Source organism: Mesorhizobium caraganae (assembly GCF_016836705.1).
GTDB lineage: Bacteria > Pseudomonadota > Alphaproteobacteria > Rhizobiales > Rhizobiaceae > Mesorhizobium > Mesorhizobium caraganae.
Genome location: NZ_JAFCGY010000013.1, coordinates 54658 through 151893 on the forward strand (window position 1 = coordinate 54658; position 97236 = coordinate 151893).

At 62.7% G+C, this 97236-nt stretch carries 104 protein-coding genes, 2 tRNA genes and 1 pseudogene (1 of these 107 only partly in view); 54 read left to right on the forward strand and 53 right to left on the reverse strand.

The window, feature by feature from the left end; genetic code table 11:
• Window positions 1-345, reverse strand: partial view of a VOC family protein gene (locus JQK88_RS21020; RefSeq protein ID WP_203279348.1) — the beginning only. The gene continues 468 nt to the left of window position 1, outside the view; 345 of the gene's 813 nt are visible here — the first part of the coding sequence; the start codon lies at window positions 343-345; its stop codon lies beyond the left edge, outside the window.
• A gap of 191 nt (window positions 346-536) precedes the next feature.
• Here JQK88_RS21020 and JQK88_RS21025 point away from each other — a divergent pair, with 191 nt between their 5' ends.
• Window positions 537-1091, forward strand: a complete 555-nt coding sequence (locus tag JQK88_RS21025) for an RBBP9/YdeN family alpha/beta hydrolase (RefSeq protein WP_192253580.1) — start codon at window positions 537-539, stop codon at window positions 1089-1091.
• A 26-nt stretch (window positions 1092-1117) separates the two neighbouring features.
• Here the strand turns inward: JQK88_RS21025 and JQK88_RS21030 are convergent, their stop codons facing one another.
• Together JQK88_RS21030 and JQK88_RS21035 are read right to left on the reverse strand one after the other, a co-directional pair.
• Window positions 1118-1891 (reverse strand): HpcH/HpaI aldolase family protein, encoded by a 774-nt coding sequence (locus JQK88_RS21030; RefSeq protein ID WP_112561442.1) that lies wholly within the window; start codon window positions 1889-1891, stop codon window positions 1118-1120.
• Between the two features lie 129 nt (window positions 1892-2020).
• Complete coding sequence (locus JQK88_RS21035; RefSeq protein WP_056562205.1) at window positions 2021-2341, reverse strand: DUF1476 domain-containing protein; 321 nt, start codon at window positions 2339-2341, stop codon at window positions 2021-2023.
• 47 nt (window positions 2342-2388) lie between these two features.
• On the opposite strand from JQK88_RS21035, the gene JQK88_RS36980 reads away from it, so the two are divergent.
• From JQK88_RS36980 to JQK88_RS21060, 6 genes are all read left to right on the forward strand, one after another.
• Window positions 2389-2511 (forward strand): hypothetical protein, encoded by a 123-nt coding sequence (locus JQK88_RS36980; RefSeq protein WP_281434885.1) that lies wholly within the window; start codon window positions 2389-2391, stop codon window positions 2509-2511.
• A gap of 106 nt (window positions 2512-2617) precedes the next feature.
• Window positions 2618-3412, forward strand: coding sequence for a phosphoribosylaminoimidazolesuccinocarboxamide synthase (gene purC, locus JQK88_RS21040; protein ID WP_056594372.1), 795 nt, complete (start codon window positions 2618-2620; stop codon window positions 3410-3412).
• 29 nt (window positions 3413-3441) lie between these two features.
• Window positions 3442-3684 (forward strand): phosphoribosylformylglycinamidine synthase subunit PurS, encoded by a 243-nt coding sequence (gene purS, locus JQK88_RS21045; protein ID WP_203279349.1) that lies wholly within the window; start codon window positions 3442-3444, stop codon window positions 3682-3684.
• Window position 3685: 1 nt separating this feature from the next.
• The gene (purQ, locus tag JQK88_RS21050) at window positions 3686-4354 is read left to right on the forward strand and encodes a phosphoribosylformylglycinamidine synthase subunit PurQ (RefSeq protein WP_112561440.1); all 669 of its coding nucleotides are present in this window, start codon (window positions 3686-3688) and stop codon (window positions 4352-4354) included.
• A gap of 36 nt (window positions 4355-4390) precedes the next feature.
• Complete coding sequence (locus JQK88_RS21055; RefSeq protein WP_203279350.1) at window positions 4391-4801, forward strand: hypothetical protein; 411 nt, start codon at window positions 4391-4393, stop codon at window positions 4799-4801.
• A gap of 4 nt (window positions 4802-4805) precedes the next feature.
• A complete protein-coding gene (locus tag JQK88_RS21060) occupies window positions 4806-5450 on the forward strand; it encodes a Pr6Pr family membrane protein (RefSeq protein ID WP_203279351.1) in 645 nt (214 codons plus the stop codon).
• Window positions 5451-5462: 12 nt separating this feature from the next.
• Here JQK88_RS21060 and JQK88_RS21065 read toward each other — a convergent pair whose 3' ends face one another.
• Window positions 5463-5708, reverse strand: coding sequence for a DUF1127 domain-containing protein (locus tag JQK88_RS21065; protein ID WP_203279352.1), 246 nt, complete (start codon window positions 5706-5708; stop codon window positions 5463-5465).
• A gap of 93 nt (window positions 5709-5801) precedes the next feature.
• Here JQK88_RS21065 and JQK88_RS21070 point away from each other — a divergent pair, with 93 nt between their 5' ends.
• Window positions 5802-7214 carry an aminotransferase-like domain-containing protein gene (locus tag JQK88_RS21070; RefSeq protein ID WP_203279353.1) on the forward strand — a complete coding sequence of 471 codons (1413 nt, stop codon included), beginning with the start codon at window positions 5802-5804 and terminating at the stop codon, window positions 7212-7214.
• A gap of 40 nt (window positions 7215-7254) precedes the next feature.
• On the opposite strand, the gene JQK88_RS21075 is transcribed toward JQK88_RS21070, so the two are convergent.
• Window positions 7255-7419, reverse strand: coding sequence for a hypothetical protein (locus JQK88_RS21075; RefSeq protein WP_192253565.1), 165 nt, complete (start codon window positions 7417-7419; stop codon window positions 7255-7257).
• Window positions 7420-7607: 188 nt separating this feature from the next.
• Between JQK88_RS21075 and purL the strand changes: the two genes are divergently transcribed.
• From purL to JQK88_RS21090, 3 genes are all read left to right on the forward strand, one after another.
• A complete protein-coding gene (purL, locus tag JQK88_RS21080) occupies window positions 7608-9839 on the forward strand; it encodes a phosphoribosylformylglycinamidine synthase subunit PurL (RefSeq protein ID WP_203279354.1) in 2232 nt (743 codons plus the stop codon).
• Entirely contained in the window at window positions 9836-10360 is a 525-nt protein-coding gene (locus JQK88_RS21085; protein WP_192253561.1) for a hypothetical protein, read from the forward strand. Before purL ends, JQK88_RS21085 begins: the two co-directional genes overlap by 4 nt.
• Window positions 10361-10471: 111 nt before the next feature.
• Window positions 10472-10705 (forward strand): BolA/IbaG family iron-sulfur metabolism protein, encoded by a 234-nt coding sequence (locus JQK88_RS21090; RefSeq protein WP_192253559.1) that lies wholly within the window; start codon window positions 10472-10474, stop codon window positions 10703-10705.
• A gap of 19 nt (window positions 10706-10724) precedes the next feature.
• Here the strand turns inward: JQK88_RS21090 and JQK88_RS21095 are convergent, their stop codons facing one another.
• The 3 genes from JQK88_RS21095 to JQK88_RS21105 form a co-directional block, all read right to left on the reverse strand.
• On the reverse strand, window positions 10725-11924 hold the full coding sequence (locus tag JQK88_RS21095; protein ID WP_192253557.1) for a ZIP family metal transporter: 1200 nt from the start codon (window positions 11922-11924) through the stop codon (window positions 10725-10727).
• Window positions 11921-13048: a multicopper oxidase domain-containing protein gene (locus JQK88_RS21100; protein ID WP_203279355.1), complete on the reverse strand. Its 1128-nt coding sequence runs from the start codon at window positions 13046-13048 to the stop codon at window positions 11921-11923. Before JQK88_RS21100 ends, JQK88_RS21095 begins: the two co-directional genes overlap by 4 nt.
• 118 nt (window positions 13049-13166) lie before the next feature.
• Window positions 13167-13976, reverse strand: a complete 810-nt coding sequence (locus tag JQK88_RS21105; protein ID WP_246501611.1) for a phosphodiester glycosidase family protein — start codon at window positions 13974-13976, stop codon at window positions 13167-13169.
• A 163-nt stretch (window positions 13977-14139) separates the two neighbouring features.
• Here JQK88_RS21105 and grxD point away from each other — a divergent pair, with 163 nt between their 5' ends.
• Window positions 14140-14475, forward strand: a complete 336-nt coding sequence (gene grxD / locus JQK88_RS21110; protein WP_192253553.1) for a Grx4 family monothiol glutaredoxin — start codon at window positions 14140-14142, stop codon at window positions 14473-14475.
• Window positions 14476-14608: 133 nt separating this feature from the next.
• Window positions 14609-15877 carry a multidrug effflux MFS transporter gene (locus JQK88_RS21115; protein WP_112561801.1) on the forward strand — a complete coding sequence of 423 codons (1269 nt, stop codon included), beginning with the start codon at window positions 14609-14611 and terminating at the stop codon, window positions 15875-15877.
• Between the two features lie 56 nt (window positions 15878-15933).
• Here the strand turns inward: JQK88_RS21115 and JQK88_RS21120 are convergent, their stop codons facing one another.
• The 3 genes from JQK88_RS21120 to rpsD all read right to left on the reverse strand — a co-directional run bounded on the left by JQK88_RS21120 (window position 15934) and on the right by rpsD (window position 18413).
• Window positions 15934-16761, reverse strand: coding sequence for an inositol monophosphatase family protein (locus tag JQK88_RS21120; protein WP_203279356.1), 828 nt, complete (start codon window positions 16759-16761; stop codon window positions 15934-15936).
• Complete coding sequence (ttcA, locus tag JQK88_RS21125) at window positions 16751-17644, reverse strand: tRNA 2-thiocytidine(32) synthetase TtcA (protein ID WP_203279357.1); 894 nt, start codon at window positions 17642-17644, stop codon at window positions 16751-16753. The genes JQK88_RS21120 and ttcA overlap by 11 nt, the downstream gene beginning before the upstream one ends.
• Window positions 17645-17795: 151 nt before the next feature.
• Window positions 17796-18413: a 30S ribosomal protein S4 gene (rpsD, locus tag JQK88_RS21130; RefSeq protein WP_027028657.1), complete on the reverse strand. Its 618-nt coding sequence runs from the start codon at window positions 18411-18413 to the stop codon at window positions 17796-17798.
• 105 nt (window positions 18414-18518) lie between these two features.
• On the opposite strand from rpsD, the gene JQK88_RS21135 reads away from it, so the two are divergent.
• Both JQK88_RS21135 and JQK88_RS21140 read left to right on the forward strand, forming a co-directional pair.
• A complete protein-coding gene (locus JQK88_RS21135) occupies window positions 18519-18812 on the forward strand; it encodes a hypothetical protein (protein WP_203279358.1) in 294 nt (97 codons plus the stop codon).
• 85 nt (window positions 18813-18897) lie between these two features.
• A complete protein-coding gene (locus tag JQK88_RS21140; RefSeq protein ID WP_203279359.1) occupies window positions 18898-19107 on the forward strand; it encodes a hypothetical protein in 210 nt (69 codons plus the stop codon).
• Between the two features lie 75 nt (window positions 19108-19182).
• On the opposite strand, the gene JQK88_RS21145 is transcribed toward JQK88_RS21140, so the two are convergent.
• The gene (locus tag JQK88_RS21145; RefSeq protein ID WP_112561427.1) at window positions 19183-19371 is read right to left on the reverse strand and encodes a DUF3008 family protein; all 189 of its coding nucleotides are present in this window, start codon (window positions 19369-19371) and stop codon (window positions 19183-19185) included.
• A 161-nt stretch (window positions 19372-19532) separates the two neighbouring features.
• Here JQK88_RS21145 and JQK88_RS21150 point away from each other — a divergent pair, with 161 nt between their 5' ends.
• Window positions 19533-20915 (forward strand): RNB domain-containing ribonuclease, encoded by a 1383-nt coding sequence (locus tag JQK88_RS21150; RefSeq protein ID WP_192253545.1) that lies wholly within the window; start codon window positions 19533-19535, stop codon window positions 20913-20915.
• Here the strand turns inward: JQK88_RS21150 and murI are convergent.
• The 3 genes from murI to JQK88_RS21165 form a co-directional block, all read right to left on the reverse strand.
• Complete coding sequence (murI, locus tag JQK88_RS21155) at window positions 20912-21712, reverse strand: glutamate racemase (RefSeq protein WP_203279360.1); 801 nt, start codon at window positions 21710-21712, stop codon at window positions 20912-20914. The two genes, JQK88_RS21150 and murI, sit on opposite strands and share 4 nt — an antisense overlap.
• Before the next feature lie 148 nt (window positions 21713-21860).
• Window positions 21861-22463: a DUF805 domain-containing protein gene (locus JQK88_RS21160; protein WP_192253541.1), complete on the reverse strand. Its 603-nt coding sequence runs from the start codon at window positions 22461-22463 to the stop codon at window positions 21861-21863.
• A gap of 79 nt (window positions 22464-22542) precedes the next feature.
• Window positions 22543-23391: an RNA methyltransferase gene (locus JQK88_RS21165; RefSeq protein WP_203279361.1), complete on the reverse strand. Its 849-nt coding sequence runs from the start codon at window positions 23389-23391 to the stop codon at window positions 22543-22545.
• A gap of 221 nt (window positions 23392-23612) precedes the next feature.
• On the opposite strand from JQK88_RS21165, the gene JQK88_RS21170 reads away from it, so the two are divergent.
• From JQK88_RS21170 to JQK88_RS21180, 3 genes are all read left to right on the forward strand, one after another.
• Window positions 23613-24824, forward strand: coding sequence for an NADP-dependent isocitrate dehydrogenase (locus JQK88_RS21170; protein WP_192253536.1), 1212 nt, complete (start codon window positions 23613-23615; stop codon window positions 24822-24824).
• A 74-nt stretch (window positions 24825-24898) separates the two neighbouring features.
• Window positions 24899-25513 (forward strand): glutathione S-transferase family protein, encoded by a 615-nt coding sequence (locus JQK88_RS21175; RefSeq protein WP_203279362.1) that lies wholly within the window; start codon window positions 24899-24901, stop codon window positions 25511-25513.
• A 20-nt stretch (window positions 25514-25533) separates the two neighbouring features.
• Window positions 25534-26115: a demethoxyubiquinone hydroxylase family protein gene (locus JQK88_RS21180; RefSeq protein WP_203279363.1), complete on the forward strand. Its 582-nt coding sequence runs from the start codon at window positions 25534-25536 to the stop codon at window positions 26113-26115.
• A 4-nt stretch (window positions 26116-26119) separates the two neighbouring features.
• Here JQK88_RS21180 and JQK88_RS21185 read toward each other — a convergent pair whose 3' ends face one another.
• The 4 genes from JQK88_RS21185 to recA form a co-directional block, all read right to left on the reverse strand.
• Entirely contained in the window at window positions 26120-26599 is a 480-nt protein-coding gene (locus JQK88_RS21185) for a DUF2269 family protein (RefSeq protein ID WP_192253531.1), read from the reverse strand.
• Window positions 26596-27927 carry an SDR family oxidoreductase gene (locus JQK88_RS21190; RefSeq protein WP_203279364.1) on the reverse strand — a complete coding sequence of 444 codons (1332 nt, stop codon included), beginning with the start codon at window positions 27925-27927 and terminating at the stop codon, window positions 26596-26598. The genes JQK88_RS21185 and JQK88_RS21190 overlap by 4 nt, the downstream gene beginning before the upstream one ends.
• Before the next feature lie 10 nt (window positions 27928-27937).
• On the reverse strand, window positions 27938-30604 hold the full coding sequence (gene alaS, locus JQK88_RS21195; RefSeq protein ID WP_203279365.1) for an alanine--tRNA ligase: 2667 nt from the start codon (window positions 30602-30604) through the stop codon (window positions 27938-27940).
• A 270-nt stretch (window positions 30605-30874) separates the two neighbouring features.
• Complete coding sequence (gene recA / locus JQK88_RS21200; RefSeq protein ID WP_112561417.1) at window positions 30875-31975, reverse strand: recombinase RecA; 1101 nt, start codon at window positions 31973-31975, stop codon at window positions 30875-30877.
• 406 nt (window positions 31976-32381) lie between these two features.
• On the opposite strand from recA, the gene JQK88_RS21205 reads away from it, so the two are divergent.
• Both JQK88_RS21205 and JQK88_RS21210 read left to right on the forward strand, forming a co-directional pair.
• Complete coding sequence (locus JQK88_RS21205) at window positions 32382-33326, forward strand: carbohydrate kinase family protein (RefSeq protein WP_203279366.1); 945 nt, start codon at window positions 32382-32384, stop codon at window positions 33324-33326.
• A 70-nt stretch (window positions 33327-33396) separates the two neighbouring features.
• Window positions 33397-34314 (forward strand): pseudouridine-5'-phosphate glycosidase, encoded by a 918-nt coding sequence (locus JQK88_RS21210; protein WP_203279367.1) that lies wholly within the window; start codon window positions 33397-33399, stop codon window positions 34312-34314.
• 24 nt (window positions 34315-34338) lie between these two features.
• Here JQK88_RS21210 and JQK88_RS21215 read toward each other — a convergent pair whose 3' ends face one another.
• Window positions 34339-34662, reverse strand: a complete 324-nt coding sequence (locus JQK88_RS21215; protein ID WP_203279368.1) for a TfoX/Sxy family protein — start codon at window positions 34660-34662, stop codon at window positions 34339-34341.
• 89 nt (window positions 34663-34751) lie between these two features.
• On the opposite strand from JQK88_RS21215, the gene JQK88_RS21220 reads away from it, so the two are divergent.
• Window positions 34752-35249 (forward strand): GFA family protein, encoded by a 498-nt coding sequence (locus JQK88_RS21220; RefSeq protein WP_203279369.1) that lies wholly within the window; start codon window positions 34752-34754, stop codon window positions 35247-35249.
• A 205-nt stretch (window positions 35250-35454) separates the two neighbouring features.
• On the opposite strand, the gene sufA is transcribed toward JQK88_RS21220, so the two are convergent.
• The 7 genes from sufA to JQK88_RS21255 all read right to left on the reverse strand — a co-directional run bounded on the left by sufA (window position 35455) and on the right by JQK88_RS21255 (window position 42633).
• Window positions 35455-35835 carry a Fe-S cluster assembly scaffold SufA gene (sufA, locus tag JQK88_RS21225; RefSeq protein WP_013532156.1) on the reverse strand — a complete coding sequence of 127 codons (381 nt, stop codon included), beginning with the start codon at window positions 35833-35835 and terminating at the stop codon, window positions 35455-35457.
• Between the two features lie 105 nt (window positions 35836-35940).
• Entirely contained in the window at window positions 35941-36333 is a 393-nt protein-coding gene (locus JQK88_RS21230; RefSeq protein WP_192253517.1) for an SUF system Fe-S cluster assembly protein, read from the reverse strand.
• A 5-nt stretch (window positions 36334-36338) separates the two neighbouring features.
• Window positions 36339-37580, reverse strand: coding sequence for a cysteine desulfurase (locus JQK88_RS21235; protein ID WP_203279370.1), 1242 nt, complete (start codon window positions 37578-37580; stop codon window positions 36339-36341).
• 114 nt (window positions 37581-37694) lie between these two features.
• On the reverse strand, window positions 37695-38963 hold the full coding sequence (gene sufD / locus JQK88_RS21240) for a Fe-S cluster assembly protein SufD (protein ID WP_203279371.1): 1269 nt from the start codon (window positions 38961-38963) through the stop codon (window positions 37695-37697).
• A gap of 19 nt (window positions 38964-38982) precedes the next feature.
• Window positions 38983-39738: a Fe-S cluster assembly ATPase SufC gene (gene sufC / locus JQK88_RS21245; protein ID WP_203279372.1), complete on the reverse strand. Its 756-nt coding sequence runs from the start codon at window positions 39736-39738 to the stop codon at window positions 38983-38985.
• A 27-nt stretch (window positions 39739-39765) separates the two neighbouring features.
• The gene (sufB, locus tag JQK88_RS21250; protein ID WP_192253508.1) at window positions 39766-41283 is read right to left on the reverse strand and encodes a Fe-S cluster assembly protein SufB; all 1518 of its coding nucleotides are present in this window, start codon (window positions 41281-41283) and stop codon (window positions 39766-39768) included.
• A gap of 186 nt (window positions 41284-41469) precedes the next feature.
• Window positions 41470-42633, reverse strand: coding sequence for a cysteine desulfurase family protein (locus JQK88_RS21255; RefSeq protein ID WP_203279373.1), 1164 nt, complete (start codon window positions 42631-42633; stop codon window positions 41470-41472).
• Between the two features lie 240 nt (window positions 42634-42873).
• On the opposite strand from JQK88_RS21255, the gene JQK88_RS21260 reads away from it, so the two are divergent.
• Window positions 42874-43548 carry an alpha/beta hydrolase gene (locus JQK88_RS21260; protein WP_192253503.1) on the forward strand — a complete coding sequence of 225 codons (675 nt, stop codon included), beginning with the start codon at window positions 42874-42876 and terminating at the stop codon, window positions 43546-43548.
• Window positions 43549-43733: 185 nt separating this feature from the next.
• Complete coding sequence (locus JQK88_RS21265; RefSeq protein ID WP_203279374.1) at window positions 43734-44384, forward strand: FMN-binding negative transcriptional regulator; 651 nt, start codon at window positions 43734-43736, stop codon at window positions 44382-44384.
• 42 nt (window positions 44385-44426) lie between these two features.
• Here the strand turns inward: JQK88_RS21265 and JQK88_RS21270 are convergent, their stop codons facing one another.
• The 4 genes from JQK88_RS21270 to JQK88_RS21285 all read right to left on the reverse strand — a co-directional run bounded on the left by JQK88_RS21270 (window position 44427) and on the right by JQK88_RS21285 (window position 48055).
• Entirely contained in the window at window positions 44427-45149 is a 723-nt protein-coding gene (locus JQK88_RS21270; RefSeq protein ID WP_246749970.1) for a phosphatase PAP2 family protein, read from the reverse strand.
• Window positions 45150-45292: 143 nt separating this feature from the next.
• A complete protein-coding gene (locus JQK88_RS21275; RefSeq protein ID WP_203279375.1) occupies window positions 45293-46936 on the reverse strand; it encodes an ArnT family glycosyltransferase in 1644 nt (547 codons plus the stop codon).
• A 56-nt stretch (window positions 46937-46992) separates the two neighbouring features.
• A complete protein-coding gene (locus JQK88_RS21280) occupies window positions 46993-47328 on the reverse strand; it encodes a lipid-A-disaccharide synthase N-terminal domain-containing protein (RefSeq protein WP_203279376.1) in 336 nt (111 codons plus the stop codon).
• Entirely contained in the window at window positions 47321-48055 is a 735-nt protein-coding gene (locus tag JQK88_RS21285; protein WP_203279377.1) for a glycosyltransferase family 2 protein, read from the reverse strand. Before JQK88_RS21285 ends, JQK88_RS21280 begins: the two co-directional genes overlap by 8 nt.
• A 267-nt stretch (window positions 48056-48322) precedes the next feature.
• On the opposite strand from JQK88_RS21285, the gene tyrS reads away from it, so the two are divergent.
• On the forward strand, window positions 48323-49576 hold the full coding sequence (gene tyrS, locus JQK88_RS21290; protein WP_192253492.1) for a tyrosine--tRNA ligase: 1254 nt from the start codon (window positions 48323-48325) through the stop codon (window positions 49574-49576).
• Between the two features lie 116 nt (window positions 49577-49692).
• A complete protein-coding gene (locus tag JQK88_RS21295; protein WP_192253489.1) occupies window positions 49693-50232 on the forward strand; it encodes a GNAT family N-acetyltransferase in 540 nt (179 codons plus the stop codon).
• 134 nt (window positions 50233-50366) lie between these two features.
• Here the strand turns inward: JQK88_RS21295 and JQK88_RS21300 are convergent, their stop codons facing one another.
• Complete coding sequence (locus tag JQK88_RS21300) at window positions 50367-53750, reverse strand: YhdP family protein (protein WP_203279378.1); 3384 nt, start codon at window positions 53748-53750, stop codon at window positions 50367-50369.
• 95 nt (window positions 53751-53845) lie between these two features.
• Between JQK88_RS21300 and JQK88_RS21305 the strand changes: the two genes are divergently transcribed.
• From JQK88_RS21305 to JQK88_RS21340, 8 genes are all read left to right on the forward strand, one after another.
• Window positions 53846-54313: a peroxiredoxin gene (locus tag JQK88_RS21305; protein WP_203279379.1), complete on the forward strand. Its 468-nt coding sequence runs from the start codon at window positions 53846-53848 to the stop codon at window positions 54311-54313.
• A gap of 144 nt (window positions 54314-54457) precedes the next feature.
• Window positions 54458-55741, forward strand: a complete 1284-nt coding sequence (locus tag JQK88_RS21310; protein ID WP_192253481.1) for a peptidoglycan DD-metalloendopeptidase family protein — start codon at window positions 54458-54460, stop codon at window positions 55739-55741.
• A gap of 260 nt (window positions 55742-56001) precedes the next feature.
• Window positions 56002-57438: an FAD-binding oxidoreductase gene (locus JQK88_RS21315; protein WP_203279380.1), complete on the forward strand. Its 1437-nt coding sequence runs from the start codon at window positions 56002-56004 to the stop codon at window positions 57436-57438.
• Window positions 57435-58178 carry a FadR/GntR family transcriptional regulator gene (locus JQK88_RS21320; RefSeq protein ID WP_203279381.1) on the forward strand — a complete coding sequence of 248 codons (744 nt, stop codon included), beginning with the start codon at window positions 57435-57437 and terminating at the stop codon, window positions 58176-58178. The genes JQK88_RS21315 and JQK88_RS21320 overlap by 4 nt, the downstream gene beginning before the upstream one ends.
• Window positions 58179-58180: 2 nt before the next feature.
• On the forward strand, window positions 58181-58618 hold the full coding sequence (locus JQK88_RS21325; protein WP_112561397.1) for a VOC family protein: 438 nt from the start codon (window positions 58181-58183) through the stop codon (window positions 58616-58618).
• Window positions 58619-58705: 87 nt separating this feature from the next.
• Complete coding sequence (locus tag JQK88_RS21330; protein ID WP_203279398.1) at window positions 58706-59734, forward strand: ABC transporter substrate-binding protein; 1029 nt, start codon at window positions 58706-58708, stop codon at window positions 59732-59734.
• A 68-nt stretch (window positions 59735-59802) separates the two neighbouring features.
• Window positions 59803-60603, forward strand: coding sequence for an ABC transporter ATP-binding protein (locus tag JQK88_RS21335; protein WP_203279382.1), 801 nt, complete (start codon window positions 59803-59805; stop codon window positions 60601-60603).
• On the forward strand, window positions 60600-61355 hold the full coding sequence (locus tag JQK88_RS21340; protein WP_192253470.1) for an ABC transporter permease: 756 nt from the start codon (window positions 60600-60602) through the stop codon (window positions 61353-61355). Before JQK88_RS21335 ends, JQK88_RS21340 begins: the two co-directional genes overlap by 4 nt.
• Before the next feature lie 43 nt (window positions 61356-61398).
• Here the strand turns inward: JQK88_RS21340 and JQK88_RS21345 are convergent, their stop codons facing one another.
• Complete coding sequence (locus tag JQK88_RS21345) at window positions 61399-62580, reverse strand: M24 family metallopeptidase (protein ID WP_203279383.1); 1182 nt, start codon at window positions 62578-62580, stop codon at window positions 61399-61401.
• A gap of 209 nt (window positions 62581-62789) precedes the next feature.
• Between JQK88_RS21345 and JQK88_RS21350 the strand changes: the two genes are divergently transcribed.
• The 6 genes from JQK88_RS21350 (at window position 62790) to JQK88_RS21375 (ending at window position 68128) form a co-directional block, all read left to right on the forward strand.
• Window positions 62790-63956, forward strand: a complete 1167-nt coding sequence (locus tag JQK88_RS21350) for an ROK family transcriptional regulator (protein WP_192253467.1) — start codon at window positions 62790-62792, stop codon at window positions 63954-63956.
• On the forward strand, window positions 63953-64717 hold the full coding sequence (locus tag JQK88_RS21355; RefSeq protein ID WP_112561392.1) for an ATP-binding cassette domain-containing protein: 765 nt from the start codon (window positions 63953-63955) through the stop codon (window positions 64715-64717). The genes JQK88_RS21350 and JQK88_RS21355 overlap by 4 nt, the downstream gene beginning before the upstream one ends.
• A 41-nt stretch (window positions 64718-64758) precedes the next feature.
• Window positions 64759-65799 carry a sugar ABC transporter substrate-binding protein gene (locus JQK88_RS21360; RefSeq protein WP_192253464.1) on the forward strand — a complete coding sequence of 347 codons (1041 nt, stop codon included), beginning with the start codon at window positions 64759-64761 and terminating at the stop codon, window positions 65797-65799.
• Window positions 65800-65945: 146 nt separating this feature from the next.
• Window positions 65946-66941, forward strand: a complete 996-nt coding sequence (locus tag JQK88_RS21365; protein WP_192253461.1) for an ABC transporter permease — start codon at window positions 65946-65948, stop codon at window positions 66939-66941.
• A gap of 13 nt (window positions 66942-66954) precedes the next feature.
• Window positions 66955-67725, forward strand: a complete 771-nt coding sequence (locus tag JQK88_RS21370; RefSeq protein ID WP_203279384.1) for an SDR family NAD(P)-dependent oxidoreductase — start codon at window positions 66955-66957, stop codon at window positions 67723-67725.
• 172 nt (window positions 67726-67897) lie between these two features.
• Entirely contained in the window at window positions 67898-68128 is a 231-nt protein-coding gene (locus JQK88_RS21375) for a hypothetical protein (protein ID WP_192253455.1), read from the forward strand.
• A 62-nt stretch (window positions 68129-68190) separates the two neighbouring features.
• Here the strand turns inward: JQK88_RS21375 and JQK88_RS37205 are convergent, their stop codons facing one another.
• Window positions 68191-68751 (reverse strand): M15 family metallopeptidase, encoded by a 561-nt coding sequence (locus JQK88_RS37205; protein ID WP_203279385.1) that lies wholly within the window; start codon window positions 68749-68751, stop codon window positions 68191-68193.
• A gap of 380 nt (window positions 68752-69131) precedes the next feature.
• Here JQK88_RS37205 and JQK88_RS21385 point away from each other — a divergent pair, with 380 nt between their 5' ends.
• Entirely contained in the window at window positions 69132-69749 is a 618-nt protein-coding gene (locus tag JQK88_RS21385; RefSeq protein WP_312037311.1) for a hypothetical protein, read from the forward strand.
• 123 nt (window positions 69750-69872) lie between these two features.
• Here JQK88_RS21385 and JQK88_RS21390 read toward each other — a convergent pair.
• A tRNA-Val gene (locus tag JQK88_RS21390) sits at window positions 69873-69948 on the reverse strand.
• Between the two features lie 218 nt (window positions 69949-70166).
• Here JQK88_RS21390 and JQK88_RS21395 point away from each other — a divergent pair.
• Window positions 70167-70243 (forward strand) — tRNA-Asp (locus tag JQK88_RS21395).
• Between the two features lie 65 nt (window positions 70244-70308).
• On the forward strand, window positions 70309-70854 hold the full coding sequence (locus tag JQK88_RS37210) for a hypothetical protein (protein WP_312037312.1): 546 nt from the start codon (window positions 70309-70311) through the stop codon (window positions 70852-70854).
• A gap of 454 nt (window positions 70855-71308) precedes the next feature.
• On the opposite strand, the gene rbsK is transcribed toward JQK88_RS37210, so the two are convergent.
• Genes rbsK through JQK88_RS21415 form a run of 3 tightly spaced genes read right to left on the reverse strand, consistent with a single transcriptional unit; the run spans window position 71309 to window position 73791 of the window.
• Window positions 71309-72238, reverse strand: coding sequence for a ribokinase (gene rbsK / locus JQK88_RS21405; RefSeq protein ID WP_203279386.1), 930 nt, complete (start codon window positions 72236-72238; stop codon window positions 71309-71311).
• Between the two features lie 4 nt (window positions 72239-72242).
• Window positions 72243-72695 carry an RbsD/FucU family protein gene (locus tag JQK88_RS21410; RefSeq protein ID WP_192253443.1) on the reverse strand — a complete coding sequence of 151 codons (453 nt, stop codon included), beginning with the start codon at window positions 72693-72695 and terminating at the stop codon, window positions 72243-72245.
• Between the two features lie 43 nt (window positions 72696-72738).
• On the reverse strand, window positions 72739-73791 hold the full coding sequence (locus tag JQK88_RS21415) for an ABC transporter ATP-binding protein (protein ID WP_192253440.1): 1053 nt from the start codon (window positions 73789-73791) through the stop codon (window positions 72739-72741).
• 272 nt (window positions 73792-74063) lie between these two features.
• Here JQK88_RS21415 and JQK88_RS21420 point away from each other — a divergent pair, with 272 nt between their 5' ends.
• The 3 genes from JQK88_RS21420 (at window position 74064) to JQK88_RS21430 (ending at window position 77874) form a co-directional block, all read left to right on the forward strand.
• The gene (locus tag JQK88_RS21420; RefSeq protein WP_192253437.1) at window positions 74064-75740 is read left to right on the forward strand and encodes an ABC transporter substrate-binding protein; all 1677 of its coding nucleotides are present in this window, start codon (window positions 74064-74066) and stop codon (window positions 75738-75740) included.
• Window positions 75741-75831: 91 nt separating this feature from the next.
• The gene (locus tag JQK88_RS21425) at window positions 75832-76947 is read left to right on the forward strand and encodes a carbohydrate ABC transporter permease (protein ID WP_203279387.1); all 1116 of its coding nucleotides are present in this window, start codon (window positions 75832-75834) and stop codon (window positions 76945-76947) included.
• A 9-nt stretch (window positions 76948-76956) separates the two neighbouring features.
• On the forward strand, window positions 76957-77874 hold the full coding sequence (locus tag JQK88_RS21430) for a carbohydrate ABC transporter permease (RefSeq protein WP_203279388.1): 918 nt from the start codon (window positions 76957-76959) through the stop codon (window positions 77872-77874).
• 92 nt (window positions 77875-77966) lie between these two features.
• On the opposite strand, the gene JQK88_RS21435 is transcribed toward JQK88_RS21430, so the two are convergent.
• The 3 genes from JQK88_RS21435 to JQK88_RS21445 all read right to left on the reverse strand — a co-directional run bounded on the left by JQK88_RS21435 (window position 77967) and on the right by JQK88_RS21445 (window position 79742).
• On the reverse strand, window positions 77967-78308 hold the full coding sequence (locus tag JQK88_RS21435) for a hypothetical protein (RefSeq protein ID WP_192253428.1): 342 nt from the start codon (window positions 78306-78308) through the stop codon (window positions 77967-77969).
• Between the two features lie 118 nt (window positions 78309-78426).
• A complete protein-coding gene (locus JQK88_RS21440) occupies window positions 78427-79170 on the reverse strand; it encodes a creatininase family protein (protein WP_192253425.1) in 744 nt (247 codons plus the stop codon).
• 5 nt (window positions 79171-79175) lie between these two features.
• On the reverse strand, window positions 79176-79742 hold the full coding sequence (locus JQK88_RS21445) for an SIS domain-containing protein (RefSeq protein WP_192253422.1): 567 nt from the start codon (window positions 79740-79742) through the stop codon (window positions 79176-79178).
• Window positions 79743-79918: 176 nt separating this feature from the next.
• On the opposite strand from JQK88_RS21445, the gene JQK88_RS21450 reads away from it, so the two are divergent.
• The gene (locus JQK88_RS21450) at window positions 79919-80941 is read left to right on the forward strand and encodes an aldo/keto reductase (protein ID WP_203279399.1); all 1023 of its coding nucleotides are present in this window, start codon (window positions 79919-79921) and stop codon (window positions 80939-80941) included.
• A gap of 108 nt (window positions 80942-81049) precedes the next feature.
• Here the strand turns inward: JQK88_RS21450 and JQK88_RS21455 are convergent, their stop codons facing one another.
• The 4 genes from JQK88_RS21455 to clpP form a co-directional block, all read right to left on the reverse strand.
• The gene (locus JQK88_RS21455) at window positions 81050-81322 is read right to left on the reverse strand and encodes an HU family DNA-binding protein (protein WP_112392385.1); all 273 of its coding nucleotides are present in this window, start codon (window positions 81320-81322) and stop codon (window positions 81050-81052) included.
• 301 nt (window positions 81323-81623) lie between these two features.
• The gene (gene lon, locus JQK88_RS21460) at window positions 81624-84035 is read right to left on the reverse strand and encodes an endopeptidase La (protein ID WP_203279389.1); all 2412 of its coding nucleotides are present in this window, start codon (window positions 84033-84035) and stop codon (window positions 81624-81626) included.
• A gap of 273 nt (window positions 84036-84308) precedes the next feature.
• The gene (clpX, locus tag JQK88_RS21465) at window positions 84309-85583 is read right to left on the reverse strand and encodes an ATP-dependent Clp protease ATP-binding subunit ClpX (RefSeq protein WP_023682305.1); all 1275 of its coding nucleotides are present in this window, start codon (window positions 85581-85583) and stop codon (window positions 84309-84311) included.
• 294 nt (window positions 85584-85877) lie between these two features.
• Window positions 85878-86507 (reverse strand): ATP-dependent Clp endopeptidase proteolytic subunit ClpP, encoded by a 630-nt coding sequence (gene clpP / locus JQK88_RS21470; protein ID WP_192253416.1) that lies wholly within the window; start codon window positions 86505-86507, stop codon window positions 85878-85880.
• Between the two features lie 316 nt (window positions 86508-86823).
• Here clpP and JQK88_RS21475 point away from each other — a divergent pair, with 316 nt between their 5' ends.
• The 3 genes from JQK88_RS21475 (at window position 86824) to JQK88_RS21485 (ending at window position 89489) form a co-directional block, all read left to right on the forward strand.
• Window positions 86824-87414, forward strand: a complete 591-nt coding sequence (locus tag JQK88_RS21475; protein WP_203279390.1) for a hypothetical protein — start codon at window positions 86824-86826, stop codon at window positions 87412-87414.
• 96 nt (window positions 87415-87510) lie between these two features.
• Complete coding sequence (locus JQK88_RS21480; protein ID WP_203279391.1) at window positions 87511-88773, forward strand: cytochrome P450; 1263 nt, start codon at window positions 87511-87513, stop codon at window positions 88771-88773.
• Window positions 88770-89489 carry a transporter substrate-binding domain-containing protein gene (locus JQK88_RS21485; RefSeq protein WP_203279392.1) on the forward strand — a complete coding sequence of 240 codons (720 nt, stop codon included), beginning with the start codon at window positions 88770-88772 and terminating at the stop codon, window positions 89487-89489. The genes JQK88_RS21480 and JQK88_RS21485 overlap by 4 nt, the downstream gene beginning before the upstream one ends.
• 3 nt (window positions 89490-89492) lie before the next feature.
• On the opposite strand, the gene JQK88_RS21490 is transcribed toward JQK88_RS21485, so the two are convergent.
• The 6 genes and pseudogenes from JQK88_RS21490 to JQK88_RS21515 form a co-directional block, all read right to left on the reverse strand.
• A complete protein-coding gene (locus JQK88_RS21490; RefSeq protein ID WP_192253405.1) occupies window positions 89493-89840 on the reverse strand; it encodes a cupin domain-containing protein in 348 nt (115 codons plus the stop codon).
• A 91-nt stretch (window positions 89841-89931) separates the two neighbouring features.
• Window positions 89932-91212, reverse strand: a complete 1281-nt coding sequence (locus tag JQK88_RS21495; RefSeq protein ID WP_192253402.1) for an O-acetylhomoserine aminocarboxypropyltransferase — start codon at window positions 91210-91212, stop codon at window positions 89932-89934.
• 181 nt (window positions 91213-91393) lie between these two features.
• Entirely contained in the window at window positions 91394-91915 is a 522-nt protein-coding gene (locus JQK88_RS21500) for a CoA-binding protein (protein ID WP_192253399.1), read from the reverse strand.
• Window positions 91912-92692 (reverse strand): annotated as a pseudogene (locus JQK88_RS21505) (AAA family ATPase). The gene JQK88_RS21500 and the pseudogene JQK88_RS21505 overlap by 4 nt, the downstream one beginning before the upstream one ends.
• A 9-nt stretch (window positions 92693-92701) precedes the next feature.
• Window positions 92702-93124, reverse strand: a complete 423-nt coding sequence (locus JQK88_RS21510) for a VOC family protein (RefSeq protein WP_192253396.1) — start codon at window positions 93122-93124, stop codon at window positions 92702-92704.
• 3 nt (window positions 93125-93127) lie between these two features.
• Entirely contained in the window at window positions 93128-93943 is an 816-nt protein-coding gene (locus JQK88_RS21515; RefSeq protein ID WP_203279393.1) for an enoyl-CoA hydratase, read from the reverse strand.
• Window positions 93944-94119: 176 nt separating this feature from the next.
• Here JQK88_RS21515 and JQK88_RS21520 point away from each other — a divergent pair, with 176 nt between their 5' ends.
• Window positions 94120-94566 (forward strand): PaaI family thioesterase, encoded by a 447-nt coding sequence (locus tag JQK88_RS21520; RefSeq protein WP_192253390.1) that lies wholly within the window; start codon window positions 94120-94122, stop codon window positions 94564-94566.
• Window positions 94567-94583: 17 nt separating this feature from the next.
• On the opposite strand, the gene JQK88_RS21525 is transcribed toward JQK88_RS21520, so the two are convergent.
• The gene (locus tag JQK88_RS21525) at window positions 94584-95165 is read right to left on the reverse strand and encodes a TetR/AcrR family transcriptional regulator (protein ID WP_192253387.1); all 582 of its coding nucleotides are present in this window, start codon (window positions 95163-95165) and stop codon (window positions 94584-94586) included.
• A gap of 92 nt (window positions 95166-95257) precedes the next feature.
• Between JQK88_RS21525 and JQK88_RS21530 the strand changes: the two genes are divergently transcribed.
• The gene (locus JQK88_RS21530) at window positions 95258-95659 is read left to right on the forward strand and encodes an SRPBCC family protein (RefSeq protein ID WP_192253384.1); all 402 of its coding nucleotides are present in this window, start codon (window positions 95258-95260) and stop codon (window positions 95657-95659) included.
• Window positions 95660-95727: 68 nt separating this feature from the next.
• Here the strand turns inward: JQK88_RS21530 and JQK88_RS21535 are convergent, their stop codons facing one another.
• Entirely contained in the window at window positions 95728-95955 is a 228-nt protein-coding gene (locus tag JQK88_RS21535) for a hypothetical protein (protein WP_203279394.1), read from the reverse strand.
• On the opposite strand from JQK88_RS21535, the gene rplM reads away from it, so the two are divergent.
• Together rplM and rpsI are read left to right on the forward strand one after the other, a co-directional pair.
• Window positions 95954-96418 carry a 50S ribosomal protein L13 gene (gene rplM, locus JQK88_RS21540; RefSeq protein WP_192253381.1) on the forward strand — a complete coding sequence of 155 codons (465 nt, stop codon included), beginning with the start codon at window positions 95954-95956 and terminating at the stop codon, window positions 96416-96418. The two genes, JQK88_RS21535 and rplM, sit on opposite strands and share 2 nt — an antisense overlap.
• Before the next feature lies 1 nt (window position 96419).
• Window positions 96420-96902 (forward strand): 30S ribosomal protein S9, encoded by a 483-nt coding sequence (gene rpsI / locus JQK88_RS21545; RefSeq protein ID WP_027042360.1) that lies wholly within the window; start codon window positions 96420-96422, stop codon window positions 96900-96902.
• Window positions 96903-97236 lie beyond the last annotated feature (334 nt).

A 97236-nucleotide genomic window follows, 5' to 3' on the forward strand; every position in this document is an offset into this window, starting at 1 on the left:
GTACAGCGCCTCGCTGACCAGATGGTCGGAGGCGCCCTCGATGCGGATCTTGTTGGCGGCGGCATGGTTGATCCAGCGGCCGAGATCGGCGCGGCTGGGCAGCAGGAAAGCGGTGTGGAACAGGCCGGCGCTGCGCGGATCGTCCGGCTTGGCCGCCGCGTCAGGCTCGATGACCAGCAACGGGCGATCGGCGGCGCCCAGCGTGATGGCGCCGTCGGCACGGCTCAACTCCTGCAAGCCGACAACGGCACGGTAATAGGCTGCGAGGCTTTCGGCGTCGCGCGCCTTCAGGCCAACGCGTGACACACTGACGGGGGTAGTCGCGGCAAAAGGCAGTTCGCTCATAAAACTCTCCATTCGGCGCGCTGTCCAAGGCGCCTCAGCAATTCTGTCGATGGTCCCGATCCGACATCTCAGATCGTCTATCCCGATCGTTCACACAAGACGGAAAGAATCGAACAGGTTGTTCACAATTGTGACGCACCTCATGCATCGACATGGTTGCACGAGACGGAGCCGCTCGCTATCTCAGCGGCATGAAAGTCAAAGACGCAGATATCTTGATCGTGCCGGGCTACACCAATTCAGGCCCGGAACACTGGCAGACACGCTGGCAGTCCAAACTGTCGACGGCGCGCCGGGTCGAGCAGGCCGAATGGTCGAAGCCGGTGCGCGAGGACTGGACAGCGAGCGTGGCGAACGCCGTCAACGAAGCCGAGCGGCCGGTGGTGATCGTTGCCCATTCGCTGGGCGTGGCAGCCGCGGTGCAGGCCATTCCGCAATTCAGGAAGCCGGTCGCCGGCGCGTTTTTTGTCGCGCCTCCCGATGTCGCCAATCCGGAGATAAGGCCGAGGCACCTGATGACCTTCGGCCCCTATTCGCGCGAGCCGCTGCCCTTCCGGTCCATCGTGATTGCCAGCCGCAACGATCCGTTCTGCGCCTTCGAGGTTGCCGAGGACATTGCCGGCGCCTGGGGTTCGCTGTTCATCGATGCCGGCGAAACCGGTCACCTCAATGAGGACGCCGGCTTCGGCCCGTGGCCCGAGGGATCGATGACCTTCGCCAAGTTCCTGACCGACCTCAAGGCCTGACCGGCTCAGAGGCAAGGCACTAAGCCTTAGCCCTTGATCGAATCGTTCATGCTCTTGATCAGGGTTTTTGCGCCGAGTGAAATCAGCGCGTGGTCCGAGCCCATCGCCAGCAGCCGGTAGCCCATTGCCACGACGCGGCCGGCTATCGCCGGCTCGACGACGTAGATGGCGGCATGCTTGCCAGCCTTGCGTGTCCGCTCGGCGATGGAGGCGACGGTTTCCATCATGCTTTCCAGCGTCGAGTTGATGGTGGCGCCGTTCGACCAGGCGATCGAGAAATCCGATGGACCGAGGAAGATGCCGTCAATGCCGGGCGTATCGAGAATGCCGTCCAGCGCATCGAGCGCGGCGCGCGTTTCGACCATGGCGAAGGCCATGGTGCGCTGATTGGTGTCGCGCAGCCACTCGGCATGGTCGCCCTTGCCGTGGCGCGGAAAGGCATAGGTCGGACCCCAGGAGCGTTCGCCGAGCGGCGGGTATTTCATGGCGGCGGCGAACAGTTTTGCATCGGCCACCGAGTTCACCATTGGCGCAATTACCGCCTCGGCGCCGAAATCGAGCGCACGGCTGGCCATGTCGAAGCGCCCGACCGGAATGCGCACCAGCGCCGGCTTGTTGGCTGCGAGCACCGGCACCAGGCCGCGCAAGACCGAGTCTTCGTGGTGTCCGCCATGCTGCATGTCGAGCGTGACGGCGTCAAAACCCTGCTTGGCGATGATTTCGACCGTCAAAGCGTCCGGAACCCCGGACCAGGCGGTGAACAGCGTTTCATCCGCCGCCAGGCGTGATTTCAGGGACATCGGCGCTTTTCCTTGTTGGCACGGGCCCATCAGCAGGCCTGCGCGCAGTTTCAGCCGGAAAAGGCTGAAAAGGCAAAGAAAAACCGCCCGGCTGGGCCGGGCGGTCGATTGGTCCAGAAGTGGCTGGAATCAGGTGTTCTTGATCTGCTCGATCGCCTGCGCCATCAATTCGTCCATGGTGCGGCGGATCTGATGGTCGGACTGGTCGACGCCGGCGGCGTCGAAATCCTTGCGGATCTTGCGGAACACGTCGTGATCGCCGGCTTCCTCGATGTCGGAAACAACCACTTCCTTGGCATAGGCGTCAGCGTCAGCGCCGGACTTGCCCAGCTTTTCGGCGGCCCACAGGCCAAGCGCCTTGTTGCGGCGTGCGGAGGCCTTGAAGCGAAGTTCTTCGTCGAAGGCGAATTTGCGCTCAAAACCCTCTTCGCGGTCTTTCATGCTGCTCATGGCTTCCCTCCGGTGAAATCGATTCGCGTTGGCGGTGGATATGTGTGTTGCCGCAGCACAAACCAAAAGGGCGCGGGTCGGTCAATATGCTACATCACTTGCTGCGCTGCGGCATTTCATTCCTGAAACCGGCCAACGAGAAGGATTTGCCGATTGAGCAAACGCTGTGATTGGGATAGACCCGGCATTGAACCCCACCCGTCGCCGTCCTAATTTAGGCAGACGGACAGGAACTGGTCGCTTGCCGCCTGCCCGCAAATCCAGAGAAAAAATCAGATGAAAAATCGCCGCCGCATTTATGAAGGCAAGGCCAAGATCCTCTATGAGGGACCAGAACCGGGCACGCTGATCCAGTTCTTCAAGGATGATGCGACCGCGTTCAATAAGAAGAAACACGAGGTCATCGACGGCAAGGGCGTGCTCAACAACCGCATTTCCGAGTACATCTTCAATCATCTGAACCGCATGGGCATTCCGACCCACTTCATCCGCCGGCTCAACATGCGCGAGCAGTTGATCAAGGAAGTCGAGATCATTCCGCTCGAAGTGGTGGTGCGCAATGTCGCCGCCGGTTCGCTGTCCAAGCGCCTCGGCATCGAGGAAGGCACCGTTCTGCCGCGCTCGATCATCGAATTCTATTACAAGGCCGATGCACTCGACGACCCGATGGTGTCGGAAGAGCATATTACCGCTTTCGGCTGGGCGAGCCCGCAGGAGATCGACGACGTCATGGCGCTCGCCATCCGCGTCAACGACTTCCTCTCCGGCCTGTTCATGGGCGTCGGCATCCAGCTCGTCGACTTCAAGATCGAATGCGGCCGCCTGTTCGAGGGTGACATGATGCGCATCGTCGTTGCCGACGAGATCTCGCCGGATTCGTGCCGGCTGTGGGACGTGGCAACGCAGGACAAGCTCGACAAGGACCGTTTCCGCCGCGACATGGGCGGCCTCGTCGAAGCCTATCAGGAAGTCGCCCGCCGCCTCGGCATCATGAACGAGAACGAGCCGCCGCGCCCGACCGGCCCGGTGCTTGTCGCCTCGACCGAAGGCATCAAAGGCAAGCCGCACTAAACCCATACTCGAACAGGAACCTGTCCAGCATGATCAAGGCCCGCATCACCGTCACCCTCAAGAACGGCGTGCTCGACCCCCAGGGAAAAGCCATAGAGCACGCCCTGTCCGGCCTGGGTTTCGGCGGCGTCGGCCAGGTGCGGCAAGGCAAGGTGTTCGATCTCGAGCTTGCCGAGACCGACAAAGCCAAGGCCAAGGCAGATCTCAAGGCGATGTGCGACAAGCTGCTGGCGAACACGGTGATCGAGAATTACGCGGTGGAGATCGCCTGATATGAAATCCGCCGTCGTTCTCTTGCCAGGACTCAATCGCGACCGTGACATGATCGCGGCGCTGACCAAGATCTCCGGCCAGGCGCCGGCCACCGTCTGGCAGACAGACACTGAAATCCCCGATGTCGACCTGATCGCCATCCCCGGCGGCTTCTCCTTTGGCGACTACCTGCGCTGCGGCGCCATTGCCGCGCGCATGCCTGTCATGCGGGCGGTGGCGGAAAAGGCGGCCAAGGGCGTCATGGTCATCGGCGTCTGCAATGGGTTCCAGATCCTGGTCGAGGCCGGCCTGTTGCCCGGTGCGCTGATGCGCAATGCGTCGCTGAAATTCGTCTGCCGGCAGGTGAAGCTCGAAATCGCCAACGCCAACACCATGTTCACCCGCCGCTATCAGCCGGGTCAGATCATCCGCACCCCGGTGGCGCATCATGACGGCAATTATTTTGCCGATGCCGACACGCTTGCCCGCCTCGAAGGCGAAGGACAGGTGGTGTTTCGTTATGCCGAAGGCACCAATCCCAACGGCTCGATCAACGACATTGCCGGTATCATCAGCGAAAAGGGCAATGTGCTCGGCCTGATGCCGCATCCGGAAAACCTGATCGAGGCCGCGCATGGCGGAAGCGATGGCCGCGCGCTGTTCGAAGGCGCGCTCGGCATCGCCGCCTGATATCCTTTTTCGAAATTCCTTTCAAAGCGATTGACCATGAGACTGACGATTGCCCGGATGGCTCTCCTGACCGCCGCCGGCTTGGCGTTGGCGTCCTGCCAGTCCAGCCCGAAGAGCGCGCCGGCGCCTGCGGGCAAGAGCGCTTCGCTGCTGGCCATGGAGCAGGTGGCGATATCAGCCCACAAATGCTGGATTGCCAGCAAGGATCCCGCCTTCAAGTCGTACCAGATGGCCAATGAGCTGAATTCGTTCAGCGGCACGCCGCGCTTCCTTCTGGTTCCTGCCAAGCATTATGGCGGCAAGCCCTTGCTGGTCGTCCAGGCGCAAGGCAATTCCAGCCGCATCGACGTGTTCGGTCCGCTGATGGACGATCCGCTCGGCGCTCGCATCGGCTCCGACATTGCGCGCTGGCAGACAGGCAATCCCTCGTGTAACGCGGCCGCCTGACGCCATGGGCCGCTTCCTGCAGATGGCGGGATTGGTCATTGGCGTGGTCGGGCTTGTCCTGCAAGCCTGCATCACCATCCCGGCGTCGATGGAAGCTGGCCGTAGTTTTCTCGGCTCGATCATCTTTCTGTTCAGCTTCTTCACCATCCTGGCCAACATCGGCGCAGTGCTGGTCCACACCTCGCTGCTGTCACCCAGCGGCTATGCCTGGCTGCCCGCCTTTGCCGGACCGCGGATGCGCGCAGGGGTCGCGGTTTCCATTGCGTTGGTCTTCATTGTCTATGCCACGGTTCTGGCACAGCTCTGGCAGCCGCAGGGCCTGTTCCTGCTCTGCGACGTGCTGCTGCATTATGTGACGCCGGTGCTGTTCGTGCTGTGGTGGCTGTTGGCGGGTGCCGACGGCAGGACACGCTGGAGCGACATCTCTTGGTGGATGACCTATCCGATCGCCTATCTCGCCTATGCGCTGGCGCGGGCGCCGATCGCGGGCGAAGTGCCCTACCCATTCCTCGACGTCGCGAAGAATGGCGTGACCAGCGTCGCGCTTGCGGCGCTGGCCGTCACCGGCGTTTTTCTGGTGCTGTGTATCCTCGCCGTGCTTGCCGACAAGGGCATATCACGCATGAGAACATCCGGCGCGCGCCGCTGACCGAACTAAGGTTCAGTCCCAGAACGGCCGGATTCCTTCGCGGTGGGCGTCGCCTCGCGAAACACCGATATCCCTAAGCTGCTCGTCGGTCATTTCCAGCAGGGTCAGGCGGCCGCGGCGGCGCTCGATCAGCGCGTCGATCCATCGCGCCAGCGACCTGACGACATAGACCACGCGGCTGACAAAGCCTCGCCGGCCCGACGGGCGCGGCCCCACCAGTTCAATGCCCGCGCAGCGGATTGTCTCTGTTGTATCCATTGTCTTTCTGCCAAGGTTGCAAATTGTACCCATTTCGATACGGCGCTGATATGTATTGACTCCTAATCCGGTGCAATATACAAAATTGTCACCATGACAAATTGGCTTCCTGATCTCACCACCGGTTCCGGCCCGCTCTATCAGCGCCTTGCCGACAGCATCGAGTCCGACATCGACAAGGGCATCATCGATGCAGGGGCAAAACTGCCGCCCCAGCGCGATCTCGCCTATGACATCGGCACCACGGTCGGCACGATCGGCCGGGCCTATCAGTTGCTGCGCGAACGAGGGCTGGTGAGCGGCGAGGTCGGACGCGGAACCTATGTGCTGGCCCAGCAATCGGAAGCGGCGAGCCCCGAATTCGCCGAGCCCGCTGTGCAAGGCACGCGCTATGTCGATGCGCCGGCCGGCAAATTGCGCTTCGACAGCACGGCCGCGCCCGACATCGGCCAGGGCGCTATTGTCGCCGACATGCTTTTGCGCACGGTGCAGGACTATCCGCACGAGATTTCAAGCTACACCAGGGATTTTCCGGAGCGCTGGTTCGAGGCCGGCGCGCGCTGGCTGTCGCGCAATTCGTTCCGCCCGGCGGTCGAGACCATCGTTCCGACGCTCGGCACCCATGCCGCTGTCATGGCGGCGATCGCGGCGCTGACCACGCCCGGCGACTATGTCGCCTTCGAGCACCTCACCTATTCGCAGATCGCCCGCAGCGCCGGGCTGATCGGGCGGCGCATTGCACTGGTGGCATCGGACGAGGAAGGCCTCGATCCCGAGGATTTCGAACGCGTCTGTGCGCAAAAACACCCGAAAATGATCTTCCTGATGCCGACGGTGCAGAACCCGACGCTGGCGATCCTGTCGGTTTCGCGCCGTGAGGCGATCGCCCGCGTCGCGCGCGAGTACAATGTCATCCTCATCGAGGACGATCTCTATGGCGGCTTGACCGACGATTCGACACCGCTGCTCGCCGAATATGCGCCCGAGCGCACCATCGTTGCCGGTGGCCTGTCGAAATCGGTCGCGGCAGGCGTCCGCGGCGGCTGGCTCTCCTGCCCGCCCGCCTATCGCCATCGCATCCGCGTCGCCCACAAGATGATGACCGGCGGCATGCCGTTCCTGCTGGCGGAGGTGAATGCGCGGCTGGTGCTGTCCGGGCAGGCCGGCGACATCCGCCGGCGCAGCATCGCCGAAATCGCCGCCCGCATCGCCATCGTGCGCGAGACTTTGGCCGGCTTCGCCTTCAAGTCACACGACAGCGTGCCCTTCGTCTGGCTCACCTTGCCCGATCCCTGGCTGTCCGGCACCTTCCGCAGTGCATGCCTCGAAAATGGCGTGCTCCTCGACGACGAGGACGAGTTCAAGGCGGGGCGCTCCGAGCAGGTTTTCCACGGTGTTCGTTTCGGTGTCTCGCAGCCAAGGCGGCGCGAGGACATTGCCGGCGGCGTCGCGGTGATCCGCCGGCTGCTGGAGGAAGGCCGCGCCGGCTACGACAGGTCTTCCTGACCCGTTGAGGCTTAACTGGTGCTCGCGGCCCTGGCCTCGGTCAGCCCTCTGCCTTGAAGTTTTTGGCTTCCCTCGCGCCCTTTTCCTTGCCGTGCTTCTCGGCCAGGTCCTTGGCTTGTTGCGGCGAAACGTCGGTGATCTCGGCAAGATGCATAGCTTCCTTGTCCGAGAGGCGATTGTCTTTCTTGCCTTGCTTGGTGGCCATATCCAGATCTCCTGATTGATTGGAGACCTAACGGCCGGAATGCCATAGCGTTCCCCGACGGGCTCCGCTGCCCCCTCGCCTTGTGGCTTTCCGGCGTTTTTCGTCGGCGGATGGGGTGTATCACGCCAAAGCTTGCGTTAAGAGGGGACTCAGAAATCCCCCTCTCCCATGGATACCAATCGCTGCCCATGACCATTTCCAATTCCGTGCCAATCACTCCGGAACTCATTGCCGCGCACGGGCTGAAGCCCGACGAATACCAGCGCATCCTCGATCTGGTCGGGCGCGAGCCGAGCTTTACCGAACTCGGCATCTTCTCGGCGATGTGGAACGAACACTGCTCCTATAAATCCTCGAAGAAATGGCTGCGCACGCTGCCCACCACCGGGCCGCAGGTCATCCAGGGTCCCGGCGAGAATGCCGGCGTAGTCGATATCGGCGACGGCGACTGCGTCGTCTTCAAGATGGAGAGCCATAACCACCCCTCCTACATCGAGCCCTATCAAGGTGCGGCGACCGGCGTCGGCGGCATTCTGCGCGACGTCTTCACCATGGGCGCGCGGCCGATCGCGGCGATGAACGCACTGCGCTTCGGCGCGCCCGACCATCCCAAGACGCGACATCTGGTCTCCGGCGTGGTTTCCGGCGTCGGCGGCTACGGCAATGCCTTCGGCGTCCCGACGGTTGGCGGCGAGGTCAATTTCGACGCTCGCTACAACGGCAACATCCTGGTCAACGCCTTTGCCGCCGGCCTTGCCAAGACCGATGCGATCTTCCTGTCGGAAGCCAAGGGGGTCGGCCTGCCGGTCGTCTATCTCGGCGCCAAGACCGGACGCGATGGCGTCGGCGGCGCCACCATGGCCTCGGCCGAATTCGACGACAAGATCGACGAGAAGCGCCCGACCGTGCAGGTCGGCGATCCCTTCACCGAAAAGTGCCTGCTCGAGGCCTGCCTGGAGCTGATGGCATCGGGTGCCGTCATCGCCATCCAGGACATGGGTGCGGCCGGCCTCACCTGCTCGGCGGTCGAAATGGGCGCCAAGGGCGACCTCGGCATCGAACTTCAGCTCGACCAGGTGCCGGTGCGCGAAGAGCGCATGAGCGCCTATGAGATGATGCTCTCGGAAAGCCAGGAGCGCATGCTGATGGTGCTGCGCCCCGAGAAGGAAAAGGAAGCCGAAGCGATCTTCCACAAATGGGGCCTCGACTTCGCCATCGTCGGCAAGACCACCGACGATCTGCGCTTCCGCGTCATCCACCAGGGCGACGAGGTCGCCAATCTGCCGATCAAGGACCTTGGCGACAAGGCGCCGGAATATGACCGCCCCTGGGTCGAGCCGAAGAAGCCGGCGGCATTGGCGGCCGGCGATGCGCCGAAGGCCGATGTCGCCGACGCGCTGCTGAAGCTGCTCGGCGGGCCGGATTTGTCGTCGCGGCGCTGGGTGTGGGAGCAGTATGATACGTTGATCCAGGGCAATTCGCTGCAACTGCCGGGCGGCGACGCCGGCGTGGTGCGCGTCGAAGGCCATCCGACCAAGGCGCTTGCCTTCTCCTCCGACGTCACACCGCGCTATTGCGAGGCCGACCCCTATGAGGGCGGTAAGCAGGCGGTGGCCGAATGCTGGCGCAACCTGACCGCCACCGGCGCGCTGCCGCTGGCGGCGACCGACAACCTCAATTTCGGCAATCCGGAGCGGCCGGAGATCATGGGTCAGCTGGTCGGCGCGGTGAAAGGCATTGGCGATGCCTGCCGCGCGCTCGGCTTCCCGATCGTGTCGGGCAATGTCTCGCTCTACAACGAGACCAACGGCCAGGGCATCCTGCCGACGCCGACCATAGGCGGCGTCGGGCTGATCGCCGACTGGTCGAAGATGACGCGCATCGGCTTTGCCGCCGAGGGCCAGATGATCGTGCTGGTCGGCGCGCCGGCGACATGGGGCAGCCATCTCGGCCAGTCCGCCTATTTCAGAGACATTCATGGCCGTACCGACGGCCCACCGCCGCCGGTCGACCTCGCGCATGAGAAGCGTGTCGGCGACCATGTGCGCGCCCTGATCGCGTCGGGCGTGGTGACTGCCGCGCATGACCTTTCGGATGGCGGCCTCGCCGTGGCGCTGGCCGAAATGGCGATGGCGTCCGGCATCGGCGCCACCATTCCGGGCCTTGCCGGCACCGACCCGATCCCGGTCTGGTTCGGCGAGGACCAGGGCCGCTATCTCCTGACGCTGTCGCTGGATCCGCAGAGCAAGGAATGGGACGCCATCCGCGAGGAGCAGAGCAAGCTCGGCATTTTTGCGCCATGGATCGGCTCGACCGGTGGCAGCGCGCTGAAGCTCGGCGATGCCAGGGCGATCCCGGTCAGCGAATTGACCGCCGCCCATGAAGGCTGGTTCCCGCGCTTCATGGACAAGGCCAGTTGAGCAGACTGGCTGCCCGGACGCTGATCGCTGTCGTCTTCTGGCCGTCGCTGTTCTTCTTCTGGTTCCTCGGCCCGTTCGTCTTTTTCCTGCTGTCGACGACCTCAAGCGAGGTCTGTCCGCTGCTGGAAAGACGCGAGCAATTCCTTGAGGCGGCCAATGGCGCGCTTCCGATGCTGGTCCTGCAGAACCTCCTTTATGCGGTTCCGATCATCTGCCTGGTGCTTTGGATCCGGCTTTTGCCGGACCCGGCGCGAGCAAGACATGTTGTCACCTGCATCAAGCTTTTTATTGTTGCAGTGGTCATAGGGGCGCTGTGGGAATATGGCTCGTCGCTGGCCTGCGACGGCTACGGCCAGCCATTCTTCTCGCCATTGTGGCAGATGACCAGCTATCTCCCCCTCGTCAGCCTGGTGATCAACATTCCGCTCTATGTCCTGACCTTCAGCCTTGGCCGGGGGTTCTCGACGCGCGACGACATCACCGAGGATGGTGTGGTCCACCCGCGGCAGGATGGCCCGTAGGTTCTGCGTTGATGGACAGGACGGCTTCAATCCGAGCCGGAAAGGCTTTAGGCTTACGCCCGAGTCACATCGTACAAGCTGCCTAGCCGCCGCCCAGAACAGGATTTTGCCATGGCAATGGATGCCCACGACATCGAAAAACTGATCAAGGCCGGCATTCCGGACGCCAAGGTGACGATCCGCGACCTCGCCGGCGACGGCGATCACTATGCGGCCGAGGTGGTGGCCGAAAGCTTCCGGGGAAAGAGTCGCGTCCAGCAGCATCAGATGGTCTATGACGCGCTGAAGGGCAATATGGGCGGCGTGCTGCACGCGCTGGCCCTGCAGACCAGCGTGCCGGACTGAACTTCCCGGCCGGCGCGGCTCAGATCTTCACCAGCATCGCCGTGAGGTACATGAAGCCAACACCGGTCGCCAATCCGGCCATCGCACCCGGCGCGAACACTGCGCGTGTGCCGTCGGCCCGCTGACGCATCTGCATCGACACGAGTTCGACGATCACTTGCAGGATTGCTCCCGCGCCGACCGCCAGCGCCAGCGCCGACCATTGCGGGGCATAAGCAAGGCTGCCGATCCATAGGCCGACGACCGCTGGCCCGCCCGCGAGCAGCGTCAGCGCGGCGAAGGTCCGCAATGGCGGGCGCTGCTTCAGGATCGGGGCGGCAATGCCTATGCCCTCGGTGATGTTGTGCAATGTGAAGCCGAGCACGAGGAAGGTGCCCAGCCCCGCCGCACCCGAAGCGAAGGCGGCGCCAATGGCCAGCCCTTCGCCCAGATTGTGCAGGCCGATGCCGAGCGCGATGAAGGTGGCGAGAGCCAGACCGGTTGGTGTCCCGCTCCGCCGGCCCGCCGCCATCAGCAGCAGAAAACTGGCGGCGGCGGCAAGCACGATCATTGTCGATCCCTGGAACAGGGCGGCTGCCTCGCCGGCCAGTTCGAACGCGTCCTCCAGCGCATCGACGAACAGGAAGGCGAGCAGCCCGACGGTCAGCGACAGCAGAAAGTCCATGCCGGCCTGCCCCACGCCACGAAGCGCTGGGTAGAACATGAGGCCGATCGCCACGGGCAGGATGCCGACGAAGGCGCCAAGCACCGCCTGCGCGACGAAGCTCAGCGAATCGCGCGTCGGCGTCGGCACGGCGACGGCGATCTCGTGCCCGAACGTCGTGCCGGTGCTGGTCACGACGTTGATCGCATGGGCCTCCCCCAGCACCCAGGGATACGGCAGACTGATCCACGCCGTGGCGCCGCGCGCGATCGGACCCGGCGGATCCTGCGTGAACTGCCAGTAGGCATCGTCGACCTGGACCTGCGCGACGGTCATCGGTTCCGACCCGCCGGCCCGGACGAGAACCCGGATGCCGTCGGCCCCCAGGATCGTCCGCTCGAAGGTGAGGTTCTCGACCGGCGGCGCACCGTTGCGGAAGTTCGACAGCAGGTCCGAGGAGACCAGCCAGACGATCGCCAGCCCAAGCACGGCCAGCGGCAACGCGATCCAGGCCAGATAGGCCCAGCTTGAGCGGTTGGCGCGTGTTTCGGCGGAAGGCTGGCTCAGATCGGTCACGACACGGCCTCCACGACGTCGAACATGCCGGACCAACCGAGTTCGGTGAATTCCGACTGGTGGGGATGGAACATGTAGAGGCCCGGTTCGTGCTCCCGGAAATGGAATTCGAGGATGCCGCGCTCAGCCTGGCACTGGGTGATCAGGTCGACGGTCTTGAGCGTGGGGGTGAGCGTCGTGCCCTGATTGTAGTAGTCGAAGAAATTGGCATGCAGGTGGAAGGAATTGATCGGATCGAACTCGACGACGTTGACGAGATAGATGCGGACGGGCGTGTCCTTCAGCACCCGGATCGGCTTTTTCGCATAGGCGTGGGCGACGGTGTTGACGGCGTAGACCTCGTTCTCGTTGTCGAAGTTGGTGTCGAAGGCATTCATGACCATGACGAATTCCTGCCAGCCGGCATTCTCGGGCGTGCCGAGCAGGCGCGAGCGGGCGACCGCCTCGTGCTCCGGATGCCGGGCCGGATCGGGATCGATCACGAAGGCGCCGTACATGCCCTTCTGGATGTGCCGCTTCAGCGGCAGCGCGTGGCAGTGGTAGAGATGACAGCCGAACGGCCTGGCATCGAACTCGTAGACGAACTCCTCGCCTGGCCCGATCGGGCCGGCGCCGGGGACGCCATCCATGCGCGCGGCATGAATGCCGTGAAAATGCATCGAATGCGGGTGCGAGCCCTGGTTGCGGAAGACGATCTTCAGGCGCTCGCCTTCGGTCGCGCGTAAGGTCGGTCCCGGCACGCGGCCATTGTAGGTCCATGCTGGAAACATGATGCCGGGCGCGATCTCGATCTCCTTGTCCTCGGCCGTGACCTCGAAAGTGCGAAGCGTCCGCCCGTCCGGCAGCGTCGACACCGTCCCGGTGTCCCAATCGGTGAGCAGTTTGGATGGATCGAAGCCGTTGCGCGCGTCGTCGACCTCGCCGACCGTGATCATCGCGCCATGGGCCGACAGATGCGCTGGCGGCGCTTCAGCGGCTGCCTGAGGCATCTCGTGGCCGGCGTGGCTTGTCTGCCCGCGAGCGGCACTTGCCGCGACCGCAGTGCCGCCGGCAGCCATAAGGCCACCGGCCAGAAGCAGCCTTCGATCGAGCTTTCGCTCCAGCAAGGATTTCGTCTCGCTCATGCCTGCATCCCTCCATATGCCAGCCAGAATAGCGTATGCTTCAAGATTTAGCTATAGCTATATTCCGGAGAGCGGCCGATCGATGACGAACAGGTAGGCGAAGGTCTTCTTTGGGAAGCTACTCGGTTGCAGGCTTCTTCGCCGAGACCGAGATGATCGGCCCCGCCGGATATTTCCCGCCGACGATCATCCTTTTGCCGTCCGATAGCGCCGAGACCGCACCGTCGAGGAACAGTGCATTGCGGCATTGAAGCGCATCGCGGAACAGCCGCGCGAAGCTGCCGAAGCTCACTTCCGAGCGCGAGATCACCAGCATGACGGTGTTTTCATCGCTCACGCCGACACCATTCCTGATGTAACGCGAGGTGCCATTGGCCTCGAAGCGCGGATGAAGTGCGCCATCGATCACCAGCATCGGGCCGGACTGCGTGGCGAAAGCGACGTCAGGCCTAGCGGCGGCATAGGCGCTGCTCTCCATGATGGCGGCCTTGCCGTCCTTGCCCAACAAAAAGACGCCGTTCGGTTTCAGGAAGAAATTGCCTTCGCCGTCGGCAAGGTTGAGCGGCGATTTTTCGCTGCCGTTCTCGACCAGCAGGCCGACCGGCGACAAATCCTGGTGATACATGCCGCCATTCATGGCGAGCAGCACCGGCCTGCCCTCGCCGGCAACCGCCTTGTCAAAGGCCTCCAGCGAGCCGAAGGGCTTGCCGTCGGCATCAGCATGGAAAACTCCAATGCTGTCGGCTCGAAGATCGATCTCGCAGACGACATAGGTCACCGCCTCGAAAGCGACATTCCGACAGGGTGCGGGCAATTCGCCGCCGACAACCAGCGGTGGCGGCGGCTCCGGGCGTCTCGGCCACCAGATAATGGCTGTCGCCGCCACCAGGATGGCGATCAGAAGGGCGGCGCCATGTCGTTTTTTCATCATCTTCCGGAGGCTGCAATCGGGCGGGATGCTTGGCCCAAGACAGGCGATCCTTTGCGCCATTTCCGCGGCAGCGGCGCAAACATCTTGTTTCGGCCCATCTATGGGTTTATTTGATGGCTATGCTTCGAGCCTGACTCCCACAGGCGTGAAAGGATATTCCATGAGCGGCATCAACGACTACATCGACAGCGAAGTGAAGGGTAACGACGTCGTCCTTTTCATGAAGGGCACGCCCGGTTTTCCGCAGTGCGGGTTTTCCGGCCAGGTGGTCCAGATCCTCGATTACATCGGCGCCGACTATAAGGGCGTCGACGTGCTGACCTCGGCCGAACTTCGCCAGGGCATCAAGGAATACTCGAACTGGCCGACGATCCCGCAGCTCTACGTCAAGGGCGAATTCGTCGGTGGTTGCGACATCATCCGCGAAATGTTCCAGGCGGGCGAACTGCAGACGTTCCTCGTCGAAAAGGGCATCAGCGTCAAAGCTCCCGCCTGATTCTGGGGCGCCTGATTCTGGTTTGAGACCGGGGCAGGCCCGCCTCGGCAACATGTTACCTCCCCTTGGTGGGTGAGGGCGAACCTATGCGCCGGCATGCCGGCGCATATTCGTTTTGAAGATCGGACCCGCCGTGGACCAGCAGTCAGACGCGCCGCAACAGGCAAGCAAATTGCCTATTCCGCGCTGGGAATTCATCGCGCTGTGCGCGGCGCTGATGGCGCTGAACTCGCTGGCCATCGACATCATGCTGCCGGCGCTGCAACAAATCGGCGCCACGCTCGGCGTCGAAAATGAAAACCACCGCCAATATGTCATCACCGCCTACATGCTCGGCTTCGGCGGCGGGCAGCTTTTGTTCGGGCCGATTTCGGACCGGTTCGGACGCCGCGCGCCGCTGGTCGTCGGGCTGGCGATCTATGTCGTGGCGGCGGCGGCCGCTGCCATCGCCCCGTCATTCGCCATCCTGCTGCTGTGCCGGCTGGTGCAAGGCATCGGAGCGGCGGCCACGCGCGTCATCGCGGTGTCGATCGTGCGCGACACGTTCGACGGCCGGCGCATGGCCGAGGTTATGTCGCTGATCTTCATGGTGTTCATGGCCATCCCGGTGATTGCTCCGGGCATCGGCCAGTTCATCATGCTGTTTGCAAGCTGGCACTGGATCTTCATCACCATGGCGGTCGGAGCGCTGATCGTATCGGCGTGGTCGCTGCTGCGGCTGCCGGAAACACTGCGTCCGGAATATAGACGGCCGTTGACAGTATCATCCGTCGTCGGTGGGTTCCGCATCGTGCTCACCAACCGCCTCACGCTCTGCTACGCCTTTGCCAGCACCTTCATCTTCGCCGCGATGTTCGGCTTCATCATCTCCGCGCAGCAGATCTATATCGACATCTTCCATGTCGGCGAGCTGTTCCCGGTGATCTTTGCCGGCGTTGCGGGCGTGCTCGCCTTCTCGAACTACCTCAACTCGCGGCTGGTCGGCCGGGTTGGCATGCGCCGCCTGTCGCAGGGCGCACTGCTTCTCTTTCTCTGCATCAGCCTTGCGTGGCTGGTGGTTTCGCTCGAGATGAATATGCCACTCTGGCTGTTCATCACCTTCTTTGCCTCAGCGATGCTGCCTTTCGGCGGGCTTGGCGCCAATTTCAACGCGCTGGCCATGGAACCGCTTGGCCAGCTCGCCGGCACGGCCGCATCCATTCTGGGCTTCATGCAGACCTTTCTCGGCGCCATCATCGGCGCGCTGATCGGTCAAGCTTTCAATGGGACGGTGACGCCGCTGGCCGCCGGCTTTTGCAGCGTCTCGGTCGCGGCGTTGCTGATGATCCTGATTGCCGAGCGCGGCAAGATGTTCCAGCCGCACAACCCGCCCATTTCAGGGCACGTCACCGACCTGCATTGATTTTGATCTGGAGGCCGGAAGCCTGGCGGCTTAAACGCCAGAGCAGGGTATTGATCCTACTCAGCCCAGAGTTCGCGGCGCAACTCCTGCCAACTTTCCTTGTCCGGCGCGGCGAGGATGCCGCCATCGACATGCGACGGCAAATAGGCGCTGCCGTCGATGCGCGCGCTGTGGCCGCCGGCCTCGGCATGGATCAGCACGCCGGCCAGATGGTCCCACGGCATCAGCTTGTTGTAGACGACGAAATGGGCGTGGCCGCTGGCCAGCAGCCGGTATTCATGCGCCGCGCAGCGATAGCCGAACTGCGACAGCGTCTTGGTCTGGTTGCGCGCCAGAAGCGAGCGTTGCGGCTCGGCCAGATATTGCCAGGAAACCGAACCGGTCATCTGCGAGACGGGCACGGCATCCGCGACGTGCACCTTCTCCAACGCGCCATGCGCATGGCGGATATGGCTGCCGGCGCCCTTGGCGCCGATCAGCCAGTCCTTGCCTACGGGATCATGGATGATGCCGGCCACGGTCTCGCCCTTGACCACGACGCTCAGCATGACGCCGAACAGCGGCACGCCGGAGGCGAAGTTGAAGGTGCCGTCGACCGGGTCGACGACGAAGGCGAGATCGGCATCGCCAAGCCCCTGAAGCAGCGCCGGATTGTCGGAACAAGCCTCCTCGCCAACGATCATCGCCTGGGGGTAGCGCTCGCGCAGCCTTGCCGTGATCAGCCGTTCGGCATTGACGTCGGCCTCGGTCACCAGATCGGCGGCCGAGGTTTTCTGGCGGACGTCACCCTCGCCCAGCCGGCGAAAGCGCGGCATGATCTCGGCCCTGGCTGCATCGGCGAGAAGCTCGGCAAGCCAGTCGATCGCATGGTCGTCAAATGTCATCGGAAAGGTCTTGTCCTGTGCTGGGGCTGCCGTTGAGGGCAGCAAAGTCGAACAGTTTGCGGTCGAGCAGATGCGACGGCCTGGTGTTGGACAGCGCGCGCAGCATCGTGTCCTTGCGGCCCGGCATGCGCTTTTCCAGATCGTCCAGCATCGCCTTCATGGCGTTGCGCTGCAGGCCTTCCTGGCTGCCGCAGAGATCGCAGGGAATGATCGGGAATTTCATCGCGGCGGCGAATTTTTCCAGATCTATCTCGGCGCAGTAGCTCAGCGGCCTCAGCACCATGACGTCGCCGTCGTCGTTGAGCAGCTTTGGCGGCATGGCCGCAAGGCGGCCGCCATGGAACAGGTTCATAAAGAAGGTTTCGAGGATGTCTTCGCGGTGGTGGCCGAGCACCAGCGCCGAACAACCCTCCTCGCGCGCGATGCGGTAGAGATGGCCGCGCCGCAGCCGCGAGCACAGCGAACAATAGGTGCTGCCCTGGGGCAGCTTGTCGGTGACCACCGAATAGGTGTCCTGATACTCGATGCGACGGGGAATGCCGTACCTGTCGAGATAGTCGGGCAAAATATGTTTCGGGAAATTCGGCTGGCCCTGGTCGAGATTGCAGGCGAGCAGCTCGACCGGCAAAAGCCCGCGCCATTTGAGATCGAGCAGCACGGCGAGCAGTCCGTAGGAATCCTTGCCGCCGGAGAGCGCCACCAGCCAGCGGTCGCCTGGCCTGACCATGGCGAAATCCTCGATCGCCTGGCGGGTCAGCCGCAACAGCCGCTTGCGCAGCTTGTTGAACTCGACGGAAGACGGCACGTTGGCGAACAGCGGATGGAAGCCGCCTTCGGCATCGGCAACCGGTTCAAGCAAATCGGCGTTTGGCAACATGTTCATGGCGCGTCGGCCCAAATCCCTGTTGCGCCCGGATTAGCGCATTGGCTCGAAAATCGAAATCGGTTTTTGGTCGATGCTTCGCAAAGCGCGATGGACAAAGAAAAAGGCCGCCTCGAAAGGCGGCCTTCGATATCTGCGCCAAAGAGGCCGATCAGCGCGAATAGAATTCGACGACCAGGTTCGGTTCCATCTGCACGGCGAACGGAACGTCCGCCAGGCCGGGGATGCGCGAGAAGGTCGCGACCATCTTGTTGTGATCGGCTTCGATGTAGTCCGGGACGTCGCGTTCGGCGAGACCGACCGATTCCAGAACGATCACCAGCTGCTTCGACTTTTCGCGCACTTCGATGACGTCGCCCGGCTTGCAGCGGTACGAGCCGATGTTGACGCGCTTGCCGTTGACGTTGACGTGGCCGTGGTTGACGAACTGGCGGGCGGCGAAAATGGTCGGCACGAACTTGGAGCGGTAGACGACCGCGTCCAGCCGCGACTCGAGCAGGCCGATCAGGTTCTCCGAGGTGTCGCCCTTGCGGCGGTCAGCCTCTTCATAGACCTTGCGGAACTGCTTTTCCGAAACGTCGCCATAGTGACCCTTCAGCTTCTGCTTCGCGCGCAGCTGCAGGCCGAAGTCGGAAAGCTTGCCCTTGCGGCGCTGGCCGTGCTGGCCGGGGCCGTATTCACGCTTGTTGACCGGGGACTTCGGGCGGCCCCAGATGTTTTCGCCGAGACGGCGGTCGATCTTGTACTTCGCGGATTCGCGCTTGCTCATCGCATTCCCTTTCAAAACAAACCACCCGGAACCTCATGGTCCGGGTGAAGGAAACGCGCCCTCCTCTGGCCTCCGTTTTCGAGACCTGACAGGGTCTTCCACGCAATGCGATGGAAAACCCACGGGACACGTCAGTTTAACAAGGCCAAGGAAACGATAAACCTGATTTCCCTGGGTTCTTGCCATGCAAAAGAAACCACCGGGCATTGCGGCCCGGTGTTGGTGGGCTCGTTAAACGGAGATTTAACCGGTGTCAAGCTCGCGGCTGGCGCCGGCTGCGGCAACCCTATAGCTTTTCTGGTGTTAAGTGCGGTGCCGGATGTGGTGGTGTCGTTGCCAACGGCATTTGAGCGACGTGCGTCCATTCGGACGCACAAAGTACGCTCAAACGCTTTTTGAGTTTCGCATCGTACTTTCCGAAAATCGATCGATTTTCGGGTCGATGCGGAAGGAAGGGACTGGAGGTAGAGGAGCCACAAGTCGTATGAAAAAATTCTTCCTTTCGTTGGTAAGTGCAGCCGTCCTGGCGGGATCGATGTCGATTGCCGTCCCAGAGCCGGCGATGGCCAGGCATTGGCACGGTCACAGGCACCATCAGGTCTGCCGCATCGTCGTGAAAAAGAAGGTCTTCTGGCGGCACGGCCACAAGAAGGTCATCCGCTACAAGGTGAAGCGCTGCTGGTGGCGCTGGTAGTTTCGGCTTGGGCCTGAAGTGAAGAGCCCGCGGTCTCGGCCGCGGGCTTGTTTTTGACGGCACAGTATTCGGGCCTCAGTCCGCCGATTTCTTCTCGGGCAGCCCCTTGCGCTTGGTCTCGGCGAATTCCTCAAGCTGCTTTTCGCTCATCGATTCATACATTTCGCGTGCGGCGCCTATGAGTTCGCCTTTCTTGGTTTCGCCGCGTTTGGCCGAAAGCGCGGCACCGGCGGCCTTTTGCTGGGCTTGTGATTTTGCAGGCATATCGGTTCCTCCTTTGCTGCCAGAAGGAGAAACGTTGCGCTTCGGCGAGAGTTCCAGTTCTGGCGGCCAACTCCCGGTCCGCGCTCATGTCTCCCCATGGCCGGCCCGCCTGCCGACAAATCGGCATTCCCGTGTCTGGAATGCCAGTGTAGGACAGCGCCATGAAATCATTGACCGATCCCTCGCAAGCCCTCTCCACCGGCCTCGCGAAAATCCGAACCGAATTCCATGTGCCGGACGGGTTTCCTCCTGATGTGATAGCCCTGGCGCAGAGGGCGGCCAGACGGGTGCCCAGCCAGCATGCCGACCGAACGGCGATGCCTTTCGTGACACTCGATCCGGCGACTTCCACCGATCTCGATCAGGCTTTTTCGATCGAGGCGAGCGGCAGCGACCTCCTGCTGCACTATGCCATTGCCGACGTAGCCTGGTTCGTCGAGGACGGAGACGTGGTGGATCTCGAAGCCTGGGCGCGGGGCGAGACCCTGTACTTGCCGGACGGCAAGGCCGGGCTCTATCCCCAGGTGCTTGCCGAGGGTGCCGCGAGCTTGCTGCCCAGCGGACCGCGTCCGGCAGTTGTCTTCACGATTCGGATCGCCGCGGACGGCGCGGTAAGACTGGATGGCGCGGAGCGGGCCATCATCCAGAGCCGCGCCAAGCTCGCTTACGACAGCGTGCGAACCTCCGACGTTCCGGCCGGCTTCGCCGAAATTGCGCGGCGCATGGCGGCAAACGAAGAGCGTCGTGGCGCTTCCCGCGTCGACCCGCCCGAGCAGGAAGTCGAGCAGCTTGCCGACGGCACATTCCAGCTTTCGTTCAGACCGCTGCAGCAATCCGAACAAGACAACGCCGCGCTTTCGCTCGCTGCCAACATGGCGATTGCCGACGCCATGCTGGCACACCGGACCGGGCTGTTCCGGGTGATGGCGCCGCCGGATGCTTCCAAGGTGCAAAGACTGCGCAGCGCGGCACAGGCTCTCGGCCTGTCCTGGCCGGCTTCGACCAGTCTGCGCGACTATCAGCGAACCCTTGATCCGGGCGACAGGCAACAGGCAGCGCTGATGCTGGAAATCCGCCGTGCCGGTTCCGGTGCGTCCTACCAACCCTATGAGGAAGGCGTTGTGCCGTGGCACGAGGCTATGGCTGCGACCTATGCCCATGCCACCGCGCCGCTGAGGCGGCTTGCAGACCGCTACGTCGTGCGCTGCGCGCTGGCAATCGCCAACGGCCAGCCGGTGCCGCAGGCCGTTACCGATGCGTTCGCCAGACTGCCCACGGTTATGGGGCGGGCGGATGCCCGCGCCTCGCAGATCAACCACGCGGCCATCGACCTTGCCGAGGCGGTGATGCTGAAGGGACGCCAGGGTGAAATGTTCAAGGCCGTCGTCACCGACGTCGCCGACCAGCGTATGCGCGTACAGCTCTCGAACATGCCTGTCGTTGCGAATGTGAAGGCCTCCGGGTTCAGGCAGGGCGACAGCCTGACGCTAAGGCTTGTTTCGGCCGATCCGGATCAACGCAGCATTGTCTTCCAACCTGCCTAGCGTGCGCTCAATCCAAAACCCTGCATCAGCCGGCTGATGGCGAAATCCGGCTTTCCCGAGGTAAAGACGGCGATGTCGGGCTCGCCTTGCGGCAACGCCCCGTCGACTGCCGGAAGCAGCGACAGAGCGCGGCGGGCAATCGCCTCGGCCGGATCGATCCAGTCGACCGGCCAGGGTGCTGTCTTGCGCATCCGGTTGGCCAGGAACGGGTAGTGCGTGCAGGCGAGCACGACGATATCGGTGCGCAAATCGTCATGCTGGACGAAGCACGGTGCGATCTCGGCGCGCACGGCCTCTTCGTCGACAAAGCCCTCGCGCATGTAGGCCTCGGCCAGTCCGGCCAGATTGTTGCTGCCGACCAGGCGGACATGGCATTTCTGCGCCCATTTGCCGATCAGGTCGCGCGTGTACTGGCGCTTCACCGTGCCCGGCGTCGCCAGCACCGAGACCAGCCCGGAGCGGGTGCGCTCGGCTGCCGGCTTGATCGCCGGCACCGTGCCGACAAAGGGATGGCCGGGGAATGTTTCGCGCAGCGCGTCGATCACCAGCGTCGAGGCGGTGTTGCAGGCGATGACCGAAATCACCGGCTGAAAACGGTCGAGCAGCTTGGCGAAGAGATCGAGTATGTGAGCCTGCAGCGCCGGCTCTTCCCAGGCGCCATAAGGAAAGGCCTTGTCATCGGCGATGTAGACGAAGCGCCGGTCGGGCATCAGCACGCGGGCTTCGCGCAGCACCGTCAATCCGCCAACGCCGGAATCGAACATCAGGATCGGGCGGTGGCTTGATCGATCGCTCATTGATGTCGGACCATGGAAAGGGGCTGGAGATCAGAAGGGCTGGCCAGTGATGTGGCCGATGCCGTTCTATCTGCAACGATCATGGTCTTGAAGTGGCGAATTCACCCAAGTTTTGCGCAAAGCCGGCGAAGATCGCTTTCCGATTGCTCTACAGCCCACGCTTGCCGAAGCCCGCGGGCTTTGGCCGACCCACCGGTTGGACGGATGGCACCGAGCGTGTGGCCGGTGCGGCGGCGCGCGCAGTGGATGGCGCAGCGCTGTTGGCCATCCGGCCGCTGGCCGACGGAACAGCGCCCTCGAAATCGAAAACCGATGTCAGCTCATCGATATTGCTGCCCGCCACCGGCTTCGCCACCAGGATCGTGCACCAAAGGCCAAAGATCGACAGCGCAAGCAGGTTCAAACCACTGGGCGTGCTTTCCGGATTGTTGAAATCGATGACCAGCAGCGTGCCGGCCTGCAGGAAGGCGTAGATGGCGCAGAACACGATGTAGGACCACAGGATCCAGCCCTTCCCGTTGGCGTCGCGGCTGCGCCGCCAGGCGATGTTGCCGCGCATAACCACAGCCAGCAGCGAAACGATGAGGACCGCGCCGGCCATTCCTTGCCGCGACGGACCAGGCGCGGAGTTGATGAAGCCCTCAAAGCCCATCGTGCCGACAATGCACACCAGAGCAGCCATGGCCTCGAGGAAAGCTACCCCAAGGGAATAGAAGAAGAAGCGCATGCGGCCGATATTGGAGGTGAACATGAGCGACCCACCGTTTTCACAACAATAGATCAGCACCAGATAATATTCAGTTACGCCGGACGTTCGAAGCTTACAGACCTTAACCTTCTTGGTCTGTCTTCCGGTTTCGCGCGGCGGCCGGAAGCCGTCTCGGATCGTCTCCGGGCGAGCCGTCGCCGCGCGGCATGGCCGGCGAAAACCGGTCCAGCGACGAAATGATGCCGCGCAGCACCTTCAGTTCCGACTCGGCAAACCCGGCGCGCGTCAGGACAGCGCGCAGGTTGTCGACCATCTTCGGCTTCTTCGGCGCCGGGCGGAAATAGCCGCGCGCTTCGAGCGCGCCTTCGAGATAGGCAAACAGGCCGTGCAACTCTTCCTTGCTCGCCGGCTTCATTTCCGGGCTGGAGAAATTGGTCGTCGTCTCATCCTCCAGGCCCGACTTCATCCACTCATAGGACATCAACAGCACGGCCTGGGCGATGTTCAGCGACGAAAAGCCGGGATCGACCGGAAAAGTGACGATCTCGTCGGCGAGCCCGACCTCATCATTGTAGAGACCGAACCGCTCGCGGCCGAACAGGATGCCGGTGCGCTGGCCAGCTATCTGACGAGCCCTCAGCGCCCTGCCCGCCTCGACCGGTCCGCGCACCGGCTTGAAGCCGTCGCGCTCACGCGCGGTGGTGGCGAAGACGAAATTGAGATCCGCCACCGCGGACGCCAGATCGCCAAACACGGTGACGGCATCGATGACATGGTCGGCGCGGCTGGCGGCAGCGCGCGCCTTCTCGCTTGGCCAGCCATCGCGCGGATTGACGAGCCTGAGTTCCGACAGACCGAAATTGGCCATGGCGCGCGCGACCATGCCGATATTCTCGCCGAGTTGCGGCTCGACGAGGATGATCGCCGGGCCGGCGGCGGAGACGTTTTCAGGAGGTTGCGCGGCGGACATGATCTCAATGAACTGCTGTTTGCGGCATTTTCAGCGTTCCCTGCCACATCCACCCGCCAAAATGAAGCGTTTGCGAAAACACCAGGTCGCCGCGCGGACGGCCCATTCAGCGCCGATCGGCGTTTGCGCCGCCAAAAAGGCTTTGATATACGGGCCGCATCCCCGGCCGAAAGCCATGCGGGCAAGGCCGTTTTGTTCCCCAAAAGCGAGGCATTCTTTCCATGGCGAAGATCAAGGTGGCGAACCCGGTCGTCGAACTCGACGGCGACGAGATGACCCGCATCATCTGGCAGTTCATCAAGGACAAGCTGATCCACCCTTATCTCGACCTCAAGCTCGAATATTACGACCTCGGCATCGAGCACCGCGACGCCACCAACGACCATGTGACCATCGATTCGGCCAACGCCATCAAGAAATGGGGCGTCGGCGTCAAATGCGCGACGATCACCCCCGACGAGCAGCGCGTCGAGGAATTCAAGCTGAAGAAGATGTGGAAGTCGCCGAACGGCACCATCCGCAACATCCTCGGCGGCACCATCTTCCGCGAGCCGATTATCATGAAGAACGTGCCGCGGCTGGTGCCGGGCTGGACCAAGCCGATCATCGTCGGCCGTCACGCCTTCGGCGACCAGTACCGCGCCACCGATTTCCGTTTCCCCGGCAAGGGCAAGCTGACCATCAAGTTCGTCGGCGAGGACGGCAAGGTGATCGAGCATGATGTGTTCGACGCGCCCGGCGCCGGTGTCGCCATGGCCATGTACAATCTCGACGATTCGATCCGCGAATTCGCCCGCGCTTCGCTGAATTACGGCCTGCTGCGCAACTATCCGGTCTATCTCTCGACCAAGAACACCATCCTGAAAGCCTATGACGGGCGCTTCAAGGACATCTTCCAGGAAGTCTACGAAGCCGAATTCGAAGCCGAGTTCAAGGCGAAGAAGCTTTGGTACGAGCATCGCCTGATCGACGACATGGTGGCGTCGAGCCTGAAATGGTCGGGCGGTTATGTCTGGGCCTGCAAGAACTATGATGGCGACGTCCAGTCCGACACGGTGGCGCAAGGCTTTGGTTCGCTCGGCCTGATGACTTCGGTGCTGATGACGCCGGACGGCAAGACGGTGGAGGCGGAAGCCGCGCACGGCACCGTGACGCGCCACTACCGCCAGCACCAGAAGGGCGAGGAAACCTCGACCAATTCGATCGCCTCGATCTTCGCCTGGACGCGCGGGCTCGCCCACCGGGCCAAGCTCGACGACAATGCCGAACTGAAGCGTTTTGCCGAGACGCTGGAAAAGGTCTGCATCCAGACGGTCGAGAGCGGCTTCATGACCAAGGACCTGTCGCTTTTGATCGGCCCCGACCAGCCCTGGCTGTCGACCACCGGCTTCCTCGACAAGATCGACGAGAATCTGCAAAAGGCGATGGCGTAACCCGACAACGAAGGCTCCGAGAGGAGCCTTCGCTTTTTGGACGAGCAATGCGAGCAGGAGCGAAGGGCTGAGCGATGACCAAGCCGACCCTCTACGGCGCTGATTACAGCGTCTATTTCCGCATCGTCCGCCTCGTGTTGGCGGAAAAAGGCGTCGGCTACGAACTCGTGCCTCTCGATATCTTCGCGGCCGAGGGCATTCCGGCCTGGTATCTTGAGCACCACCCGTTCGGCCGCATCCCTGCCTTCGAGCACAACGGCTTTCGACTGTTCGAGACCAGCGCAATCGCCCGCTATGTCGATGAGGCGTTCGACGGCCCGGCGCTGCAGCCGAACGACCCGCACGGCCGCGCACGGATGAACCAGATCATCGGCATGCTCGACGCCTATGCCTACAGGTCGATGGTCTGGGATGTCGCTGTCGAGCGGCTGGAGAAGGAAGCGCCCGACGAGGCGCTGATCGCCAACGGACTGCGCCAGGCCGAAACGGTGCTCAGGGTGCTTACCTCCCTCAAAGCGCCCGGGCCGTGGCTGCTCGGCGATCAGCTGACGCTGGCCGACCTGCATGCGGCATCCATCATCGCCTATTTCCTCAAGGTCCCCGACGGGCAAAAGCTGCTTGCCGCGTTCGCCGACATCCAGGCCTGGTGGGACGGAATTGCAAAACGTCCGAGCCTGGCGGCGGGCTGACATGAGATTAGGGGGCGCCCATGGCTGACCTTTCTCGCCAGGACGCGCTCACCATTGCCAGAATAGTCCGGGTCAACCACGCCGGTGAGTTCGGTGCGATCAGGATCTATTCGGCCCAGATTCTGGTCGCCAAACGCTTCTGGCCGGGTTGCGTGCCATCCTTGTCGGAGATGCTCGGGCACGAGCGCACGCATTGCGCAGCGTTCCGCTCCACCATGCCGGAGCGGCAGTCGCGACCGTGCCGGGTGATGCAATTCTGGAGCTGGGGCGGCTGGCTGCTGGGTTTTGTGACCGCCCTGCTCGGCCCGCAAGGCATCTGGGCTTGCACGGCAGCTGTCGAAGCGACGGTACATCGCCATCTGGACGACCAGCTTTTCTTTCTGGCCAACCGCGACACCGGATTGCACGGCATCATCCTGGCGATCCGCGAGGAAGAGCTTGCCCATCTCCATCATGCCGAACAGCAGCTGAAATCGCCCGGCCCGGCGCTGAACTTTTTGCGGTCGCTGATTTCAGTCGCCACCGACGTGCTGATCTGGCTGTCCACCTGGGGCGACTCCAGCAGAATGACGCGCGCGCTGAAGGCGGCGAAGCAGAGCTAAGGTTTTAAAGGCCGATTGCCGGCCTTGTGACCATCAGCCAGAGAATGCCGAGCACGGCGGCGAAGGCCGGAAAGCCGCACGCAAACCAGATGCGAAACAGACGCTTTTGCTCAGGCGGCAGCGGCGCGTTTTCGATGACCGCCTGTCGCGCCAGGTTGCGGATGCGGATCTGGATCCAGACCACCGGTAGCCAGAACAGGCCGGTCACGACATAAAGCAGCAGGGACAGCACGATCCAGCCTTCGGAAAGCGGCCAGCCCACGGCCTGCGCCAGCAGCACGCCGGTGATCGGCTGCACGATAACGGCGGTCGCGGTGAAAATCGTGTCGGCGATGACGACGGTGTCCGCGACATGGGCGACGAGTTCGGCGCGGCCGGTGCGCTGCGCCATCAGCATGAAGAAGGCGATGCCGACGCCGGTGCCGAACAACACCGTGGCACCGATGATATGCAGCCAGCGCAGGAGGTCGACCCAGAGGTTCATCGCTCGTCCAAAATCGCCAAGGCCACCAGGGCAAGGCACAGTGCGGGAACAGCCTTCACGATTGCTCCCAAAGGATCGAGCCACAGATCGGGCGCAAGCGCGGTTGCCGCGCCAAGATAGACCAGCGTGATGGCAATCATCCCCATCAGTGCAAGGCGCGCCAAGGACCGCACGAGAACAGCGGCCCCGACAGCAATGTCGGCGACACTTCCGGCAAGCACCATTCGAAGGGCGAGCGCCGGCGTCAGGCCATGCGAGACTAGAATGTCGGCGGCCACATCCTGCCTGGCAAAGCCGACAATTCCGGACACCAGCCAGAACAGCGACAGCACCCCGAATACGACCGGTTTCAGCAACCAGAGCCGGGCAAACCACCGCTCCTGAACATGGGCGGGCATGGCGGCCAGCGTTGCCTCCAGCGGCTGCAGCTTATGATCCGATATCTCGTTCCAGGACCGGGCATTGCCGGTCACGCCGCGCGCCAACGCGGCCAGGGCTGCGCTGCGCAGAGGCGAGCGCCAGCCAAGCAGCCCAAGGCCATCGGCAACAACAGCCGCGATCCCACCGAGAAACGCCGGCATCGGCACCAGGCGGGCCGGCGGCAGTCCAAGCCATGCCCGGAAGGCAAACAGCACATCGGCGAGCGGGCGCGGCTCGGCTTCGACGAGATCGACGGAAAGACGCGGCGGCAGGGATCCGGCAACCGCACGCGACACGGCCTCAGTGACATCCGTGACCGCCACGGTCTGGATGGGCCGGCGCGCCATCACGGCAGGGATGAAACTGGGAAAGGCGGCAAGCGCGCGCAAAAGTGCCGTCCCGCCATAGGCGGCAGGCGCGATCACCAGGCCCGGGCGCAGGATCGTCCATTCGAGCGATGAATTTGTGACGGCCTTGTCGCCCTCGCCTTTGGTGCTGAAGAAAACATCTGATGAGGTGGGATCGGCACCGATGGCGGAGATCTGCACGAAACGGCTGATACCGGCCTGTTCGCAGGCGGCGACCAGCGCCACGACCGCGCCGCGATGGATGGCGTCGAGGCGGTCGCGTGGGCCGTCCTGCAAGGCGCCTGCGGCATTCACCACCGCATCCATGCCCGCGAGCATCGGCAGCCAGTCTTCAGCGGTCAGCAGGTGCGCCATGTCGGCCGCGATCCAGCGCACCGCCGGCCAACGCCGCGCGGCATCCCCGATATCGCGGCCGAGGCCGGTGACCTGATGTCCGTCGCCCAGCAGACGGCCGACGACGGCTTCGCCGATCAGTCCATAGCCGCCGAGGACGAGCACCTTCTTGCCAGGACTATCAGGCTTGCCGGGGCTATCGGGCATAAGGCGGCTTTCAGGCTGCCTCCAGCGCTGCCTTGACCGCGGCAATGGCATCATTGGCCTTCGAGGCATCCGGGCCGCCGGCCTGCGCCATGTCGGGCCGGCCGCCACCACCCTGCCCGCCCAAGGCGGCGGACGCAACGCGCACCAGATCGACGGCGCTGAAGCGGCCGACAAGGTCGTCGGTGACGGCGACGACGACGCTTGCCTTGTTGTCCTCACCGGCGCCGACGAAGACGACAACGCCGGAGCCGAGCGAGGTTTTTCCCGCATCGGCCAGCGGCTTCAAATCCTTAGGCGACACGCCGGAAACCGCCTTGCCGAGGAAGCCGACACCGGCGACGGTCTCGTTCTCCGAGGGCGCGCCGGCCGCGGCGCCGCCGCCGAGCGCCAGTTTCTTGCGCGCTTCGCTCAGCTCCTTCTCGAGCTTCTTGCGCTCTTCAAGCAGCGTCTCGACACGCGCCGGCACGTCGGCCGGCGAGATCTTCAATGTCGAGGCGACGGCCTTCAACCGCCTGTCCTGCTCGTCGAGATGTTTGCGCGCGGCTTCGCCGGTCAGCGCCTCGATGCGGCGCACGCCGGCGGCGACCGCGCTGTCGGAGACGACGCGGATCAGACCGATATCGCCGGTTGCCCGGACATGGGTGCCGCCGCAGAGCTCGACCGAATAGGGCCGGTTGGCCTTGGCGCCGTGCAGGCCGGTGCCCATCGAGACGACACGCACCTCGTCACCGTATTTTTCGCCGAACAGCGCCATGGCGCCTTCGGCAATGGCATCGTCGACCGACATCAGGCGGGTCGTCACCGGGCTGTTCTGGACGACGATTTCGTTGGCCATGCGTTCGACCTCTTCGAGGTCTTCCGCCGAGATCGGTTTGTTGTGCGAGATGTCGAAACGCAGCCGCTCCGGCGCGACCAGCGAGCCTTTCTGCGCGACATGGGTGCCCAGCACCTCGCGCAAAGCCTCGTGGATCAGATGCGTCGCGGAATGGTTGGCGCGCAGCCTGGTGCGGCGCGCATGATCAACCTTCAGCTCGACGGCGGCACCCGTTTTTACGGTGCCGCTTGCCACCTTGCCCAGATGCACGAACAGACCGTCAGCCTTCTTCTGCGTGTCGGAAACCTCGATCGAGAAACCTTCGCCGGAGATGACGCCGGTGTCGCCCATCTGGCCACCGGATTCGCCATAGAACGGCGTCTGGTTGACGACCACCGCCACCGCATCGCCCTTGCCGGCGCTGTCGACGGTCTTGCCGTCCTTGACCAGCGCCTGGATAAGGCCTTCCGCAGCTTCAGTCTCGTAGCCGAGGAATTCGGTGGCCCCGGTCTGTTCGCGCACCGAAAACCACACGGTTTCGGTGGCGGCCTCGCCGGAGCCGGTCCAATGCTTGCGCGCCTCGGCTTTCTGCTGCTCCATCGCATGGGTGAAGCCGGCAAGATCGACCGAGATGCTGCGCTGGCGCAGCGCATCCTGCGTCAAATCGAGCGGGAAGCCGTAGGTGTCGTAGAGCTTGAAGGCGGTCTCGCCGTCCAGCATGTCGCCGGCATGAAGCGTTTCAGTCGCTTCCGAGAGCAGGCCGAGGCCGCGCACCAGCGTCTTGCGGAACCTGGTTTCCTCGAGCTTCAGCGTCTCGGTGATCAGCTGTTCGCCGCGCAGCAGTTCGGGATAGGCCTGGCCCATCTCGCGCACCAGCGCCGGCACCAGCTTCCACATCAATGGCTCTTTGGCGCCGAGCAGCTGCGCATGGCGCATGGCCCGGCGCATGATGCGGCGCAGCACATAGCCACGGCCCTCGTTCGACGGCAGCACGCCATCGGCGACCAGGAAGGAGGAGGAGCGCAGATGGTCGGCAATGACGCGGAAGGACGCGACCGTCTCCTTGTCAGGCCCCTGCCCGAGCGCCGACGACGCCGCATCGATCAGGTGGCGGAACAAATCGGTTTCAAAGACGCTTTCCACCCCTTGCAGGATCGACGCCATGCGTTCCAGGCCCATGCCGGTGTCGATCGATGGGCGCGGCAGGTCGATACGCTCTTCCTTGGTGACCTGCTCATACTGCATGAACACCAGGTTCCAGAATTCGAGGAAGCGGTCGCCATCCTCTTCCGGGCTGCCGGGAGGGCCGCCCCAGATGTGTTCGCCGCGGTCGATGAATATCTCCGAGCACGGACCGCACGGTCCGGTGTCGCCCATCGCCCAGAAATTGTCCGAGGTCGGGATTCGAATGATGCGGTCGTCGGAAAAACCGGCGATCTTCTTCCAGAAACCAGCCGCCTCGTCATCGGTGTGATAGACGGTGACCAGCAGCTTGTCCTTGTTCAGCCCGAACTCCTTGGTGATCAGGTTCCAGGCAAGCTCGATGGCACGCTCCTTGAAATAGTCGCCGAAGGAGAAGTTGCCGAGCATTTCGAAGAAAGTCAGGTGGCGCGCGGTGTAGCCGACATTGTCGAGGTCGTTGTGCTTGCCGCCGGCGCGCACGCTCTTCTGCGCGGTGGTGGCGCGCGAATAGGGCCGCTTCTCCAGGCCGGTGAAGACGTTCTTGAACTGCACCATGCCGGCATTGGTGAACATCAATGTCGGGTCGTTGCGCGGCACCAGCGGGCTCGAGGCCACGACCTCGTGGCCCTCCTTGCGGAAATAGTCGAGGAATGTCGACCGGATCTCGTTCACGCCACTCATCACTGCTGCCTTTTCGCGAAAACCGCCGGCACGGCCGGCGGAAACTGGTCTCTGCTTTTAGAAGATCGACTTGGCCTTTTAGCGGGCACGCCCCACCCTGTCCAGAAACACGGAATTGGGCCAATCGAGCAGCGCGTCGACCATCCAAAAACGAAAACCGCCGGCGCGAAGGCCGGCGGTTTGGAACGCGATACTAAAGAACTCAGTACTTAAGCATCAGATAATAGACTGGATTTATGGCCGAACTCTGACCATTGCCCTACATGTGCCCTACATGGCGCCGGATTCTTCCTCGAAGCCGTCGTCTTCGCCGCGCTCAGGGCCGCCATTTTCGAGGAACTTTTCGGCGATCAGCCCGGCATTCTGCCTGAGCGCCAGTTCGATTTCGCGCGCCGTGTCGGGATTGTCGCGCAGGAACAGCTTGGCGTTCTCGCGGCCTTGGCCGAGGCGCTGCGAATTGTAGGAGAACCAGGCGCCTGACTTCTCGACCACGCCGGCCTTGACGCCGAGGTCGACCAGTTCGCCGGTCTTGGAGACGCCTTCGCCATACATGATGTCGAACTCGACCACCTTGAAGGGCGGCGCCAGCTTGTTCTTGACCACCTTGACGCGGGTCTGGTTGCCGACGACCTCGTCGCGGTCCTTGACCGAGCCGATGCGGCGGATGTCGAGGCGCACCGAAGCGTAGAATTTCAGCGCATTGCCGCCAGTGGTGGTTTCGGGCGAGCCGAACATGACGCCGATCTTCATGCGGATCTGGTTGATGAAGATGACCATGGTGTTGGAGCGCGAGATCGACGCGGTCAGCTTGCGCAGCGCCTGGCTCATCAAGCGAGCCTGGAGACCGGGCAGCGAATCGCCCATTTCGCCCTCGATTTCAGCGCGCGGCGTCAGCGCCGCCACCGAATCGACCACCAGCACGTCGATGGCGCCGGAGCGCACCAGCGTGTCGCAGATTTCCAGCGCCTGCTCGCCGGTGTCGGGCTGCGAGATCAGGAGGTTCTCCAGGTCGACGCCGAGCTTGCGGGCATAGACCGGGTCGAGCGCGTGCTCGGCATCGACGAAGGCGCAGATGCCGCCCTTCTTCTGGGCTTCGGCAACCGTGTGCAGCGCGAGCGTCGTCTTGCCCGAGCTTTCCGGCCCATAGATCTCGACGATGCGGCCGCGCGGCAGGCCGCCGACGCCGAGCGCGATGTCGAGGCCGAGCGATCCGGTCGGCACGGTTTCGATCTCGACGACCTGCTCATTGGCGCCAAGCCGCATGATCGAGCCCTTGCCGAAGGCGCGCTCGATTTGCGACAGCGCCGCGTCCAGAGCCTTTGATTTGTCCACCGCTTTGTCCTCTACAAGCCGCAAAGAATTCTGAGCCATGATACATCACCCCTTGGTCGTCAATGAAGGCCGGACAATCCGTAATCCCTGCCCAGTTTGTACCTTTTTTGTTCTCGTTTGGCAAGAGGGGTCAAATATCTGAAAATCAATCTTTATCCGGATTTGTTCTTTTTTTGTCTCATCGTTTGGTTATTCGGACCCATCCCGCATTGGGCCAAGCGGTCCGGCTGCTTGGCGCCGTCCGAATCGCTCGCCTGCCTGCGAAGCTCCGTCGCACAGCCTAGAGCAGTTCGCTGTTTCATGGAAACAGCGAACTGCTCTATCTCCTTTTGACGCAATTCCGAAGGGAAAGCGCTGCGCGCTTTTCCCGGGAAAACCGTTTCACACTTTTCCCGGAATTGCTGGACGCTTGTGCGGCAGGAATAACAAAGGTCATATCGCCGGCATGGTGAAATCTGCAAAAATCCTGGCCGTCGGCGGCGCCCATATCGACCGGCGCGGCCAGGTGTCCGGCGCTTACGTACCGGCGGCGTCCAATCCCGGCACGATGCGCGAAGATGTCGGCGGCGGCGTCTTCAACGCGCTGCGCAGCCTCGTGCGGCGCGGCGTCTCGGCCTCGCTGATGTCGATGCGCGGCGGCGATGCGGCGGGCGAGACGGTTTCGCGCGCCATCGCTGAAGCCGGCATTGCCGATCTGTCGGCGGTGTTCCTCGACCGCACGACGCCGAGCTACACCGCACTGATCGACCGCGACGGCGAGCTGATCACAGGCTTTGCTGACATGGCGCTCTACGACCTCGCCTTCCCCAAGCAGATCCGCCGCTCCAAGGTGCGCGAGGTGGTCGCCGCGGCCGATGCGGTGCTGTGCGACGCCAATCTGCCGTCGTCAGCACTCGAGCGGCTGGTGGGCCTTGCCGCCGGCAAGCCGGTTTATGCCATTGCCATTTCGCCGGCCAAGGTGGTGCGGCTGATACCGGTGCTGAAGGAGCTCGCGCAGGTCTTCATGAACCGGCGCGAGGCCATGGTGCTGGCCGGCGTCGGCGCCAATGCGACCGAGCGCGCGACCGTCGACGGTTTGCGCTGCAACGGCCTCAGGAGTGGCGTGGTGACGGCAGGCGATGGCCCTGTGCTGGGTTTCGACGAAGCCGGCGCCTTCTCCATCCTGCCGCCGGCGCCGAGGAAGGTCGCCGACGTCACCGGCGCCGGCGACGCCCTGGCCGGTGCTACCATCGCTGCCCTGCTGCGCGGCCTCGCATTGCGGCAAGCCCTGCGTGAAGGCGTTGCCGCGGCGACGCTCGCCATCGAAAGTGCGGATGCCGTGCCGGCCTTCACCGCCGCGACCTTTGCCGAGGCACTGGCTCTTGTGCCGGAGGCGCAGGAAATGGCATGAGGGCGGCCAATTGCCATTGCCGGAGCGCGCCGTCCAAGGGGACGCGCAGCACTTCGGACCGGAGACCGTCATGACCCCGCAAAGCGCCCGCCCCTTCATCGACATCCACCCGCCGGTGGCCGAGGCGCTCGCCGCCAGGCGCCCCGTGGTGGCGCTGGAAAGCACCATCATCACCCATGGCATGCCCTACCCCGACAATGGCGCCATGGCGGCCAATGTCGAAAAGATCATTTCGGACAATGGCGCGGTGCCGGCGACGATCGCCGTGGTCGCCGGCCGCATCAAGATCGGGCTGTCGGACGGCGAGCGCGAGTCGCTGGCCATGACCGGCGACGCCATGAAGCTGTCGCGCGCCGATCTCGGCTTTGCGGTTGCTGAGGGACGCACCGGCGGCACCACCGTCGCCGCCACCATGATCGCGGCCAATATGGTCGGCATCAAAGTGTTCGCCACCGGTGGCATTGGCGGCGTGCACAAGGGTGCGGAAAAAAGCTTCGACATCTCGGCCGACCTCGACGAACTGGCGCGCACGCCGGTCATCGTCGTCTCGGCCGGCGCCAAGGCGATCCTCGACATCGAAAAGACGCTGGAGGTGCTGGAGACGCGCGGCGTTCCGGTCATCGGCCATGGCTGCGAAACCATGCCCGCCTTCTGGTCGCGCCAGTCGCACTTCCGCGCGCCGCTGACCCTGCACAGGCCGGAAGAGATCGCGCATTTCTACAAGACCCGGGCTGCGCTGGGGCTCGGCGGCGGCATGCTGATCGCCAACCCGGTGCCGCAGGATGACGAAATCCCGGCCGACGAGATGGCCGGCTATATCGAGGCCGCGCAGAAAGCGGCGGAAGTGCAGAACGTGACGGGAAAGGCGGTGACGCCGTTCCTGCTCGGAAAAATCCTGGAACTGACCGGCGGCCGGAGCTTGAAGACCAACATTGCGCTGGTGGAGAACAATGCGCGGCTGGCGGCAAGGATCGCGAAGGCGCTGTAGTGCCGCCACTCGACGGTACATGGTTCACTGGCCCGCTCGCCGCCCCGCCTCATAGGCCCGGCGCGCCCAGACAATCATCTCGTCGGGATCGTCAAAGGCGCTGTCGGGGATGCTCCAATACGGCATGGCAACCAGTTTGCCGTGGCGCGAGCCGGTGTAGGTCCATTGCTTGCAGCCGGCGGCTTCGAAGTCGGGCGCGCTTTGCTCGTCGGCCTTGAGCAGCAATTCGCCGCGCAGCACGATGGCAACGATGACGCCATCGAAATAGATGCCCTTGCCGCCGAACAGTTTTCGGATCGAGACTGGGCCGAGGCCTTCGAACAGTTCGGCGATGCGTTCATTGTCCATGCCGCGATCATGTCATCGCGATCTTGCCTTGTCATTGCCGCAACCAAAACCATGCTGACAAGTTGAGAGCCATCCGTCGGAGTTTTGCCATGCCGCTTCTGCTCAAAGGGTCCTGCCGCTGCGATGCCGTCAATTTCGAGGTGGAAAGCCACACGCCGGTGCCGTTCATGCTGTGCTACTGCTCGATCTGCCGCAAGCAGCAGGGCGGCGGCGGTTTCGCCATCAATCTCGGCGCCGATTACAAGACGCTGAAGATCAGGGGCAAGCGCAGCCTCGGCGTCTTTCGTGCCGAGATCGAGGACGACGAGCATCCAACGTGCGAAATTTCGTCGGGCGAGCGCAATTTCTGCAAGAAATGCGGATCGGCGCTGTGGCTCTACGATCCGACCTGGCCGGATCTGGTGCACCCTTTCGCCTCGGCGATCGACAGCGATCTGCCGAAGCCGCCGGAAAAGGTGCATCTGATGCTGAAATACAAGGCGAGCTGGGTCGAGCCGGAGATCGGCAAAAAGGATAAGGTCTTCGACGTCTATCCCGAGGAATCGATCGCCGACTGGCACAAGCGGACAGGGATGTGGGTCAAATAGCCTTCTTCGCCCCGTTTACGGGGAGGTAAGGAGTGGTCCGCGCAGCGGACGAAAAGCCAATTGCTTGGCTTTTCGAATGACGAACGCCGGCAGCGGGGCGGCGCTAGCTTTGGAAGGCGTGATGCGACCTCGGATAAGCTGGTGCTGCCCCTCATCCGTCACTTCGTGACACCTTCTCCCCGTGAACGGGGCGAAGGAAGAGATGTCAGGCCGATGCGCGCGCTTCTGCCAGCGCCTTCAGATCGGCCGGCTTCAGCTCGACGGATTCGCCGCAGCCGCAGGCCGAACTCTGGTTCGGGTTGTGGAAGGTGAAGCCGGTGCGCAGCGTCGTCTGCTCGAAATCCATCTCGGTGCCGAACAGGAAAAGGGCTGCCTCGGGCGCGACATAGACATGGGCGCCGTCGCGCTCGATGTGGTCGTCCTTGGTGTTGGGCTCGGTCACCAGGTCGACTGTGTATTCCATGCCGGCGCAGCCGCCCTTCTTGATGCCCAAGCGGATGCCATGCGCATTGTCACGCGTGGCGACGATCTCGCGCACCCGGTCGGCGGCCTTTTCGGTCATCGTGATGACGGCGAAGCGTCCCATTCTTTTTCCTCTTCCATTCCATGCAGGTTCAAGGCCCGCCGAATGATTCCTCACCTAAAATGGTGAAGTTTTACCACTGGCGCAAGTACGCCAGCCTCTGCCAGCCTAGTACCAACCGACCGCCACCTGCGCCTCTTCCGACATGCGGTCGGGGGACCAGGGCGGGTCGAAGGTCATGTTGACCTCGACGCCGGAGACGCCTTCGACGGCGCCGACGGCGTTTTCCACCCAGCCCGGCATTTCGCCGGCCACCGGGCAGCCGGGCGCGGTCAGCGTCATGTCGATCTTGACCGAGCGGTCGTCCTCGATGTCGATCCTGTAGATCAGGCCGAGCTCGTAGATGTCGGCCGGGATTTCCGGGTCGTAGACCGTCTTCAGCGCCGAGACGATATCGTCGGTCAGCCGCGCCAGTTCATCGGCCGGAATGGTCGAAGCTGAAACCAGCGGATTGATGGCCGCTTCCGGCGCGGTCTCTGTGGTGTGGCTCGCATCATCCATGGTCATCATCCAAAGAACTTGCGCGCTTTTTCAAGCGCTTCGGCCAAAGCGTCGACTTCGGCCCTTGTATTATACATGCCGAACGATGCCCTGCATGTGGAGGTTACGCCAAAGCGTTTCAACAGCGGCTGGGCGCAATGGGTGCCGGCGCGGACCGCCACGCCTTGCCTGTCTATCACCATCGACACGTCATGGGCGTGAATGCCCTGCAATTCGAACGAGATGATGGCGCCCTTGCCGGGGGCATCGCCGAAGATGCGCAGTGAATTGATGGCGCGCAGCCGTTCATGCGCATAGGTCTTGAGATCGGCCTCGTGGGCGGCAATGCGCTCGCGGCCGATTTTTTCCATGTACTCCAGTGCTGCACCGAGGCCAATCGCCTGCACGATCGGCGGCGTGCCGGCCTCGAAGCGATGCGGCGGCTCGTTATAGGTGACGATGTCTTCCGTCACCTCCTCGATCATCTCGCCGCCGCCCATGAAGGGGCGCATGCCCTGCAGAATGTCCTTTTTGCCGTAGAGCACGCCGATGCCGGAGGGCCCGTAGACCTTGTGGCCGGTGAAGACGAAGAAGTCGCAGTCGAGATCCTGGACGTCGATCGGCATATGCACGGCGCTCTGGCTGCCGTCGACCAGCACCGGAATGCCGCGGGCATGCGCGATGCGCACGATCTCCTTGATCGGCGTCACCGTGCCCAGCGCATTCGACATCTGAGTGATGGCGACGAGCTTCGTCTTGCTGGTCAGGCGCTTTTCGAATTCCTCGATGTGGAAGACGCCGAGATCGTCGACCGGAACCCAGACCAGCTTGGCGCCCTGGCGTTCGCGGATGAAATGCCACGGCACGATGTTGGAGTGGTGCTCCATGATCGACAGCACGATCTCGTCGCCCTCGCCGATGTTGGGCATGCCATAGCCGTAAGCGACGGTGTTGATGGCGGCTGTCGTGTTCGAGGTGAAGACGATGTTGTCGATGCTCGGCGCGTTGAGGAAGCGACGCACCGTCTCGCGCGCCTTTTCATAGGCGTCGGTCGCGGCGTTGGACAGGAAATGCAGGCCGCGATGGACGTTGGCGTATTCCTGGGAATAGGCGTGCTGGATCGTATCCAGCACCACCTGAGGCTTCTGTGCCGAGGCGCCATTGTCGAGATAGACGAGCGGTTTGCCGTAGACTTCGCGCGACAGGATCGGGAAGTCGCGGCGGATCGCCTCGACGTCGTAAGGGGTGGTTTCGAGTTTCTGGTCCATCGTCCGTCTTTCGATACCCGGCACCAGCGTTGGCCGGCCCTTCGCTATGGCTCCGGGCGTTCTTCGCTCAAAAAGCCAAATCGTTGGCTTTTTGCCGGCTACGCCGACCGCTCCTCACCCATGCGCCACGAACCAGTCGTCCAGCCTTGTTTCCAGGGCTTCGACGATCGCCTCGTCGTCCAGTTCCTCGATCACTTCGGCCACAAACGCCTTCACCAGAAGTCCGCGGGCGCTCTTCTCGTCGATGCCGCGTGCCATCAGATAGAACAGATGGTTGTGGTCGATCTCGGTGACGGTGGCGCCGTGGCCGCAGATGACGTCGTCGGCGAAGATTTCCAGCTCCGGCTTGGTCGAGAACTCGCCATCATCCGACAGGAGCAGCGTGTTGCAGGCCATCTTGGCGTTGGTCTTCTGCGCGTATTGATGAACGTTGATGCGACCCTGGAAGACGCCGCGCGCCTTTCCGGTCACGACATTGCGGATCACTTCCGTCGAGGTCGTGTGCGGCACGGCATGGTCGAGCACCATGGTCACGTCTGTATGGGTGTCGCCGGCCAGAAGGTTGATGCCGCGCAATTTGAAGTCGGCGCCTTCGCCCGTCGTCCTGACGACGATCTCCTGGCGGACTAGCTTGCCGCCGGCATTCATGAAGAACACGGTCAGCTTCGAATTCTTGCCGAGATGCGCCTTGAACTGCGCAAGATGCGTGGCCGTTTCCGGCTGTTCCTGGACGATCAGCCAGGTCACCTCGGCGCCCTCGCCCAGAACGACCTGGCTGACGGAGCTGCCCAGTGCCGCGCCCTCGCCGGCCTGACGCTCGACGATAGCAGCTTTGGCGCCGGCGCCGACGCGCACGGGAAAGCGCACATGCACCTGGCCGCCGGCTTGCAGGTTCTGCAATTCGATGGGCTTTTCCAGTTGGGCGCCATCGGCGATGTCGACGAAATAGCCGTCGGCGACAAAGGCGGTGTTCAGCGCGCCGATGGCGTCATCGCTGCCATAGGGATCGAGGCCCGGAGCAATCGAGCCGTCGGTCAGCTTTTCCGACAGGCGCTGGACGGTCACGCCTTCGATCGCGGGGAATTTCGCGCCGGAGACGCCGTTCAGCACGGCCAGGATGGCGGAGCCTTCGACGATGGGCGGCAACGCTTTGGTGGCGGCCGTAGAATCGAATGCCGGCACCGACGTCAGCAGGCGGCGCAGATCCGTATAGTGCCAGGATTCGAGGCGCCGAGTCGGCAAGCCGTGCTTGATCGCCTCGATGGCGTCGTCGCGCTTCAGCGTCACCGCGCCGTCGCCCGGCAGCAGCGACAGCCGCTCGCCGAAGGCGTCGATCAGCGCCGTCTCGGCCTGTGTGCGCTGGGGTATCGAATGCATGTTCATCAGCTTCGCCTCTGGCATCTCACGCGGCTTCGCCGATCACGCCGGCATAGCCGTTGGCTTCGAGATCGAGTGCCAGCGACTTGTCGCCGGACTTGATCACCTGGCCCTTGTAAAGCACGTGCACGCTATCCGGCACGATGTGCTCGAGCAGACGCTGGTAGTGGGTGATGACGACGATGGCGCGCTCCGGCGAACGCAGCGCGTTGACGCCGTCCGAGACGATCTTCAGCGCATCAATGTCGAGGCCGGAATCGGTCTCGTCGAGCACGCAGAGTCTCGGCTCCAAGAGCTTCATCTGCAGGATCTCGGCGCGCTTCTTCTCGCCGCCGGAGAAGCCGACATTGAGCGGCCGCTTCAGCATCGCCATGTCCATGTTGAGCGAGGCGGCCGCTTCCTTCACCCGCTTCAGGAATTCCGGGATCTTCAACGGCTCTTCGCCGCGCGCCTTGCGCTGCTCGTTCATCGCCACCTTCAGGAATTCCATGGTCGCGACGCCCGGTATCTCCATCGGATACTGGAAGGCGAGGAAGATGCCCGCGGTGGCGCGCTCGGCCGGGTCCATTTCGAGGACGGACTGGCCGTTGTAGAGGATGTCGCCTTCGGTGACCTCATAGTCCTCGCGGCCGGCGAGGATGTAGGACAGCGTCGACTTGCCCGAGCCGTTCGGGCCCATGATGGCGGCGACCTCGCCGGCTTTCACCGTCAGGTTCAGGCCGCGGATGATCTCGGTGCCGTCATCGACGATGCGGGCATGCAGGTTCTTGATCTCAAGCATTCTTTTCTTTCCTGAATATCTCTCCGGTCAGCCGACCGAGCCCTCGAGGCTGATGCCGATCAGCTTCTGCGCTTCGACCGCGAACTCCATCGGCAGCTGCTGGATGACGTCCTTGACGAAGCCGTTGACGATCAGCGCGATCGCTTCCTCTTCAGGAATGCCGCGCTGCATGACGTAGAATTTCTGGTCCTCGGAAATCTTCGAGGTCGTCGCCTCATGCTCGAACTGCGCCGTCGAGTTCTTGGCTTCCATGTATGGCACGGTGTGCGCGCCGCACTGGTCGCCGATCAGGAGACTATCGCAATTGGTGAAGTTGCGGGCGTTGGTCGCCTTGCGATGCGCCGAGACCTGGCCGCGATAGGTGTTCTGAGAGAAGCCGGCGGCGATGCCCTTGGAGATGATGCGGCTCGACGTGTTCTTGCCGAGGTGGATCATCTTGGTGCCGCTATCGACCTGCTGGTAGCCGTTCGACACCGCGATCGAATAGAACTCGCCGGAGGAATCGTCGCCGCGCAGGATGCAGCTTGGATATTTCCAGGTTATCGCCGAGCCGGTCTCGACCTGCGTCCACGAGATCTTCGAACGATCGCCGCGGCAGTCGCCGCGCTTGGTGACGAAATTGTAGATGCCGCCCTTGCCCTCGGCGTCGCCGGGGTACCAGTTCTGCACCGTCGAGTACTTGATCTCGGCATCGTCGAGCGCCACCAGTTCGACCACCGCGGCGTGCAGCTGGTTCTCGTCGCGCTGCGGCGCGGTGCAGCCTTCGAGATAGGAGACGTAAGCCCCCTCCTCGGCGATGATCAGCGTGCGCTCGAACTGGCCGGTGTTCTTCTCGTTCATGCGGAAATAGGTCGACAGCTCCATCGGGCAGCGCACGCCCTTGGGCACGAAGACGAAGGAACCGTCGGTGAACACGGCCGAATTCAGCGTGGCGTAGAAATTGTCGGAGGTCGGCACGACCGAGCCAAGATACTTCTGCACCAGTTCCGGATGCTCGCGGATCGCTTCCGAGATCGAGCAGAAGATGACGCCGGCCTGCGCCAGCTCCTTCTTGAAGGTGGTGACGACGGAGACGGAATCGAACACCGCGTCGACCGCGACACGGCCCGACTTGTAGACGTTGTCGCTGGGCTCCTCGAGCTCGGACGCGTCGGTCTTCTGCACGCCGGCGAGGATTTCTTGTTCCCTGAGCGGAATGCCGAGCTTCTCGTAGACCTTCAGCAGTTCGGGATCGACGTCGCTGAGCGAGGTCGGGCCGGGCGTGCTCTTGGGCGCCGCATAGTAATAGAGGTCCTGGAAATCGATCTTCGGATAGTGGACGCGCGCCCAGGTCGGCTCTTCCAGCGTCAGCCAGCGCCGATAGGCTCCCAGACGCCATTCCAGCATCCAGGACGGTTCATCCTTCTTGGCCGAGATGAAGCGAATAATGTCTTCGCTCAGGCCCTTGGGGGCCTTGTCCATCGCGATCTCTGTCTGGAATCCGTATTTGTACTGGTCGACGTCGATCTTTCGGACCCGATCGATCGTGTCCTGCACAGCAGGCATAAGCGTTCTCCATCCACGCCGGGGTCAAGGCCCGACAGTTTTCAAACTATGGCATCGCAAACGGGCGCCCCTGGGGCGTCGGAAGCGGCGTAAGTTCCATATAGTGCGTCTCGACCGGGAATTCACCCGGCCACTTGCAAACGCACGGCTCTACCAGGCCGCGAGGCCTGAATTTCTTTCGCCGCCTCAGGCGGCTTGTTCCCTGCCCGCCCGGCGCTGGGCAATACCCGCCAGCGCAGTACGGAACAGTTCGATATCAGCAGCACTCGTTGCCTGCCCGATGGACACGCGCAAAGCGCCGAGACTGTCGCCGTAACCCATGGCCTTCAGCACATGGCTCGGCCCGACCTTGCCCGACGAACAGGCAGATCCCGCCGACAGCGCCACGCCGGCCAGATCGAAAGCGATCTGCGCCGTCTCGGCCTTGACGCCGGGAATAGCGAAGAATGTCGTGTTGGCAAGCCTTGGCGCACCGGTTCCGAAGATTTCTGTGTCCGGCACCAGTGTTTTGATGATGGTTTCGACCTCGTCGCGGCGAACCCGCACCCCGTCCATGGTCTGCAATCCGGCCAGAGCCTGCTGTGCAACGGCGCCAAAGCCGGCGATGGCCGCCAGGTTTTCGGTGCCGCCGCGATGGCCCTTTTCCTGGCCGCCGCCATTGATCAGCGGCTTCGGCATCATCAGATCGGCCGCGGCAACAATCGCGCCGACGCCTTTGGGACCACCAATCTTATGCGAAGACAGAATCAAATAGTCGGCGTAACCCGCTGAAATATCAATGGAAACGCGGCCCACCGCTTGCACCGCGTCGACCACCAGAATGCCGCCAGCCGCCTTGACGATTGCGGCGATGGCCTCGACCGGCTGGATGACGCCGGTCTCGTTGTTGGCGGCATGGATTGCCACCAGCGGCAGGCCTTCAGCCTTGTCATGCGTGGCCAGAGTGGCTGTCAGTTGAGCGAGATTGGCGATGCCGTTGGCATCGACACCGATCCGCGTCACCTGCGCGGCCGGAAAACGGCCGCCATTGAGCAGGCAAGGATGATCGGCTTCGCAGACATAGAGCCGGCTCATGGGCACAGTGCCGCGGCCCATCTGCCAATCCGGCGTCAAAAGCGTCGAGGCAGCCTCGGTCGCGCCTGAGGTGAACACGACATGTTCGGGTTTCGCATTGACCAGCACCGCCACGTCGCGCCTGGCGTTCTCGATCAGCCGGCGCGCCGCGCGGCCCTCGGCATGCACCGACGACGGATTGGCGACGAGATCGAGCGCCGCAATCATCGCCTCACGCGCCTCGGTGACGAGCGGCGCGCTGGCATTGTAGTCAAGATAGGCGCGTGCTGCGGCCATTTTCGCTCAATCGATCCCGTCAAAACCCATTCCGCAGGGATAGCGCGTTATTTCCTTGAAATTGCAAGGCAAGACGTCCTATTTACGCGGCTTGCGGTGGGGATGGCCGAGCCGTTACGGCTGGCTATCCAGTTTTGAACAATTCTAAACTAGCTTCTAAGAAGACGCTCGCCCTGCGTCAAGGCCAGAGGAAAGAGTTGTTCCGGGCGCCGCGCATTCTTATGCCACGTGGAGTATTTTATGCCTGAGGTCATTTTCACCGGTCCGGCCGGCCGCCTGGAGGGCCGCTACCAGCCTTCCAAGGAAAAGAGCGCGCCGATCGCCATCGTGTTGCATCCGCACCCGCAGTTCGGCGGCACGATGAACAACAAGATCGTCTACGACCTCTTCTACATGTTCCAGAAGCGCGATTTCACCACGCTTCGCTTCAATTTCCGCGGCATCGGCCGCAGCCAGGGCGAATTCGACCACGGCACCGGCGAATTGTCGGATGCGGCCGCAGCGCTCGACTGGGTGCAGTCGCTGCATCCGGATTCCAAGAGCTGCTGGGTCGCCGGCTATTCCTTCGGGTCGTGGATCGGCATGCAGCTTCTGATGCGCCGTCCCGAGATCGAGGGTTTCATTTCGATCGCGCCGCAGCCCAACACTTATGATTTCTCGTTCCTGGCGCCCTGCCCGTCATCGGGCCTGATCATCCATGGCGATGCCGACAAGGTGGCGCCGCCCAAGGATGTGCAGGGCCTGGTCGACAAGCTGCACACGCAAAAGGGCATCACCATCACGCAGAAGACCTTGCCCGGCGCCAACCATTTCTTCGCCAACGATTCCGAGCTGCTGCTCGAGGAATGCGCCGACTATCTCGACCGGCGCCTGGCCGGGGAATTGTCGGATCCGCGGCCGAAGCGGCTGCGCTAAGGTCCCCGGATCCGGCATCGTTCACATTCGTGCCCGTGACGGGCACGAATGCCGTTTTACGCTGATCCATGTGATCTGGCACGTTTACGCTGATCCATGTGATCTGGCACGCCTGACATGTGGCGCGGCCTGCCCGAACGGTGCAGAATGCCAGGTTCTGGAAACCGAAGAGGGCGTGACCGATCATGTACCAACCTCCTCATTTCGTAGAGACGCGGCAGGACGTCCTGCATGGGCTCATCCGTTCGCACCCGCTTGGCCTGCTGATTTCAAATGGACAGGACGGCCCCATCGCCAACGCCATTCCGTTCCTGCTCGACGCCGAGGCCGGGCCGAACGGCAAGCTGCGCGCGCACCTTGCCAAGGCCAACCCGCAATGGCGGCTGCTGGCCGACAATCCGGCATCGCCCGTGCTGGTGGTGTTCCAGGGCGCCGACGCCTATGTGACGCCGTCCTGGTACGAGACCAAGCGCGAGACCGGCAAGGTGGTGCCGACCTGGAACTATGCCATCGTCCAGATGCGCGGGATGGTCAGAGTGATCGACGATGCGCAGTGGATCGCGCAGCAGATTTCCGATCTGACGCTGTCGCAGGAAGGCGAGCGTGAGACACCCTGGGCGGTGACCGATGCGCCGCCAAACTTTATCCAGTCGCAGATCAAAGGCATTATCGGGCTGGAGATCGAGATCGCCGAGATCAGCGGCAAGTGGAAGGTCAGCCAGAACCGCCCTGTCGCCGATCGCGTCGGTGTCGCCGAAGGGCTGGAGAAGGAAGCCGCCGGCGCGCCCGACATGGCCCGGCTGGTGCGGAGCTGGGGCGGCATCGACAGCCAATAGCCGCAGCGGCTATATATCGCTGGATGCAAGGGCGCAGGCGATTCAGGGGTTTGCCCGGGTTGCCCCAATGCCGAGATTCGTTTGCCGCGATGCACCGTTGCGGTCTGGTTTGCGAGCCCGCCGGAACAGCCGGAACGTCGTTTTAGGAACCGGCAATCCGTTTGTCGTGTGGCGGAAGATAAACCCCAGCCGTGTAAAGACCAGCGCGGTAGCGATGGCAACGGCACAACCGAGACCGAAGCCGGCGACGGTGTCGCTCGGATAGTGTGCGCCGACAAAAATCCGGGTCGACGCGATGGCCAGGGTCGCGGCCAGCAGCATCCATTTGCGCTGTGGTAACATCAGCAACGCCAGTCCGAAAATGACGCCCATCGTCGTGGCATGGCCCGACGGGAAACTGGCAAAGCTCGCCTCCATGGCAAAAGGATGCAGCGACAGATCGCCGAGCTTGCTGAAATTCATCGGCCTGGCTCTTCCGACGCCATATTTCAGCACATTGACGACCACAGCGGACGCCGCGATCGAACCCACCACTATGAAAGCAAAAGAGGTCCAGTTGTAGAGGGTCATCCGCGCGCGCCTGGAAAGACTGCGCCAATCCGTCAGATTCGCGGCAAGCAGCACCAGTGCCGACGGAATGAGATACCAGCCGCCCAGGCCGAAGACGGTGAAAAATTCTGTGAAGCGTTTGAAGCCGGGCGGCCACTGCCTCACCATCGCCCCTGCTGCGTCGTCAAAACGGATCGAGACCGCGATCGTCAGCAAAAGCCAGGCCACAGCCCAGACCGACCACAGGATTTTCGGGTAGCGGGCCGGGCGCGTCGCCAGGCGCCGCCGCACGATACGCATCGTGTCGAGGAGATTGTCGCGCGACCGACGAAACACCACAGATGGCGTCACGGGAGTTTTCACTTGGCCACCCGATAGAGGCCAAGCGACAGCCTGTCGCCCGAGGAATAATTGAGGCCGTCGATCTCGGCCAGGCGGTTGGCCGTCTTGCCTTGCGCGGCCAGCATGTCGTTCAGCTTCTTCTCGTCGGCGACAGGCGCCAGCCCGAGCGCGCAAGCCGGATCGCCGAGCAGGTGTGCGGCGACGCCGTCGACATCGGTCAGGATTGTCTTGGTCCCGACCAGGAAGACAAGGCTCGGTTCGTGATACGGCGCCGAGGCAAGCACGGTCGTGTCGCAGGGACGGTTCGCGTCGACCGCGGCCTTGATCGCCGGGCTCAGCCAGATCGGCTTCAGCGACGGAGCAATCATCCCGAACAGCAAGCCGAGGGTGATGCCGGCGCCGGCCGCGATCGCACCGATGCGGGGGAGCGACACCTGCAAACGGCGGGGGAAGGCGAGATAGCCGGTGACGAGCGCGGCAAGCGCGGCCGGAATGCTCCACCACGAGAATACCTTGGCGAGATAGATCGGCGCGCCAACCGAGACAACGGCCAGGCCGATGCTGACCAGGCCAAGACCGAAGGCGGTCGACCACCAAAGCCATGACTGCCAGCGCTTGAGCGGCGCATTGGCGTCCTCCGGCTGCAGGGTCAGAAGCCAGCCGACCAGCAGCGCCATGCCAGGATAGGCCGGCAGCACATAATGCGGCAGCTTGGTCGGGATCAGCTCGAACACCAGCCAGAACGGGATGTACCACGCGAGGCAAAAGCGCAGGCGCGGATCGTCGCGCAAGCGGTTGAGCGCCTGCAGCCCGGCGCCGACGGCGATCAGCCCGAACGGCCACATGAACAGCGAATAGGTCAGCACATAGAAGCCGGGCGGAATGCCGTGCGATTCCTCGCCTGAGGCGACCTTGCCCAGCATGTCCTTGCCGACCGCTTGCTGCAGGAAGGCGCCATGGCTCTTCCAGGTGATCAGCGCGAGCCAGGGCAGTGCGATCAAGAGCACGATCAAAAGGCCGCGGCCGACTTTCAGGTTTTTCAACCAGCGCCCATCGCGCTCGAAAGCGAACAGCGCCGCAACTGTCAGCGCCGACAACAGAGGCGCGATCGGTCCCTTGATCAGGATCGCAATGCCCTGCGTCACCCAGAATATCCACCAGAGATGGGCAGCCACCGGTTCGTTGCGGCGCGAGGCGGTGTAGATCCGCGCCAGGGCGCCTTGCGCCGCAATGCAGCAGGCCAGAAGCATGGCGTCCGTCTTGGCGTCGCGGCCTTCGAAGGCGGTGGCGAAGATCGCTGCCATGATCAGCCCGGCCGCGAGGCCGGCATTGGCGCCGAAAAGACTGGCGCCTGTCCAGGCGATCGCCACGACGGCAATGGCGATGCCCAGCGCCGAGACCAGGCGATAGACCCAGATCGGCGCCCCGGCCCCCTCGCCGCTCAGTGCCACGGACGCCGATTGCAGCCAGTAGATGCCGACCGGCTTCTGATAGCGCGACATGTCCTGGAAGCGGATGTCGACATAATCGCCGGTTTCGACCATCTGCTTGGTGGCCTGGACGAAACGCGATTCATCGCGGTCGATCGGCGGCAGCGAAGCCAGCCCACTGGCCGTCAGCAGCAGGCTGAACAGGAAAAGCAGGACGTAGTTCCTGTTCATTGCAACCACCGGATCCCGCCTTGACCAGACTTTCTTCAGTCGACCCCAGACTTTCTTCAATCGACCTTTGTCATCGCCGCCGCTTTGCGCTCATTGGCGATGAGCCAGAGATTTCTGACATAAATCAGCATGCCCATGGCCTGGCCGGCGATGAACACCGGGTCTTGGCGCACGATGGCATAGATCAGCAACAGGCCGCCGCCGAACAGCGAAAAGAACCAGAAAGCGACCGGCACGACGCTGCGCTTGGCCTTTTCCGAAGCGAGCCACTGCACGACGAAGCGCATGGTGAAGAAGAACTGGGCGACGAAGCCGAGCAGGATCCAGGCATCGAACTGCTTGACGAAAACCTGGTGCAGCCAGGTCGCCAGTTCCTGAAACACGTTAGCCATGCGTGATTTCCTCTACCGTTGGCATCCTGCGGCGCCGGCGCCGAAGCCACCAGACGCCGGCGAGATCGAGCACGCCCTGCAGGCCGCGGTCGAAGATGCCGTAATTCGACTTGCCGTGGCGCCGCGAGCGGTCGACGACGTCGCAGTGCACGACGCGGTAGCCTTCCTGGATGACCAGCGCCGGAACAAAACGATGCGTGCCGTCGAAGAACGGCAGTTTGCGCAGGATATTGGTGTGGATCGCCTTCAGGCCACAGCCGGTGTCGCGGGTGTCGTCATGCAGGATCGCGCCACGCAGCCAATTGGCGAAGCGCGACGCCAGCTGCTTGATCTTGCTGTCGCGGCGCTTCAGCCGCTGCCCTTGCGCGGCGCCGAAATCCGGCCCGGCCTTGCGCAGCGCGTCGACCAGCACGGGGATATATTGGGGATCGTTCTGGCCATCACCATCGATGGTTGCGACGATGCCGCCGCGCGCCGCCCAGGCGCCCGAGCGCACCGAAAGCGACTGGCCGGCGGATTTTTCGTGGCGCAGCTGACGAAGCGGAAACGGGCGTTTGGCCGCCTCGGCGGCAAGCACCGAAGCCGTATCGTCGGTCGAACCGTCATTGACGACGATGATTTCGAAGTCGCGTCCGGTCATCGCGGCCTCGATCTCATCGATCAGAAGCGGCAGGTTCGCCGCCTCGTTGCGGCAAGGAATGACGATGGATATCAATGCGTCCGGCATATGTCGCGTCGGGCTCTGTCATAGGATATGGCATTTTGGCGGATGCCGTGCGGTGCCGTTCCAGCGGATCGAAGGTTGCATGAACCCGTTGGCGCGGCGCCTCATTACGCCAGCCGGCAAGATGAAGCAAGCGCGCGCGGCAGCGCAGCATATGCCGTCTCTGCGGACGCAAACCGGAAACCACTTTTGCTTCGGCCGCTTGGATGCTAAACGCCCGCGTTCGTATCACGCCGGGCAGTTGGGGTCCGGCGCTTTCAGGAAGAAACAATGTCTGCCTTCAAATCCGATTTCCTGCGCGTCATGAGCGAGCGCGGTTTCATCCATCATATCTCGGACGAGACCGGGCTGGATCAACTTTTCGCGAAGGAAACGGTGACCGCCTATATCGGCTTCGACGCAACCGCCAAAAGCCTGCATGCCGGGTCGCTGATCCAGATCATGATGTTGCACTGGCTGCAGCAGACCGGCCACCGGCCGATCGCGCTGATGGGCGGCGGCACTTCGATGATCGGCGATCCGTCCTTCAAGGACGAGGCGCGCAAGCTGCTGACGCCAGCGGATATCGAGGACAATCTGGCCGGCATCCGCCGCAACTTTGCGCCTTACCTCACATTCGGCAGCGGACCCAACGACGCCATCATGGTCAACAACGCCGACTGGCTGATGGAGATCAACTACGTCAACTTCCTGCGCGATGTCGGCCGGCATTTTTCCGTCAACCGCATGCTCGCCTTCGATTCGGTCAAGCTCAGGCTCGACCGCGAGCAGTCGCTGTCGTTCCTCGAATTCAACTACATGATCCTGCAGGCCTACGACTTCGTCGAGCTCTACAAGCGTCAGGGCTGCCGGCTGCAGATGGGCGGCTCCGACCAGTGGGGCAACATCGTCAACGGCATCGATCTTGGCCATCGCATGGAAAATGCGCAGCTTTACGCGCTGACCACGCCGCTGCTCACCACCTCGTCCGGCGCCAAGATGGGCAAATCGGCGTCAGGCGCGGTCTGGCTCGATGCCGAGATGCTGAGCCCCTACGAATTCTGGCAATACTGGCGCAACACCGAGGACGCCGATGTCGGCCGCTTCCTCAAGCTGTACACGACGCTGGCCCTGGATGAGGTCGCGCGCATGGCAGCGCTGGGTGGTTCCGAGATCAACGAGGCGAAGAAAGTGCTCGCCACCGAGATCACCGCCATGCTGCACGGCCGTGAGGCGGCGGAAAAGGCCAGCGAGACGGCTCGCAAGACTTTTGAGGAAGGCGTGACTGCCGAAACGCTGCCGACCGTCGAGGTCGACGGCGCAGCGCTCGAAGCCGGCATCGGCATCCTGTCGCTGTTGGTCACCGCGGGCCTCGCCGGGTCCAACGGCGAGGCCCGGCGTCACATTCACGGCGGCGCCGTGCGCCTCAACGACCAGCCAATATCGGATGACCGCAGGATGGTGACACCTCGGGATCTCAGTCCGGAAAACGTCGCAAAGCTTTCATTGGGCAAGAAAAAACACGTTCTGGTGCGGCCGGCGTGACCGGACGGCATCAGGAGGAAACACAAGCGCGGCCGTAACGACATTCGGCTGAAACACACCTCTTGCTACTTCCTGCCGCCGAGCGCGACCGGAGCGCGGTACAGGAGGCGAATCCCGTGGATCAATTGGCTGTTGTCGTTCGTCGCGCGACGGAGCGGGACCACCAGGCAATTCGCGCATTGGTGCGTTCTGAGCGCCTGAACCCAACGGGCATCAATTGGCCCAACTTTATGGTTGCGGTAGCCAAGGGCCGCGTCATCGGTGCGGTGCAAATCCGCAAACATAGTGATGGCTCGCGCGAACTCGGCTCGCTCGTCGTCACCAAGGAAGCGCGAAGCCATGGAATCGCTTCGAGGCTGATCGATACGCTGCTTGCCGACGATCAAGAGCCCATTTGGCTGATCACGGCCGTGCCGAACGCCAACGCCTATTCACGATGGGGCTTCGAGCAAATCCAGGTACGGGAGGCCCCAGCGAAGGTACGGCGCAACCATCTGATGGGAAGCATGGCGCGCATCATCTCCTTCTTCAAGCGGCGACCGATGCAGCAACTGGTGATCCTGGAACGTCGCCCGATAGACGGACGGATGACTGCGCGAAAATCCGCACCAGGCCTTGGGCGTGAACGTGATCAGGGCGAACGTGCACCCGCCTAGAATCGAATTCGGCCTTTCGGCGACTGTTCCTGCTAGAGCGTTTCACCGTTTCACAGAAACGGCGAACCGCTCTATCTCCTTGTTTTTTCGCAATTCCGGGACGGAAAACCGCTCACACTTTTCCTGGAATTGCTCTAGCGGTACTCGAAGATCGAGCGGAAAATGCCCGGCGCGATCACCGATAGCGGGTTTATGTCCAGCACCGGCTTGTTGGCGTTGCCCTTGAGCCGGTAGGTGACGCCGATCAGGCCGCGGTCGCGCCCGTTGCCGAGCAGCGCGCCGACCAGCGGCAATTCGCCGAAGATGCGGTTGAGCCCATAGGCCGGCATGAACGTGCCGGTCATGTCCATGTTGTTGTTCTGGTCGTAGAGCGTGCCCTGGAAGGTGGTGCCGATGCGCGGGCCGCGCAGCACGCCATTGGCCAGCTTCAGGTAACCGCTTCCCTTGTCGATCTCGGTAAAGCCGCGCTCGAACTTTACCCGCGAAGTGTCGATCTTGCCTTTGACCGCTTCGTTCAGGCTGCGGCTGTCGCCCACCGGCGTGGTCGATACGATCGAAGCGAGCTTCGGTTCATTGACGATGAAGAAGTTGCTTGAGTCGACCTGACCCCGCATCGGCCCGTCGGCCGCGCCGCTGAGCGCCAGCGTGATCGAGCCGCCTTCCATGTGTTCGTAGATGTTGAGGAAGCGCAATATCGCGCCGGCGTCGGCCGACTTCATGTTGAGCGCGCGCACGCCGTTGCCTGCCGTGTTGCTGATGGTGACGGCGGCGCCCGAACTTGCCGTGGCACTGACCTTGAGCCCGTTCACCTTGGAGCCGGCGGCGCTGTAGTCGAGCTTCAGATTGGACAGGACCTCGTCGTGGAACCCGGTCAGCGAAGTGACATCGGCGCTGACCGAAACCGCATCCGTGCCTGTGGTCTTGGTGGCGGTATCGACGTCGGAGGTGAACTGCTTGATCAGCGAGCGGGCGTCGAGCGCATTGCCGCTGACATCGACGGCAAAGCCCTTGCCCGACCGCTTCACCGTCACCGCAACGTCGTCGCCCCTGTTCAAAGCGACTTTGCTGAAGCGCGCCGAAGACAGCGCACCCTTGACCAGGACGACATCGCCTTCGACGGAAAAGCTCTTTCCGTCGAGGTCGAAGTCGGACAGCGTTGTCGTATCGCCCGACTTCGCCATAGTGAAAGTGGCATTGGCGGGAATCCCCGGCCCCTTGCTCCAGCCGGCCCAGGGAATATCCAGCCTGGCGCTGGTCAGGTCGACCGCGACGTTCTGGCTGCCGTCGCCGCTCTTGTCGATCGCCACCTTGATGGTTCCCGAAATCAGCGGCGACAGGCCAGGCATGGCGGTGGCGCGTGTCTTGTCGTTGAGCACAAGCGCCACCTTGCGGCTGCGCGGCGGTCCGTCATCCCCGAGCGGCTCGATCAGATCGAGTTCAGCCGGAATGCCGTTCAGCTTCGCGTCGGCCGAGATCACCGCCTTGTCGGGTCCGACTTCGATCGAACCATCGGCCTCGGTTATCGTCTGGTCTTCGAACGGCTTGGCGAGCGACAGGTCCTTGTAGTCGAGCGACACCAGCCAATCCAGCTTCGAGGTGTCGACACCGGACTGCAGCGGAATGTCGGCCTTGACGTGGCCGGTCACCGTGCCGGACAGGTCGTCCGGCGCAATACCGACATGGCGCATTGCGTTGATCGGTTCGTAGGAAGCGAGCTCGGCGATGGCCGGCGCCTCGCCGGCGACGTCGATGTCGAGCGCGCCGATCACCGGCGGGTGGTTCGCCGCCTTCACCGACAGCGTGCCATTGCTTGCCGCCACGGTGCGGCCACTCGGCATATAGACGCTGCCCGAAGACAGAGCTATGTCGACATCGTTGCCGTGGAAGGAAACCACGCCAATGGCATCGCGGATCGGCGGGATGCGGCCGGCGGTGTCGAAGCGCGAGCCCTCGACCTGGAACCGGCCGAACACCTCGTCAGCCGAAAGCGGCACGCCGTTGCCGAGCCGCCCCGGCACGACCTGGAACTGAAGGTTGGCGTCGACGACACGGCCGCCAAACAGATTCTGCAGCACCCACAGCCGGGCATTCTTGGCGGAAAACCAGGGCCACAATTGCTTGACATGCGAGACCGGCATGTCGTGGACGTTGAGCGACAGCGAAATGCCCGGCGGCCCGTTGTCGATGAAGGCAAGCGCGGCTGTGCCCAGCACCTCGCTGCCCGATCCCGACCTGATGCCGATCTGCTCGGCGACGAGCTTGCGGCTTTTGATCTGATAGACGCCGGCGATGCGGGCAAAGAAATTCAGCGCCGGCTCGGGCGATTCCGCCGGCGCCAGCGTCGAGCCGTCGCTGGTCAGGTCGTAGCGATAGGAAGGCTCCTCACCGGCCACGCCGGTCGCCGGCTTTGGCCCGATCGAACCGGCGAAATTGAACGTCGAACGGCCGGTCTTCAAAACCAGCCTGCCGACATCGATCTTGTTGGATCCGGAGACAAGCGTGGCGTCGACATCGACATCGGCCGGCAACAGCCCGCGTGTGCCGAGGTCGAGCACCGAGCCGGTTAGCGACAGCGAGGCCGTCAGCCGGGAATCGGTTTCGCCCGAGCCTTCGGTCCCCGTCAGCTTCAAAGCGATCGCGCCGGTTTTCCCACCTGCCTCTGGCGTTGTCTGTGGAATGGCCGCCATGTCGATGGCCGCATTCAGCGCAGTTACCCGCAGGGAGGTCGTATCGCGGGTGGCGGCAGCGGTGACCGTGAGCGCCCGGCCATCGATATCCGCCTCGGAGGAGAACTCCATGCTGCCGGGGCCCGACTGCAGCACGGTGGCATTGGCGATGTTGACCAGCTTGACCGAGTCGGCCTCGGGCAGTTCGAACTCGACATTCTTGAGATCGATCCGGCGCATCGAATCCTCGCGCACGGCATCGAGCGCATGGTTGACGTGACCGAAGACAGCGGCGGCCAGCTTTTCCGGATCGATGAGGCCGTCTTGATTGCGCAGCTCGGCTGTCCAGTCGCCGCCCGACGGCATTGCCGCGGTGACAATGTGGGCGTCGGAAATCCTGGCGCTGGTCAGCCGCACCTCGCCCGAGAACAGCGGTATCAGCCGGATACCGAAACGCACACGCCCGGCGTCGGCCATCGGCTTGCCGTCGGCGGTCTTGACGCTGACGTCCTTGACCTGCAGCGCAATGAAGCTCGATCCGTCCAGTGTCAGCCGGGCCGGGCCGACGGCTACATTGACGTCGAAACCGGCGAGTTTCTCGATCCCCGCTTCGGCTTCCGCCCGCAGCCGCTCGCTGCCGATTCCGGTGGCGCCGATGACATAGACAGCGGTGGCGGCCAGCAGCACCAGGGCCGCGACGCCGGCAAACAGGCGGGCAAGGATGCGAAAGCCACGGCCGATCCGCGCCTTGCCGAGCGGCGGCACACTGCAGGCAGACGGGAAAGTCCCCAGGTCGGTGATCTCGTCACGCCTGAACCGGATTTTCTCGTGCTGCGGTTCTTCCTGATCCACGCAATTTTCCGTTGTACGAATTCGATCGTGGACGAATCCCCGCTCGACACTATAACGATGCAGCCTGGCGCGTAACCTCAAACAAGGGCATCGATATGGCTGATCTCGACATTGGCGACGCTGCTCCGCAATTCGACCTGCCGTGCGATGGCGGCGGCTCGCTCAGCCTTGCCGCGTTGCGGGGGAAACCCGTCGTACTTTACTTCTATCCGCAGGACGACACCACAAGTTGCACCTATGAGGCGATCAGCTTTTCCCAGCTGAAGCCGGAGTTCGAAAAGGCCGGCGCCGTCGTGATCGGCCTATCGCCTGACAGCGTGAAGAAGCACGACAAATTCAAAACCAAATACGACCTCACCGTCGACCTGGTTGCCGACGAGGAGCGCAAAGTGATCGAGGCCTACAATCTGTGGGTCGAAAAGACGATGTATGGCCGCAACTATATGGGCGTCGAACGAGCGACGTTCCTGATCGGCAAGGATGGCCGGATCGCCGGCATCTGGCGCAAGGTCCGGGTAAAAGGTCATGCCGAAGCGGTGCTGGAGGCGGTGCGCGCGCTCTGACACGCCGCCCATCTCACCACCCTGCCCGCAACCCGTCACTCGTTTCGCGTGCAATCCTTACCGGCCGGCACCCACGGCAAAGCTTTGTTAACCCTAATAATGTGTAATCAGGCTTCGTTGGTGTCGTAATGAAAGCTTGGTCCCGTGAACCCAACCGGTCAGTCAGCGGTCTTCGGCAGACGCAAGGAACCCCATACGGTCATCATTGCGCGGGGCAATGAAATCCGACATTTCACCATCCGTCCGTGGCTCGTCGCCTTTCTTGGTTCGGCACTGGCGGCAATCGCCATCGGCTATCTGCTGGCAACCTCCTATCTGGTGCTGCGCGACGATCTGATCGGCGCCACCACGGCGCGGCAGGCGCGCATGCAGCAGGCCTATGAGGATCGCATCTCGGCATTGCGCGCCCAGGTCGACCGCATCACCAGCCGCCAGCTTCTCGACCAGAAACTGATGGAAACCAAAGTCAGCGAACTGCTCGAGCGGCAGAGCCAGCTCAGCCAACGCCATGGCCGCCTCGGCCCGATCCTCGAACGGGCCGAAAGCGAAGTCGGAACGCCGCCAACCGCTGATGCGGCAGCGGCAGCAAAGCCCGACGAGCATGCCGAACTGACCGGCAACGCGCCCCTGGCCTATTCGGTCGCCAGCCTCGGCTCGGGCGACACCAGGCCGTTCTCTTTGTGGTCGACCCGCTCCGATCCGCTGCCCAGCGAAACGGCGGCGGACCGTGCCGACAAACTGTTCGTCTCGATCAACGATTCGCTCAAGGCCATCGAGAGCCAGCAGCTCACCCGTATCGCCACGCTTGCCGACAATGCCTACAAGAATGCCGATGCCATCACCCAGGCGCTGGAAGCAGCCGGCCTGCCGGTCGACAGCGATTTCGGCAAAGACGAAAGCGATGTCGGTGGACCGTTGATCCCGCTGGACTCCTCGATGATGTTCGACAGCAAGGTCAAGGAGCTCGACGAGGCACTGGATACGCTCGACCAGCTGAAGAAAGAGGCGCGGCGCCTGCCGCTGGCCAACCCCGCCCCCGGCCATTCCGTCACCAGCCCGTTCGGCGTCCGCACCGACCCGATCCTTGGCACCGCGGCCCTGCATTCAGGCATGGATTTCCGCGCGCCGATCGGCATGGCGGCCAAGGTCACCGCTGCCGGTGTGGTCACCAAGGCAGGCTGGAACGGCGGCTATGGCCGCATGGTCGAAGTCGACCATGGCAATGGCTTTGCCACCCGCTATGGGCATTTGAGCGAAATCGATGTGGTCGTCGGGCAGAAGCTCGCCGCCGGCGACACTATCGGCAAGACCGGCAGCAGCGGCCGCTCCACCGGCCCGCATCTGCACTACGAAGTCCGCCACAATGGCGAAGCCATCGACCCGCTCCGCTTCCTGACCGTCGGCAAGAAGGTCGAGCAGTACCTCTGAGGATCAAAGCGACCCGGTTGGTACCAGCTCTTCGTCAGGCACCCTGCCCCACTGAATTTCGCGTTCGGGCGTCGCGCTATCCTGGCGCCATGACAGTCCGCCACGCCTCTCCGGCGTGAATACATCCAACTGCAGACAGTCAACCAAGCACCCGTCCCACTGTGACTTGTCCACCGTTCGCGTCACAGCCTCGTTGACTCGATGCAAGTTGTAGGATGATATGTATCACCCTATAGCCCAACATCATCTGACGGCCATTTATGACCATCCATGCTCTCTCGCCAGACGCTATCGGTGCCCTGCGGGACGCCGTCGGGCCAAATGGCATGACCGTCGATGCCGCCGGCATGGCGAAATATCTCGGCGACTGGTCGGGCGATCATCATGGCGGTGCCCTTGCCGTGCTGAAGCCGGCTTCGGTGGCCGAAGTCCAGGCCGTGGTGCGGCTGTGCACCTCGCTCGGGCTCGGCATCATCCCACAAGGCGGCAATACCGGCCTGGTGGCGGGCGCGATCGACATCGAGACCGCCGGCTCAATGGTCGTCAGCCTGGAGCGGCTGAACGCCATCCGCGGCGTCGACGCCGACAATTTCGTGCTGCAGGCCGATGCCGGCTGCATCCTGCAGACCGTGAAGGATGCCGCCGACGAACAGGACTGCCTGTTTCCGCTGGCGCTTGGCGCCCAGGGCAGTTGCCAGATCGGCGGCAATGCGGCCAGCAACGCCGGCGGCATCAACGTGCTGCGCTACGGCATGGCGCGCGATCTCATCCTCGGCCTTGAAGTGGTGCTGCCGGACGGCGAGTTGTGGAACGGGTTTTCCGGCCTGCGCAAGAACAACACCGGCTATGATCTGAAGCAGCTTTTCATCGGTTCGGAAGGGACGCTCGGCATCATCACCGGCGTCGAGCTGAAACTGTTTCCAAAGCCGATCCGGACCGAGACCGCCTATCTCGGCCTTGCCTCGTTCGAAGCGGCGATCGCACTGTTCCGGCAGGCCCGCCGGGCCTCGGCCGATTTGATGTCGGCCTTCGAGATCGTCGGCTCGGAATGCATCGCGCTGGCGCGCCTGATCGACGCCAACATTGTGTCGCCGGTCGAAGCTCCGGTGCATGTGCTGATCGAACTGTCGGCCAGTGCGGCGATCGACCTGCGCACGCTGCTGGTCGATTTCCTGACTGAAGCCATGGATAATGGCCAGGTCATCGATGCCGTGCTTGCTGAAAGCAGCGCCCAGGCAAAATCCTTCTGGGCAATCCGCGAAGGGCTGGTCGAGGGGCAGGCCAAGCGTGGCTATCATGTGCGCACCGATCTTTCGGTGCGGATCTCGGACATCCCTGCCCTCATCGACCAGGCCTGCCGCTTCGTTGCTGAGGACCATTGCGGCTGGGTGCCGCTGGCCTATGGCCATGCCGGCGACGGCAACATCCATTTCAACGTGCTGCCGCCGGAAGGCCTCGACGAACGCGCGGCCCGCGCCCGAGGCACTGACATCACCGCCGGGCTCTACCGGATCGCCAATTCGCTCGGCGGCTCGATCAGCGCCGAGCATGGCATCGGCCGCACCCGCCACCGCACCTTCATGGCCGGCCTGGCGCCTGCTCATCGCCGGCTTATCGGCACGCTGAAGAATGCACTCGACCCGCAAGGGCTGATGAACCCCGGCTGCCTTCTGCCGGCAACGGAGACCGCTCCATGAAGCAAAGACTGGCTGCCATCGGCACCGTCGAGACGCTGCCGCACCGCGTCGCGACCTTCCTCGGCCGCGAGATCGAATCGGGTGACCTCAGTCCGGGCACACGGCTGCCGACGGAACAGGAGCTTTCGGAGAAATTCGGCGTCAGCCGCAATGTCGTGCGCGAAGCGATCGCGCAGCTCAGGGCCGACGGCATGATCGAGGCGCGGCAAGGCATCGGCGCCTTCGTGCTGGCGCCGGAGCAGCGGGCGTCGATCCGCATCGACGGCGAGGCGCTCAAAGAAGGCCAGAACATGGAGCGGCTGTTCGAGCTGCGCTGCATCCTCGAAGCCGAATCCGCTGCGCTTGCCGCCGAACGGCGTGGCCAGGAGCATCTCGACGCCATCAAGGCGGCGCTCGACCGCATGAGCGGCGAGGAACGCTGGGAAGAAGGCAGCATCGACGCCGATCTTCTGTTCCACCGTGAAATCGCGCGCGCCACCGGAAACAACTACATCCACACCTTCATTTCCTTCGTCTGCGAACAGATCCGCCGCTCGATCTACTACGCGCGGCAGACCAACCCGCTGCACGATCTGGTCGAGATCAATGTCGGCGAGCATGTGCGCATCTACGAGGCGCTGGTTGCCGGCGATCCCGCAGCGGCGGAAGCGGCCATGCGCGCCCACATCATCGGCGCGGCTGAGCGCGTCGGCGTCAAGTTGCCGGCCGCACGGCGCCTGCCCGCCAGCAAAGGGATTTAGCCATGCCGCTCGGAGGCGCTTACGCGATTTCGGATGTCTGCCTGCTGGTCGAGGACATCGGCCGGACCGTGGATTTCTATGTCGACAAACTCGGCTTCCGGCTGCGCCGCCGCGCCGAAGGCTTTGCCGATTTTCATGGCGAGGGCGTCACGCTCGCGGCGTGGGAGATCGACCACATCAGCCAGCATACCGGCGTGTCGAAGCTCAGATCGCCGCGTCATGCGCACAAGGTTTGCGTGGCGGTCAAGCTCGATACGCCAGCCGATATCGACCGTTTGCACGGCGAGCTCAACGCTAGGGGCGTGCCGTTCCACGGCCCGCCGGAAAACTATGTCTGGAACGCGCGCTGCGCCTATTTCACCGACCCGGACGACACACTCTGGGAACTATACGCCTGGCTCGACGGCGGCCCCGGCGACTACCACGACGAACAGCCGTAGACGACAGCGCGCCGTGGGAGCGGTGCGCAATGAACAGAGCAACGCTTGCAACAGGAGCGAAAAATGAGTGGGAACAAGCCATACAACATGAACCGCCGCAGCTTCGTGACATCCGGCATCGCCGCCGTGGCAGCCGCATCGGCCGGGATGCAGCTGGTGCTGACGCCGGGCGCCAAGGCGGCCGGCAAGGTCGTCATCCAGTATGACTGGCTGGTGTCGAACGGACAGATCGGCGACATCGCCGCCGTCGCCAACGGCTATTTCAAAGACGCCGGCCTGGATGTTGAGTTCAGCCCCGGCGGACCGAATTCCGCGACCGTGCCGCCGGTGGTCTCGGGTTCGGCCCAGCTCGGCCAGTTCTCCGAAACACCGCAACTCTTTGCCGCGCGCGCCAGCGGCGTGCCGGTCAAGATCATCGCCTGCGGCTTCCGCACCGGCCCCTATGCCTTCACCTCGAAGCCGGCCAAGCCGATCCGTGGCGTCGCCGACCTCAAGGGCAAGAAGATCGGCATCCAGCCGACGGCGCGCTTCGTCATCGACGAGATCCTGGCCAAGAACGGCATCGACCCCGCTGACGTCACGGTCGTCAATGTCGGCTTCGACAAGGCGCCGCTGGTGCGCGGCGATGTCGACGCCATCGGCGGCTGGATCACCAACACGCAGGCGCTGAGCGTCGTCGGCGACGACCGCATCGACCTTCTGGTTCGCGATCTCGGGCTGAGTTCCTACGCCGACGTCTATTTCGCCACCGACGCGGCGATCGAAAAGGATCCCCAGACGCTGGCCAAGTTCATCGGCGCCGTCGGCAAAGGCTGGGGCTGGGTGCACGCCAATCCGCAGGAAGCGGTGAAGAAGATGGTCGCCGCCTATCCGGAAATGGATATCGGCTGGGAAGAAAAGACCGTCAATCTGGTGCTGAAACTGTCCTTCGATGGCGCGACGGCCAAGGACGGCTGGGGGACGTTCGACCCCGCCTCGATCGAGGAGCAGCTGGCGCTGCTTGACAAGGTCGGGCAATACCCCAACGGCCGGCCTGCCGCGGCTGACGTCTACACCACCAAGATCCTCGAAATGTCGGCCGCAGAGCGGCCCAAGCTCGACGCGCCCGCGGCCTAGAGCATGATCCCAAAAAGTGTGAACCCGTTTTTGGAAAAGATCATGCTCCAGCAAAGCGTTAGATCAGCATGACGATCAAACGTCATGCTGATCTAACGGCGATCGCTATCGAGGCTCAGAGGCTGGATGTCGGCTATGGCGGCCGGCATTCGGCCGTCAAAGTGCTCTCCGGCCTCGACCTCACGGTTGCGGCCGGCTCGTTCCTGTCGATCCTCGGACCATCGGGCTGCGGCAAGTCGACCTTGCTCAGGGTCGTTGCCGATTTGCTCGACCCACTTGGCGGCACGATCAGCGTGCTTGGCGACACGCCGCATGCGGTGCGCTCGCGCCGGGATGTCGGCTTCGTCTTCCAGGATTCGACACTGCTGCCCTGGCGCAGCGTGCGCGACAATGTGCGTTTGCCGCTGGGCGTCGGGCAAGGCAGCCTGACCCGCCAGATCGAAGACCGCTCAGAGGAGTTGCTGGAGCTGATGGGACTTGGCGGTTTTGGCGAGCGCCTGCCGCACCAGCTTTCCGGCGGCCAGCGGCAGCGTGTCGCGATCGCCCGCGCCCTGCTCGGACAGCCGAAACTGCTGTTGATGGATGAGCCGTTCGGCGCGCTCGACGAAATCACCCGCGACCGCCTCAATGACGAGCTGCTGGCGCTGTGGCGGCGCAGCGGCACGACCATCCTGTTCGTCACCCATTCGATCGCCGAGGCCGCCTATCTCGGCGAGCGGGTGATCGTGCTGGCCGCCAATCCCGGACGTCTGGTCAAGGATCTGGACATGCGGCCGTTCAAGCAAGACGGCAACCGCTGCTCGCGCGAGGATCCGGCAATCGTTGCCGCCATGGCGGACCTGCGCAAAGCCCTGGAACTGGCCTCATGAGACAGGAGCCTTTGCCACCCGCGCTGGCGATTGCGCTGCCCGTCCTGGGCGCCGCCTCCATTCTGTTCACCTGGCAGTTCCTGCTGCCCTGGCTCGGCGTTCCGGCCTATATCGTACCGACGCCGACAGCCATACTCGGCGTCTTCCAGAAGAGCTTTTCCCTGCTGCTCGGCAATCTCTGGCCGACGCTGATCGAGGCGCTGGCCGGCTTTGCCATCGGCAATCTCGCCGGCGTGCTGCTGGCGGTGCTGTTCGTACACAACCGCGTGCTGCAGGCCGCCTATTTTCCGATCGTGCTGTTCTTCAACACCATTCCGATCCTGGCGCTGTCGCCGATCATCATGCTGATCTTCGGGCTGGGCATGACGCCGAAGATCGTCATTGCGGCGGTGATCTGCTTCTTCCCGACGCTGGTCAACATGATCCGCGGCCTGGATTCGGCAAGCAGCAACGAGCACGAGCTGTTCCGCGTGCTGTCGGCAACGCGCTGGGAAGTCTTCTGGAGCCTGCGCCTGCCGCGCGCGCTGCCGATGCTATTCTCATCGCTCAGAATCGCCTCGGCGACCGCTGTGATCGGCGCCATTGTCGGCGAATGGATCGGCTCCGACAAAGGGCTCGGCGCACTGATCATCCAGGCGTCCTTCAACTACCAGTCGGACCGCCTCTATGCGGCGATCGTGCTGTCCTCGAGCCTGTCGATCGTGCTGTTTTGCCTCGTGGTGCTGATCGAGCGCCGGGCGATCAAATACTGATCGCCCGTCAGGCGGGATCGCGGTGCCCATCACAGCCGGCCGGTCAGGATTTGACATGGATGTCTCGCGGAAATTTCGTGAGCGTCTCATTGCCGGTCTCGGTCACCAGAATGGTCTCACTGACCTCGATGCCCCAGCCATCCATCCACATGCCGAGAATGGAATGCACGACATTGCCTGATAGCAGCACCGTCTTGTCGCCGGGCCGAAGGCTGATCGTGTGCTCGCCCCAATCCGGCGGATAGGCGACGCCGATGGAGTAGCCGATGCGCGATTCCTTCTTCAGCCCGTAGCGCTGGATGACCTTGCGCCAGGCGGCTTCAACCGCTTCGGCCGATGTGCCCGGCTTCACCGCATCGAGCACCGCATCCATGCCTTCGATCACTGCCTTTGCGGTGTCGGCGACACGCGTCGGCGTCTTGCCGAGCTGCATCGTCCTGGCGAGCCCGGCGGCGTAACGGCGGCAGACGCCGGCGAGTTCCAGCGCGATCGTCTCGTTCTTCCCGAACCGCCTGTCGCTCCACATGATGTGCGGCGCCGAAGCATTTTCGCCGCCGAGGATCGTTGGCGGCAGTGCCGTGATGTCGCCGGCAAAATCAGGACTGCCGGCAATCTGCGCTGCCTGGATGGCGGCGATCGCATCGCATTCGCGCACGCCTGGCACGATCACTTCGAAGGCTCGTGCGACCGCTGCTTCGGCTAGCGTCGACGCCTTGCGCAGATAAGCGATCTCGGGCGCCGATTTGACCGCACGGATCCAGTTCACCAGGAGATCGGCGTCCTGCCATTTCGCGTTTGGCAATCCCGCGACGAGCCGGGCATGGGCCTTCGGCGAGAAATAGTAAGCTTCGAGCTCGATGCCGATGTGTCTGCCACCCCAGCCCTTGGCGACAATCCAGGCAGCGATCCAGTCCATCGGATGACGATCGGCGCGCTGGACATGGTCTTCGGGAAAGCCAACCACATTCTCAGGCTTCATCCAGACCGTCAGCAGGCCGCCGGCCGCATCCATGGCGCGGCCGATCCAGACCGGCTCGGCCCCCTCATCGATCGGAACCAGAACCACTTGCGGCGTGTAGAACGACCAGCCGTCATAGGCGGTGATGTAATGCTGGTTGGCGACGTCGTTGACAACAAGCAGTTCGATGCCGCGCTTGGCCATCTCGGCGCGGATTTTTTTGAGCCGCTGCTGGTACTCGTCGCGCGCAAAAGGCAATTCGATCATCGGTTTTCCCTGCTGGATCATCGGCCGGGCGAAGCCCCGCCCGCCTGACGTCATTCACCATTGCGGTGGTTTTAACCCGGCTGCAATCGGCCAGCGCAGCGCATGGGACAGGTCCTGCACCGCGTCCGGAACCGTCACAAATTATTTTTGAATTCCATTTGACTGAATAAATTGCCTGTGCAAGTCTCTCCTCTCCCAGGGAGAGGGAAATGGCACTGCGGGGAACCAACCAGGAGTTCGGACGGCCCTACAACCGGCGCATCGTGCTGGAGTCCATCCGCCTGCACGGCCCCATTGCCCGCGGCGACATTGCCAGCCGCGTCGGCCTCACCGTCCAGACCGTGTCGACCATCGTTCGCGAGCTTGAAGAGCACGGCTATGTGCTGTCACTGCGCGAAGAGCCGCGCGGGCGCGGACTGCCGCCGGCTACGCTCCGTATCAACCCTGAGGGCGGCTATGCCGTCGGCATCCACCTCACCCCGCTCGGCATCGACGCTGCGCTGATCAATCTCAGCGGCGATGTCATCGAAAGCACGCATCGCGAGGCGCCGCATGCAACGCCCGACCATGCCTTCGACCTGATCGGCGCCATGGTGCCCGAACTGACCGCATTGCGGCCCGGCGGCCGCGTGCTTGGCATCGGCATGGCGCTGCCCGGGCCTTTCGGCGTAGAATCGATGAGCTTCGTCGGCCCCACGACCATGGCCGGCTGGAAGGATGTCGCGCTGCCGGAGCGGCTGGCGGCGTCGACCGGGCTGCCGGCCTTCTTCGAGACCGACATGGCGGCAGCTGCCATGGGCGAGCGCCTCTATGGCCTTGGGGCTGGCTATTCCGAATATTACTACCTCTATTTCGGCGTCGGCCTTGGCGGCGTCATCGTCCATGACGGCGCGGTGATGCGTGGCGCCTGGGGCAATGCGGGGGAAATCGGACACATCCCCGCCGTTCCCGGCGGCGAACTCTGTCCCTGCGGCAACCATGGCTGCCTCGAACGTTACCTCTCGCTCGAAGCGCTGCGCCGCCGCAACATCGGCGAAGCCGCCTGGGTGGCCGAAGTCGCGCCCATCTTCCGCAACGCCATCGCCACCATCGAAAACCTGTTCGACCCCGAGACGGTCATCCTCGGCGGGCTCGCCCACACCGACCTCTTGGAAAAACTGGTCGGTGCGGCAGCGCAGCTTCCTAACTCGGTCTCGGCGCGGCGCGACCGCAAGACCCCGCGCGTGACGGTGGCGACCGGTGGCCAGCATTCGGTGCTGCGGGGCGCTGCCGCATTGGCGGTCTCCGGTGTGTTGTCGCCGCGGTTTGGCCAGATGTTCATCGCCGAGCGCGAGCGCCGGTCCGACCTCATGCACAGCAAGGGAGTGGCGGCATGACCGAACCGCTGCTGGTACTCGAAAACGTCACCAAGAATTACGGCGCCATCCAGGCGCTGAGAGGCATCAGCTTCTCGATCGGCAAGGGCGAGGTCGTGGCACTGCTCGGCGACAATGGTGCCGGCAAGTCGACGCTGGTCAAGATCATCGCCGGCGGCCTCGAGCCGAGCTCCGGCCGCATGCTGTTCGAGGGCAAGGAATTTCTGGCGAAAACGCCGGCCGAGGCCAAGGCTGCCGGCATCGAGACCGTCTACCAGGACCTTTCGCTCTGCACCAATGTCGATGTCGTCGCCAATTTCTTCATGGGCCGCGAGATCACGCGCAAGGTGCTCGGCATTCCGATCCTCGACGAGCGCGCCATGGAAGCCGTCGTCGGCAAGGCACTTGCCAGTGCGGGCACCCGCATTCCGTCGCTGCGCACCAATGTCGAGCACCTCTCGGGTGGCCAGCGCCAGGCGATCGAGCTCAACCGCTTCGTGCATTGGGGCGGCAAGCTCGTGCTGCTCGACGAGCCGTTCGCGGCCCTCGGCGTAGAACAGACCAGGCGCGGCCTCGAGATGATCCGCCAGGTGGCCAACCAGGGAATCGGCGTCGTCATCATCACCCATATCATGCAGCAGGCCTTCCAGGTCGCCGACCGGATCGTGGTGATCCGGCAAGGCGTCGTGGCCGGCGATGTCGCACGCAACAAAACAAGTCCCGATGCGGTGATCAACATGATCACCGGTGAGACGCTTGCCGGTGCCGGACCGGCAGGTTGAGGGACAAAAGAGGGGTCCGGTATAAAAGAGGAGCGAACGACATGAAGCGAATATTGGTTCTTGTCTTCGGTATCCTGGCACTGGCTCTTGCCTCGCTCACGCCGGCAATGTCCCAGACCAAGGGCACCGTCTACTATATGGTTCCGACCCTGCTCGATGAATTCCAGACCGGCTCGGTGAGCGCGCTGGAGCTGTTCCTCAAGCAGGTCGGCTATGAGGTGAAAACACTCAACGCCGACAACAAGACCGACGCGCAGCAATCCCAGATGAACGACGTCATTGCGCTGAAGCCTGCGGCGATCATCCTGGCCGCCGTCGATTTCAATGCGCTGAAGCCGTCCATCGAAGCAGCCCGTGCCGCCGGCATCCCGGTGGTCGAGTTCGACCGCCAGATTACCTCGACCCCGTCCGACTTCACTTCCGTGGCGGGCACGGTCGAGATCGGCTACGTCGCTGCCGACCAGGCTCAGAAGCTTTTGACCGCCAAGAACGGTTCGGTGAAAGGCAAGATCCTGCAGGTGCTCGGCGATCCCGGCGATCCCTACACGCTCGACATCCAGAAGGGGTTCGAGGAGAAGATGAAGTCGTTTCCGGACGTCAAGATCATCTCGCTGCCGGCCATGCAATGGGCGGCGGATGCAGCCGGGACCATCGTCAACGACCAGTTGCTCGCCAATCCTGATATCGACCTGATCTTCAGCCATGCGGCTCACCTCTCGGTCGCCGCCGTCGCCTCACTCGAGGCCGCCGGCAAGAAGCCGGGTGACGTCTTGATGATGAGTTCGAACGGCGCTCCGGTCGGTCTCGACCTGATCCGCAAGGGCTGGCTCAATGTCGAAGTCGAGCAGCCGCTTTACGCGCAGGCCGCTGCCGTCGCCATGTTCATGGACAAGATCGCCGGCAAGCAGGAAATCAAGCCCGGCGAGTATGACGTGCTCGGCTTGAAGTCGACCGTGACCAAGGAAGCCTGGGGCCCGAACATCAAGATCCCGGGCGCCGCCATCACCAAGGAAAACGTCGACAATCCGGCCTTCTGGGGCAACCAGAAGCCGCCGACGGACACGATCAAGCCGGTCGAATAGTCACTTGCCAAGCGCTCCGGGCCGCCCAGGCCCGGAGCCTGCCCTTTCACAACGCCGCGTCCCAAGGACGCCATGGCGAATTTGAATCCGCGCCTGAACCCGACGAAATCAAGTTGATTTCGCGGGGGCGCCAACCGGATCAGCCCATGAACCCGCGCAGCCGCAAAGCCCTGGAGTTCGTCCTCGACAACCTCGTCTGGTTTATGCTGGTCTTTGTGTTGATCGTCTTTTCCCTCTTCGTCCCGAACTATTTCCAGCTTGGCATATTTGCCAACATCATCGAGGCCTCGAGCGTGCTCGGCGTGATGTCGATCGGCCTGTCGCTGGTCATCATTGCCGGCCACATGGACCTGTCGGTCGAATCGGTGGCGGCACTCAGCGCTATGACGGTCGGCATCCTGTTTTGCTCGTCGGGCATCGGCATGGGCATACAGCTCAACCCGCAATGGCTGATGGTTCCGGTTTCGCTGCTGATCGCGATGGCCGTCGGCGGCATCATCGGCGCCTTCAACGGCTATCTCGTGGTCAAGGTGAAGATGAGCGCCTTCATCATCACGCTAGCATCCTACATCTGGGTGCGCGGCCTTGTGCTGGTCATCTCCGGCGGCCGCTCGGCACAGGATCTGGCGCCGGCCATACGCTGGTTCGCCATCCAGCGCCTCGCTGGCCTGCCGCTGACGGCCTGGATCGCCGTCGCCTGTTTCGTTCTCTTCTCGCTGATCATGGCCAAGACGCCGTTCGGCCGCCACCTGATCATGATTGGCGGCAATGAGACCGCAACCTTCCGTGCCGGCATCCGCGTCAACCGCAATTTGGTCATCGCCTTCGTGCTTGCCGGCGCCATTGCCGGCCTCGCCGGCTGGCTGCTCGCAATCCGCACATCCGGCGCGACCGCCAATCTCGGCGTCGGCCTGTTGTTCAATGCCTTTGCCGCCGTCGTCATCGGCGGCGTCAGCCTGAAAGGCGGCGTCGGCACCTTGCCCGGTGTCTATGCCGGCGTGCTGCTGCTCTCCTCCATCAACACGGCGATCAACCTGATGGGCCTGCCAGCCAATTACACCCAGGTGATCCACGGCCTGCTGGTGCTCGCCGCCGTGCTGCTCGACGCCTTCAAGCAAACCATTCGCCAAAGACTCGCATGAAAGGACGGCTCGCATGACCGGACGACTGCAAGACAAGGTCGCGCTGATCATCGGCAGCGCGCGCGGCATCGGCAAGGGCATTGCGCAGCGCTTCGCCGAAGAAGGTGCAAGGCTGATCCTGGCCGACAGCGAGGCCGAAGCGGGTCAGGCAACCGCCGACGAGCTCGGCGCTGGCTTCATCCGAACCGACATCTCGCAAATGACCGACGCCGAAGCTGCGGTGGCACTGGCATTGAAGCATCACGGCCGCCTCGACATCGTCGTGCAGAATGCCGGCATCTATCCTTGGCAGCTGATCGAAAACACCAGCCCGGACGACTGGGACCGGGTGATGGCGGTCAATCTGCGCGGCACCTTCAACGCCACGCTGGCGGCGCTGGCGCCAATGAAAGCGCAAGGCTATGGACGCATGCTCTACACCTCGTCGATCACCGGCCCGCATGTTACCAGCCCCGGCCACGGCCATTACGCCGCCAGCAAGGCCGGCATCAACGGCTTCATCCGCTCGGCGGCCCTGGAATTCTCCGGCTACGGCATCACGGTCAACGGCGTCGAGCCCGGCAACATCCTGACCGAGGCGATCGAGCTGCATCGGGGCGCTGCCTACATCAAGAACATGGAAGACTCGATCCCGCTCGGCCGCCTCGGCAGCCCGCGCGACGTCGCCAACGCCTTCCTGTTCCTCGCCTCCGACGATGCCAGCTACATCACCGGAACGACCATCGTCGTCGACGGCGGCCAGTTGCTGCCCGAGGGCAAGGATTTCCGGCTGCTGCCGCCTTGATCTTTGCATTGACGCACAACGGACCGGGCAGCGCCCCTGACGACAAGAGGTCATTTCAGCGAAAGATACGCGTTCCCTGAGTCGACGATGCAAATTCCCTTCTAAGTTGTATGGAACCCGAATACTTCTCGAAAGTTGTTCATGACGTGCCGATCAAGGGAGGTACTTGTGAATGGCAGACAACATCAGAGCCAGCCATATCTACCAGCGGGCGCATGCTTTGGCAGAAGATGGTTTCCACCAGTCGCCGGCCGAGATTGTTGCCGCGTTGCTGGCCGAGGGCTTTCCGGAAGCCGCCGAGTTGCTGAACTCCGAAAACATCCGTGCCGATCTTCGCCGGGTTTGTAGTGCCGCGACCGCCAACGGCCGGCAAGTCGCCACCAACCTGGGACTTCGTTATTGACGCGCATAACGGCGACATCGGCGGGTTTCGGCCCGGAGCATGCTCCTTACGGCTGACTGCGATCAGCCGGGTTTCTTGTACAGCAGCAATTCGGGCCGGTACTCGAAATGCATGGTGTCGTAGTGATACCAGCGCCCGCCCCAGATGAAGCCGTTTTCCTCAAACAATTCCACGATTTGCAGCGGGATCCGGTTCTTGAACGGAATGTGCGCCTTCGGGTCGGCTTTGTTTCTGTTGTTGTACCAATAGTCGGAGAAACCGACATTGATATCGAAGGCTGCGCCGAAAGAGTGGACGCTCAACCGGTCGGTGCCGGCGATGGGCCGCCAGACGAAGCCGCCGCCAGGCTTGAATCCGTAACGGCTTAGCTCCGCGGGCATCGCCTCCAGAGCATCCGAGACCTTGCCCAACCGGTCGTTGATGCCGAAAATCCTGGTGACCTGCACGGTTTTCTTGGCAAGTTTCGGCAGCCATTTGACGTTGGCGATGTGCTTGCCAACCTCCGCAGCGCTCGCCCCATAGAGCTTCTCGAAGAAGGCTTCGTTGCGGATACGGCCGGGATCGAAATCCTCCGCCGGGACCAGCGCGCCCTCCGCTGCCGTTGGATAGACGTAGCGAAACACATGTCTTCGATGTCGGGGCTCTCCAGCAGCGCCTCGGCGTCGCGCGCCTTGCCGTCGTCCCACACCATCGTGGTGCCGTCGGTCCAGGTCAAAACATTACCCGAGATGGTGAAGAGTCCGGGATAGGCCTTGAGCAAGGCTGCCTTGGCCGCGGTCTGGTCGACACCGTCGCCGGCCTCTGTCGCATATGCGAGGCGCCCGGTGCCACAAATTGCCAACACGATCATCAGCTGAAGCAGCAGGCGCTTGGGATCGTCGATCATTGTCCTGCCTCTCCGGAGAGCCAATCGATTGCTGACCAGGACCCTTATCTAATCCGGAATGATGGCGGCAGCTCCCCAGCCAGAAAACGGGAAATCAGCTCATGCCGGCTGTTGGCAATGGCTTTCGTTCATCTTGCGTTTGGCAAGGCTGCTGTAAGATGGCGCGTGAATCAAAAAGGGAGACAAATCGTGTCAAAAACCTCCAGCGCCCTGATCCGGATGGCGTTCACATTCATTTGCCTGGTTGGCCTTGTCTCGGCCGCCTCTATTCTTTTCCCGGCCACCGCGTCGGCCCAGCGCATGCAGCGATGCGCTGACGAGGGTGGCATCTGCCGCCTGCCCTATCCAGCCGAAGTGGTCTATGGCGCGCGCGGCCAGACCACCTCCCGCTTTTTCGACCGCCGCGCCGTGCCCTGTTCAAACCGCGTCTTTGGCGATCCCGCGCCCGGCCGCGACAAGGCCTGCTACATCGTGAGGCGCGGCGGCGGTAACGATTATGGCGACAATGACGACGACAATTACGGTGACGACGACTACGGCCAGGGTCGCGGCAGGTGGGTGGCCTGCGCCAGGGAGAATCAGTACTGCGATTTCCGTGGCCGCAAACTGGTCCGCTACGGCGCGCGCGGTCAGTTCACGCAAGGCGTTTTCAGGAACGGCGTGCGCTGCAGCAACGACGCCTTTGACGAGGATCCCGCTCCCCGGGCGAAGAAGACCTGCTACATCAGGCAGTAGGTAGCACACCGGCAGAAAATCGGGCGCGGCCGATTGTGGCCGCGTCCTCACTATCAGTCATACGCAGCTGAGTTGCGAACATGAAGGCAATGGACGTCGAGGCATGGGCCGGCGTGCGGGATATGGTGGGCGATGACGGGCTCGAACCGCCGACATCTTCGGTGTAAACGAAGCGCTCTACCAACTGAGCTAATCGCCCGCTCCGGGCCGGACCTTTAAGCGGTCAGACCCGGCTTCGCAAGGCCAAATGAGCAGGCGTGAGCTTAGCCGCATAGCGGTTTTCCCGGACAAAGTGCCGCCTGTCAAAAAACCTTCTCCTGTTTGCTGTTATGCTGTCGAGGTGCGCTTGACACCCGGTGGCGAACCCCTTATCCACCGCCCCAACGACGAACACGGCTGACACGTGCTCGTCCATGCGCGGGTGTAGCTCAGTTGGTTAGAGTGCCGGCCTGTCACGCCGGAGGTCGCGGGTTCGAGCCCCGTCACTCGCGCCATTTCTCTTCAAGGGTCACGATCCTTGGTGCCGGAGAAATGTCGACGTTGATGTCAAAATGTCTCCTTGGACGCATTGATTCAGATCGATCGCCTTGTAGCGATCAATGGCAGCGCCCGGTGCAGCTCAGAGTGCCGGCCTGTCACGCCGGAGGTCGCGGGCTCGAGCCCCGCTCGCAGCATTTCCCTCGACGACTTCCGATTCCCGCCTGTAGATCAGGCGGACGACGAGACCGAGGTATCCGAGCTGAAGAATAACCATTGCAAGAACAGCCCAGCCGAGCGCCTTCCAGACGGAGCCAGTTGCCATGTCGGCCCAGATCGCAACGACGAACGACGTTGCGAACATGCCCACCAGAAATTGCGGAAAATACATAATGGCCCAGCACCCAATGTTTCGGCGATTCAGGGTTTCGGCGATTCAGGCGGCTTTTTAAATCGGCACCTAAGAGCCCGCCGCTTCATTTTGAGAAGCAGCGGGCCCCAATCGCCCCCCGGCTTGCCAGGAGCGATGGATGCCCCCGGCGTTGCTGACAGTGCAATTGCGGTGCCAGACACGGTGACCCATTACCGGACATCCATGCCAATGGCGCAAGACCCGATTGCCGATTAACATTACCTGTTGCTAATATGACACCCTGGTCGGGAAGGACCAAGGTGGCGCGGTTTTTGGCAGGCTTGTTGGCAGCGACGCTGGTGGCGTCGGCAGGCCGATGCTGGTCCAACGACACCTCCAGGCAAATCTCCGAAGACGCACTGAGAACGATCAGCGCCCGGATGTATTCCGGCATCCTGAGCCAGGAATGCATGCAGGGACGGCGCTACCCGCAAAGCCGCATCAAGAATGGTTTCAAAAGGCACTTCGAGGAAATGAGGCTGCGGTTGATCGCGGATGGGTACACAATCGTGCCCGATGTGACAGAGAGCAATTCACAGTGGACTCGTCCGGAGATGGCTTTTGACGCCAAACGGCGGCTTGGCATGCCGCGCCAATTCGGCTGCCTTGATGCATATTGGCTCGACGAAGATCCAGACTGGCAAGGCCCCATAATGGGACGTGGTCGAGATCAAACCTTCGCCAGCAGCGCTTCGACCTCCTGCAGCGTCGGCATCGACGGCGCTGTGCCCGGACGCGTCACCGAAATGCCGGCGACGGCGCAGGCGAAGCGGACCGCTTGCAGCGGTTCCACGCCTTTGGCGAGCGCTGCGGCCAGTCCGCCATTGAAGGCATCGCCCGCACCCGTGGTTTCGACCACAGGGCCGGCGCTGACCACGGGGACATGGTCGGAACGATCCGCGGTGTGCAGCAGCGCGCCTTTTTCGCCGAGCGTGATGACGACCGAGCCGACGCCCTTTTTGAGCAGGCTGTCGGCGGCGCGGCGCGCGTCGTCGATGGAAGAAACCTTGATGCCGGTCAGTTCCTCGGCCTCGGTTTCGTTGGGAGTGACGTAGTCGCACAGCGTGTAGATGCGGTCCGGCAGTTTTGCCGCCGGCGCCGGGTTCAGGATGGTGGTCACCCCTGCCCCGCGCGCGATCTCGAGTGCGCGCAGTGCAGCGTCGATCGGCTGTTCGAGCTGGGTGACGAAGACACCGGCCCCGCCAATCAGGCCGGCATTGGCCTCGATGTCTTCAGGCGAGATCAGCATCGCCGCACCGGGACTGACGATGATGGCGTTGTTGCCGGTGGTCTCCTCGATGAAGATATAGGCGGCACCGGTATAGCTCTGCGGCGTATCGATGACGGCGGATTTCACGCCGGCATCTTTCCAGGTCGCCTTGGCCATGTCGGCGAAAGCATCGACGCCGAGCCGCGTCAGGAAGGTGATGTCGGCGCCGAGCTTGCCGGCTGCCACCGCCTGGTTCGAGCCCTTGCCGCCGGGCCCCAGCTTGAAGGAATTGCCAAGGATGGTCTCGCCCATGCGCGGCTGGCGGTCGGCGCGGTAGGCGGTATCGGCGACGAAGACGCCCAGTATGACGACAGGGTTGCCGGACGCCATTGTGCTATTCCGCATCCGGCGGCACGACGCCCTTGCGGAAGGCAAAGCAGCCATAGAAGCGGCGCTCGCCGGTCTGGATGACGCAATAAGCCTTCTTGGCGCGTTCATAGAAGGCATAGCGCTCGACCGAAATCATCGGCCAGGCTTTGCCCTCGGCCTTGTCGATCTCTTTTTGCACCTCTTTTTGCACCGGAGGGATCTCGTTGGGGTTGCCGACGATCTCCATGCGGGCGGCCGCGTCGTCGACGAAAGTGTCCAGCGGATAGAGCGACAGCACCGCCTTGACCACATCGGCCGCCGCCGCATCGATGTGCAGCAGCTTGCCGAGCACGGTCTGGCGCGCCACCGAATCGGCGGGGAAATTGGTGTCGGCGATGATCAGATCGTCGCCGTGCCCCATTGCCCTCAGCGCCTGGAGCACATCGGCGTTCAGCAATGGGTTGATCCCTTTGAGCATGGCAGTCCTCTTCAAACAGGTTTGGTCAAAAGTCGATTGGAAATCAGAGCCGGTTGCCGGTCTCAGCGTCGAAGAGATGGACCTGGTCGAGGCGTGGCTTGAGATTGAGCATGTCGCCGGGCTTGAAGTCGTGGCGCTCGCGAAACAGCGCCACCATCTCGCCATCGCCGAAGCGCACGAAGACCAGCGTTTCGGAGCCGGTCGGCTCCACCACCGAGATCTTCGCCGGCACGCCGTCGGCGTGGATTTCGAGATGTTCGGGCCGCACGCCATAGACCACGGCCTGGCCCTCCTTGGCGGCGCTGCCGGCAGCGATCGGGAACAGCGTGCCCGCTATCTCGACCTTGTCGCCCTTCCTCACCACGCCCTTGAGCAGGTTCATCGACGGCGAGCCGATGAAGCCGGCGACAAACAGATTGGCCGGCCGGTCGAACAATTCCAGCGGCGCGCCGACCTGCTCGATGCGGCCGTCGCGCATCACCACGATCTTGTCGGCCATGGTCATGGCCTCGATCTGGTCGTGGGTGACGTAGATGGTGGTGGTCTTCAGCCGCTGGTGCAGTTCCTTGATCTCGGTGCGCATCTGCACGCGCAATTTGGCGTCGAGATTGGAGAGCGGCTCGTCGAATAGGAACACTTGCGGGTTGCGCACGATGGCGCGGCCCATGGCGACGCGCTGGCGCTGGCCGCCGGAGAGCTGGCGCGGATAGCGCTTCAGGTAGGGATTGAGGTCGAGAATGTCGGCGGCGCGCTTGACCCGCTCGGCAACCACGGCCGGGTCGGTGCCGCGCAGCTTCAGCGCAAACGCCATGTTCTGCTCCACCGTCTTGTGCGGATAGAGCGCGTAGTTCTGGAACACCATGGCGATGTCGCGTTTGGCCGGCGGCAGATTGTTGACGATGCGCTCGCCAATGGCGATGGTGCCGCCCGAGACGGTTTCCAGCCCGGCCACCATTCTGAGCAGCGTGGACTTGCCGCAGCCCGACGGGCCGACCAACACCACGAACTGGCCATCGGCGATTTCGACGCTGACATCGTGCAGGACCTTGACGGTTCCGAACGCCTTGGCCACATTGGTGATCGCGACTTGAGCCATCGTCCCCCCTTTCCTCGCGGTGAAGCTAGCCATTGCCAACGGCAAGGGCAAGTCAGTATCTTATAGATAAAAAGTCATTCGTGTTGACAAGGTAATCGATTACGCGAATAGTGGCGAGTGCCAATCCGACAGTCGGATTTTTTCCCGAAAATCGGAGCTTCAGGCGACGCAGGGTGGGGTCCCACGTCCCCGTGTGATAAAAGGAGAACCGCCGACGTTTCGGCGTCCGAGGATTGGTATTTCAATTCACGACTGTGTTCTGGGAGGAATAGATGAGAGTCGGTCTGTACGAAAAACTCGTCCGCGCGGGTGCGACCCGGCGTGACATACTCAAAGGTGCGGCCTCGATGGCCGCTATCGCTGCCGCTTCCGGCGCCGGGCTCGGCGCTTTCACACGCCCGGCTGCCGCCGCCAGCGAGCTGCGCGCCAAAATCCTGCAGATCCCCGGCGTCGGCAAAGGCCAGCCGACGGATTCCGACTTCCAGAAGGTCGGCGAACTCTGCCTGGAAGCCACCAAGGCCAACGTCAAGGAAGGCGAATTCGCCGGCGTCGAGCTCTCCTTCATGGGCCTCAACAACCAGAACCTTCACAATGTTTTGTTCCGCGGCTTCCTGAAGCCGTGGGAGGCCTACACCGGCGCCAAGATCAACTGGATCGACCTGGCGCAGGCCGACTACAATCCGCGTCTGCAGCAGGCTATCGCCACGAACACAATTGACTTTGATATCGTCGAGATGGGCGCGCCTTTCGAAGGCGATGTCTGCGGCAAGGGCCTCACTTCCGAGATGCCGGATTGGGTCAAGAAGCAGATCGATATGGACGACCTGGTGGCCTATCTGAAGCCGCCGGTCGGTACCTGGAACGGCAAGCAGTATCGCGTGACCGTCGACGGCGACGCACACAACTTCAATTACCGCACCGACGTGTTCTCCGACGCTGATCTGACAGCAGCCTGGAAAGCCGATAGCGGCGACAAGGCAGGCCTGACGGAATGGGGCGTGCCGAAGACCTGGCAGCAGGTGCAGGCCGTGACAAAGTTCCTCAAGGGCAAGCAGATGAAGGGCCAGGACGTTTACGGCTACCTCGACGCGCCCAAGGCATGGGGTGGATTCGGCTTCTACTTCCTTGGCAGCCGTGCCAGTGCTTATGCCAAGCACCCTGATGACAAGGCGTGGCTGTTCGACGCCGATACGATGAAGCCGCGCGTCAACAATCCGGCCTGGGTACGGGCGATCCAGGACGTGATCGACGCGCTGCCCTTCGAACCGCAAGATCAAATCAATGCCGACCCGAACCAGACCTGCTTCTCCCAGTTCCTGGGCGGCACGGGTTCGATGCTGGCTTGGTGGGGAGACGCTGGCTCGAATGCGAAGACTAACGACTCCTCGGTCGTCGGCGACGTCACAGGCTTCTCGATCCTGCCGGGCTCGGACGATGTCTATAATTCCAAGACCGGCAAGTGGGACAAGCTCGCCAGCGGGCCGAACTATGCGCCGAACTGCGCCTATCTCGGCTGGGGCGTCTATGTCATGGCCCGCGTCGATAGCGACGAGAAGAAGAAGAAGGCGGCATGGTCGGCCGCCGCCCATCTCGGCGGCAAGGACCTGTCACTGTGGTGCGCGGCGTATCCGTCGGGCTTCCAGCCTTATCGCAACTCGCATTTCGACATTCCCGAATGGGTGGCGGCAGGCTATGATGAGGCGTTCATCACCTCGTATCTAAAGTCGGAAGCCGACAGCTACAACCATCCGAATGCGGCGATCGAACCGCGCATCCCCGGCATCTTCCAATATTACAGCGCCGCGGAGGACATTCTGGCCAACACATTCGCCGGCAAGATGAAGGCGCAGGAAGGCGCAGACGCCATTGCCGCGGCCTGGGAGAAGCTGACCGACCAGATCGGCCGCGAAAACCAGATCAAGCTCTACAAAGCCTCGCTCGGCATGTAGGCTGTTACCGTGAAATGGGTCCGGCGGCGCAAAGCCGCCGGACCTGACCGGATCGGGCCGGTCGCAGGCATAGTTTGAACGGACGGGACGCGTGGCTGACCAGACCACCAATGCATGGCCGGCAAACGCCGGTCCAGCCGATCTGATCTCGCCAGGCCGCAAGCAGCTTGGCTTTGCCGTGATGGCCGTGGCCACGCTTGGCCTGCTGGCGGTGATCGCGCTGCAGATCCTCTACAAGAGCGAAGTCACCACGCTCGGTTTCGACACCTGGCGCCCCATCGTCTACGCCTACATTCTGTGGGGCGTGGCGCTCGCCGTCGGCCAGGTGCTGACGCGCGGCGAAGACGGCCAGCGCGCGCTGTTCTTGCTGCCCGCGCTTTTGTTCACCATCGCCATGGTGATCTTCCCGACCCTGTTCGGCTTCTACATCGCGCTGACCGACTGGAACCTGTCGTCCTTCGCCGGCCGCAAGTTCAACGGGCTCGACAATTTCTGGCAGATGCTGGCTGACCCCTACTACCGCAATGCGCTGTTCAACATGGTGCTCTATGTGCTCGCGGTGCTGGTCGAGTACGTCATCGCCTTCGGCCTGGCGCTGCTGCTCAACGCGCAGATCCGGGCCCGAAAATTCTTCCGCGTCGTCTTCCTTTTGCCGCTGATGCTGTCGCCGGTTGCGGTATCTTGGATGATCGGCAAGTCGCTGATGGAATACCGCTTCGGGCCGGCGGCGACGCTGGCGCGCCATCTCGGCTGGGACAACCCCGCCTTCTTCTCCAACCCGATCACCGCCCGCATCTCGATCATGGTGCTCGACGCCTGGACCTTCATCCCGTTCATGATGATCATGCTGCTGGCCGGCCTGCAGGCGATGTCGCGCGACGTGCTGGAAGCGGCACGCGTCGACGGCGCCACGACCTGGCAGACCTTCTGGCAGGTCACCTTCCCGCTGATGCTGCCGGTGTCGGTGACGGCGGTGATCCTGCGCATCATCTTCAAGCTGAAGTTGGCCGACATCATCATCACCGTCACCTCCGGCGGCCCCGGCGGCGCCACGGATTCGGTCTCGAGCTTCATCTACCGCGAGTACCGCGACCGCTCGAATGTCGGCTACGGCACCATGCTGGCGATGGCCTATCTCGTCCTCATCGTCGTGTTCGTGACCTGGCTGTTGAAATTCGCCAACCGCTTCGTGCGCAATGTGAACTGACAGGGGATCATGAGCGTCCAGACCACCGACTATGTCGCTTCGGAAATCCGCTCGCCGGTGGGTTTTTTGGCCAATCGCGTGTTCATTTATGGCGCGCTGGCGTTCTGGGCTTTCATTTGCCTGTTCCCGATCTACTGGACGATCACTACCTCGTTCAAGACGGCCGTCGACGTCACCCAGGGCCACCTCATCCCGTTCGTCGACTTCCAGCCGGACTGGAAGGGCTGGCGCTCGCTCGGCCTGTCGCCGGATTCGATCTTCCAGACCTCCACGGTGCGCGAGGAATTCTTCAAGCGCTTCATGAATTCGGTCATCACCTCGGTCGGTGCATCGAGCCTTGCGATCGTCATCGGCAGCCTCGCCGCCTACGGGCTGACCCGCTATCGCTATCAGTTCGCCTGGTTCAAGAACGAGGACATCTCGTTCTTCTTCCTGTCGCAGCTGATACTGCCGCCGGTGGTGCTGGCCCTGCCCTTCCTGGTGCTCTACCGCGAAGTCGGCCTGCTCGACACTCGCATCGGGCTGATCCTGCTCTACACGCTGATGGTGCTGCCGATCGTCATCTGGATCATGCGCGACCAGTTCAACTCGATCCCCGTCGAGCTCGAGGAAGCCGCCTTGGTCGATGGGCTGTCGATCTGGGGCGCCTTTTTCCGCATAGTCATGCCGATTGCTCTCCCCGGCATGGTCGCCGCCTTCATCCTGGCAATGGTGCTGTGCTGGAACGAGTACTTTTTCGCCGCGCTGCTGACCTCGACCGATGCCAAGACCATTCCGGTCATGGTGGCCAGCCAGACCGGCTCACAAGGCATCAACTGGTGGTCGATGGCGGCGCTCGCCACCGCCGCGATCGCGCCGCTGGCGGTCATTGGCATCGCGCTGGAGCGCTACCTGATCATGGGCATGACGGCAGGGGCGGTGAAGTAGGTGGGGCGATGCCGGTCGGCGCCCTGATCGGCTGTTGATAGCCGGGTGTAGGGGCCGAGCGCGGTGGGGGCAAGCATGCCGCGAGTTTTCACCTACATCGCCTCTGACGGCGCAAAGAAGCAATTTTCGTGCTCCTCTGTCGGATGCAGGCAGATGTGGAAGTTGTCGTCTCCTGACGGAATGACACTGTCGTAGGGGACAAAATAGCGGTTTTGGTGAGTGACCTTCCGATGGTCTCCCGGCCGCAAGATGATCACGTAGCCATCGGCCTGTGGTGTAACGGTGATGCTGGGAATTCTACCGCATTCGCCTGCCACTAGATCGCCATGACAGCAGGCTGGCGGATAAGTCCAGCCGCTGTCGGTACTGTGCGCAAACGCAGAAACGTTTTGAAGTGCTGCAGCCGTGGCGATCACGCCTGCCAAGCTTGTCATGCGTCGTTTTCCTACCGCGTGCACCGAGCGGCTTCCAAGCTTAGTTGGAACCATTGTACCTTATTCGAACTTGCTAATATATAGACGGAAGGGCTTCCTGCCGTTCGAAGGGCACTGGCTAGCGCAAAAGCGTCGCACGAAGGTGATCGAGGATCATGGCGACACCCTTTTGCCCGAGTTCGGCGGACGCCTCCGGCGCACTTGCCGTGTACCAGCTCGTGTTGTCCGCGAAATGTCCGGCATCGACTGCTTCCGGGCACAGCGCCAGCATCAGCGACGTCTCGCCGATGCCAGCATGGTCGAACGGGTACTTGCCGTTCATGGCGGCCGACATCAGCGGATGCACCTGCACCCAGTTGAAGAAATTTTCGCCGGCGGCGTGCCCGGCATAATAGTCGGCCATCTCGTTCGAACCCCACCAGCCCTCGCCGCGCTGCTTCTCGAGGAAGCGGAAGATCGCCTGGCGGCCGGCAGCCTTGAAGGCGAGATCGGTCGGCATCCCCGCCGCGAAATTCTCGGTCTGGTGGTGGATGATCGCGTGGATGTTGCGAAAGCCGATGCGTAGCAGGCTGTAGAACAGCTCTTCGCCAAACGGCGCCAGCTGATTGCCGCCAACCTGCACCGAACCGCTGCCTTCGGGCGCCGCCACCGCATAGCTCGCCGCGCCGTAGTAGAAGGACGGCAGGATGACGATGTCGGCTTCCTTTTCGTAGAGCTCCAGCGTCTTGATGACGGCCAGCGTGTCCATGCCGACGGCCATGTGCTCGCCGTGATATTCCAGCACGCCGAGCGGGAGGACGACCGGCCAGTTCTCGGCGATCGCCTTGCGGATCTGGTGCGGCAGCATCAATTCGTAGCGCATCGCGCCTACTCCAAGTTGGTGTGGCGCGCGCGCATGGCCTCGGACGACTGGCCGGTCAGCCCCTTGAGCTTCAGCACCATCACCTCGAACAGCAGGAACAAAGCGCCTTCGAAGACCGAGCCCATCGGCAGCAGCGATGTCTTTTGCGGCCCCTGGTCGCGGGCCATGGTCTGCGCCGGGATCAGCAAGGTGAAGTCGGCGAGTGCGGTCGCACTGCCCCCGGCCTCGGCGGTGAGCAGCAGCACCGTCGCGCCGGCGTCACGGGCGACCTGCATCAAGGTAAGCACCGTCGTGGTCTCGCCCGGACCGGAACTGACCAGGAAGACATCGCCCGGGCCAAGAGGGGGCGTGTTCATGTCGCCGACCACCGACACGTCGAGCCCAAGGTGATAGAGCCGCATGGCGAGGCCCTTGAGCTGCAAGGCCTCGCGGCCGCAGCCATAGACGACGATTTTTTGCGCGCGGGCAAGCGTTGCGCAAGCAGTGTCGATGCCGGCTTCGTCGACGCGCGCCAGCACGGCGCCCAGCTCTTGCAGGGCGGTCGCGAACATATCCGAGCCGGCATTCGTCATCAGGGTTCCGCCAGGGTTGTGGCCGGGATTTCCGGTTGCGCATTTGCCGGGAAAGGCTTGTTTTTGTTCATGCTATCACCGCGAAAATGCGTGTCCAACAGCCGCCGCGGCTTTTGCTGTGCCACCGGCGTGATAGTGTCATGTCAGACAAATCAATCCAGGAAATCTCAAGCGACATGAAGACACAGCATTTCGACCGCATCGGCAATGACGGCATCGACTTCACCGAACTCGGCTTCGGCAGCGCGCCGCTCGGCAACCTCTACCGAGCCGTCCCCGACGAGGATGCCAATGCCACGCTGGAGGCGGCGTGGGCGACCGGCTGCCGCTACTACGACACCGCGCCGCTCTATGGCTTAGGTCTCGCCGAAACCCGCCTCAATGCCTTCCTGCGCGGCAAAAGCCGTGACGACTATGTGCTGTCGAGCAAGGTCGGCCGCCTGTTACGCGTTTGCCCGCCGGAAGAGCGCACCGGCATCGGCAAGTTCTTCGACACGCCGACGCGCCGCGAAATCTACGACTACAGCTATGACGGCGTCATGCGCTCGTTCGAGGCATCGCTGGAACGGCTCGGCGTCGACCGCATCGACATCCTTTTCGTCCACGACCTCGACATCTTCACCCATGGCAGCAAGGAAGCGTCCGACCAGCGTATCGAGGAGTTCATGGCCTCGGGCTACAACGGACTGCTTGCGCTGCGCGACCAGGGTGTGATCAAGGCGTTCGGCGGCGGCATCAACGAATGGGAGGTCTGCCAGACGCTGGCCGAGCGCGGCGATTTCGACCTGTTCCTGCTGGCCGGGCGCTACACGCTGCTCGAGCAGGAAGCGCTTGCCACCTTCCTGCCGCTCTGTGAGAAGCGCGGCATCGGCATCGTGCTCGGTGCCCCCTACAATTCCGGCATACTGGCGACCGGGCCGAAGCCAGGCGCCTATTACAATTACTCCGAGGCGCCACACGACATCATGGATCGCGTCGGCCGCATCGAGGCGGTCTGCAAGCGCCACGGCGTCAGGCTGATCGAGGCAGCGCTGCAATTCCCGCTGCTGCACCCGTCCGTGGTGTCGGTCATCCCCGGCGGCCAGCGGCCGGCCGAGGTTGAAAGCAACCGCGCACTGCTCGACGCCAAGCTGCCCGCGGCACTTTGGGCCGATCTCAAGCAGGAAGGCCTGATGAGGGCCGACGCGCCGGTGGGCTGAAGGCTCGCCTCAGCGGGCTGACGGCCTGCCGTGTCGCGTTGCCGTCGAGGCAAAAGAAAAGCCGGGCGAACCCGGCTTTTCAAGATTCTCTGAAAAGAAAAAATGGTCTTAGTTGACCGCGTCCTTGAGGCCTTTGCCGGCCGAGAACTTCGGCACGGTACGCGCCGGAATCTTCACTTCCGCGCCAGTCTGCGGGTTGCGGCCAGTCGACGCCGCACGCTTGGAGACGGTGAAATTTCCGAAGCCGACGAGCCGTACATCGCCGCCCTTCTTCAGTTCGCCAGTGATGACGGAGAACACCGCATCGACCGCCGACTGTGCGTCACCCTTCGAAATGCTCGCGGATTCAGCGACAGCGGAAACCAGTTCGTTCTTGTTCATAAAAATTCCCTTCCATGAGAAAAACCGGAACTTTTCGACTCATCCGGCAGGAAACGGACTTTAGAAAGAAGCGCTCCCGCAACCAAGTCGAAAAGCGCGGAAAAAGTTCGAAAAAGCCCGGAAAAGGTGGGTTTTTCACATGAAAAAGCCGGGCTCAAGGCCCGGCTCTCTCTTTGTGCACTGCACCTTTAGTATTTTCTAACGCATGGCCCCGAAAACCGTGGCCGGTTTTCGGAAAGGACCATGCGCCAGTCTAGAGTGCTAGAGCGTCCTTTGCGCGTCCAAGTGGACGCGCGGCGCTCTAGTGTGCAAGCGACTTTCCAGCATCGTCGGCGCTGTCGGTCGTGGCCGGCGGATTGACCGGTTCGACCCACTCGATCGGCTCCGGCATGCGCACCAGCGCATGCCTCAGAACCTCGCCGACGCGTGAGACCGGAATGATCTCCATGCCGTTCTTCACATTGTCCGGAATCTCCGCCAGATCCTTGGCGTTGTCTTCCGGGATCAGCACCTTCTTGATGCCGCCGCGCAGTGCGGCAAGCAGCTTCTCCTTGAGGCCGCCGATCGGCAAGATGCGGCCGCGAAGCGTTATCTCGCCAGTCATCGCCACATCGGCCCTGACCGGAATACCCGTCAGTACCGATACAATGGCTGTCGCCATGGCGGCACCTGCGGACGGTCCGTCCTTCGGCGTGGCGCCTTCCGGCAAGTGCACATGGATGTCGCGCTTGTCGAACAGCGGCGGCTCGATGCCGAAATCGATGGCCCGCGAGCGGACATAGGAGGCCGCCGCCGAAATCGATTCCTTCATCACGTCGCGCAGATTGCCGGTCACCGTCATGCGACCCTTGCCGGGCATCATGACGCCTTCAATCGTCAGCAACTCGCCACCGACTTCCGTCCAGGCAAGTCCGGTGACGACACCGACCTGATCGTCAGCCTCGACCTGACCGAAGCGGAAGCGCGGAACGCCGAGGTAATCCGAAAGATTGGCCGCCGTGATCGCGACCGACTTCTTCTTCGTCTTCAGGATCTCGGTCACCGCCTTGCGCCCGAGCTTCATCAGCTCGCGCTCCAGGCTTCTGACGCCCGCTTCACGGGTGTAGGTCTGGATGATGCCGCGGATCGCGTCCTCGCTGACCGAAAACTCCTTCGGCTGCAGGGCGTGGTCGCGAACCACCTTGGGCATCAGGTGACGCTTGGCGATCTCGATCTTCTCGTCCTCGGTGTAGCCGGCGATACGGATGATCTCCATGCGGTCCATCAAGGGCGCAGGGATGTTCAGCGTGTTCGCCGTCGTCACGAACATCACGCTCGAAAGGTCGTATTCGACCTCGAGGTAATGGTCCATGAACGTCGAGTTCTGCTCGGGATCGAGCACCTCGAGCAAGGCCGATGACGGATCGCCGCGGAAGTCCTGGCCCATCTTGTCGATCTCGTCGAGCAGGAAGAGCGGGTTGGACTTCTTGGCCTTCTTCATCGACTGGATGACCTTGCCGGGCATCGAACCGATATAGGTGCGGCGGTGACCACGGATCTCGGCCTCGTCACGCACGCCGCCGAGCGCCATGCGGATGAATTCGCGGCCGGTCGCCTTGGCGATCGACTTGCCGAGCGAGGTCTTGCCGACGCCGGGAGGGCCGACGAGGCACAGGATCGGCCCCTTCAGCTTCTTCTGGCGGCTCTGCACGGCGAGATACTCGACGATGCGGTCCTTGACCTTGTCGAGGCCGAAATGATCGGTGTCGAGCACGTTCTGCGCGAAAGCCAGGTCCTGCTTGACCTTGGAGTTCTTGCCCCACGGGATCGACAGGATCCAGTCGAGATAGTTGCGCACGACGGTCGATTCAGCCGACATTGGCGACATCGTCCGCAGCTTCTTCAACTCGGCTTCCGCCTTTTCGCGGGCCTCCTTGGAGAGCTTGGTCTTCTTGATGCGCGCCTCGATCTCGGCGGCCTCGTCGCGGCCGTCCTCGCCTTCGCCGAGCTCCTTCTGGATCGCCTTCATCTGCTCGTTGAGGTAGTATTCGCGCTGCGTCTTCTCCATCTGGCGCTTGACGCGCGAGCGGATGCGCTTCTCCACCTGCAGGACGGAGATTTCGGCTTCCATGAAGCCCATCGCCTTTTCCAGCCGCTCCTTGACGGAAAGCGTGGCCAGCATCTCCTGCTTTTCAGGGATCTTGATGGCAAGGTGCGAAGCGACCGTATCGGCGAGCTTGGAATAGTCGTCGATCTGGCTGGCAGCGCCCACCACTTCGGGCGAGATCTTCTTGTTCAGCTTGACGTAGTTTTCGAAGTCGGTGACGACCGAACGGGCGAGCGCCTCGACCTCAACCTCTTCCTCTTCCGGCTCGACCAGCGCGGCAGCGCGGGCTTCGTGGAAGTCCGGACGGTCGGTGAACGAGACGATTTTGGCACGCGAAGCACCTTCGACCAGCACCTTGACGGTGCCGTCGGGCAGCTTCAGCAATTGCAGCACATTGGCGAGCGTGCCGATGTCGAAAATCGCATCGGGCTCGGGATCGTCATCGGCGGCATTCATCTGGGTGGCAAGCAGGATCTGCTTTTCCTGACCCATAACCTCTTCCAGCGCCTTGATCGACTTTTCACGCCCGACAAAGAGCGGAACGATCATGTGCGGGAACACCACGATGTCGCGCAGTGGGAGGACTGCGAAGACGCCGTCGCTGGGAGCCTTGGATATTTTGGCCATTGTCCAACCTTTCATGTCGCGGCCGCTAATTGAGCCAACCGCGAATCTCATATTAACGACCGCGGGTCGTTCCGCCTACCACCGTTTGTGACGGGAGTTTTACAGCACAGAATTCGGCACCACGGCCTTCCAGTGTTAGTTGGATGCACAAGGGGCAAAGATCAAGGGTCAACACGGGCCGTTCGTCCACTCCAGCACTAGAACTGATACCTCACCACAGCAAAACGGCGCCCAAAGGGCGCCGTTCCATAAAAAATTGAGCCAGATGCCGTGTCAGGCGCTGACGTTGCCCTTCTTTTCCTTCTGCTCGGAATAGATGTAGAGCGGCCGGGCGCTGCCGGTCACCACTTCTTCCGAAATCACCACTTCGCGCACGCCTTCCAGCGCGGGCAGTTCGAACATGGTGTCGAGCAGGATCGCTTCCATGATCGAGCGCAGGCCGCGGGCGCCTGTCTTGCGCTCGATGGCGCGCTTGGCGATTGCCGACAGCGCATTCTCGTGGAAGGTCAGGTCGACACTCTCCATCTCGAACAGCCGCTGATACTGCTTGACCAGCGCGTTCTTCGGCTCGGTCAGGATCTGGATCAGCGCCGGCTCGTCGAGGTCTTCAAGCGTCGCCAGGACCGGCAGACGGCCGACAAACTCGGGAATGAGGCCGAACTTCAGGAGATCCTCGGGCTCGACCAGGCGGAAGACGTCGCCGGTGCGACGATCCTCGGGCGAAGCGACGATGGCGCCGAAGCCGATCGAGGTCTTCCTGCCGCGATCCGAGATGATCTTGTCCAGCCCGGCGAAGGCGCCGCCGCAGATGAACAGGATGTTGGCGGTGTCGACCTGCAGGAATTCCTGCTGCGGATGCTTCCTGCCGCCCTGCGGCGGCACGGAGGCGACCGTGCCTTCCATGATCTTCAACAGCGCCTGCTGCACGCCCTCGCCCGACACATCGCGGGTGATCGAGGGGTTGTCCGACTTACGCGAAATCTTGTCGATTTCGTCGATGTAGACGATGCCGCGCTGGGCGCGCTCGACATTGTAGTCGGCCGACTGCAGCAGCTTCAGGATGATGTTTTCGACGTCCTCACCGACATAACCGGCTTCGGTCAGGGTCGTGGCGTCGGCCATGGTGAAGGGAACGTCGATGATGCGGGCCAGCGTCTGGGCAAGAAGCGTCTTGCCGCAGCCGGTCGGGCCGATCAGCAGGATGTTGGACTTCGCCAGCTCGACGTCGTTGTTCTTGCCGGCATGCGCCAGGCGCTTGTAGTGGTTGTGCACGGCCACCGACAGCACGCGCTTGGCGTAGGGCTGGCCGATGACATAGTCGTCGAGGACCTTGAGGATCTCCTGCGGGGTCGGCACGCCCTCGCGTGACTTCACCATCGAGGTTTTGTTCTCCTCGCGGATGATGTCCATGCAGAGCTCGACGCACTCGTCGCAGATGAACACCGTCGGGCCGGCGATCAGCTTGCGCACCTCGTGCTGGCTTTTGCCGCAAAACGAGCAATAAAGCGTGTTCTTGGAATCACCGCTGTTGTTGCCGACCTTGCTCATTTTCCTGTCCTTTCATCGCCGCCCGCCGATGGTCTGGCTGGAACGGCGCATATTCTATCTATCGCGGGAATTCGCCGCCGCCAGTGTCCCGGCTCCCGCAACGCAATCCGTACGAAACACAAATCAGAAAACGTAGCAATGATTCGCGACAACCCCACCCAAAGCTAAGCCGTCGAAAATCAACATAGCATTAACGTAGGCAATCCCATCCGCCGAGGGAACAGCCAATTGTGGCCGAAATGCCGCAAATCCCAGCAAAAGCGCGTTATCCCGCCATTCAACTGCCATGCAGCCTTATGCGGCAACGCCTTCGACCGGCTCGCGCGACGAAATGACCTTGTCGATGAGGCCGAAATCCCTGGCTTCGTCGGCGGTCATGAAATGGTCGCGGTCAAGCGTCTTTTCGATCTCTTCGTAGCTCTTGCCGGTGTGCTTGACGTAGACCTCGTTGAGGCGGCGCTTCAGCTTGATGATGTCCTGGGCGTGGCGCTCGATGTCGGAAGCTTGGCCCTGGAAGCCGCCGGAAGGCTGGTGCACCATGATGCGGGCATTCGGCGTGGCAAAACGCATATCCTTGTGACCGGCGGTCAGAAGCAGCGAGCCCATCGAGGCGGCCTGGCCGATGCACAGCGTCGACACCGCCGGCTTGATGAACTGCATGGTGTCGTAGATCGCCATGCCCGAGGTCACCACGCCACCCGGCGAGTTGATGTAGAGGTTGATCTCTTTCTTCGGGTTCTCGGCCTCGAGGAACAAAAGCTGTGCACAAACGAGCGTCGCCATGCCGTCTTCGACCGGGCCGGTGATGAAAATGATGCGCTCTTTCAGCAGGCGCGAGAAAATGTCGTAAGCCCGCTCGCCGCGATTGGTCTGCTCGACCACCATCGGAACGAGGTTCATGTAGGTTTCGACGGGGTTCTTCATGGACTATCCCTTTTTGGAGATGGGGATTCCGGCGCCGGAAACATTAGCAATCGGGCAGAATCGGTTCTGGACGGTTAGGATGTAAATAGGATGCCGGCTCACCCTAGCGCAAGGCCGCCTTCTCCTAGCCATCTGGTTAAGTCGAATCAAGGTTTCCGCGCAAGGGGAGCCCGAACGCGGCCGGCCGTGCTTTCGGTGTAGCAATTCCTTAACCGCATCGCTTAACGAAATGCGGCGAAACCGCTTTCCCCGGGAGAAGCATACCCTACAATTCAACGTTGAACCTGTGTTTTCGCGTTCAAACAGAGGGAGTGCCATGATCAGGAAAACTGCCTGTCTCGCCATTTCCGGCCTTGCCGGTCTCGGCATGGTGTCCGAAGCGGTCGCCGGCGGCCGCGCCGTCGAATGCTACGAGCCGGTGCACAGGCCTGCGCTCTATGACACCGTCTATGAAGACGTCATGGTCAGCCCCGGCGGGCAGTTGGTCGATTACGACCCGCCGATCTACGGCACGCTTGAGCGCGTCGAGCAGATCGCGCCGCCCCGCGTCAGCTATGAGGTCGTGCCGGCCATCACCCGCACCGTCTATCACACGGTCAAGGTCGACGATGGCGGCTATGCCTGGGAGTGGCGCGTCATCCATGGCCGCCGGGTGCTGTGCAAGATCTGGCGCAAGGCGCGCTATGCGCGTGTCGCCGAAACGGTGGTGGTTGCACCAGAACGCACCCGCCGGGTCGCGCTGCCGGCCGAATATGAGAGCGTTGCGCATGAAGTGCTGGTGCGGCCCGAGCGGCGGCACATCACTGAGATTGCGCCGTCATACCAGCGGGTGGCGCGCCGGGTGGTGGTACAGGAAGGCTCGACCAGCTGGCGCCGCGTGCACATTGCGCGCCATTGCCAGGATTAGACGTCGAGAGCCGTCCCGGCTGGCTCAATCCACAGGCCCGTCGGTGGCCAACATACGGTCTGGCACCAAGCTGGCAAGCCGCGCTAATGGTCTGGCATGACCAAATCCATGCCGCCCTACCTCTCCTTTGATCCAGCCGCGCGCCGCCTGCGGCTCGATCCGCACGAACCGGCGTTTTTCCAGAACCCTTACGACGCCTACGCCTTCCTGCATGGCGCATCGAAGGCCTTCTTCTGGGAAGAATTCGGCTTCTGGTGTTTTGGCGGCTTCGACGACGTCAACCGGCTGCTGCGCGACCGCCGTTTCGGCCGCCAGAACCCGGCCGGCATCCCCGACAGCCGCGGCATCGGCGAGGATCGTTCGCATCTCGCCGCCTTCGACAGCATCGAGGTGAATTCGATGCTGGAGCGGGAGCCGCCGGAGCACACCAGGCTGCGGACACTGGTCAACCGCGCCTTCGTCTCGCGGCAGGTCGAGCGGCTGCGGCCGCGCGTCGAAGCGCTCGCAAATGAGCTGATCGACCGGTTCGAGCCGGGCCAGGTCGACCTACTGCCTGCCTTCGCCGCGCCTTTGCCGATCACCATCATTGCCGAAATGCTCGGCGTGCCGATCGAGATGGGGCCGCAACTGCTCGACTGGTCGCACCAGATGGTGGCCATGTACATGCACGGCCGCACCCGCGAGACAGAGGAGACGGCCAATCGCGCCGCGCACGATTTTTCCGACTTTTTGCGCGGCTACGTCACCGAGCGGCGCAAAAAGCCCGGCGACGATCTGTTGTCGCTGCTGATCGCGGCGCAGGAGGATGGCCAGAAACTCTCGGAGGACGAACTGGTCTCGTCCGCCATCCTTTTGCTCAATGCCGGCCACGAAGCAACGGTCCACCAGACCGGCAACGCCGTGCGCTCATTGCTGGCGCAAGGCGGCGATCCCGGCCGTTTCTTCACCTCGCCGGAGGCTACCACGGCCACCGTCGAGGAATGCCTGCGCTTCGACGCGCCGCTGCACATGTTCACCCGCTACGCCTATCAGGAGATCGAGGTGACATCAGGGGTTGTCGTACAACCGGGCGAGACGATCGGTCTGCTGCTCGGCATGGCCAACCATGATCCGCTTGCCTTTGCCGAACCCGAGGTCTTCCGGCCCGGCCGCGCCGACCAGAAGAATGTCTCGTTCGGCGCCGGGATCCATTTCTGCATCGGCGCGCCGCTGGCGCGGCTGGAATTGCAGGTGTCGCTGAAAACGCTGTTCGAGCGGCGGCCGGAGTTGCGCCTGGCCGAGGCGCCGCGCTTCCGCGACAGCTATCACTTCCACGGGCTGGAAAAGCTCGCGGTGAGTTTCCAGGGCAACGCGAAATGAGATTCGCCTTCCTGCAGGAACCTCCTTTCTGCTTCACCGATGCTTCCGGCAAGCTCGGCGGCTGCGACGCAAAGCTCGCCGAGAAGATTGGCCAGATGGTTGAGCTGGCGGATTTCTCGCCCATCGAGACAGAGTTCGCCGAGTTGCTGCCCGGAGTAGCCAAAGGCCGCTGGGATATGACCACAGGCCTGTTCATCTCGGACGAGCGCCGAAAGCTCGTCGACTTTACGCGACCGATCTGGGCATTGCCTGACGGGCTGATGGTCGCGAAGGGCGATCCGCTGGGGTTGGCGGGCTACCGCTCGCTCGCCCGGAACCCCTCGGCGATATTGGCCGTGATCTCAGACCAGATTCAGCATCAAACCGCACTGCAGAACGGCGTTCCCCCCGGACGGATCAAAACAATCGCAACGCAGGCGGAAGCAGCGGAGGCCGTGGCGCAGGGTATAGTGCAGGCCTATGCCAGTGTCGCCATAGCGCATCGAGGTTACATCACCCGCGAACCCGATGCTCGGCTCGACGTCGTCGATGTTCCGGTATCCGAGAAGCAGCCTGCCGCCGGCGCCTTCGCGCTGGCCAAGAACAATGCCGCGCTACGTCAAAAGGTGGATCGGTGCCTGGATGAATTGCTCGGCAGCTCGTGGCACCGGGAGATGATGAGCCAATACGGTTTTTCCGACGATGATATTGACCGGCTGCTGTGGGCCGGCCGCTAGCCGTTAAAGCCTGATCACATATTCCTTGCGGGTGGTCTCGAGCACTTCCCAGGTCCCTTTGAAACCCGGCCGCAGCACGAAACTGTCGCCCGCCCGCACAGTACGCGCCTTACCACCATCCTCGGCGATCACCGACACGCCCGCCAGGATGTGGCAGAACTCCCATTCGTCGTAGACGATGCGCCACTTGCCCGGTGTCGCTTCCCAGATGCCGGCATAAAGGCCGCCGTCGCGTTCCTCGACATTCCAGGTGCGGAATTTGGGATCGCCCGCAATCAGGCGATCCGGCGCCGGTGCGCCATGCTCGGCGTCGACGCTGTCGGTCGATATCGTCAGGTAATGCGTGGACAAGAATTGCCTCCATGAAAGAGCACGGCCCCGTGCCGGCTCACCCCCACCCCGGCGCTACGCGCCGACTTCCCCACAAGGGGGAGGGTAAAGATCAAACCTTGGCCAGGGCCTGTTCCAGATCGGCGACGATGTCGTTGACATCCTCGATGCCGACCGACAACCGGACCGTGTCCGGTCCCGCGCCGGCATTGACCTTCTGCTCGTCGGAAAGTTGGCGATGCGTGGTCGAGGCCGGGTGGATGACCAGCGACTTGGTGTCGCCGACATTAGCCAGATGCGAGAACAGTTCCAGCGCCTCGACGAATTTAACGCCCGCCTCGTAGCCGCCCTTCAGGCCGAAGGTGAAGACAGCGCCAGCCCCCTGCGGCGAGTACTTCTTCTGCAGCGCGTTGTTCTTGTCGCTGGGCAGGCCGGGGTAGTTCACCCAGGCGACCTTGGGATGGTTGGACAGCCAGCCCGCGACGGTGACCGCGTTGTCGCAATGGCGCTGCATCCGGAGCGGCAAGGTTTCCAGGCCGGTGAGGATCAGGAAGGCGTTGAAGGGCGAGATCGCCGGGCCAAGGTCGCGCAGGCCGAGCACGCGGGCGGCGATGGCGAAGGCGAAATTGCCGAAGGTTTCGTGCAGGACGAGGCCGCCATATTCGGGGCGCGGCTCCGACAGCATCGGGTATTTGCCCGATTTCGACCAGTCGAAGGTGCCGCCATCGACAATGGCGCCGCCGATCGAATTGCCGTGGCCGCCGATGAATTTGGTCAGCGAATGGACGACAATGTCGGCGCCATGCTCGATCGGCCGCACCAGATACGGCGAGGCCAGCGTGTTGTCGACGATCAACGGCAGGCCGTGCTTGCGGGCAATGTCGCCGATCTTCTCGATGTCGACGAAGACGCCGCCCGGATTGGCCAGGCTCTCGATGAAGATCGCCTTGGTCTTGTCGTCGATCTGGCTCTCGAAGGTCGCGATGTCGTTGGTGTCGGCCCAGCGCACCTCCCAGCCATAATTCTTGAAGGCATGACCGAACTGGTTGATGGAGCCGCCGTAAAGCCTTGTCGCGGCAACGAAATTGTCGCCGGGCCGCATGAGATTGTGGAACACGATCACCTGCGCGGCATGGCCGGAGGCGACGGCAAGTGCGGCCGTGCCGCCTTCGAGCGCCGCGATCCGCTCCTCCAGCACCGCCTGGGTCGGGTTCATGATGCGGGTGTAGATGTTGCCGAAGGCCTTCAGCCCGAACAGCGAGGCGGCGTGGTCGGCATCGTCGAAGACGAAAGAGGTCGTCTGGTAGATCGGCGTGGCGCGTGCGCCGGTCGCCGGGTCGGGCTTGGCGCCGGCATGGACGGCGAGCGTGTTAAAACCGGGCGTGCGGGTCATCGAAACCTCCCTCTCCTGAACCTTCTGAAAATCGTGGGCATTCTTGGCGAACCGCAGCCACGAATGCAAAGAACAAAAAACCTTTCGGCAAGCGATCTACGATGAACGCGCGGGGAACTTCATCGCTTCCCGGAATAGTTTTGCTCGCCTGGGAACCGAGCATGGCTTTCGGGATCGCGGTCTATTTCTGGCGCACGCCAAAACTCTGGAATCCCGACCGCATCAGCGGCTTCTTCGATGACAGCACACCCGAGTTGACACCGGTCCAGCCGATCTCGCCCGACAGCTTGCCATATTCGATCTTGGGGCAGCGGTTCATCACCACCTTGATGCCGGCCGCTTCGGCGCGCGCCGCCGCCTCGTCATTGCGCACGCCAAGCTGCATCCAGATCACCTTCGGCAAGGGATTGAGCTTCAGCACCTCATCGAGAATGCCGGGCACTGCAGCGGAGGCCCGAAAAATGTCGACCATATCGACCGGACCCGGCAGATCGGCCAGGCTGGCATAGACTGTGCGGCCAAGGATTTCCTTGCCGGCCTGCCCGGGATTGATCGGGAAGACCAAAAAACCCTTGGCCAGCAGGTATTTCAGCACGAAAAAGCTCGGCCTGACGTCATTGGCCGACGCGCCGACCATGGCGATGGTCTTCACCGAATTGAGGATGCCGCCGATATAGGCATTGTCGTAGGTATCGTGGTTCACTCGTCAGTCTCCCTCAACGCTTCCTCCATAAAGGACTGCGGGTCGGTGCAGAAGTCGCGCATCATGCGAAAATGATCGGTGTCGCTGAAATCGGTCGGGTCGAGGCCGAAGCGGCTGATACGAAACAGCCGCGCACCGGGACAAGCCATCAGCAGCGGCGAATGCGTGGCCATGATCACTTGCGCCGTGCCCGACTGGTCCATGCGCCGCAGCATTTTCAGCAGCTCGATCTGCCGCGACGGCGACAGCGCGCTTTCGGGCTCGTCGAGGATGTAGATGCCTTGCCGGCGGCAGCGCTCCTCGAAAAAAGCGGATGAATCCCTCGCCATGCGACCAGGACAGGAAATCCGGCGGCGTTCCGCCGGATTCTCTGGCCGCCTCGTCGAGGTAACGGGCAACAGAATAGAAGGATTCGGCGCGAAAGAACCAACCGGCTGTAACCTTCGGCAGCCAATGGCAGCGAAAGCTGTTGACCAGCCCAGCACCGCTCTTGTCGATGGCACGGGAATAGTCGACCGGCCTGTAGCCCTTGCCGCCGCCGGCCTCGTCGTAACCGGCCAAAGCACCAATCGCTTCAAGCAAGGTAGATTTGCCGGTGCCGTTTTCGCCGACGATGATGGTTATCGGCGTGGTGAATTCCAGTTCGAACTCACGGCCACGAAACAGCGGCAGGTTCCAGGGATATTTCTCCCAGTCCTCCTCGACCTTTGTGGCGTCGAGCAGGATGCGCTTGAGATAAGGCGCCTTCAGTCGCGTCAGTTGCTTGCGATAGGCCATGCGGACCGATCAGTCCGGCAGCGAGATGCTGCCGTCTTCCGCGATCGGAAAGGCCGGATTGTGCGCGACTTCCCAGACATGGCCGTCGGCATCGGCGAAATAACCGTACCAGCCGCCCCAGAAGGCGCGCCCTGCCGGCTTGACGATCCTGCCGCCGGCTTTTTCCGCCATGGCGAGCACCTCATCGACTTCGGCGTCGGAGCGGGTGTTGTAGGCGAGGTAGACCGCCGACGGCGCCCTGGCGAAGGTGACGCCTGAATCTTCTTCGGCGCTTTGGCGTGGAAACAAGCCGAGAATGGCACTGCCCATCTGGAAGAAGGCAACGCCGTCGGTGATGCCGGCGTGACGCTTCAGGCCCATCGCCTCGTAGAAGCGCACGGCGCGGTCGAGATCGTCGGTGGCGATGGTGATAATCGAGATGCGCGGTTCCATGTTTTAGTCGTCCGTCCATTCCGGCTTGCGCTTGCCGATGAAGGCGCCAATGCCTTCTTCTGCGTCGCGCGCCAGCATATTCTCGACCATGATCCGACCGGTATAGGCATAGGCGTCGGCCAACCCCATTTCGGCTTGCGCGTAAAAGGCTTCCTTGCCCGTCTTGACCACCAGAGATGATTTGGAAGCAATGGTTTGCGCGTATTTGGTGACGATCTGATTCAGGTATTCGCGCGGCACGACGCGATTGACCAGGCCGAATTCCTTGGCGGTTGCCGCATCGATGGTCTCGCCGGTCAGCAGCATCTCCATGGCGTGCTTGCGCGAGACGTTGCGCGACAGCGCCACCATCGGCGTCGAGCAGAACAGGCCGATATTGACGCCCGGCGTGCAGAACGTCGCTTCATGCGAGGCGATGGCGAGGTCGCAGCTGGCGACCAGCTGCAGCCCGGCGGCGGTGGCGAGGCCGTCGACTTCAGCGATTATAGGCAGCGGATGGCGCACGATCGCCTGCATCAGGCCAGCACAAGCCGAAAATGTGTGCTCGAAGAACGCCTTGCCCTTGTCCGCGTCGGCGCGGCGCGCGGTCATTTCCTTGAGGTCGTGACCCGCACAGAAAACCTTTCCGGCCGCCGCCAGGACGATGACGCGGACGGATTTGTTGGCTTTTGCATGGTCAAGCTCGGCACTCAGCGCCGCCATGACGGCCAGCGACAAGGCATTGGCAGGCGGGTTGGCGAGCGTCAGACGGAGCACGCCCTTGTCCAGCCTGGCGATGACCGGACCTTCGGGCGGCTTGATCGCGACGATTTCGGCCATGAGCCGCTTCTCCCCAGTCGAGTTGGATGACTACAATCTAGTATGCGATCTCCGATCGTCCAACACCCTGAAACCGATGCTGGCACAAGCGACGCACCGATCTGACGCCATCGGCGACGGTTGCAACGCGCACCGGACCACGTTCATACAGGCACAGGTGCCAAGGGGAAACCGACATGCCCGCCCAGGACAGTCTCAAACCGGTGCTGACGGCGCCTGAAGTCAATGCGCTGATGGCCAGCGTCTATCCGCAGCTCAACGACGAATTCACCTTCTATGAGGCGCTCGACGTGTTCCCGGGCGGCTGCACGGTGCGGCTCAATGCCGACGAGCGGCATTTGCGGCCGGGCGGCACGGTGTCCGGCCCTTCGCTGTTTACGCTGGCCGACATTGGCGGCTATGTCTGCGTGCTCAGCCACGCCGGACCGGATGCCCTATCGGTGACCACCAACCTCAACATCAACTTTGTCCGCAAGGCCGAGGCGGGGCCGATCGACGGGCATTGCCGCATCCTGAAGCTGGGCAAGAGCCTGATGGTGTTCGATATCGACATCGTCGCCGGACCGGACGGACACACGGTGGCGCATGCCACGGGCACCTATTCGATCCCGCCGAAGCGGTAGCCGCATTCCCGCGTCAGTTACTTGTCTGGCACTCCCAGAATTTGCAGGACCGTCTCGCGAATGAGGCGTCGCAAGTTTGTCGGTTTGTCTAGGTGGCTGGTGATAAGCAGTCCGTCGCTGGCTACGGTGAGGATGTCGGCGGTGGTTTCGGCGTGCGCATTTCGGTCAGCCACAAGCAAATCGCGCAAGAGGTCATGCTTCCAAAGCCTATGTTCGGCGATTGCCTGCCGCACCGGATGACTAGGGTCGGGATATTCGGCGGCGGCGTTCAGAAACGGACAGCCGCGGTAGCCAGGCTGAGTGGCGGCGTCCGCAACAAGATCAAAGATAGCCAAGATCGATTCCCGGGCGGATCGGCCGATGATCTTGTCAGTCATGGCCCTCCCTTGCCGGCTTTGCTCCTGAATGTACGCGCGGACGAGTTCGTCTTTGGCAGGAAAGTACTTGTAGAACGTGGCCTTGGCCACGCCTGCCTCGGCGATGATCCGGTCTATGCCGACCGCGTGCACGCCCTCGGCATAGAATAGGTTCGTAGCCGTGTTGAGAATGCGCTTGCGCGCAGCACTCTCCCTGCTGATGTCAGTAGCGTGACCCATCATATCAAATACCCTTTGACGTCAATTCCTTTCGGACATACAGACAGACTTGTCTAGTAGACAAACCTGTCTGCTTTCAAACGAGAGGTGTCAAAATGGGATCAGTTATCAGGGAAATCATCGTCGATGCATCGCCTGAGAGGGTTTGGCAGACCGTAGGCAACTTCGCCGATGGGCCACGACTAACAACGCCAGATATTTTCGTGGATTGCAGGTTGATCGAGCCCGACTTGCGGCAAATGACTTTCGCCGACGGCAACGTCGTGCGGGAGAGGCTCATCGCCCGCGACGAACAGGCACGCCGGATCGTCTGGGCGTGGGAAGGAGAGGAGGTGGCGCACGACAACACCTCCATGCAGGTCTTTGCAGAGAACAATGGCCGCAGCCGGCTGGTGTGGATTCATGACACCTCGCCGGACGACCTCTGCGGTTGGCTTGCCACTGCGATGGACCAAATTGCGCCGGAGATCCAACGCTCGCTTGAAGGCGCCAACTGAAGACCGGATCAGTCAAGGGACGTTCCGGCCATGCACCGGAACGTTTTTTCGTGCGGTATTGTAATACCTTATTGCCAACTCATTGTTTTTCCACATTCTTTCAGGAATAGCCCAGCGACTTCAGGCTTGACGCGATCCCTGCCCTCGCCTATAAGCCCACCCGAAGCAGCGGCCCGCAAAGGCCGCCGTTTTGTTATTTGGCGGCGGGCAAGTGCCTTGTCGCCAATCCAAGCAACAAGAAACGCCTTTTCTCCATCGTTTGGCGAAGGTTCAAAACCGAAAGTGACAAAATCCATGGCAACCTTTTCGCAGAAGCCTGCGGATGTGGTGAAGAAGTGGGTGCTGATCGACGCCGAGGGTCTCGTCGTCGGCCGTCTCGCCACTGTCATCGCCAATCATCTTCGCGGCAAGCACAAGCCCACCTTCACCCCGCATGTCGACGACGGCGACAACGTCATCGTCATCAATGCCGACAAGGTGGTGTTCACCGGCAAGAAGTTCACCGACAAGGTCTATTACTGGCACACCGGTCACCCCGGCGGCATCAAGGAGCGCACCGCGCGCCAGCTGCTCGAGGGCCGTTTCCCCGAGCGTGTCGTTGAGAAGGCCGTCGAACGCATGATCCCGCGCGGGCCCCTCGGCCGCCGCCAGATGAAGAACCTCCGCGTCTATGCAGGCACGGAACATCCGCATGTCGCCCAGCAGCCCGTCACGCTCGACGTGGCCAAGCTGAACGCCAAGAACAAGAAGGTTGCATAAGATGGCTGAGCTTTCCTCGCTCGCAGAATTGGGCGCCGCCACCGGCAACACCAACACCCAGCCGGCAGCACCCGTCCATGTCCAGAAGCTCGACAAGTCGGGCCGCGCCTATGCCACCGGCAAGCGCAAGAACGCCATTGCGCGCGTCTGGGTGAAGCCGGGTTCCGGCAAGATCGTCGTCAACGACAAGGAATTCGCGACCTATTTCGCGCGCCCGGTCCTGCAGATGATCCTCAACCAGCCGATCATCGCTTCCAACCGCGCCGGCCAGTACGACATCGTCGCCACTGTCGTCGGCGGCGGCCTGTCCGGCCAGGCGGGTGCGGTTCGTCACGGCATCTCCAAGGCGCTGACCTACTACGAGCCGGCACTGCGCGCCGTGCTCAAGAAGGGCGGCTTCCTGACCCGCGACAGCCGCGTCGTCGAGCGCAAGAAGTACGGCAAGGCGAAGGCCCGCCGCTCCTTCCAGTTCTCGAAGCGCTAAGCGCTGCGACGTTCCAGACAATCGAAAAGGCCGCCTTTGGGCGGCCTTTTTGTTTGGGTCTCGGCAGTCACCCCACCCGCGCCTTCGGCGCGACCTCCCCATCGAGGGGAGGTAGAAGGTCGCGGCAGTTTCGCCCGATGCCATTCAATAAGGTGGCAGGGCACGGAACGACAGTGCAAGGGGCGCGACGCCCTACCTCCCCTCGATGGCAGGGGAATCGCAGATAAGTTGATTGGCTCTTGCCAAGTAGGAAAAGAGGGATTCTTGAGAGGCTTTCTCGCTACAGAGGAGGCCGCGGTGCCGTTGATTATGTCTATCCTGCGAGAGGTTCGAG

What these genes read in the sequence shown, in the direction of transcription:
- JQK88_RS21530 (WP_192253384.1), top strand. Translation starts at nt 95,258, where the DNA reads ATGGGATCAGTTATCAGGGAAATCATCGTCGATGCATCGCCTGAGAGG.
- JQK88_RS21375 (WP_192253455.1), top strand. Translation starts at nt 67,898, where the DNA reads ATGGCAGACAACATCAGAGCCAGCCATATCTACCAGCGGGCGCATGCT.
- JQK88_RS21415 (WP_192253440.1), bottom strand. Translation starts at nt 73,791, where the DNA reads ATGGCTCAAGTCGCGATCACCAATGTGGCCAAGGCGTTCGGAACCGTC.
- JQK88_RS21440 (WP_192253425.1), bottom strand. Translation starts at nt 79,170, where the DNA reads ATGCGCTACGAATTGATGCTGCCGCACCAGATCCGCAAGGCGATCGCC.
- JQK88_RS21305 (WP_203279379.1), top strand. Translation starts at nt 53,846, where the DNA reads ATGGCTGATCTCGACATTGGCGACGCTGCTCCGCAATTCGACCTGCCG.
- JQK88_RS21140 (WP_203279359.1), top strand. Translation starts at nt 18,898, where the DNA reads ATGAAAAAATTCTTCCTTTCGTTGGTAAGTGCAGCCGTCCTGGCGGGA.
- JQK88_RS21435 (WP_192253428.1), bottom strand. Translation starts at nt 78,308, where the DNA reads ATGACAAGCTTGGCAGGCGTGATCGCCACGGCTGCAGCACTTCAAAAC.
- JQK88_RS21275 (WP_203279375.1), bottom strand. Translation starts at nt 46,936, where the DNA reads ATGAACAGGAACTACGTCCTGCTTTTCCTGTTCAGCCTGCTGCTGACG.
- JQK88_RS21450 (WP_203279399.1), top strand. Translation starts at nt 79,919, where the DNA reads ATGAAGACACAGCATTTCGACCGCATCGGCAATGACGGCATCGACTTC.
- clpX (WP_023682305.1), bottom strand. Translation starts at nt 85,583, where the DNA reads ATGAGCAAGGTCGGCAACAACAGCGGTGATTCCAAGAACACGCTTTAT.
- JQK88_RS21145 (WP_112561427.1), bottom strand. Translation starts at nt 19,371, where the DNA reads ATGCCTGCAAAATCACAAGCCCAGCAAAAGGCCGCCGGTGCCGCGCTT.
- JQK88_RS21445 (WP_192253422.1), bottom strand. Translation starts at nt 79,742, where the DNA reads ATGACGAATGCCGGCTCGGATATGTTCGCGACCGCCCTGCAAGAGCTG.
- alaS (WP_203279365.1), bottom strand. Translation starts at nt 30,604, where the DNA reads ATGAGTGGCGTGAACGAGATCCGGTCGACATTCCTCGACTATTTCCGC.
- JQK88_RS21485 (WP_203279392.1), top strand. Translation starts at nt 88,770, where the DNA reads ATGAGATTCGCCTTCCTGCAGGAACCTCCTTTCTGCTTCACCGATGCT.
- rpsI (WP_027042360.1), top strand. Translation starts at nt 96,420, where the DNA reads ATGGCTGAGCTTTCCTCGCTCGCAGAATTGGGCGCCGCCACCGGCAAC.
- JQK88_RS21495 (WP_192253402.1), bottom strand. Translation starts at nt 91,212, where the DNA reads ATGACCCGCACGCCCGGTTTTAACACGCTCGCCGTCCATGCCGGCGCC.
- JQK88_RS21285 (WP_203279377.1), bottom strand. Translation starts at nt 48,055, where the DNA reads ATGCCGGACGCATTGATATCCATCGTCATTCCTTGCCGCAACGAGGCG.
- JQK88_RS21340 (WP_192253470.1), top strand. Translation starts at nt 60,600, where the DNA reads ATGAGACAGGAGCCTTTGCCACCCGCGCTGGCGATTGCGCTGCCCGTC.
- JQK88_RS21030 (WP_112561442.1), bottom strand. Translation starts at nt 1,891, where the DNA reads ATGTCCCTGAAATCACGCCTGGCGGCGGATGAAACGCTGTTCACCGCC.
- JQK88_RS21345 (WP_203279383.1), bottom strand. Translation starts at nt 62,580, where the DNA reads ATGATCGAATTGCCTTTTGCGCGCGACGAGTACCAGCAGCGGCTCAAA.
- JQK88_RS21360 (WP_192253464.1), top strand. Translation starts at nt 64,759, where the DNA reads ATGAAGCGAATATTGGTTCTTGTCTTCGGTATCCTGGCACTGGCTCTT.
- JQK88_RS21075 (WP_192253565.1), bottom strand. Translation starts at nt 7,419, where the DNA reads ATGGCCACCAAGCAAGGCAAGAAAGACAATCGCCTCTCGGACAAGGAA.
- murI (WP_203279360.1), bottom strand. Translation starts at nt 21,712, where the DNA reads ATGAGCGATCGATCAAGCCACCGCCCGATCCTGATGTTCGATTCCGGC.
- JQK88_RS21455 (WP_112392385.1), bottom strand. Translation starts at nt 81,322, where the DNA reads ATGAACAAGAACGAACTGGTTTCCGCTGTCGCTGAATCCGCGAGCATT.
- JQK88_RS21315 (WP_203279380.1), top strand. Translation starts at nt 56,002, where the DNA reads ATGACCATCCATGCTCTCTCGCCAGACGCTATCGGTGCCCTGCGGGAC.
- JQK88_RS21475 (WP_203279390.1), top strand. Translation starts at nt 86,824, where the DNA reads ATGATCAGGAAAACTGCCTGTCTCGCCATTTCCGGCCTTGCCGGTCTC.
- JQK88_RS21170 (WP_192253536.1), top strand. Translation starts at nt 23,613, where the DNA reads ATGGCGAAGATCAAGGTGGCGAACCCGGTCGTCGAACTCGACGGCGAC.
- JQK88_RS21520 (WP_192253390.1), top strand. Translation starts at nt 94,120, where the DNA reads ATGCCCGCCCAGGACAGTCTCAAACCGGTGCTGACGGCGCCTGAAGTC.
- JQK88_RS21510 (WP_192253396.1), bottom strand. Translation starts at nt 93,124, where the DNA reads ATGGAACCGCGCATCTCGATTATCACCATCGCCACCGACGATCTCGAC.
- JQK88_RS21175 (WP_203279362.1), top strand. Translation starts at nt 24,899, where the DNA reads ATGACCAAGCCGACCCTCTACGGCGCTGATTACAGCGTCTATTTCCGC.
- JQK88_RS21065 (WP_203279352.1), bottom strand. Translation starts at nt 5,708, where the DNA reads ATGGATACAACAGAGACAATCCGCTGCGCGGGCATTGAACTGGTGGGG.
- JQK88_RS21100 (WP_203279355.1), bottom strand. Translation starts at nt 13,048, where the DNA reads ATGAGCGAGACGAAATCCTTGCTGGAGCGAAAGCTCGATCGAAGGCTG.
- JQK88_RS21230 (WP_192253517.1), bottom strand. Translation starts at nt 36,333, where the DNA reads ATGGATGATGCGAGCCACACCACAGAGACCGCGCCGGAAGCGGCCATC.
- JQK88_RS21420 (WP_192253437.1), top strand. Translation starts at nt 74,064, where the DNA reads ATGAGAGTCGGTCTGTACGAAAAACTCGTCCGCGCGGGTGCGACCCGG.
- JQK88_RS21355 (WP_112561392.1), top strand. Translation starts at nt 63,953, where the DNA reads ATGACCGAACCGCTGCTGGTACTCGAAAACGTCACCAAGAATTACGGC.
- JQK88_RS21325 (WP_112561397.1), top strand. Translation starts at nt 58,181, where the DNA reads ATGCCGCTCGGAGGCGCTTACGCGATTTCGGATGTCTGCCTGCTGGTC.
- JQK88_RS21385 (WP_312037311.1), top strand. Translation starts at nt 69,132, where the DNA reads ATGGCTTTCGTTCATCTTGCGTTTGGCAAGGCTGCTGTAAGATGGCGC.
- JQK88_RS21190 (WP_203279364.1), bottom strand. Translation starts at nt 27,927, where the DNA reads ATGCCCGATAGCCCCGGCAAGCCTGATAGTCCTGGCAAGAAGGTGCTC.
- tyrS (WP_192253492.1), top strand. Translation starts at nt 48,323, where the DNA reads ATGTCTGCCTTCAAATCCGATTTCCTGCGCGTCATGAGCGAGCGCGGT.
- JQK88_RS21180 (WP_203279363.1), top strand. Translation starts at nt 25,534, where the DNA reads ATGGCTGACCTTTCTCGCCAGGACGCGCTCACCATTGCCAGAATAGTC.
- JQK88_RS21185 (WP_192253531.1), bottom strand. Translation starts at nt 26,599, where the DNA reads ATGAACCTCTGGGTCGACCTCCTGCGCTGGCTGCATATCATCGGTGCC.
- JQK88_RS21515 (WP_203279393.1), bottom strand. Translation starts at nt 93,943, where the DNA reads ATGGCCGAAATCGTCGCGATCAAGCCGCCCGAAGGTCCGGTCATCGCC.
- JQK88_RS21210 (WP_203279367.1), top strand. Translation starts at nt 33,397, where the DNA reads ATGACCCCGCAAAGCGCCCGCCCCTTCATCGACATCCACCCGCCGGTG.
- JQK88_RS21220 (WP_203279369.1), top strand. Translation starts at nt 34,752, where the DNA reads ATGCCGCTTCTGCTCAAAGGGTCCTGCCGCTGCGATGCCGTCAATTTC.
- JQK88_RS21320 (WP_203279381.1), top strand. Translation starts at nt 57,435, where the DNA reads ATGAAGCAAAGACTGGCTGCCATCGGCACCGTCGAGACGCTGCCGCAC.
- JQK88_RS21280 (WP_203279376.1), bottom strand. Translation starts at nt 47,328, where the DNA reads ATGGCTAACGTGTTTCAGGAACTGGCGACCTGGCTGCACCAGGTTTTC.
- JQK88_RS21410 (WP_192253443.1), bottom strand. Translation starts at nt 72,695, where the DNA reads ATGCTCAAAGGGATCAACCCATTGCTGAACGCCGATGTGCTCCAGGCG.
- JQK88_RS21265 (WP_203279374.1), top strand. Translation starts at nt 43,734, where the DNA reads ATGTACCAACCTCCTCATTTCGTAGAGACGCGGCAGGACGTCCTGCAT.
- JQK88_RS21370 (WP_203279384.1), top strand. Translation starts at nt 66,955, where the DNA reads ATGACCGGACGACTGCAAGACAAGGTCGCGCTGATCATCGGCAGCGCG.
- JQK88_RS21070 (WP_203279353.1), top strand. Translation starts at nt 5,802, where the DNA reads ATGACAAATTGGCTTCCTGATCTCACCACCGGTTCCGGCCCGCTCTAT.
- JQK88_RS21350 (WP_192253467.1), top strand. Translation starts at nt 62,790, where the DNA reads ATGGCACTGCGGGGAACCAACCAGGAGTTCGGACGGCCCTACAACCGG.
- purQ (WP_112561440.1), top strand. Translation starts at nt 3,686, where the DNA reads ATGAAATCCGCCGTCGTTCTCTTGCCAGGACTCAATCGCGACCGTGAC.
- lon (WP_203279389.1), bottom strand. Translation starts at nt 84,035, where the DNA reads ATGGCCAAAATATCCAAGGCTCCCAGCGACGGCGTCTTCGCAGTCCTC.
- JQK88_RS21260 (WP_192253503.1), top strand. Translation starts at nt 42,874, where the DNA reads ATGCCTGAGGTCATTTTCACCGGTCCGGCCGGCCGCCTGGAGGGCCGC.
- JQK88_RS21480 (WP_203279391.1), top strand. Translation starts at nt 87,511, where the DNA reads ATGACCAAATCCATGCCGCCCTACCTCTCCTTTGATCCAGCCGCGCGC.
- JQK88_RS21135 (WP_203279358.1), top strand. Translation starts at nt 18,519, where the DNA reads ATGCGATGGAAAACCCACGGGACACGTCAGTTTAACAAGGCCAAGGAA.
- JQK88_RS21235 (WP_203279370.1), bottom strand. Translation starts at nt 37,580, where the DNA reads ATGGACCAGAAACTCGAAACCACCCCTTACGACGTCGAGGCGATCCGC.
- JQK88_RS21205 (WP_203279366.1), top strand. Translation starts at nt 32,382, where the DNA reads ATGGTGAAATCTGCAAAAATCCTGGCCGTCGGCGGCGCCCATATCGAC.
- JQK88_RS21165 (WP_203279361.1), bottom strand. Translation starts at nt 23,391, where the DNA reads ATGTCCGCCGCGCAACCTCCTGAAAACGTCTCCGCCGCCGGCCCGGCG.
- JQK88_RS21150 (WP_192253545.1), top strand. Translation starts at nt 19,533, where the DNA reads ATGAAATCATTGACCGATCCCTCGCAAGCCCTCTCCACCGGCCTCGCG.
- ttcA (WP_203279357.1), bottom strand. Translation starts at nt 17,644, where the DNA reads ATGAACATGTTGCCAAACGCCGATTTGCTTGAACCGGTTGCCGATGCC.
- sufA (WP_013532156.1), bottom strand. Translation starts at nt 35,835, where the DNA reads ATGGGACGCTTCGCCGTCATCACGATGACCGAAAAGGCCGCCGACCGG.
- JQK88_RS21255 (WP_203279373.1), bottom strand. Translation starts at nt 42,633, where the DNA reads ATGGCCGCAGCACGCGCCTATCTTGACTACAATGCCAGCGCGCCGCTC.
- JQK88_RS21365 (WP_192253461.1), top strand. Translation starts at nt 65,946, where the DNA reads ATGAACCCGCGCAGCCGCAAAGCCCTGGAGTTCGTCCTCGACAACCTC.
- purC (WP_056594372.1), top strand. Translation starts at nt 2,618, where the DNA reads ATGAAAAATCGCCGCCGCATTTATGAAGGCAAGGCCAAGATCCTCTAT.
- JQK88_RS21060 (WP_203279351.1), top strand. Translation starts at nt 4,806, where the DNA reads ATGGGCCGCTTCCTGCAGATGGCGGGATTGGTCATTGGCGTGGTCGGG.
- recA (WP_112561417.1), bottom strand. Translation starts at nt 31,975, where the DNA reads ATGGCTCAGAATTCTTTGCGGCTTGTAGAGGACAAAGCGGTGGACAAA.
- JQK88_RS21525 (WP_192253387.1), bottom strand. Translation starts at nt 95,165, where the DNA reads ATGATGGGTCACGCTACTGACATCAGCAGGGAGAGTGCTGCGCGCAAG.
- JQK88_RS21105 (WP_246501611.1), bottom strand. Translation starts at nt 13,976, where the DNA reads ATGAAAAAACGACATGGCGCCGCCCTTCTGATCGCCATCCTGGTGGCG.
- JQK88_RS21335 (WP_203279382.1), top strand. Translation starts at nt 59,803, where the DNA reads ATGACGATCAAACGTCATGCTGATCTAACGGCGATCGCTATCGAGGCT.
- JQK88_RS21090 (WP_192253559.1), top strand. Translation starts at nt 10,472, where the DNA reads ATGGCAATGGATGCCCACGACATCGAAAAACTGATCAAGGCCGGCATT.
- JQK88_RS21215 (WP_203279368.1), bottom strand. Translation starts at nt 34,662, where the DNA reads ATGGACAATGAACGCATCGCCGAACTGTTCGAAGGCCTCGGCCCAGTC.
- JQK88_RS21120 (WP_203279356.1), bottom strand. Translation starts at nt 16,761, where the DNA reads ATGACATTTGACGACCATGCGATCGACTGGCTTGCCGAGCTTCTCGCC.
- purS (WP_203279349.1), top strand. Translation starts at nt 3,442, where the DNA reads ATGATCAAGGCCCGCATCACCGTCACCCTCAAGAACGGCGTGCTCGAC.
- JQK88_RS21535 (WP_203279394.1), bottom strand. Translation starts at nt 95,955, where the DNA reads ATGGATTTTGTCACTTTCGGTTTTGAACCTTCGCCAAACGATGGAGAA.
- sufB (WP_192253508.1), bottom strand. Translation starts at nt 41,283, where the DNA reads ATGCCTGCTGTGCAGGACACGATCGATCGGGTCCGAAAGATCGACGTC.
- rpsD (WP_027028657.1), bottom strand. Translation starts at nt 18,413, where the DNA reads ATGAGCAAGCGCGAATCCGCGAAGTACAAGATCGACCGCCGTCTCGGC.
- grxD (WP_192253553.1), top strand. Translation starts at nt 14,140, where the DNA reads ATGAGCGGCATCAACGACTACATCGACAGCGAAGTGAAGGGTAACGAC.
- sufD (WP_203279371.1), bottom strand. Translation starts at nt 38,963, where the DNA reads ATGAACATGCATTCGATACCCCAGCGCACACAGGCCGAGACGGCGCTG.
- JQK88_RS21330 (WP_203279398.1), top strand. Translation starts at nt 58,706, where the DNA reads ATGAACCGCCGCAGCTTCGTGACATCCGGCATCGCCGCCGTGGCAGCC.
- rbsK (WP_203279386.1), bottom strand. Translation starts at nt 72,238, where the DNA reads ATGGCGTCCGGCAACCCTGTCGTCATACTGGGCGTCTTCGTCGCCGAT.
- JQK88_RS21160 (WP_192253541.1), bottom strand. Translation starts at nt 22,463, where the DNA reads ATGTTCACCTCCAATATCGGCCGCATGCGCTTCTTCTTCTATTCCCTT.
- JQK88_RS21035 (WP_056562205.1), bottom strand. Translation starts at nt 2,341, where the DNA reads ATGAGCAGCATGAAAGACCGCGAAGAGGGTTTTGAGCGCAAATTCGCC.
- JQK88_RS21430 (WP_203279388.1), top strand. Translation starts at nt 76,957, where the DNA reads ATGAGCGTCCAGACCACCGACTATGTCGCTTCGGAAATCCGCTCGCCG.
- JQK88_RS21055 (WP_203279350.1), top strand. Translation starts at nt 4,391, where the DNA reads ATGAGACTGACGATTGCCCGGATGGCTCTCCTGACCGCCGCCGGCTTG.
- sufC (WP_203279372.1), bottom strand. Translation starts at nt 39,738, where the DNA reads ATGCTTGAGATCAAGAACCTGCATGCCCGCATCGTCGATGACGGCACC.
- purL (WP_203279354.1), top strand. Translation starts at nt 7,608, where the DNA reads ATGACCATTTCCAATTCCGTGCCAATCACTCCGGAACTCATTGCCGCG.
- JQK88_RS21025 (WP_192253580.1), top strand. Translation starts at nt 537, where the DNA reads ATGAAAGTCAAAGACGCAGATATCTTGATCGTGCCGGGCTACACCAAT.
- rplM (WP_192253381.1), top strand. Translation starts at nt 95,954, where the DNA reads ATGGCAACCTTTTCGCAGAAGCCTGCGGATGTGGTGAAGAAGTGGGTG.
- clpP (WP_192253416.1), bottom strand. Translation starts at nt 86,507, where the DNA reads ATGAAGAACCCCGTCGAAACCTACATGAACCTCGTTCCGATGGTGGTC.